The organism is Kribbella sp. NPDC003505, assembly GCF_040610875.1.
Taxonomy (GTDB): domain Bacteria; phylum Actinomycetota; class Actinomycetes; order Propionibacteriales; family Kribbellaceae; genus Kribbella.
The window spans coordinates 1,266-114,499 of record NZ_JBEXNA010000011.1 but is presented as its reverse complement, the minus strand read 5'-3'; the positions used below and the strand labels follow the sequence as shown (position 1 = coordinate 114,499).

The window sequence follows — 113,234 nt, the reverse complement described above, 5'->3', positions numbered from 1 at the left end:
CGACTTCGCCGAGCGGGACACCAGGCTGAAAAGCATGTCCTTCGGGGTCATCTCGCCGGCGACCACCTTGGTGACGTGTTCGGCGATCGGCATCTCGACGTCGTGCCGGTGCGCCAGCTCGCTGATCGAGGCGCAGGACTTCACACCCTCGGCGACCTGACGGGTGCCGCTCGCGATCTCCGCGACGGTCATGCCCTGGCCGAGCTTCTCGCCGAACGTGCGGTTGCGCGACAGCGGCGACGAGCAGGTCGCCACCAGGTCGCCCAGTCCGGCCAGCCCGGAGAACGTGTGCTCGTCGGCGCCCAGCGCCGTCCCCAGGCGGGCGATCTCGGCCAGCCCGCGGGTGATCACCGAGGCCCGGGCGTTGTCGCCGAACCCGAGCCCGACCGCCATACCGACCGCGAGCGCGATCACGTTCTTGCAGGCGCCGCCGAGCTCGCAGCCGACGACGTCGTTGTTGGTGTACGGGCGGAACGTCGGCGAATGGCAGAGCTTCTGCAACCGCGCCGCGGTCCCCTCGTCGGCGCAGGCCACCACCGAGGCAGCCGGTTGCCCCTCGGCGATCTCGCGCGCCAGGTTCGGGCCCGAGACCACCGCGATCCGCTCCGGGCCGGCGCCGGTCAGCTCGGCGATCACCTCGCTCATCCGTTTCGTCGTCCCGAGCTCGACGCCCTTCATCAGGCTGACCAGCGGTACGGCGTTCGGCAGCACGCCGGCCCAGTCCGCGAGGTTGTCCCGCAACGACTGCGACGGCACCGCGAGGACGACGGCCTCCGCCCCGTCGGCCGCCTCGGCGGGGTCGTGGGTCGCGGTGATCGCCTCGGACAGCCGGATCCCGGGCAGGTACTCGGCGTTCTCGTGCCGGCTGTTGATCACCTCGCACAGCGATTCCCGCCGGGCCCACACCGACACCTGGTTCCCCGCGTTCGCCAGGACCGTGGCGAACGCCGTACCCCAGCTGCCGGCGCCGAACACCGCGACCTTGGTCATCGGTTCTCCTCACCTTCGGCCTTGCGGGCCTTGCGCAGGTCGTAGAGCTCCTTGGGCGGGGTCTCGCCGCGCAGTTCGCCGAGCGTCTCGGCCACCCGGGCCATGATCACCTCGGTTGCCTCGTGCAACAGCTGGTTGGTCAGCGGCTTGCCCTCGAAGGCGCTCAGGTCGACGGGCTTCCCGGCCCGCACCTGCAGGGTCTTGCGCGGCAGCAGCCGGAACCGCATCTTGCCGGTGTAGGAGCGGAGGATCTCCTGTGCTCCCCAGTTCGCGACCGGGATCACGGGGCAGCCGGTCATCAACGCGATCCGCGCGGCGCCGGTCTTGCCGGTCATCGGCCACATCGCGGGATCGCGGGTGATCGTGCCCTCCGGGTAAACGCCCACACACTCACCGCGTTCGACCGCGGCCACCGCGTCCCGGAACGCATCGGCGGCCTGCGCGGAGTCCCGGTAGACCGGGATCTGCCCGGCGCCGGTGATGATCTTGCCGAGCACCGGGATCTTGAACACCGACGCCTTCCCGAGGAATCGCGGGATCCGCCGGCACTCCCAGATGAAGTACCCGAGCACCACCGGGTCGAAATGCGAGATGTGGTTCGGCACGTACACCACGCCGCCGGACCGCGGCATGTTCTCGCGGCCGGTGAACCGGCACTTGGTGAACGCGATCATGAAGGGCTTCACGAGCGCGACGATCACCCCGAACCAGAATCCACGCGGCGGCCGTGGATCCGCCTGCCTCGCGTCCACAGCTGCCTCCTGGTGCTCGTACCCGCCGTCGGTCATGGGAGAATCCTGCCTGATGGCAGACCTACAGGTCGCTCCCTGGACCCTGGTGATCCCGGTGAAGCGTACGGCGATCGCAAAGAGCCGGCTCGCTCCGGCCTACCCTCAGCACCGTCCCGAGCTGGCCCGCGCCTTCGCTGTCGACACTACTGCGGCCGCTCTGGCCTCTCCCCTGGTGCACATGGTGCTGGTGGTCACCGACGACCCGCTGGTGTCCGCGGACGTCACCACCGCCGGCGCGCGCGTGGTCCCGGACCTGCCCGCCGCCGGTCTGAACGAAGCCTTGCTGCATGGAGCAACTGTGGCCGCTGCCGAGTTCGCAGGCAACGGCGTCGTGGCGCTGTCGGCCGACTTGCCCGCGTTGCGCCCGGCCGAGCTGACCGCCGCGCTCGCCGCGTGTACGGCGCCGCGCTCGTTCGTCGTCGACCTGCCCGGCACCGGGACGACGTTGCTCGCCGCCGCGCCCGGCGTACCGCTGGATCCCCGCTTCGGCGTCGGATCCGCGCTGGCCCATCAGGCGTCCGGCGCGGTCCCGATCGAGCTGACCGCGATCGAATCGGTACGCCGCGACGTCGACACCGCGGCCGATCTCGCGCACGCCGTACAGCTCGGTGTCGGCCCGGCGACCGCGGACGTGATGTCGCTGGTTCTCGGTGCCGCGACCGGGACCGAAGGTCTAGCCTGCTGACATGCAAGCGACAGTGAGCGCGTACGACGGCGACACGTTTTCCGGCACCGTGCTGACGGACACCGGGATCGAGCTCCCGTTCACCGTGCACGCGATCTCCGACACCCCGGTCCTGCATCTGCGTGTGGGCCAGCGGGTGCGGATCGAGACCACGGGCACGGGTGCGGAAACGACCGTCACCAAGGTGGAGTTCGGCACCCGCCTGTAGCAGAAGGCAGACACGGCGAAGGCCGGTCGCCCCTGGAGTGGGGTGACCGGCCTTCGCTCTTTGTGCGGTCTGCCGCAGTGCGTGAAGATCAGCGAGCGGTGCGCTTCGCCGCGGTCTTCTTGGCGGGGGCCTTCTTGGCCGGCGCCTTCTTCGCAACGGTCTTCGTCGGGGCCTTCTTGGCGACCGTCTTGGCCGGGGCCTTCTTGGCAACGGTCTTGGCCGGAGCCTTCTTGGCGACCGTCTTGGCCGGGGCCTTCTTCGCGACCGTCTTCTTCGCAGCGGCGGTCTTCGTGGCAGCGGCCTTCGCCGGGGCGGCCTTCTTCGCCGGGGCAGCCGCCTTGGTGGCGGTCGCGGCCGGCTTCGGGACGACCAGCTTCGGCAGCTTCTTCGCACCGGAGACGACGGCCTTCAGCTCCGCACCCGCGCGGAACTTCGGCACCGTGGTCTTCTTCGCGCGCTTGGTCTCACCGGTGCGCGGGTTGCGCACGATGCGCGCACCACGCTCGATGGCCTCGAAGGCACCGAAACCGGTGATGGCGACCTTGCCACCCTTCTTGGTCAGCTCACGCTGGACGGTGTCGATCACCGACTCCAGTGCGTGCTGGGCCTGGCGGCGGTTTCCGTCGAAGTGCACTGCGAGCGCTTCGACCAACTGGCTCTTGTTCACTGCTTCCCTCCGTGAACACTAGGCGTCGAGCACAGCGCTCGATCTCACAGGAACGTTATGGACTCAAACCGCCATGCACAAACACCAACGCGGCAAATTTGCCTTGTTTTAGGCGATTCGGGCCACAATTTCGCCCGATACGGGTGCCAGCAGGGGTTTCAGAGCCACCCGCGGCGCTTGAAAATCTGGTGCAGACCTCCACACACCAAGGCCATCAGGCCGATCGCGAAGGGGTAGCCGTACTGCCAATGCAGCTCCGGCATCTTGTCGAAGTTCATCCCGTAGACGGTGCCGATCAGCGTCGGGGCGAACAGGATCGCCGCCCAGGCAGAGATCCGCTTCACCTCTTCGTTCTGCTCGCTGCTGGCGATCGCGAGGCTCTTCATCTCCTCGTTCTGCTGCTGCGCGACCAGCGTCGCGTTCACCGTCAGGATGTCGCGGAGCAGTTCGCGGAATCCGTCGACCTTCTCCACCACCTCGGTGACGTGGTCGGCCACGTCCCGCAGTGAACGTTGCAGTTCCTCGTCCACGCCGTACTTCTGGAAGCCGCCGCGCAACTGCTCGAGCATCCCGACCAGCGGCCGGGTCGCGCGCTGGAACTCGATCACCTCACGGGACAGTTCGTAGATCCGCCGCGACACCTTCGGATCGCCGCGGAACACCTCGGTCTCGATCTCGTCGATGTCGTTCTCCAGACCCGCGACCACCGGCGCGTACCCGTCGACGACCTTGTCCATGATCGCGTACAGCACGGCCTCGGCGCCGCGGCCGAGGAGCTCGGGATCGCGCTCCACCCGGCGCCGTACCGCTGCCAGATTGGGCGCTTCGGCGTGCCGGACCGTCACCACGAAGTCCGGGCCGACGAAGACGTGCACCTCACCGAACTCGACCTCCTCGGTCGCGTCCCGGTACCGCGCGGCCTTCAGTACGACGAACAACGTCTCGCCGTACCGCTCCAGCTTGGGCCGCTGATGCGCCTCGTTGGCGTCCTCGATCGCGAGCTCGTGCAGGTCGAACTCCTGCGCCAGCGAGGCGAGCTCCCGGCGGTCCGGCCGGTACAACCCGATCCAGGCCAGGCTCTGCGGCGACGTGTGCAGCGCCGTGTAGGTGTCCGCGAGCGACTGCGGGGACGCGATCCGGTTGCCGCCGCAGTAGATCGCACTGTCGACGACGCTGTGTCCCTTGGGCTTCTGCGGATCGCGGTGCTGCTTGTCGGCCGGCTCGATCGCGGGCGCGGCGGATGCGGCGTGCTTGCGGGCGGCGGCGCGCAGTGACGGGGTACGGCTGAACGCGCGGAACGTGCGCAGGCGCAGGTCGGACATGAGTCCTCCAGGAGCAATGTGGTGCGGGTGAGTGATGAGCACACGTCTGCCCGACCCTGCTACTACTAGAGGAAAAGACCCCCCACAGGCCGAGCGAGACCGGTATGTCTGGAGGGATCGCTGCTGTTGGTCATGAGCGCCTCACCTCCTCGGTCTCGCACACCTGGTTCTTCCAACCCCAGAAGGGTAACACCAGAGTTATCGGCCCCCGCCATCCGAACGTTACGGGGGCGATAACTCCGCAGGAGCTTCAGGCCTTGGCCGGAAGGGTGGCCGGCTTGAAGGACGGCCGGGTCGCTTCGTAGGCAGCGATGTCGGCCTCGTGGGACAAGGTGATGCCGACGTCGTCCAGACCGTTCAGCAGCCGGTAGCGCGTGTAGTCGTCGATCTCGAAGGGTGCCGAGACGTCACCGGCCGAAATCGTCTTGTTCTCCAGGTCGACCGTCACCTTGGTGCCCGGGTCGGCCTCGATCGTGGTCCACAGCTGCTCGACGACCTCCTGCGTGACCAGGGCCGCGAGCAGACCGGCCTTGCCCGAGTTACCGCGGAAGATGTCGCCGAACCGCGACGACACGACCACGCGGAACCCGTAGTCGAGCAGGGCCCAGACCGCGTGCTCCCGCGAGGATCCGGTGCCGAAGTCCGGTCCCGCCACGAGCACCGAGACCCCGTCGTACTCGGGCTGGTTGAGGACGAACGACGGATCGTTGCGCCAGGCGGCGAACAGCCCGTCCTCGAAGCCGGTCCGGGTGACCCGCTTCAGGTACACGGCCGGGATGATCTGGTCGGTGTCGACGTTGCTGCGGCGCAGCGGGGCCGCCGTACCGATGTGCTGGGTGAAGGCATCCATGATTCCGTTGCTCCTCAGGCGTTCGCGGGTACGGCGACGGGCGGCAGGTCGGCCGGAGCGGCCAGCGTTCCGGTGACGGCGGTCGCGGCGGCGACCAGCGGCGACACCAGGTGGGTGCGACCGCCCTTGCCCTGACGGCCTTCGAAGTTGCGGTTGGACGTCGAGGCGCTGCGCTCGCCCGGGGCCAGCTGGTCCGGGTTCATCCCCAGGCACATCGAGCATCCGGCCCCACGCCACTCGGCGCCGGCGTCCTTGAAGATCGCGTCCAGGCCTTCGGCCTCGGCCTGCAGCCGGACCCGCCCGGACCCCGGGACCACCAGCATCCGGGTGCCCTCGGCAACCTTCCGCCCGGCCAGCACGCCGGCCGCGGCCCGCAGGTCCTCGATCCGGCCGTTGGTGCAGGACCCGAGGAACACCGTGTCCACGTGGATGTCCCGCAGCGGCGTACCGGCGGTCAGGCCCATGTACTCCAGGGCGCGCTCGGCGGCGACCCGGTCGTTCTCGTTGTCGAAGTCGTCCGGCGACGGCACGGTGGCCGCCAGCGGCACGCCCTGGCCCGGGTTCGTGCCCCAGGTGACGAACGGCGTGATCTCCTCGGCCTTCAGCACGACCTCGCGGTCGAAGGACGCGTCCTCGTCGGTGGCCAGGCTCTTCCAGTACTCGACGGCCGCCTCCCAGTCGAGGCCCTGCGGCGCGTGCGGCTTGTCCTTCAGGTACTCGAAGGTGGTCTCGTCCGGCGCGATCATGCCGGCCTTGGCGCCCCACTCGATCGACATGTTGCAGATCGTCATCCGGGCCTCCATGCTCAGCGCCCGGATCGCCTCGCCGCGGTACTCGACGATGTAGCCCTGGCCGCCGCCGGTGCCGACCTTGGCGATCAACGACAGCACCAGGTCCTTGGCCGAGACACCCTCGGGCAGCACGCCGTCGACGGTGACCGCCATGGTCTTCGGCCGAGCCTGCATCAGCGTCTGGGTGGCCAGCACGTGCTCCACCTCGCTGGTACCGATGCCGAAGGCAATCGCGCCGAACGCGCCGTGCGTCGACGTGTGGCTGTCACCGCAGACCACGGTCATGCCGGGCTGGGTCAGGCCGAGCTGCGGGCCGATCACGTGCACGACGCCCTGGTCCGGGTCGCCGAGGGTGTGGATCCGGATGCCGAACTCCTCGGCGTTCTTGCGCAGCGTGTCCACCTGCGTCCGCGACACCGGGTCGGCGATCGGCTTGTCGACGTCGAACGTCGGGACGTTGTGGTCCTCGGTCGCGATCGTCAGATCCGGCCGCCGGACCGGGCGGTTCGCCAGCCGGAGCCCGTCGAAGGCCTGCGGGCTCGTGACCTCGTGGACCAGATGGAGGTCGATGTAGAGGAGGTCGGGTTCTCCGTCGGCATGGCGCACCACGTGCGCATCCCAGACCTTTTCCGACAACGTCCTACCCATCAGACTCTCCCTTGAGAATGTTTGTGTGGTCGAGGGTGCTTTCGCTCACAGTGCTCTCGATTGGGCTGCCGAAGCGACTTGCGTTCCACGATTCGAGACGGCAATATCGTCTCATGGACAACTCTAGCGGAGTCGGTGTTCTCGACAAAGCAGCCCTCGTGCTGTCCGCCCTCGAATCCGGGCCGGCGACCCTGGCCGGTCTCGTGGCGGCCACGGGTCTGGCACGTCCGACGGCCCACCGCCTCGCGGTCGCTCTCGAGCACCATCGGCTGGTCGGCCGCGACATGCAGGGACGCTTCGTGCTCGGCCCGCGACTCAGCGAGTTGGCCTCCGCGGCCGGCGAGGACCGGCTGCTGGCGACCGCCGGCCCGGTGCTGGCACGGCTTCGGGACATCACCGGCGAATCGGCGCAGTTGTTCCGCCGCCAAGGTGAGTACCGGGTGTGCGTCGCCGCCGCCGAGCGTCCGTCCGGTCTGCGCGACACCGTTCCGGTGGGCAGCCAGCTCACGATGGCGGCCGGTTCCGCTGCTCAGATACTGCTCGCGTGGGAGGACCCGGAGCGGATGCACCGCGGTCTGCACAACGCGTCGTTCAACGCGGCCGCCCTGGCCGGCGTACGGCGTCGCGGCTGGGCGCACTCCGTCGGCGAGCGCGAGCAGGGCGTCGCGTCGGTCTCCGCCCCGGTCCGCTCCCCCAGCGGCAAGGTGATCGCGGCCGTGTCGGTCTCCGGCCCGATCGAGCGCCTGTCCCGTCAGCCCGGCCGCATGCACGCCCCCGCCGTCATGGCCGCCGCCGAGCGCCTCTCCGAAGCCCTCCGCCGCGCCTCCGAATAACTAGAGCGGCCAGATCTGCCCCGTGCCGCTGTCGATCAGAGCGGCACGGTCCGCGGTCGCTTCGAGGGGCAGTACGTCGTACACGGCCGCGGCCAGCACCGGCAGCGCGACCAGCGGAACCCGTGGCGCCAGGGTGCAGTGCGGCACCCACCGCCCCGGCTGATAGTGCCGATGCAGCTCGGCATCCGTTGCCCCCAGCGCCGATACGACGGCCGCCTGCAACTGCAGGACATCCACGCCGACAGCCGGTGCCAGCCAGGCCCGGCCGCGCCGGAACGTGCCCAGCGCATCGAAAAACAGGTCGACCGGCCGATCGCTCAGCAACGGCTGCGCGGCCTTCATGACCTTGTCGTGGTCCCATTCACGCAGCACAGCCAGCGACAGGTGCGGCACGTGGCGGCCGTGCGTGTGCGTCTGCAGCGTCGGCACGCCGAGCTCTTCCAGCCGGCCCCACAAGGCCCGCAGGAGCCGGTCGGTGCGGCGGTCGAAGAGCAGGCAGACAGCGAGGGCCACACACCCACAGTAGGCCGGTCATTGCGGTGAGGTGCCCCGCCGGATCACCATGAGGGGACTAGCCCACAAGGAGGTCCGACATGGAGCGGGACTGGCTGACTCTCGGGTGGAAGATGTTGCTGGTGCGCGGTGCGATCGGCATCGTGTTCGGGATTCTCGCGATCGTCTGGCCGATCGAAACGGCGGTCGCGCTGGCGCTGCTGTGGGGGTTCTGGGCCCTCGTCGACGGGATCGGATCGATCGCCCAGGCGTTCCAGCCGGAGTCGCGGGGCAGCCGGCTGTGGCTGGTCGTGCTCGGCGTGATCGCCCTGGTCGCCGCGTTCTTCGCGATCACCAGTCCCGGCCTGACGGCCAAGGCGCTGACCTGGATCCTCGGCATCTGGCTGATCATCCGCGGCGTCTTCGAGCTGGCCGGCGCCTTCAGCAGTCAAAAGGTGATGCCGCGCTGGCTGCTGGTCGTCAGCGGCCTGCTGTCGCTGTTCATCGGCATCCTGTTCGCCGCCAACCCCGGCGCCGGCGCGGTCAGTATCGCCGTACTGCTGGGCATCACGGCCCTCATCTGGGGCGTCGTACTCATCGCGGTCGGCCTGTCGGTCCGGCGCGCGAGCTCAGGTCCGGCTCACGCCAGCCCGTCCCCCGCCTGACCGCAGTGGGCCGGTGAGGTCAGACGGCGCCGCCGTACGGCACCGTGATGATCTCGAGGTTGTGGCCGTCGGGATCGTCCCAGTAGAGACCCCGACCACCGTCGTTGGTGTTGATCTCACCCTCGCGGCGGTGGAACGGGTCGGCCCAATAGGTGAGTCCGCGCTCGACGATCCGGGCGTGGATCTGGTCGAACTCCGCCTCGCCGACGAGGAACGCGTAGTGCTGCCGGTGCGGCCGCCCCTGCGCGTCGGCGAAGTCCAGCGAGGTGCCGTTCCCGAGCTGCACCACGGCGAACGGTCCGTAGCTGCTCGGCTCCGGGAGACCCAGGATGCCGGCCAGGAAGCGAGCCGACGCCTCCTTGTCGCTGGAATTCACGATCGTGTGATTGAACTCGACGGCCATCCAGTCAGGCTACTCGGGTTCGGTGCAACCGCAGGAAGTGCTTGGAACCAGCTCGTAGTCGAGGACGTGCCGGGCGGCGGGCGGATTCGTGCGGTCGAGCAGCAGTTCGACGGCTCGGCGTGCGGTCTCCTCGATCGGCTGGCGGACACTGGCCAGCGGCGGGATCGTGACCGTGCACTCGCTGGTGCCGTCGAAGCCCATCACCGCCACGTCCTCCGGCACCCGCAAACCGGCCTCCCAAGCCGCGAACAGTACGCCGAACGCCTGCTCGTCCGTCGAGCAGTAGATCGCCCGCGGCGGCCGCTTCTGCGCGAACCACGGCCGTACGGCGTCCCGCGCGGCGAATCGCGAGACGGGCGCGGCGACGTACCGCGCGGAGGCCCGCGGATACGCCGCCAGCGCGCGCTCGATGCCGCGGCGGTGTTCCGCCGTACCGGGTGATTCCTCGGGGCCGGTGACGACGCCGAGGCTCCGGTAGCCGTGCGAGAGCAGGTGATCCGCCGACGCCTCCGCGCCCGCGACGTAGTCGATCGACAGCGTGGACACCGTCACCCCGTCGGGCACCGGGTGCAGCGCGACCACCGGTACGCCGGCCGCCGCGAACCGCTGGATCGCGGGTTCCACGAGCAAGGACACCAGGACGACGCCGTCCACCTTGCGCTCGATGAACGAGCCGATGTGCGCCGACTCCTGCTCGGGGTCCCCGGCCGAGTCGCCGATCAGCAGCAGGTGGTCGTGCCGGCGCGCGTAGTTCTCCAGGTGCTCGGCGAGCGTGGCGAAGTACGGGTTGCGGATCTGCGGGATCAGCAGGCCGAGCGAGTACGTGCGGCCGGCGCTCAGCGCGCGGGCGAGGATGTTCGGCCGGTAGTCCAGCTCGGCCGCGGCCTCCAGCACGCGCCGGCGGGTCTCCGCCGACACCGGCCGGGGGCCGTTGTTGAAGACATAGCTGACGACCGCGGTGGACGTGCCGGCCCGCTCCGCGACGTCACGCGCCGTCGCCATCGATCTCCCCACGCTGCACAGCGTAAGCCGTCCCGGCGGCCACGATCCGCGCCGTGATCTCCTCCGCCACCTGCTCGGCGTCCACCCCGGTCACGACCCGCACAGTCCCGCCCGGATCCGCCGAGAACGTACTCCGCCCAGCGCCCTCTCCCCCAACCACAACCGAAACGGACCCAACCTCGGAGAACCTGAACAGCTCCGGCCGGCTCAGAGCAAGCACGGCCACCGGATCGTGCGGCACGTTCCACGTCTCGCTCCAGTACGCCCACCACTGCTCGATGTCCGCCCCGAGCGCCGCCCCGAGCGAACCGGCGCCGCGGATCCTCTCCAGCAACGCCGCCCCGATCGTCACCTGCTGAGTGATCTCCAACCCGGTCACGGTCGTCGGGATCCCCGCGTTCAGCACCGCCTGCGCAGCGGCGTCGTCGGACTTGAAGTTGTGCTCGGCCTTGTCGTCACCGAAGGACCCACCCATCACCCACAAGTGCCGGATCCACCCGGCGACCGCAGGCTCGAGAGCCAGCGCGGCAGCCAGGTTGGTCAGCGGACCGATCGCGGCCACGTCGAGCTCACCAGGGTGCTCGCGAAGCCGTGCGACGAGTCGCTCGGGCGCAGTGCCGGCGCTGATGGTCTCGGCAGCGAGGTCGTCGTGCAGCGTGCCCTCGTGCCCCGCCCACCAGACCTCCCGGCCCGACAACGGCTCGGCCAGACCGGGGACGACGTCCAGGTCCCGGCCGGCCAGGACGCCGTACCGCCGGGCGAGTCGGGCCCGCAGCCGCGTGTCGCCGTACACGGTGTGCACCTCGACCAGGCTGAGGTCCGGGCTGCCGAGGATCTGGGCGAGCGCCATCGCGTCGTCGACGTCGGAGCCGATATCGGTATCGAGAATGAGGGATCGCTGCATGGATCCTGGGATCTCCTTCACTTGAGTCCGGTGCTGGACACGGACTGGACGAAGTACCGCTGGAAGCCGGCGATGACCACCAGCGGGATGACGGTGAGGACGACGGCGCCCGCGAAGACGAGACCGTAGTCGGTGAAGTTCTGGCCCTGCAGGTTGGACAGCGCCACCGGGCCGAGGATGTGGCGCGCGTCGGTGCCGATCAGCAGCGGCCAGACGTAGGCCTGCCACTGGAACAGGAACAGCATCAGTCCGGCGCCGATCAGCGCCGGCTTCGACAGCGGCAGGTAGATCCAGCGGAACACCCCGAACCAGCTCAGGCCGTCGAGCCGCCCGGCCTCGACGAGTTCGGCCGGGATGCCGAGGAAGAACTGCCGGAGCAGGAAGATCGCCATCCCGTTGCCGATCCCCGGCAGCACCAGCCCGGCGAACGTGTTCGTCAGACGCCAGTCCCGGAACATCGTGGACAGCGGGATCGCGATCGCGTCGAACGGCACCAGGAAGCTCAGGACGACGATGCCGAACAGCAGCCCGCGCCCGCGGAACTCGAACGCCGCGAGCCCGAACGCCGCGCTCGCGCAGATCGCCAGCCCGAGCACGACCGTGGCAGCGCTGACCAGGATCGAGTTGAGCGTCGCGCGTCCGATCGCGCTGTCCAGCAGGGAGGTGTAATTGGCCAGCGTCGGGCGGAGCTCGATGAACGTCTGCCAGGACAGCGGGCTGAGGTTCGCGAACGTCTCCGAACCCGGGCGCAGCGAGTTCGTCACGACCCACAGAAGTGGCAGAAAGAACAGCAGGCCGACGACACCGCCGAGCACCGAGAGGCTGAGGCGCTTCACTGGTCACCTCGCAGCAGGCGGAATTGCCCGGCCACGATCGCCAGTGTCAGCGCGACCAGGATGACCACCTCGGCCTGCGCGACGTGGATGTCGCCGATCGCGTAGGCGCGGCTGTACACGTCGTACATCAGCAGGTTGCTGTTGCCGTTCGGGCCGCCCTTGGTGAGGATCTGCACCGGCGCGAACACGAGCAGGTTCGAGACCGTGTCGGCGACCAGCACGAACGCGAGCGGCCGGCGGACCAGCGGAAGCACGACGGACACCATCCGGCGCCACGGTCCGGCGCCGTCCAGGAGCGCGGCCTCGCGGACCTCGGCCGGGATCTCCTGGATGCCCGCGATCAGGAAGAGCATCCAGTACCCGACGCCGATCCAGGACAGCAGCACGATCAGCGACGGCAGCACCTGGCTCGGCGAGGTGAGGAACGGCTGCGCGGGCAGGCCGAGCCGTTCCAGGACGCCGTTCGCGAGGCCGTCCGGACGGTAGATGACGCTCCAGATCACCGCCGACACCGCGGGCGGCGTGGCGATCGGCAGGATCACCAGCGTGCGCCACAACCGGGCGCCCGCGGCCCTCTGGGTGAAGAGGACCGCAAGCAGGAACGAAACCACGACCTGGATCGGGTTCACCAGCACGGTGAACAGCAGCGTCACCCCGACCGACTGCCGGAAGTCCTTGTTCGACAGCAGATCCGTGTAGTTGCCGAGGCCCGCGAACACCCGGCCGCCGCGCAGCAGGCTCTCGGTGTAGAAGCTCTCGACGACCGCTGAGATCGCCGGGACGATCCGCAGTACGGCGAGACACACCAGTGCCGGCGCCAGGAACGCGAGGGCGATCAGGCCTTGCCTCTGCCTCACTTAATGGACTTCCAGGCGTCGGTCAGCTGCTGAGTGGCCTGCTGCAACCGCTGGTCCGACTTGGTCCCGTTGCGGATGTCGGCGAACGCCTTGCCCATGACTTCCTCGAACTGGATGTACCCGACGCTCACCGGCCGCGACACCGCGGTGTGCTCGCTCTCGTACGCCGTGATCGCCGCCGCGCCGGCCGTCTTCGTACCGGAGAAGGTGTCCATCTGCGGGGTGTACTGCTTCTGCGCCTCGAGGTTGGCCGGGATGATCGTCGTCGTGCTCGTGGTGGCCAGGTTGCCGGCCGGATCCAGCGTGGCGAACTCGAGGAACTTCCGCGCCATCCCCTGCTGCTTGGACGCCGGGTTGATGCCGAGCGACCAGGACCCGGTCGGCGTGACCGGCTTGCCGCCCTGGAAGTACGGCAGCGGGGCGACGCCCCAGTCGATCTTCGAGCTGCCGAAGATCTTCAGGTCCCACGGGCCGCCGACGAAGAACGCGACATCACCCGCAGCGAACACCGGCCCGGTCTGGAACCCGCCGATGCCGCGCGGCGACAGTCCGCTCGCGAACGTCGCGCCGTACCACTGCATCGCCTTCTTCCAGCCGTCGGTCTCGACCGCCGGGGTGAGCGCGTCGTCGCCCTCGATTCCGGAGCCGCCGCCGAGCGATTCGGCCAGCGGCTGCAGCTGGTAGTACGCCTCGGGCTGCTCCATGAACAGGCCGTACTTCGTGGCGCCCGACTGCATCGCCTTCCGGCCGGCGGCCTCGACCTGCTCCCACGTCCAGCGCTGCTGTGGGTCCGCGGTCGGTGCGGTCACCTTCGCCTTGGCGAGCGCGGTCTTGTTGTAGAAGAGGTACTGCGTCGAGTTCCACATCGGCAACGACCACAGCTTGTCCCGGAAGTGGTTGGTCTCGTACGCCGCTTCGGTGAAGCCGGTCTTCGCCTTGGCGTCCAGGTCGTTGAGATCGGTCAGGAACCCCTTGGCGGCGAGCTGCGAGACGCGCGGCTCGTCGACCGTGTACACGTCGATGCCGGCGTCCTTCGCGCTCAGCCGCTGCTGCATGGTCGCGTTGAACTGGTCGAACGGGATCTGGGTGTAGGTCACCTTGATCCCGGGGTTCTTCGCCTCGAAGGCCTTGATCACGGGCTGGTACGTCTCGGCGTTGTCGGTGCCCGTGAACGTGATCGTCCCGGTCTCCGGACCGGGGTCGGCCGTCGCGCCGGTGCCGGCCGGGTCGCCGGACGAACCGCCACAACCGGCGAGCAGCAGGGCCGCGGCAACCGCCGCGGCCGGAAGAGCGAAGAGGTTCCGCCGCACAGCGATCCCCTTTCGGGTGAAGAGGAGGGGTCTAAGCGCTTAGACTCTAAGCGCTTAGACCTGGGAGTGTCCAGCACTTCACCAAGAGGACGTCCGGGAACGACGAAGGCCCCCGTCCGCGAGGACGGGGGCCTTTCACTCTGGTAGCCCCGACGGGATTCGAACCCGCGCTACCGCCTTGAGAGGGCGGCGTGCTAGGCCGCTACACAACGGGGCCAGAGGTTTGTCGTCCGGGCTTTGCGGCCCGGGCAACGAGGTTGAACTCTACCGATTTTCATCGGTGCGGTCCAATCCGCTGGGGTACTAGGACTCGAACCTAGACTAACTGAACCAGAATCAGACGGGCTGCCAATTACCCCATACCCCAAAGGCATTTCACTGGGTCGAAGAGTTCGTTTCCGCCCTCATCAACCCGGCTCGGAGAGCTTACCCGAGGCAGGGACCGGACAGCAAAACGAGCCCCCTCGGGCGCGTTGTCACTCCCGTCACACCTGTCCTCACAGCTGGCGCGGACCGCCCACCGGCAGCACGCTCAACGGCAACTCGGAGCGGGTCTCGAGTTTCATCCGCCCGCTCATCCAGAGCGCGATCGCGCCGAACGCCGCGAACTTCAGCACGTCGATCGTGACCAGCGGCCAGGGCGCGTCCTTGACCCCGAGGCTCGCCCCGACGGTGTCGGTGAACGCCGCGAACACGAACGTCACCACGTTGTTCGCGGCGTGCGACGCGATGCCGGCCTCCAGGCCGCCGGTCCGGACGGCGAGCAGTCCGGCGATCAGACCGAAGGCGAGCCGGTCGACGAACAGCGCCGGGCTCTCCCACGGCCAGATCCCGTGCGCGGCGGTGAACAGCAGCCCGGTCACGATCACGGCCACGACCCAGCTGCGCGCGTACGCCCCGACGGCCTGCAGCAGGTACCCGCGGAAGTAGTACTCCTCCCCCGCGGCCTGGATCGGCGAGGTCAGCAGCGTGACCAGGACGACCGCGACCACGTCCGGCGCCATCCCGCCGCCGTGGCGTTCGCCGGTCGCGAGCGGGACGTCGCCCAGCTCGATGATCGCGAACGAGATCAGCTCGAGCACGACCGCGACGAGCGCGAACCAGGCCAGCGGCCGCCACCGGATCCGGCCGACCACCGACGACAGCAGGCCCGGCGTCTGCTTGTTCAGACCTCGGGCGACGTACACCGACAGCGGGATCAGCGGGATCAGCGTCAGGTTGGTCGCGAGCAGCCCGAACCAGGACAGCGTCCCCGGCGGGTCCTCCCGGATCGCCATCTGCGCGCCCAGGATGACGATGCCCGCGATCATCCAGCCGACCAGGATCGTGAAGGCGCCGAGCACGACGTACGAGCGCGGGGTCGCGTCGTTCCTGAGCAGCCGCAGGTACGGCGTCAACGCCGTCTTCTCGCTCATGACGGCGTACGGCGCGCGCGCTCGAGGCGGTGCAGGGACTTCTCCCGGCCGAGCAGCTCCAGCGACTCGAACAGCGGCGGCGAGATCCGGCGGCCGGAGATCGCCACCCGGACCGGGCCGAACGCGTTCTTCGGCTTCAGCCCGAGCCCGTCGACCAGCGACGCCCGGAGCGCGGCCTCGATCGCCTCGGTGGTCCAGTCCGTGCCGTCGAGGTCCGACAGCGCCTTCACCGCGGCATCCAGTACCGCGTCCGCGTCGCCGCTCAGCACCTTCGCGGCGGCGTCCGGATCGACCGTGAACGCGTCCTCGGCGACGAACAGGAAGCCGAGCATCTCGCCGGACTCCGACAGCGTGTTCATCCGCTCCTGCACCAGCGGTACGGCGGCATGCAGGACGGCGAGCTGCTCCGCGGACGGCTCCGCCGGCAGCGCACCGGCGGCGGCCAGGAACGGGACCATCCGCCGCCCGAACTCGTCCTGCGGGAGCAGCCGCATGTGGGCGGCGTTGATCGCCTCGCACTTCTTCGGGTCGAAGCGGGCCGCGTTCGAGTTCACCTTGCGGATGTCGAACGCCTCGACCATCTCCGCCATCGTGAACACGTCGCGGTCCTCGGCGATCGACCAGCCGAGCAGCGCCAGGTAGTTCAGCAGGCCCTCAGGCAGGAACCCGCGCTCGACGTACTCGGTCAGGCCGGATCCCTTGTCCCGCTTGGACAGCCGCTTGTTGCCCTCGCCCATCACCATCGGCAGGTGGCCGAACCGCGGGATCCGGCCGCTGCCGACGCCGATCTCGGCCAGCGCCTCGTAGAGCGCGATCTGCCGCGGCGTCGACGACAGCAGGTCCTCGCCGCGCAGGATGTGGGTGATCTCCATCAGCGCGTCGTCGACCGGGTTCACCAGCGGGTACAGCGGGTAGCCGTTCGCCCGGACCAGGACGTAGTCGCCGAGGTTCTCCGGGAGGAAGGTGATCTCGCCGCGGACCAGGTCGTCGAACACGATCGGGTGGTCCGGCATCCGCAGCCGCACCACGGGCCGCCGGCCCTCGCCGACGTACGCCTGCACCTGCTCGGGTGTGAGGTCGCGGCAGTGGCCGTCGTACCCGCTGTGCTGGCCGGCCGTGCGGGCCGCCTCACGGCGCTGGTCGAGCTCCTCCTGCGAGCAGTAGCAGTGGTACGCGTTGCCCGCGGCCATCAGCTTCGCGACGACGTCGGCGTACAGCTCCATCCGCTCGGACTGCAGGTACGGGCCGTACCCACCGCCGGCCTCGGGGCCCTCGTCCCAGGTCAGGCCGAGCCAGCGCAGCGCGTCGTAGGTGTACCGGTAGCCCTCCTCGGTGTTGCGGGAGGTGTCGGTGTCCTCGATCCGGAGCACCAGCTTGCCGCCGAAGTGCCGGGCGAAGGCCCAGTTGAACAGCGCGCTGCGGATGTTGCCGACGGTCAGCAGACCCGTCGGCGACGGTGGGAACCGCACGCGCACCTCGTGCGGCTCGAGATCGCCCAGCACGGGGTCAGTCACGCACGATCACCTTGTTCGTCAGGGTTCCGATGCCTTCGACGCTGACCGAGACCTCGTCACCCGGCAGCATCGGGCCGACGCCGGCCGGCGTACCGGTGAGCACCACGTCGCCGGGCAGCAACGTGGTGAACGAGGTGATGTAGGCCAGCACCTCGGGGATGTCGAAGATGAACTGCGACGTCCGCCCGTCCTGCTTGGGCTCGCCGTTCAGTTCGGTGCTGACCCGCACGTCGGAGGCGTCGAACTCGGTGCTGATCCACGGACCGAGCGGGCAGAACGTGTCGTACCCCTTGGCCCGGGCCCACTGCCCGTCGCTCTTCTGCAGGTCACGCGCGGTCACGTCGTTCGCGATCGTGTAGCCGAAGATCACCTCGTTGACCCGCTCCTTGGGCAGGTCCCGGCAGATCCGGCCGATCACGATCGCCAGCTCGCCTTCGAAGTGCAGGTCGTTGGTCTGCTCCGGGTAGACGATGCCGTCCCGCGGGCCGATCACGCTCGTGTTCGGCTTCAGGAAGATCAGCGGCTCCTTCGGCACGTCGTTGCCGAGCTCCGCGGCGTGCGCCGCGTAGTTGCGGCCGACGCAGACCACCTTGCTGCGCGGGATCACCGGCGCCAGCAGGCGGACGTCCGCGAGCTGCAGCTTCTCCCCGGTGAACTGCGCCGACCGGTAGAGCGGGTCCGAGTCGAGGACGTTGACAGTGCCGACGAGCCCTTCGGGGTCGTCGGTCTCGACGACGCCGTACCTGGGCTCGTCGTCCACGGAGAATCTGGCGATACGCACGGGCCGAGCCTACCGTCGGCGTGAGATGAGACAGTTAGGCGGTGACTTTCGACATCCGCCTCGCGGTTCCCGCCGAGTACGACGCCGTCGGCGACCTGACCGTGGAGGCCTACTCCCACGACGGGTTCGTGCGCGGTGACTACGCGATGACGCTGCGTGCCGCGGCTGACCGGGCGGCGAAGGCCGAGCTGTGGGTGGCGGCGGATCCGTCCGGTCTGCTGGGCACGGTCACCTACTGTCCCGTCGGCTCCGTCTACCGCGAGATCGGCCTGGACGACGAGGGCGAGTTCCGGATGCTCGGCGTCGCCGGCCGTGCGCGAGGGCTCGGCATCGGCACCGCGCTCACCGCACGCTGCATCGAGCGCACCCGCGAGTTCGGCCACCGCAGGATCGTGATGAGCAGCGCCGCCTACATGACGACCGCGCACCGCATCTACGAGCGGCTCGGATTCGTCCGCCTCCCGGAGCGTGACTGGGCTCCCATCCCAGGCGTCGATCTGTACGCCTTCGCCCTGGACCTATGACCACGCTGACACTGGCCGAGTGGACGTCGTACGCCGAGGAGCACACCGCGCGCGTCGACGTCCTGCTGGCCGGTCACCTGGAACGCCGGACGCGCCGCGAAGCACATCCCGTCGAGGATTTCCTCTTCACCTACTACCCGACCCGTCCCAACCAGTTGCGGGTCTGGCACCCGGGGCCGGGCGTGCGGCTGGAACAGGCTGCTGCTTATGGCGATCGCCGGGGGTACGTCGTCGTCGACGGGACGGCGTCGCTCGATCCGGCCGAGATCGAACGCCGCGCGGACAGCATCAGGTGGATCCGCAAACTGCTCGCGTCCACGCTCGACCGCCAGCCCCAGTTCGGCTGCTTCGGCCTGCACGAGTGGGCGATGGTGTACCGCACCCCCGACGTACGGCATGCGTCCTGGCCGCTGCGGTTGGGGGCCGAGGGCACCGATCAGGTGGTCGAATCGCACAAGATCGGCTGCTCGCACTTCGACGCGTTCCGCTTCTTCACCGACTCGGCGCGCCCGCTGAACACGTTGCAGCCCAGCCGCGAGTCGCAGCCGGCGCTGGAACAGGGCGGGTGCCTGCACGCCAACATGGACCTTTACAAGTGGGCGTGCAAGCTGATGCCGTTCACCCCGAGTTCGCTCGTGCTGTCGTGCTTCGAGCTGGCCCGCGACATCCGCACGCTGGACATGCGCGCCTCGCCGTACGACCTCCAGCCGCTCGGCTACTCGCCCGTGCGCATCGAGACGCCTGACGGCAAAGCGGAGTACACGGCCGCCCAGCGAGGCTTCGCCGACCGCGCCCGCCCGCTCCGCCGGCAACTCGTCGACCTGTGCGACGACCTGCTCGGCTAGCCTCACTGCAGACGACCTGCTCGGCTAGCCTCACTGCATGGGAAAGATCGTCGCCATCGCGCTCGCCGCTCTCCTCATCGCGATCGGCGGCGTCTGGACGTTCCAAGGCCTCGGCTACCTCAAAGGCAGCTCGATGACCGGCAGCACCCTCTGGGCCACCGTCGGGCCGATCGTCGCGGCGTTCGGCGTCTCCTTGCTGTACGTCGCGATCCGCGGGCCTAGGAAGCGCTGACCCGGAGCACTGCCCATTGGTAGTGCATGGCGCCGCCGTCGTTCCAGGTGGTCCACTGCTCCAGCGCGCCGTGCCGGCCGAGGACCTCCTGCATCCCTTCGTCGCTGCGGATGCTGAAGAAGCGGCCGGGCCCGTAGCCTGTGCCGTCGTCCCAGACGTGTTCGCTGCCGCTGACGTCGCCCCAGAGGCCGATGGCCAGCGGCGCGCCCGGACGGAGCACCCGGACAATCTCCCGCAGCGCCTGATCGAGATCCTCGTCCGCCACGTGCAGCAAGGTGCTCATCGTCCAGCCGGCGTCGAACGTCGCGTCGCCGAACGGCAGGTCGAGGACCGACGCGGCCTCCGCGTGCAGGCCGAGCTCGCGGCAGGCCTCGACGCTCGCCGGCGACAGGTCGACGCCGGTGTAGGTGAAACCGGCCGCCGCGATCGCCTCGCCGTCGCGGCCGGGGCCGCAGCCGAGCTCGAGCACGGTGTCGCGGCCTTCGGCGCGGAGCTGGTCGAGGTACGCCGTACGGCGGGCGACTCGCGGCTCGGGCAGCTCCCGGCCGACGCGGGCCTGGATCTCTCCGGTGTAGTAGGCGATCAGGTCCTGTTCACGGTCCGCGCGGCTCATCGGATCGCCTTCAGCGCGAAGAACAGTGGGATGCGGGGCGCATCGTCCGGCAGGCGCCACCAGCCGTCCGGGGTCTGCCGCATCGCCGCCCAGCGGGGCCAGGGCAGGACGTCGGACTCGCGCAACCCGGTGACCTGAAAGCCTGTGGAGGCGAGCGTGGTGACGATCTCGCCGAGGCCGTGCCGCCACTCGTAGCTGGTCTGGCGGCCGGGCACCTCGTCACCGGTGTAGGTGACGGTGGAGTCGTGCGCGATCGGGCCGCGCCCCTCCAGGTAGTCGGCCCGGAGCACCAACTCGTCGGACTCGCCCGGGAGCGAGACCTCGCGGAGCGCGTTGAGCAGCGGATGGAACTCGACGATGTAGAGGACGCCGCCGGGCTTGAGCAGATCGCGGACCACCTCGGCCCACTGCTTCAGGTCGGGCAGGTAGCACAGCGCGCCCTTGCCGGTGTACACGATGTCGAACTGCCGGCCATCGAGCGCGCGCACGGCGTCGTACACGTCGGCGTGCACGTAGTCGACCTCGACGCCGGCTTCGCGCGCGATCTCCCGGGCCGCTTCGAGCGACTTCTCCGACAGGTCGAGTCCGCTGGTGCGCGCACCCCGGCGCGCGAACTCGATCGTCTCGGTGCCCAGATGGCACTGCAGGTGCAGGACGCCGCGGCCGTCGAGCGGGCCGAGATCCTCCCACTCGTAGTCCGCGAACCAGAACTCCGCGGGCCGGTCGTAGAAATCGCTCGCCGCGTGCAGCGGGGCACGAGCGTTCCAGTCGGCCTCGTTGGCGGCCACCATCCGTTGCGTCTGCGCGTCCAGGGTCACAGGCAGAAGTGTGCCCACACCGGGGTCCAGTCGAGGTTGGTCTTCCACAGCCCTTGTTCAAGGTTTGCAGATAAGCTTGAATAAGGGTATGGCCCGGGTCGAGTTGCACCGCTGGCCCGGGCACCCCGACGGGTTCACCCGGGCGGAGCGCCTGGGCGGGTCGTACGAGCTGTACTTCCCGGATCCGCTGGCCGGGCGCGAGTTCGACCTGAGCGACGACGTCCTGGCGCTGCTCGAGGACGCCGCCGGCGACCTCGCTCGCCTCGACGCGACCGCCGCCGTGCTGACCAACAGCGAGGCGCTTGCGCGACTGCTGCTGCGCGCCGAGGCAGTCGGGTCGTCGCACATCGAAGGCCTTGTCGTCGGTGCGCGCCGGCTGCTGAAGGCCGACGTACTGCGGGACCGCGTGCACGACGTCACCGCCGAGGAGGTCCTCGGTGCGGTGGACGCGATGACGTGGGTGACCGAGTCCGTCCAGGCCGGCGACAAACTCGAGGTCGACCACCTGCTCGAGGCGCATCGCCGGCTGATGGCGCACTCGCCGAACCCGGAGTACGGCGGCGAGATCCGCTACCTGCAGAACTGGATCGGCGGCCGCTCCCCCGCCGAGGCGTACTACGTGCCGCCGCCGGCTCAGCTGATCCCGGACCTGCTCGCGGACCTGATGACGTTCGTGCGCGAGTCGTCGCTGCCGGTGCTGGCCAAGACCGCGATCGCGCACGCGCAGTTCGAGACGATCCACCCGTTCGCCGACGGTAACGGCCGCACCGGCCGCGCGCTGATCCACCTGATCCTGCGCGCCGACGGGCTGGTCACGCGCACCGTGCCGCCGGTCTCGCTCGCACTCGCCACGCACGCCGCCGAGTACGTCGACACCCTGACCGCATTCCGGTACGTCGGACGCGCGACGACCGCGAAGGCCCGCGCGGCCGCGAACCCGTGGTTGCGGATGTTCGCGACCGCCTGCACGCACGCGACCGCCGAGGCCGCGCGCTTCGAGCAGACCGCCGCCGACCTGAAAGCTGCCTGGCGGGAGCGTGCGGCCCCGGTGCGGGCCGGCTCCGCGGCCGAGTTGCTGATCGAGGCGCTGCCGGCCGCGCCCGTCCTGACGCTCGCCGCCGCGGCCCAGCTCATCGACCGCTCGCAACAGGCCGCGAACCAGGGCCTGGCCCGGCTGGTCGAAGCGGGCATCCTGCGCGAGATCACGGACGGGCGCCGCAACCGCGTCTACGAGGCGCCGGAGCTGATCGACGCCTTCACGCTGCTGGAGCGCCGGTTCGCGAGCCCAGCCGCGGACACCCGGATCGAGCGGCCTAGCAGACCGGTCCCGTCGAGGCCAGGACCGACACACTAGGTGGTTTGACTTTCCGGTCGCGATCGAGCAAGAATTCGAACACATGTTCGATCGTACAGGGGAGTTGTGATGCCGGAGGCGTTCGACTGGGACATCCTGCACCGGCCGTCGGCGATGGCGATGGTCCGCGGACAGCTCGGCTTCAGCTGGATGGTGCTGTCCGGACGACTCGCCCAACTGACCGACGAGCAGTACTTCTGGCGACCGAGCAGTGCGGCGCTCACCGTCGTCCGGCGGCATTACGCGGGTCAGTTTCGCGCGCTCGGCTCCGGCGAGTGGGTGGCGCAATGGCCGGCCGAGCCGGACCATCGCGGGCCGCGGACGATCGCGTGGCTGATCGCGCACCTGACCGAGATGTTCTTCGAGCGGTGGGAGTGGACGTTCGGCGAGCGCCGGCAGGGGCGTGACGACATCACCCTGCACGGCAACGCCCGGGACGCGGTGGCCTGGCTGACCTACTGGGTCGAGGCCTGGCAGGACGCGATCGCCGCCCTCGACGAGGACGAGGCGATGACCGTCGGCCTCAGCCAGGCGAACGAGCTGGACGCGTCCGAGCCGTTCGGCCACGTCGTCCTCCGGCTGAACCGTGAGCTGATCCATCACGGCTCCGAGATCATGACTCTGCAGGACCTCTACGCGGTCGCGGCGTGAGAACCACAACATGTGCGACACGCGGCGTGGCGCTACCACAAGATCTAGCGAGCTCCGCCTAGCATCACTACTGCTGGTGGTTCGAGGCGAGCAACACCACAAGATGTTGATCGTCTCGAGGCAACAGGGGAATCCGGTGCAAATCCGGAGCTGCCCCGCAACGGTGAGCGGACACGCTGTCGCACGGTGCCCGCGAGTCCGGATACCTGCCACCGGCGCGTGCACCGCCGGTGCACGCGGTCCGAGATCTCGCGGGTGGGTCGCAGGGCGTGACGGCAGTGTTCCCGGCCGGTGCTGCCGGTCCTGTCGTGCGTCCGCTCGCGTGGTCCCGGGTCTTCGAACTCTCCTGGAGCACACACCTGTGACCATTGCTTCCTCATCGGCTGCGGCCACCGCAGACCTCCGGACGGAGCTCACCGTGGTCCGCCGCGACGGCAGCAGCACGCCGTTCGACGCCACCAAGATCTCCGTCGCCATGACCAAGGCCTTCCTCGCCGTCGAGGGCTCCGACGCCGGCGCCACGCACCGGGTCCGCGATCTGGTGACCGACCTGACCGGCCGGGTTGTCACCGCCCTGACCAGCCGCGGCGCGAGCGCCCGCAGCGTGCAGGTCGAAGACATCCAGGACCAGGTCGAGCTGGCGTTGATGCGCGCCGGCGAGCACCAGGTCGCCCGCGCCTACGTCCTGTATCGCGAGGAGCGGACCAAGGCCCGGACTCCCGCCGACGCGGCGGGGGTCACCGAGCCGCCGCCGCTCACCGTCCGCGCGGCCGACGGCAGCCGGACCACGCTGGATGTCGACCGGCTCCGGGTGGTTGTCGCCGAGGCCGCCGCCGGACTCGACGCCGTCGACCCCGAGAAGATCCTGAACGAGACGCTCGGCGCCTGCTACGACGGCATCGCCGAGCACGAGGTCGAGCTCGCCCTCGTGATGGCCGCCCGGGCGTCTGTCGAGACCGAGCCGCAGTACAGCTACGCCGCGTCCCGCCTGCTGCTCGACCAGATCCGCCGCGAGGCGCTCGGCCGCGTCCACGGCGAGCCCCGCCAAGCCAGCCAGGCCGACATGACCACCGCGTACGCCGACTACTTCCCGCGCTACCTCCAGGTGGGCATCGACGCCGGGCAGCTCGACCCCGAGCTCGGTCGCTTCGACCTCGAGCGGCTCGCGGCGGCGATCAGGCCCGACGCCGATCTGACCTTCACCTTCCTCAGCCTGCAGACCCTGTACGACCGGTACCTGCTGCACCTCGGCAAGGTGCGGTACGAGCTGCCGCAGGCGTTCTTCCTCCGGGTCGCGATGGGGATGGCGCTGCGCGAGGACGACCGCGAAGCGCGGGCAATCGAGTTCTACGAACTGCTCAGCTCGTTCCGCTTCATGTCTTCCACGCCGACCCTGTTCAACTCCGGCACTACCCGGCCCCAGTTGTCGTCCTGCTTCCTCACCACGGTTGACGACGACCTGTCCGGCATCTTCACCGGCATCCGCAACAACGCCCTCCTCGCGAAGTACTCCGGCGGCCTCGGCAACGACTGGACTCCGGTCCGCGGCATCGGCGCCCACATCCGCGGCACCAACGGCGAGTCCCAGGGCGTCGTCCCGTTCCTGAAGGTCGCGAACGACACCGCTGTCGCGGTCAATCAGGGTGGCCGGCGCAAGGGCGCGGTGTGTGCGTATCTGGAGACGTGGCACATCGATGTCGAGGAGTTTCTCGAGCTGCGGAAGAACACCGGGGACGAGCGGCGGCGGACGCATGACATGAACACGGCCAACTGGGTGCCGGATCTGTTCATGCAGCGGGTCGAGGCCGGCGGCGAGTGGACGTTGTTCTCGCCGGACGAGGTGCCGGACCTGCACGATCTGTACGGCGCGGCGTTCGCCGCGGCCTACGTGCGCTACGAGGAGGCCGCGGACCGCGGCGAGATCCGGGTGTTCAAGCGGGTCAAGGCGGTCGACCTGTGGCGGCGGATGCTGACCGTGCTGTTCGAGACCGGGCACCCGTGGATCACCTTCAAGGACGCCTGCAACCTGCGCTCGCCACAGCAGCACGACGGCGTCGTCCACTCGTCGAACCTGTGCACCGAGATCACCCTCAACACCACTGTCGACGAGACCGCGGTCTGCAACCTCGGCTCGGTCAACCTGGTCGCTCATCTCACCGAGGACGGGCTCGACGCCGACCTGCTGCGGGACACCGTGAAGACCGCGGTGCGGATGCTCGACAACGTCATCGACGTGAACTTCTACACCACCCCGGAAGCGGAGCGCGCCAACCAGCGGCACCGCCCGGTCGGCCTCGGTCTGATGGGATTCGCCGACGCCCTGTTCACGCTGCGCATTCCGTACGCCTCGGACGCGGCGGTCGAGTTTGCCGACCGGTCGATGGAACAGATCAGCTACCACGCGATCGAGGCCTCGAGTGAGCTGGCCGCCGAGCGCGGCCGCTACTCGTCGTACGACGGATCGCTGTGGAGCCTCGGGATCCTGCCGATCGACTCGCTCGACCTGCTGCACACCGCCCGCGACGGCGACGTGATCATCGACCGCAGCACACAGCTGGACTGGGAGGCCCTGCGTGCGAAGGTGCTCCGCGACGGCCTGCGCAACTCCAACGTCATGGCGATCGCGCCGACCGCGACGATCTCCAACATCTGCGGCGTGAGCCAGTCGATCGAGCCGACGTACAGCAACCTGTTCGTGAAGTCGAACATGTCCGGTGAGTTCACCGTCGCGAACCTGTACCTGGTCGCCGATCTGAAGGCCCGCGGGCTGTGGGACCAGGTGATGGTGTCGGACCTGAAGTACCACGACGGCGTGCTCGCCCGGATCGAGCGGATCCCTGCGGACCTGCGCGAGCTGTACGCGACAGCGTTCGAGATCGAGCCGCACTGGCTGGTGAAGGCGGCGTCGCGGCGGCAGAAGTGGATCGACCAGGCGCAGTCGCTGAACCTCTACATGGCGCAACCGTCGGGCCGCGCGCTCGACGAGCTTTACCGGTCAGCTTGGCGCTATGGACTCAAGACGACTTATTACCTGCGTTCCCAGTCAGCGACCCACGTGGAGAAGTCCACCCTGCAAGGCACCGACGGCCGGCTGAACGCCGTACCGGTGGCACTCCCTGAACCCACCGGAGCGGTCTGCTCCCTCGACGACCCGGATTGCGAGGCCTGCCAGTGAGCACCATCTCGGTTGGAGCGGCAAGGGTGGAAGTTGCCGACAAGGCGATGATCAACTCGCGCGCGGACGTCAACCAGTTGCTGCCGTTGAAGTACACGTGGGCCTGGGAGAAGTACCTTGCCGCCTGCAACAACCACTGGATGCCGACCGAGGTCTCCATGCAGGCCGACATCTCGCTCTGGAAGTCGAAGGACGGCCTGACCGAGGACGAGCGGCTGATGCTCAAGCGCAACCTGGGATTCTTCGCCACCGCCGAGTCCCTCGTGGCCAACAACATCGTGCTCGCGGTCTACCGCCAGCTGAGCAATCCCGAGTGCCGGCAGTACCTGCTCCGCCAGGCGTTCGAGGAGGCCGTGCACACGCACACCTTCCAGTACATCTGCACGTCACTCGGTCTCGACGAGGGTGAGCTGTTCAACATGTACCGGGAGGTCCCCTCGATCGCGGACAAGGACGCCTGGGCGCTGAAGTACACCCGGCATCTGGAGGATCCGGAGTTCCGCACTGGGACACCCGCGGCGGACACCGCGTTCCTGCGCGACCTGATCGCGTTCTACGTGGTGTTCGAGGGGATGTGGTTCTACACCGGGTTCGCGCAGATCCTGTCGCTCGGCCGGCGGAACAAGATGGTCGGCATCGCGGAGCAGTACCAGTACATCCTGCGCGACGAGTCGATCCACCTGAACTTCGGCATCGACTGCATCAACCAGATCAAACAGGAGAACCCGCACCTGTGGACGGCCGCGTTCCAGGCCGAGGTCCGGCAGATGCTGACCGAGGCGTGCGAGCTGGAGGTCGCCTACGGCCGGGCCACGATGCCGAACGGCATGCTCGGACTGACCGCGGACCTCTGCGAGCAGTACATGCACTTCGTCACGGACCGCAGAGCGGAACAAATCGGTCTCGAACCGATCTTCGGTGAAACGCGGAACCCCTTCGGATGGATGTCAGAGGTGATGGACCTGAAGAAGGAGAAGAACTTCTTCGAGACCCGCGTCATCGAGTACCAGTCCGCCGGCGGACTCAGCTGGGACTGACACCCGACCGGCCGGGCGATCCACCGAGACCGGAAGGCCCGCGGCGCAACTCGCCGCCCCGCGGGCCTTCCACCTCAGGCGTATTTGTGGACGAAGTCGAGCGCGGTGCGGGCGACCTCTTCCCAGCCGTTGTCGATCACCAGTGAGTGGCCGCGGCCCGGGAGCTCGACGAACTCGGTGACGCCGGAGTTCTTCGTGTGCCGTTTGTAGGCCGCGTAGGTCATCGCTTGTGGAACCGTGTGGTCCTTCTCCCCCGAGATCAGCAGGATCGGTCCCCGGTTCGCCGCCTTGAAGTCGACCTTGGTCTCGCTGAACGGGTTCAGGTTGGCGACAGCCGCCTGGAAGATCGGTACGCCGGACGCCGCCACGTGGAACTCGTCGTACAACTGCCGGGCCTCTTCCTCGTCGAGGCTGTTCGCCCAGCCGTACTTGAACTCGTCGAACGTCAGCGTCACCGACCGCCGCGCGTTCGCCGGGTTCCCCAGCACCGGCGAGCCGGCCTTCAACGCAGACGGCGGCAACGGCAGCACACCGCGCCCCGGCGCCGGATCGATCGCGACCGTCACGGCCGCCACGCCCTCGCCGGCGATCTTCTGCGCGATCAACCCACCGAACGAATGCCCTACGACGGCCGGCTTGCGATCCAGCCGCCCGATCGCGTCCAGATAGTGGTCGGTGACCGCCTGGACCATCTTGTGCGCGAACACCTCGGGGTGCTCACGGGCCTCGGCCACCGTCTCCGGGTCGTCCGGCCAGCCCGGCGCGACGGTCGCGTAGCCGTTCTCCTCGAACAATCGGCGCCAGCGGTCCCAGCTGCTGGAGAGCAACCAGAGACCGTGAACGAACACCACGGGTTGCTTGCCGGATGTGTTGGCCTGCTCGATCTGCGCCTGTTCGCCATCGGTCAGCGGCATGAATCCCCTCCTGCGCTCGAACTGATCGCGACGCTAGACCCAGCACCCGTCGCCAGGCAACGGAAAGACGAAATGTCAGGCGGCCTGGAACATGGTCTTCGTCAGCTCTTCCGACAGTCGCCACACGCGTTCGGCGTCGGTGATGCTGCGGGAGCGTCGGATAGAGGACTGCTCGGCAGGAGCGCCACCCAGATGGCCGAGCCCGCCAGGGCCGTACAGGGCGCCAGGTTGCCGGTCATCGGAGCACAAGCGCTCCACTGACGGACAGCCGGCAAAGCTCAGGAGTACGTGACGTCGAGGACGCCGATCACCTTGTCCAGGCGGGCGGCGACCCGGCCGGCGTCGAAGCCGTTGCCCTCGACGACGATCCGCAGCGTGCGGTCGTCGAGGGACAGGGCGAGTTCGCGGACGTCGTACGGGTTCAGCAGGACGGCGATCCGGGCCAGCAGACCCTCGACCTCGACCACCTGCGCGGTGAACGTGGTGACCGCGCGCTCGACCGCCAGCAGGCTCATCGCGCGACCTCCTTGTGACGGAGCAGGCCGAAGGTGACGCCGTCGACGAGCGCCTCCCAGGACGCCTCGACGATGTTGTGGCCGACGCCGACCGTCACCCACGAGCCCTCGCCGTCGGCGGTCTCGATCAGCACGCGGATCACCGCGTCGGTGCCGTGGCCCTGGTCGAGGATGCGGACCTTGTAGTCGACGAGGTCGAACTTGTTCACCACCGGGTACGCGCGCTCGATCGCGGCCCGCAGTGCGTGGTCGAGCGCGTTGACCGGACCGTTGCCCTCGCCGGTGACGATCTCCCGCTCGCCGCCCGCGACCAGCTTCACCGTCGACTCCGAGACCGCCTCGCCGTCGGCGCGCGACTCGGTGATCACCCGCCACGACTCGACGTCGAAGAAGCTCGGCCGCTTGCCGTCGACCTCCTCGGTGAGCAGCAGCGAGAACGACGCGTCGGCCGCCTCGAACGTGTACCCGCGGGCCTCCAGGTCCTTCACCCGCTCGGTCACCCGGCTGACCAGCTCCCGGTCGTCGCCGAGGTCGAACCCGAGCTCCCGGCCCTTCAGCTCGACGCTCGCCCGGCCGGCCATCTCGGAGACCAGCATGCGCATGTCGTTTCCCACGCGCGCCGGATCCGTGTGCTGGTAGAGGTCCGGGTCGACCTTGATCGCGCTGGCGTGCAGGCCCGCCTTGTGAGCGAACGCGGACAGCCCGACGTACGGCTGCCGGGCCGACGGCGGCACGTTCGTCACCTCGGCGATCGCGTGCGCGATCCGGAACGAGTCCGCGAGGTTGCCGGGCGGGAGGAGTCGCATGTCCCGCTTGAGTTCGAGGTTGGCGACGATCGCCAGCAGGTCGGCGTTGCCGGTGCGCTCGCCGTACCCGTTGATCGTGCCCTGGACGTGCGTGACGCCGGCCTCGACGGCGGCGATCGAGTTCGCCACCGCGCAACCGCCGTCGTTGTGAGCGTGGATGCCGAGCCGGGCCCCGGTCGAGGCGAGGACGTCGCGGACGACGTCCTGCAGCTCCCGCGGCAGCGTCCCGCCGTTGGTGTCGCACAGCGCGACGACATCGGCGCCGGCCTCGGCGGCTACTCGTACGACCTCGAGCGCGTAGGCGCGGTTCGCGCGATAGCCGTCGAAGAAGTGTTCGGTGTCGAGGAAGACCCGCTGGCCGCTCTCGCGGAGGTGCCGGACGGTGTCGGCCACCATCCGCAGGTTCTCGTCGAGCGTCGTGCGCAGGGCCCGCTCGACATGCGCGTCGTGGCTCTTGGCAACGAGTGTGACCACAGCAGCGCCCGAGTCCCGCAACGCAGCCACTTGCGGGTCGTCGGCGGCCGCCGACCCCGGCTTGCAGGTCGCTCCGAACGCCGCGAATGTCGCGTTCCGCAGGTGCAGCTCGGTCTTCGCCCGCTCGAAGAACTCGGTGTCCTTGGGGACGGCGCCCGGCCAGCCACCCTCGATGAATCCGACCCCCAGCTCGTCCAGGTACTGCGCGATGGCGATCTTGTCGGCCACGGACAGCGCCAGACCCTCCTGCTGCGCACCGTCGCGCAAGGTGGTGTCGTAGACGTGGAAATCGTCCGAGATGCTCATGGGGCCGGCCTTCCGGAGGGGTTGTCAGGCAAACAAAAAACCTCCCGCAAGGTGCGAGAGGTCTGCGCGCTCAGGTACAGCTTGCTGAGCGCGCCTAGGTAATAATCACCCGATAGTGCTTCATGACGTTTTGCAGTCTGCCACACAATGTCCGGACCATGAGGGCCCCGTCTCGCATCACGAACATTCAGTACTGCGCCCGGTACTGGAGTTCAGCGCCGGAGTTCACGCGGTGAGGGACCAGCCGGGGTCGTCCCAGGCGGTGTAGAAGTCCTCGCGGGTGAGCGGCCGCAGGCCCCAGTCGTCGCGGTCGAGGGACCGGTCGGTCAGCATTCCCTCGTCGTCTTCCAAGCGCTGCCACCAGTACCGCGTGACTTCGCCGTCCTCGCCGACGCCGAGCTGCCGCACGACGACCCATTCACGCTCGTGCCAGACGGCCTCGTAGAGCCAGTCGGTGCCGTAGTCGTCGACGGCCGCGCCGTACGTCCGCGATGCGGTGCCACGGTCCAGGTCCCGGATCAGCTCGACAGTCGACCGGATCGCGGCGGCGGTCTCCCCGGACCATCCACGCCGCTCGGCCAGCTCCGCGTAGTACGCCTCAACCTCGTCCGGGAAGCCGCTCATACCGCCCGACCCTATCGAACCGCAGCGACAGCCAGCGACCAACTGTCCGACCCTCCGACCTGAAAAGATCCTGTGAAACTACTACTGCGGAACAGGGAATCACCGGTGAGCGAGCCCGACAACGTGAACCTGAACGTGCTGAAGGCGCCGTTGCCGCCGCGCGACGCGAACGGCTTCGAGCAACTGCGCTTCCAGCTGCTCGGCTACGCGACCGCGCTGGCCGTGCTCGTCACACTGACGCCGACCTGGTTGATCCGGGAGTACAGCCGCGACAGCGTGCGCATCTACAGCGGCTTCGGCATGACCCGCGACGCCGAGCTGCTCGGGAGCGCTGCCAACTGGTTGTTCATCGCGTACGTCGTCCTCGTCCTGGTCGCGCTGGCCTCGCCGACGACCGTCGCCTCGTTCGTGTGCGCTTACCTGGGCCTCGCGGACACGGTCGTGATCGTGTTGCTGAAACCGGACTCCGGTGAGTACAGCGAGTACGGGTGGACCGGAGCGCCGGTGCTGGCGATCGGCCTCTGGCTGGTGCTGGGCGTGCTGAACACGATCGGCCGGTACCTCAAGCGCCGGACATGACAACGGCCCGGTGGTCAGAAACCACCGGGCCGTTCGGTGTGCCTCAGGCGATGCGGGTCATCCAGCCGTGCGGGTCGGCCGCGCGGCCGTACTGGACGTCGAGGAGGGCGGTGCGGACGGCCGCGGTGACCGGGCCGCCGTCGCCGTCGCCGATCCGGGTCTCGCCGTCCTTCCACTTCAGCGACGCGACCGGGGTGACGACCGCGGCGGTGCCGCAGGCGAACACCTCGCGCACCTTGCCGGACTCCGCGCCGGCACGCCACTCGTCGACCGAGATCTTGCGCTCGGTGACCGTGTAGCCGAGGTCGGTGACCAGCTTCAGGATCGAGTCCCGGGTAACGCCCTCGAGGATCGTGCCGGACAGCTCCGGCGTGACGACCGAGTTGTCGTCGAGGACGAAGTACAGGTTCATCCCGCCGAGCTCCTCGACCCACTTCTTCTCGACCGCGTCGAGGAACGCGACCTGGTCGCAGCCGTGCTCGATCGCCTCGGCCTGGGCGAGCAGCGAGGAGGCGTAGTTGCCGCCGGTCTTCGCCGCGCCGGTGCCGCCGGGGGCCGCACGGGTGTACTCCTCGCTGAGCCAGATCCGGACCGGCTTCACGCCGTTCGCGAAGTACGACCCGGCCGGCGAGGCGATCACGCAGTACGTGACCTGGGCCGACGGGCGGACGCCGAGGAACGGGTCCGAGCCGAACATGAACGGCCGCAGGTACAGCGAGGTCTCGCCGCCGCCCGGCACCCAGGCCTTGTCGATCTCGACCAGCTTGTGCAGCGAGTCGAGGAACGCGGCGGTCGGCAGCTCGGGGAGCGCGAGCCGGTGCGCGGAGCGCTGGAACCGGACCGCGTTGGCCTCGGGGCGGAACAGGTGGATCGAGTCGTCGGGATGCCGGTAGGCCTTCATCCCCTCGAAGATCGTCTGGGCGTAGTGGAACACCGAGGTCGCCGGAGACAGCTCCAGCGGTCCGAAGGCGGTGATCCGTGCGTCGTGCCAGCCCTTCTCGGCCGTCCAGGTGGCGATCGCCATGTGGTCGGTGAAGTACTGCCCGAATCCCGGGTTCGCCAGGATCTGGGCGCGCTGGTCGTCGCTGGCCGGTTGGGTGGTTGGCTCAACGGTGAACTGCAGATCGGCGCTCATAAGCGCACCGTACCTCTAGGCCAAGTGGTCATGCGAGTGTCGCCCTTCAGCCCGCCGCGCGCTTGGCGATCGCGTCGCCGATCTCGGACGTGCTGCGGGCGGCGCCCGTGCGCTCCTCGATGTCCGCCTCGACGGCCGCCTCGATCGCCCGCGCCGCCTCGGTCAGGCCGAGGTGCTCGAGCAGCAGCGCCGCGGACAGGATCGCCGCGGTCGGGTCGGCCTTCTGCTGGCCGGCGATGTCCGGCGCGGAGCCGTGCACCGGCTCGAACATGCTCGGCGCGGTCCGGTCCGGGTTGATGTTGCCGCTCGCGGCCAGCCCGATCCCGCCGCTGATCGCAGCCGCCAGGTCGGTGATGATGTCGCCGAACAGGTTGTCGGTGACGATCACGTCGAAGCGCGCCGGGTCGGTGACCAGGAAGATCGTCGCGGCGTCCACGTGCAGGTAGTCGACGGCGATCTCCGGGAACTCCTCCGCGACCTTGTCGACGGTCCGCTTCCACAGGTGGCCGGCGTGCACGAGCACGTTGTTCTTGTGCACGAGCGTGAGCTTCTTGCGCGGGCGGGCCTGGGCGCGGGCGAACGCGTCGCGGACGACCCGCTCGACGCCGTACGCCGTGTTGACCGACACCTCGGTGGCGATCTCGGCCGGCGTGCCGACGCGGAGCGCGCCGCCGTTGCCGACGTACGGGCCCTCGGTGCCCTCGCGGACGACGACGAAGTCGACCGCACCCGGGTTCGCCAGCGGGGAGCCGACGGACGGGTAGATCTTCGAGGGCCGCAGGTTCACGTAGTGGTCGAGGGTGAACCGGAGCTTGAGCAGCAGACCGCGCTCGAGGACGCCGGACGGGACGCTCGGGTCGCCGACCGCGCCGAGCAGGATCGCGTCGTGTCCGCGGATCGCCTCCAGCTCGGCGTCCGGCAGCGTCTCACCGGTGGCGTGCCAGCGCTTCGCGCCGAGGTCGTACTCGGTCCGCTCGAACGTCACGCCGTGCTGTGCGGCTACCGCGTCGAGGACCTTCAGGGCCTCGGTGGTGACCTCCGGTCCGATCCCGTCACCGGGAACGACGGCCAGCGTGAAATTCTTGTTCTCGCTCACTTCTTGGGTTCTCCCCCATTGTCGCGGCGGTTCATGGCCTCTTGGACAGCCTTGACCTCGTCGCCGGCCGGGCGGGCAGTGCGGCGACGCCGGGTCGCCTTGCGCTCGCGGGCGTCGATCGCGGGCCAGTTGGCTGGATACATCTCGTACATGCTGCTCCTCCCAAGGATGTCGTGGGCGGCAGGGTGCGCACGAATTTACTCGCACATCCGACTATTCCTCCACCATGCGGGCAGGTTGTCCCGGTATCTGAGATCGCAGTGCGGGCGCTGGACCGGACCTGTGCGACTCTCACCCGGTGAGTGCTCCTCCAGAACTGCCGCCGCTGGTCTCGGCGGCCCTCAGCCTGTCCGGCCGGCGCGGGTTCGTCAGCTCCACCAGGAACGAGACCGGCCGGTTGCTCGCCACTCTCGCGGCCTCGAAGACCGGCCTGCTCGGTGAGCTCGGGACCGGCTGCGGCGTCGGCTCGGCGTGGCTGCGCAGCGGCGCGGGTGAGGGCACCAACATCGTCACCGCGGAGAGCGATCCGCAGCTCGCGCAGGCGGTCGCGGAGCTGTTCGCCGCCGACGAGCGGATCGAGGTCGTCTCGGCCGACTGGACCGCGCTGATCGAGCGCGGGCCGTTCGCGCTGCTGTTCGTGGACGCGCGCGAGGCGAAGCTGTCCGCCCGCGACGTGATCGCGGACGTCGTCGAGCCGGGCGGTTTCGTCGTGCTCGACGACTTCACCCCGTCGGCCGTCTGGCCGCCGATGTACGAGGGCCGCGTCGACACGCTCCGCCAGGAATGGCTGATGGACAAGCGCTTCACCACCGTCGAGGTGATGGTCGCCCCCGACGCCGCCGTCCTGCTGGCCACCCGCCGCTAGCCCACCCACCCCTCGCATTTGCCTGGTTAGCCAGGCAAATTGGGGGTTCTCCACCCGGAACTGCGGTGACAAACCCCCGATTTGGCTGGCGAGCCAGCCAAATCGGGGGGTCAGCCAGGGAAATGAAGCGGGCCCGAGCTATGGAGCTCGGGCCCTTGTCGGCCGCCATGCGCCTGCGGGCGGCTGACCGCCTTCAGTAAATCAGCCGTTGGGGTGAATCACGCCTCGAGGTCGACCGTGCGGGCGGTGTCGGCCTGGACGGCGGCGCTGATGTCGTCGAGAACCGCCGGCTCGATCTTCGAGTCGACCGACAGCGCGACCAGCGCCTTGCCGCCCTTGCGGTCCCGGCTGACCTGCATGCCGGCAATGTTCACGTCGGCCTCGCCGAGGATCCGGCCGACCTGGCCGACGATGCCCGGGCGGTCCTCGTAGGTGAGGAACGCCAGGTGCGCGGCCAGCTCGATCTCGACGTCGAACCCGTCGATCTCGACCAGCCGCTCCGACTGCCGGACGCCGACCAGCGTGCCGGACACCGACACCTGGGCGCCGTCGGCGAGCGTGCCGCGCAGCGTGATCAGGTTGCGGTGCTCGGGGCTGTCGTGGTCGGTGACGAGCCGGACCTCGAGGCCTCGCTCGGCGGCCAGCAGCGGCGCGTTCACGTACGAGACGTTGTCCTCGACGACGTCGGCGAACACACCCTTGAGCGCGGCGAGCTCGAGCACCTTCACGTCGTACTGCGTGATCTCGCCGCGGACCTCGACGTCGAGCTGCTGCGCGACGCCGCCGGCCAGCGCGGTGAAGATCCGGCCGAGCTTCTCGGTCAGCGCGATACCGGGCCGGACGTCCTCGGCGATCACGCCGCCCTGGACGTTGACCGCGTCCGGCACCAGCTCGCCCGACAGCGCGAGCCGGACCGACTTCGCGACCGCGATCCCGGCCTTCTCCTGCGCCTCGTCGGTGGACGCGCCGAGGTGCGGCGTCACGACGACGTTCTCGAACTCGAACAGCGGCGAGTCCGTGCACGGCTCGCTCGCGAACACGTCCAGCCCGGCGCCGGCCACGCGCCCTTCCTTCAATGCAGAGTAGAGCGCCTGCTCGTCGACGATGCCGCCGCGGGCCGCGTTCACGATGACGACCTCGGGCTTGACCTTGTGCAGCTGCTCGTCGCCGATCAGCCCGATGGTCTCCGGGGTCTTCGGCAGGTGCACCGAGATGAAGTCACTGGTCGCCAGCAGCTCGTCCAGGGTGGCGAGCCGGACGCCCATCTGCGCGGCCCGGCCGGCCTGCACGTACGGGTCGTAGGCGATCACGTTCATGCCGAAGGCGGCCAGCCGCTGCGCGACCAGGACGCCGATCTTGCCGAGGCCGACGATGCCGACGGTCTTCTCGAACAGCTCGACACCGGAGTACTTGCTGCGCTTCCACTCGCCCTTCTTCAGCGACTCGTTCGCAGCCGGGACCCGGCGCGCGGAGGCGAGCAGCAGCGCGACCGCGAGCTCGGCGGCGCTGACGATGTTGGAGGTCGGCGCGTTCACGACCATCACCCCGGCCTGGGTGGCGGCCTTCACGTCCACGTTGTCCAGGCCGACGCCGGCGCGGGCGACGACCTTCAGCTTCTTCGCGGCGGCCAGCGCCTCGGCGTCGACCTTGGTGGCGCTGCGGATCAGGATGGCGTCGACGTCGGCGATGGCCGGGAGCAGCTCGGCGCGGTCGGCGCCGTTGGTGTGCCGGATCTCGAAGTCGGGGCCGAGCGCCTCGACGGTGGCCGGGCTGAGCTCTTCGGCGATCAGGACGACGGGCCGGGTTACGTCAGTCGGTGTTGACATGGAGGAATCTCCTGCAGAAGCGGTAGGGGCTCATCAAGAACAGAGCACCGCGCTGTGCCCGCTGAGTCGATGGTACCGCGTCCGCGGACCGCCGGGCGGAGCGACCCGGATGCCGGGCCCTACGTGTCGCAGGCAGGTGCGCCTCCCAGCGCCTTGGTGGCGTCGATGACCAACTTGCCGCGCGACCTGACCAGGGCGAACCTCGTGTCCAGCCGGCTGCAGTTCTGGTCGCCGGCGCCCTTCGCGTTGGGCGAGTACATGACGTTGTACGCCATCCGCGCCGACGAGCCGTCCGGCGCCAGGTCGGTGATCCTGGGGTTGAAGAAGTACGTCGTCTGGTGCTTCTCCCGGTCCACGGCCTCGGTCATGCCCTTGGCGTACCTCGGCGAGTACAGCGCCTGCAGCGCCGCGAAGTCCTGCTGGTTCTCCAGCGTCAGGTAGCCGGCGAGCAACTGCCGCACCTCCAGGGCGAGCGGCGTGCCGGCGACCAGCAGCTCCGGTGTGACGGCACCCTGCGGACCACGGGACTGCGCACACTCACCGAGCGTTCCGACGGCGAGCCCGGACGGCGCGGTAGCGACGTATCCCTGGAGCTTGGTGAACGGGACGACGGTGCTGGCCTGGACCGTGTCGCCGGTGACCAGGCCGATCAGCCTGCCGGACTTGTCGACGACCGGTCCGCCCAGCTTGGCCGCGTTCATGAACTGACTCAGCGCCGCGGGCTCGGCTTCGGAACCGATCGCGTTGACCACCTGCTTGCCGGCTGCCGTGTAGCCGATCAGTGCTCGCTCGGCCTTCGGATCCGGAGGCACCGGCGGCAGTGTCAGCGGCGAGCCCTCGAACCCGATCGTCTGCAGGACGGCCACACCGTCCGCGCTGGTGCCGATCAGGTTGGCCCGCCGGATCCGCCCGTCCGGCGCGACGACCACGATCGACTTCGGCTGGTCGACCGCCGATGTCGCGGTGAGCACGCGACCCTTGTCGATCAGCACGCCTGACGCCTCGCCACTGCCCGCACAGGTGGTGGCGAGCACCCGGACGACAGCCGGTCCGGCGGCCTTCAGTGCCGCGGCGGTGTCGATGCGGAGGGTCTGCTGCCGGATGTACCAGCCCACGCCGGCTCCGCCCGCGACGATCACCAGGAGGACGACGAACCCGGCCAGGACCCGGCCGAAGATCCACGGGCGGCGCGGCTGCGGCTCGGACGGGTGGGCCGGACGACTCGGGGTCTCCATCTGCGTGAGCGTCCCGGCACCCGCCGGAACCCGCCGCGGCGGTCGCGGCAGCTCGCGACCGTCCATAGGAACCCCCCATCACCAGCTCACAACGCACCCGTCACTGATTGTGCCAAAGAAAAGGGCCCGGACCACCACCTGGATGGCCCGGGCCCTGCACAGGGTGTTCGTCAGCGGGCGGCGGTGCCCTCGACGTAGTCCTCGTCGTGGGACTTGACCCACGCCATCAGACCGCGCAGCTCCTTGCCGACGGCTTCGATCGGGTGCGCCTCGCTCTGCTTGCGGAACTCGGCGAACTCCGGCGCGCCGGCGTCCTGGTCGGCGATGAAGCGGGCCGCGAAGGTGCCGTCGGTGATGTCGCCGAGGACCTCCTTCATCCGGGCCTTCACCGACGCGTCGATGATCCGCGGACCGGACACGTAGTCGCCGTACTCGGCGGTGTCGGAGACCGACCAGCGCTGCTTGGCGATGCCGCCTTCGTAGATCAGGTCGACGATCAGCTTCAGCTCGTGCAGGCACTCGAAGTACGCGACCTCGGGCTGGTACCCGGCCTCGGTCAGGGTCTCGAAACCGGCCTGGATCAGCGCCGACACGCCACCGCAGAGGACGGCCTGCTCACCGAACAGGTCGGTCTCGGTCTCCTCGGTGAAGGTGGTCTTGATACCGCCGGCGCGCAGGCCGCCGATGCCCTTGGCGTACGACAGCGCCAGGTCCCAGGCCCTGCCGGTGGCGTCCTGCTCGACCGCGACCAACACCGGGACGCCGCGGCCCTCGGAGTACTCACGGCGGACCAGGTGACCCGGGCCCTTCGGGGCGACCATGAACACGTCGACACCCGCCGGCGGCTTGATGTAGCCGAACCGGATGTTGAAGCCGTGACCGAAGACCAGCGCGTCGCCGTCGACCAGGTTGGGCTCGATGGCCTCCGTGTAGAGCTTGCGCTGGGCCGGGTCCGGCGCGAGGACGACGATCACGTCGGCCTCCTCGCAGGCCTCGGCCGGCGTGACGACGCGCAGGCCCTGCGCCTCGGCCTTGGCGCGGCTCTTCGAGCCCTCGGGCAGGCCGACGCGGACGTCGACGCCGGAGTCGCGCAGCGAGAGCGCGTGGGCGTGGCCCTGGGAGCCGTAGCCGAGCACGGCCACGTGCCGGCCCTGAATCACCGACAGGTCGGCGTTGTCGTCGTAGAACATTTCAGCAGCCACTTCGGGCACTTCTCCTTAGTGTTGATTCGGTACGGCGGCGGCGGTACGGCCCGGCGGCGGCGCCGGTACCGGGTGCGAAGGCTGGCGATCAGCGGGTCGCGCCTGCACGTTCGGGGGTCCGGACTGGACGTGCGGCGGCGGCACCGGGACCGGTCGCAGGGTGCGGTCGGAGATGGAGCGGCTGCCCCGGCCGATCGCCACCATGCCGGACTGCACCAACTCGCGGACGCCGAAGGGTTCCAGCACCCGGAGCATGGCTTCGAGCTTCTCGGGATTGCCGGTCGCCTCGATGGTGATCGCGTCCGGTGCCACGTCGACCACCTTCGCACGGAACAGCTGGACGGTCTCCAGCACCTGTCCGCGGGTCAGGGTGTCCGCCTTGACCTTGACCAGCAGCAGTTCGCGCTGGACGGTCTGCGTGGGTTCGAGTTCGACGATCTTGATCACGTTGACGAGCTTGTTGAGCTGCTTGGTGATCTGCTCCAGAGGCTGCTCGTCCACGCTGACCGCGATCGTCATCCGGGACACCTCGGGGTGCTCGGTCGGACCGACCGCGAGGGAGTCGATGTTGAACCCGCGACGCGAGATCAGCGCCGCCACCCGGGCCAGCACACCGTGCTTGTTCTCGACCAGGATGCTGAGTGTGTGCTTGGACATCATCGTCCTCGCTTCGCTGCGGGCGACGATGTCGCATGGACGCTGTGCTTGATTGTGCCTTCGCTTCGCTCAGTCACTAGAGTTCCTCGCTGTCCCAGGTCGGGGCCATGTCGCGGGCGATCTGGATCTCGTCGTTGCTGACGCCGGCGGCGACCATCGGCCACACCATCGCGTCGCGGTGCACCACGAAGTCGACGACCACCGGCGCGTCGTTGACCGCCATCGCCTTCTCGATGGTCGCGTCGACCGAGTCCTTGTCGGAGCAGCGCAGACCGACGCCGCCCATCGCCTCGGCGAGCTTGGCGAAGTCCGGGATCCGGGCCGAGTGCAGGTCGGTGTTGGAGTAGCGCTTGTCGTAGAACAGCGTCTGCCACTGCCGGACCATGCCCAGCGACTGGTTGTTGATCACGGCAACCTTGATCGGGATGCCCTCGAGCGCGCAGGTGACGAGCTCCTGGTTGGTCATCTGGAAGCAGCCGTCGCCGTCGATCGCCCAGACGGTCTTGTCCGGCCGCGCGACCTTGGCGCCCATCGCGGCCGGCACCGCGTACCCCATGGTGCCGAGACCGCCGGAGTTCAGCCAGTGGCCGGGCTTCTCGAAGGGCAGGAAGTGCGCGGACCACATCTGGTGCTGGCCGACGCCCGCGGTGTAGACGGCGTCCGGTCCGGCGATCTCGCCGATCCGCTTGATCACGTGCTGCGGCGACAGCGTGCCGTCCTCGGGCTCGTCGTACCCGAGCGGGTAACGCGCGCGCACCGCGTCGAGCTGCTTGCGCCACGCGTCGTACGACGGGGTGCGGCCGGTGTTCGCGATCTCGGTCCGCAGCGCCGCGATCAGGTCGGTGATGACCTCCTTGCAGTCGCCGACGATCGGCACGTCGGCGGCGCGGTTCTTGCCGATCTCGGCCGGGTCGATGTCGGCGTGGATGACCTTGGCCTCCGGCGCGAACGAGTCGAGCCGGCCGGTCACGCGGTCGTCGAAGCGGGCGCCGAGGCAGACCAGCAGGTCGGACCGCTGCAGCGCGCCGACGGCGGACACCGAGCCGTGCATGCCGGGCATCCCGAAGTGCAGCTCGTGGGTGTCCGGCAGGGCGCCGCGGGCCATCAGCGTGGTGACGACGGGGATGCCGAGCAGCTCGGCGAGTTCCTTGAGCTCGGCGCTGGCCTGCGCACGGATCACGCCGCCGCCGACGTACAGCACCGGCTTCTCGGCCGCGGCGATCAGGCGGGCCGCCTCACGCACCTGCTTGGGGTGCGGGCGGGTCACCGGCCGGTAGCCGGGCAGCGAGAGCTCGGTCGGCCACTGGAAGTCGACGCCCTTGGTCTGCATCGCGTCCTTGGTCACGTCGACCAGCACCGGGCCGGGCCGGCCGGTGGAGGCGATGTGGAAGGCCTCGGCGATCGTGGTGGCGATCTCGTCCGGATCGTTGACCAGGAAGTTGTGCTTGGTGATCGGCATCGTGATGCCGCGGATGTCGGCCTCCTGGAAGGCGTCGGTGCCGATCGCGGCGCTCGCGACCTGACCGGTGATCGCCACCAGCGGCACCGAGTCCATGTACGCGTCGGCGATCGGGGTGACCAGGTTCGTCGCGCCCGGTCCCGAGGTGGCCATACAGACGCCGACCTTGCCGGACGCCGCGGCGTACCCCTGGGCGGCGTGGCCGGCGCCCTGCTCGTGACGTACCAGGATGTGGCGGATCTGGGTCGAGTCGAGCATCGGGTCGTACGCCGGGAGGATCGCGCCGCCCGGGATGCCGAAGACGGTGTCGACGCCGGCATGTTCCAGTGCGCGGATCAGAGCCTGTGCCCCGGTCAGCTGCTCACTCATGAGTGCCTTCCCTCAGTCAGTCACGCTCGTTAGCTTTTCGCGACCGATCCATCCTCGCTTGTGGCCGTTGTCGCTGCGCTTCCGGGTCACGGATAGTCGCATTGGCAACAAAAAACCCCTTCCGCCGGGTTGGCTGAAGGGGCGCGCTCGACTCTGTGGTCGCGTCAGTCGGCGCGCCGCACAAGTACGAGGAGAATCGATCGCATGTAGGCATTATTCGCCGACAACCGGCGACCGGGTCAAGTTGGGCTCACCTGTGTCTCGCCATCTGGGACAACTGTCTTACGAACAGCGTGCCGGTAACTTGATGCCGCCGCAATGGCTCTGTGAGGTTAATCAGTCACATACTGAGGTCGCGCGCTCGAAGGTTTCCACCGCCCCCTCTCCCGATCGGAGTGGCCATGCGCCTCTCGGTACGAATGCTCGTGGCGGCCGTTGCCGTCGCCCTCTGCGGATCGCTGTCGCTGACCGCCGCCGCGGCCGACACCCGGACGACCATCGTGAACGCGGCCAACGGCGAGGTCGGCCAGCAGGAGACACCGCCCGGCAGCAACTGCAACCCGTACGGGCCCTGCGAGGCGTGGTGTGCGCACTTCGCTACCTGGACCTGGCGGCAGGCCGGCATCCAGATCCCCGACTACGGCTTCACCGGCGACATCTACACCTGGGGTCAGGGCACGGGCCGCACGCACGACGGCGACACCGGCATGCGGCCCGGTGACATCGTGCTCTACGGCACCGGCCCGGACAGCACCGACACCAGCGTGCACACCGGCGTCGTCGTTGCCGTCGGCACCGACGGCACGATCACCACGGTCGAGGGCAACTCGGGCGACGAGGTGCGCAAGCACGGGCCGTTCGACCCGCAGCACGCCGAGAACGCCGGCCGTCCCGCCGACATCTACGCCTGGGTGTCCGCGATCTGATCCCCTGATCGAGCCGGTGCGGAACTCGTCCCCCGCACCGGCTCCCTTATTTTCCTGGTCCACGGCCGACGCGGCTGCCTAGCATGCGATACGTGACCGACGATCCGTACGGCGACGAGCAGCTGGTGCATCTGTACGACCTGGACAACCCGCCGGGCGACGACCACGCCTACTACCGGTCCCTGGCCGAGGGCACGACGAAGGTCATCGACTTCGGCTGCGGCACCGGCCTGCTCACCCGATCCCTGGTCGCACCGGGCCGGGCGGTGATCGGCATCGACCCGAGCCCGACGATGCTCGGGTACGCACGCCGGCAGCCGGGTGCCGACGCGGTCACCTGGATCGACGGCGACCATCACGTGGTGGAGTCGGCCGGCGATGCGGATCTCGTGGTCAGCAGCGGCAACACGATGATGCACGTCGCGGAACACCAGGCGTCGGTGACGGCGCTCGCCGCGGCGCTGCGTCCCGGTGGGATGTTCGCGTTCGAGTCACGCAACCCGGCGGCCCGCGCGTGGGAGCAGTGGACGAGCGACGCGACGTACGGCGAGCGCGACACCGAGGCCGGGCATCTGAAGGAGTGGCTCGAGCTGATCGAGATCGCCGGCGGGCGCGTGGTGTTCGACGCCCACAACGTCTTCCCGGACGGCCACGACGCGGTCTACCGCAACGTCTTGTACTTCCGGACCGCGGAGGAGATCACGGCCGATCTGCTGCAGGCGGGATTCACCGACGTGACGATCGAGAGCGGGTGGCACGGGGAGCCGCTGACCGCCGACGCACCGCTGCTCGTCGTCCGCGCCACGAAGTAGTCTGGCCCCACCGCGACTGGCGAGGGTGGATCACCACCGGGGAGCGAACTACAGGGCGTCGTCCGCCTGGGCGCCTCCGATCGACTCGGAGGTCCCGATGCGTCTGCGGTACGGAACGAATCCTCATCAGCCGGCTGCTGTCGAGCAGGCGCCCTTCACGGTGGTCGCGGGCGAACCGTCGTACATCAACATCCTCGACGCCCTGACCGGATGGCAGTTGGTCCGCGAGGCCGCGGAAACGCTCGGGAGGCCGGCGGCTGCGTCGTACAAGCACGTCTCCCCCGCCGGCGCGGCACTCGGCGAGACCGTGGCGGCGGCGTACACCCGGGCCCGGGACGCCGATCCGAAGTCGTCGTACGGCGACGTCGTGGCGGTCTCGCATCCGGTCGACCTGGAGCTGGCCGGCGTGCTGAAGCGGGTCGTCTCGGACGGGATCATCGCGCCCGGGTACGACGAGGGCGTCGTCGAGATCCTGGCCGCGAAGAAGCGCGGGACCTACCTGGTGCTCGAGGTCGACCCGGAGTTCGAGCCGCCCGCCGAGGAGGTGCGCGAGATCTTCGGCGCGCGGCTGACGCAGGAGCGCGACGCGCTGCCGGTGCCGCGCGACCTCCCCGACGACGCCGTGCTCGGCATGATCGTCGCCCGCTACACCCAGTCGAACACCGTGGTGATGGTGAAGGACGCGGTGGCGATCGGTATCGGCGCCGGCCAGCAGTCCCGCGTCGACTGCACCCGCCTGGCCGGTGAGAAGGCCGCGCTGTGGTGGTCACGGCGCTCGGACGAGCCGCTCGCCGACGTCACGATGGTGTCCGACGGCGTACTCCCCTTCAGCGACAACGTCGACGAGGCGCAGCGGTACGGCGTCACGCACATCGTGGAGCCCGGCGGGTCGATCCGGTCCGGCGAGGTCGCCGCGGCATGCACCGAGCGAGGCATCCGCCGGACCGTGACCGGTGTCCGGCTGTTCCGGCACTGATCAGGGAGCCGAGCCCACCTTCTCCCGGGGCGCCGGCGGCGCGGGTGGCGATCCGCCCTCGAGCTGGATGTCGGGCACGATCCGATCCAGCCAGCGCGGAAGCCACCAGGCCCGCGGGCCGAGCAGCGTCATCACGGACGGGACCAGGATCATCCTGACGATGCTGGCGTCGATCAGCACGGCCACGGCCATGCCGACCGCCAGCATCTTCACCGTCGGGTCGTCGTCCTGGACGAAGCTCAGGAAGACCACGATCATGATCGCGGCCGCCGTCGTGATCACCCGCGCGGTCGCGCCGATCCCGATCGCCACCGCGCGGTGGCTGTCCCCGGTCGCGATCCAGGCCTCGTGCACCCGGGACAGCAGGAACACCTCGTAGTCCATCGAGAGCCCGAACACGATCGCGAACATCAGCATCGGCACGAACGACGGAATCGGCACCAACTCGTCGATCCCGACCAGCGACGATCCCCAGCCCCACTGGAAGACCGCGACGATCACGCCGTACGCGGCCCCGACCGACAACAGGTTGAGGATCGCGGCCTTCACGCCGATCAGCAGCGAGCGGAACGCGACCGTCAGCAGCACGAACGCGAGCAGCACCACGGCCCCGATCAGCCACGGCATCCGGCTGCCCACCTTCTCGGTGAAGTCGACGTACCCGGCGGTGGTCCCGACGACGTACGTCGGTTCCTGCTGGCCGGGCAGCACGTCGTCACGGATCCGATTGACCAGGTCCTCGGTGTCGGCCGACGACGGCGACGTGGTCGGGACGACGTTGATGATCGCGGTCGTCCCGGCGCTGTTCGTGCTCGGCTGCTGGACGGCGGCCACGCCCGGGGTCTTCTGCAGCGTCGAAGCCAGTCCGCTGAGCACCGACTGCTTGTCGGCCGCACTCACCGACTCCAGCTGCACGACGACCGTCAGCGGACCGTTCGCTCCCGGGCCGAACCCCTGCGCGATCAGGTCGTACGCCTTCCGGCTGGAGTCCTGGGCGGGGTCGGTACCGGCGTCGAGCTGGCCGAGGTTCATCGACAGCAGCGGGATCGACAGGACGAGCAAGACCAGCGTCGCGGCGATGCCGAACGGCCACGGCCGGGCGCTCACCTTGCGGCCCCAGCGCGCGAACGCACTCCGCTCGTGCGCGGCGTCGCGCCGTTCGTGTTCCTCCGCACGATGCGCGGCGACCGCGGAATCGTCCGGGAGACCGGCCTCGAGTTCGCGTTCCTCGGTGAGATGGTGCCGGTCCTTGCGGTTCAGGACCCTCAGGTTCGCGAGCCCCAGCAGCGCGGGAATCAGCGTCAGGGCGGCCAGCACCGTGACCGCGACCACGATCGCCGACGACAACCCGAGCGCGCCGACGAACGGGACGCCGGACACGTACAGACCGAGGATCGCGATCACGACCGTTCCACCGGCGACCACGATGGCCGCACCGGAGGTGGACGCGGCCCGTCCCGCCGACTCGCGGACGCTCATCCCGTCCTCCAGTTGCTCGCGATGGCGCGACACCAGGAAGAGTCCGTAGTCGATCGCGACCCCGAGGCCGAGCAAGGTCGCGACCGTCGGCGCGGACACCGGGAAGGTCTTCACCGCCGCGAGCAGACCGAGGATCGCCAGTCCGCCGCCGACGCTGAAGACCGCGGACAGCAGCGGCAGTCCGGCCGCGACGACGGATCGGAACATCAGGAACAGCAACACCAGCGCTAGCAGGAGGCCGATCGCCTCCGAGGGCAGGTCGTCGGCCTGTTTGCCGATCTGACCGGCGCCGCCGCCGTACTCGACCTGGAGGCCGGCCGCGCGGGCCGGCTCGACCGCCGCGTCGAGTTTGTCGAGGTACGAGCTGTCGAGTGAGGCCGGGACCACCGAGAACGAAACCGGCGCGTTGACGATGCTGCCGTCCTTGGAGATGTACGCCGTCTGCGAGGTCGCCAGCGGGTCGACGGCGCTGACCACGTCAGGCAGTTCGGCGACAGCGTCCATCGACGATTTGACCTGCGCGGAGTGTTCGGCCACCGTGCCGGTCTTGGCGTGGAACACGATCGAGCCCGAATAGCCGCCGGCGGTGCTGAAGTCCTTGTTCAGGATGTTCAAACCAGCGGATGACTCACTGCCCGGAACCGTGTAGTTGTTGGAGTACGTGCCGCCGAACGCACCCTTGAGCACGAACAACGCGACGACGGCGACCAGCCAGCCGCCGATCACGAGCCAATGGAAATGTGCCGCCCCGCGACCGAGGCGGTGCAGAAATGCATGCATGAGGTGCCCCTCCCCCCGGGCACCCCCCAGGCGACGGCCCAGCCGTCGGCCCCCATCCGCGAATCTAGGTCGGCCGGGACAGGGTCACAACCCCTCGGCGCCGACGGTCACAGCCTGTCCTCATCCGCTGGCGTTGAGCAGGTAGGAGCCGGAGGCAACGGCTTTGCGGACCTCGGCCGCCGTTCGGTCCGGGTCGAGCCGGGTGGTGTCGAGCGCGTGCGGCTCCAGCGCGCCGAGGTCGGCGAACGCACCGTGCAGCCCGGTAAGGGCGTCGGCGTCGGTCAGCTCGGGCTGGGGCCGGGATTGTCCGCGCTGCAGCGTTGTCCCGAGGTCCGGGCGCAGGACGACGTACGACATCGCCCACTCCCCCGCCGCCGCGGCCGCGCGGAACGGGGCGAGGAACCACGGGCCGATGACACCGTCGACCACCACGTCGTACCCGCCGCGCGCATAGGCGGCGACGGCGGCGACGATCGCGTCGACGACCACCTCGTTCTGGCGTTCCGCACCGGGCAGGTACGGCGCGACGAAGCCGGTGCGGATGCCACGGTAGAACTCGTCGGTGGTCAGGTGCATCGTGGGCCGTGGCGCGTCGGTCGCGACGAGTCGCGCCACGGTCGTCTTGCCGGAGCCGGACGGCCCGGTCAGCAGGAGGACGTTGCTCATGCCGCCCGACGCTAACCAAGCGGCGCGCGGAAGTGCAGTCTTTTGTTTTCGCGCGCCGTCAGCCGCCCGCGACGCTGGGCAGGATCAGCAGCTCGTCGCCGTCTTCGAGCGGCGTCCCCAGACCGTCGAGATCGCGGATGTTGTCGTCGCGCAGGTAGATGTTGACGTGCCGGCGGATGGCGCCCCGCTCGTCGGTCAGCCGCCGGCGCAGCGGTGCGTCGAGCGCGGCGAACGCCTCGGCCACGGTCCGCGCCTCGACCTCGACGCGCTCGACGCCGCCTGCGAACGGCCGGAGCACCGTGGGCAGCCGGACGCCGATCATCCGACCACCGCGGCGCGCACGGTCAGTACGTCGGGCAGATGCCGCGCGACCTCGACCCAGCCGTCGCCGGCGTCAGGGCTCGCGTAGACACAGCCGTCCCGCGTGCCGACGTACACCCCGGCGGGATCGGCGGTGTCGGTGCACATCGCGTCCCGCAGCACCGGGACGTAGGAGACGTCGGGCAGTCCGGCCGACAGCGGCTCCCAGGTGGCACCGGCGTCCCGGGACCGGAAGACCCGGCACTGTGCCCTGGTGGGAATCCGGTTCGCGTCCGCGACCAGCGGGAACACGTACACGGTCTCGGGCTCGTGCGGGTGCACCACGATCGGGAACCCGAAGTCCGACGGCAGGCCGTCGGCGATCGACGTCCAGACCGCGCCGCCGTCGTCCGAGCGGTACACGCCGTGATGGTTCTGCGCGAACATCCGCTCGGGTGCGTCGGGGTGCGCGGCGAGCTTGTGGACGCACTGGCCGAACTCCGGATACGGGTCGGGGAAGAACTTCGCCTGGATCCCCTGGTTCGCCGGCGCCCACGTCGCACCGCCGTCGGTGGTCCGGTAGACGCCGCCGGTGGACATTGCCACGCTCACCCGGTCGGGATCGGTCGGGTGCGGCACCACGGTGTGGATCGCCGCGCCACCGAAGCCGGCGCCCCACTCCGATCGGTGCGGGTGGTCCCACAGACCGCGGACCAGCTCGAACGTCACTCCGCCGTCGGTCGACTTCCACAGCGCCTGTGGCTCGGACCCGGCATACACGACGCCCGGCTGACCGGGCGGTCCCGGCTGGATCTGCCAAACCCGCTCCAGCGACGCGTCGGCGTCCTCCGGGAAGCCGATCGTGCCCTCCGGCGGCTCCGCCCAGCTCTTGCCGAGGTCGTCGGAGTGGAAGACGGCCGGCCCCCAGTGCTCGCTGGTGCCGCCGACGAACAGCCGAGGCCGGTCGCCACGGGTGTCGATGCCCACGGCGTACACGCCCTGCATCTCGAACTCGGGCACCGGCCCGTCCAGCTGCCAGTCCTTGCGGGCAGCGTCGCTCCGGCCGATCCAGAGCCCGTTCTTGGTCCCGATCAGCAGTACGGCCTCGGACATCGTCGTCCTCCTCCTAGCGTGTCCCAGAGTCCTAGCGTGGCGGCCCGGCCACCACGTTGATCAACGGTTCCCCGGACGCGTAGCGCTGCAACTGCGCACGCACCAGCCGCGCCACCCGCGGCGCGAAGGCCGTCGAGGCGCCGCCGCGGTGCGGGTTGATCAGCACATTCGGAGCAGACCACAACGGGTGTCCGGCGGGCAACGGCTCCGGGTCGGTCACGTCGAGCGCGGCCCGGATCCGGCGCGTCCCGAGCTCGGCGAGCAGCGCGTCGGTGTCGACGACGATGCCGCGGGCGACGTTCACCAGCAGGGCGCCGTCCTTCATCGAGGCCAGGAACTTGGCGTCCACCATCCGCCTGGTCTCCGGCGTCGCAGGGGTCAGCAGCACGACGACGTCCGCGCGCGGCAACAGCTCGGGCAGCTCCGCGATCGGGTGCACGCCGTCCCGCGCACTCCGGGCGACCCGGATCACGTCGCACTCGAACCCGGTCAGCCGCCGCTCGAGCGCCTCGCCGATCGCGCCGTACCCGAGGATCAGCACCGTGCGGTCGGCGAGCGAGTCGTCGACCTCGTCGTACGACCCCGGCCAGATCTGGCGCTCCTGGTCACGGACCGCACGCGGCAAGTTCCGGAACGACGCGAGGATGAGCCCGACCGCCAGCTCGGCCGTGGACGCGTCGTGCACGCCGCGCGCGTTGCACAGGGTGACGCCGTCGGCGAGCCGCGACTGCGCGTGCTCGAACCCGGCCGTCTGCAGCTGCACGACCTTCAGCGCCGGCATGTCGCGGACGACGTCGAACACGTCGCCGCCGCCCATGTAGCTGGGCACGTAGAACTCCACCTCGTCGAGCGACGTGGGCCGCTCACCGCCCGCGTAGAAGTCGACGTCGAACCCGTCGGGCACCCCGCCCAGGAACCCGGCGGGGTCCTCCCACGGAAGCCATGCCTTCACCACGTCAGCCATGCGTTTCAACCTACTCGGGATCGTGGACAGTTTTGAACTCCGGTGCCACGGAGCGGCCGTCGTCGTACTCTGGATCGGTGCCTTCGACATCGGACAGGGCGGTGATGGTCGCGCACGATCAGGCCGTCGGGCGGCTGCGGGAGTCGTACGAACTGATCCCGCCGGGCGAGCCCGTCCGGCTGGCCAAGCGCAGCTCGAACCTGTTCCGGCCGCGGGCCGCGGTCGACCGTCCAGGGCTGGACGTGTCGAAGCTGACCGGTGTGCTCGGCATCGACCCGGCCGCCCGCACGGCCGACGTCCAAGGCATGTGCACGTACGAGGACCTGGTCGCGGCGACCCTTCCGTTCGGCCTGACGCCGATGGTGGTGCCGCAGCTGAAGACGATCACCCTCGGCGGCGCGGTCACCGGGCTCGGCATCGAGTCGTCGTCGTTCCGCGCCGGCCTGCCGCACGAGTCCGTGCTCGAGCTGGACATCCTCACCGGCGCCGGCGACGTGGTCACGGCGCGGCCCTCCGGTGAGCACGCGGACCTGTTCCGGATGTTCCCGAACTCCTACGGCACGCTCGGGTACGCCACCCGGCTGCGCATCGAGCTCGACCGCATCTCGCCGTACGTCGCGCTCCGGCACGTCCGGCTCGGCCTGGACGAGCTGGCGCCGGCCATCGACGAGATCGTTGCCTCCGGCACGTACGACGGCGAGCCGGTGCACTTCGTCGACGGCGTCGCGTTCAGCCCGTCCGAGGCGTACCTGACGCTCGGCCGCAACAGCGACGCCGCGATCCGCACCAGCGACTACACAGGTCAGCAGATCTACTACCGTTCGATCCAGCAGCGGCAGCGGGACTTCCTCACCGCCCACGACTACCTGTGGCGCTGGGACACCGACTGGTTCTGGTGCTCGAAGGCGTTCGGCGCGCAGCAGCCGGTCGTACGGCGGTTGTGGCCTCGGCGTTGGCGACGCAGCGACGTGTTCCACAAGATCGTCGGCTTCGAGAACCGGCACCACGTCGCCGCGCGGCTGAACCGTCGCCGCGGCCATGCGGACCGCGAGCGCGTGGTGCAGGACGTGGAGATCCCGGTCGCGCGGCTGGCGGAGTTCCTGCGCTGGTTCGACGCGAACGTGGGCATGCGGCCGGTCTGGCTCTGCCCGTTGCGACTGCGCGGCGAGGCGTCCTGGCCGCTGTATCCACTGAAGCCCGGCGAGACGTATGTCAACGTCGGCTTCTGGGGCACCGTACCGATCGCGCCGGGCGCCGCCGACGGCGACGTGAACCGGCGGATCGAGGCCGCCGTCACCGACTTCGGCGGCCACAAGTCGCTGTACTCCGACGCCTACTACGACCGCGAGACCTTCGACCGGCTCTACAACGTCGCAGCGCTGGACGAGGTGAAGAAACGCTACGACCCGGACGCCCGGCTCACCGGGCTCTACGAAAAGGCGGTGACGCGCCGATGACGACGCTCGCGACCCAGCAGGTATCGATCGCGGAAGCCCTCACGACCGTGATGCCGGACGGTCTGCCGTTCCGGTTCTCGGCGTACGACGGCAGCGAGGCCGGGCCCTCGGACTCGCCCATTCACATGCATCTGGCCAACGAGCGCGGGCTGTCCTACATCCTGACCGCGCCCGGCGATCTCGGGATGGTGCGCGCGTACGTGATGGGCGACCTGGAGATCACCGGCGTCCACCCGGGCAACCCGTACGAGCTGATGAGGCTGATCCTCGACGAGTTCCACTTCCACCGGCCGAAGGCGGCCGAGGCGCTGCGCATCCTCCGCGGGCTCGGCTGGAGTCACCTCAAGCCGCCGCCCCCGCCGCCGCAGGAGCACCTGCCGAAATGGCGCCGTACGTTCGAGGGGCTGCGGCACTCGAAGGCGCGGGACAAGGCGGCGATCCACCACCACTACGACGTGTCGAACACGTTCTACGAGTGGGTGCTCGGGCCGTCGATGACGTACACGTGCGCGGTCTACCCGACCGCGGACGCCACGCTGGAAGAGGCGCAGTTCGAGAAGTACGACCTGGTCGCGCGCAAGCTCGACCTGAAGCCGGGGATGCGGCTGCTCGACGTCGGGTGCGGGTGGGGCGGCATGGTGCGGCACGCGGCCCGCGAGTACGGCGTCACCGCGCTGGGCGTCACGCTGTCCGCGGCGCAGGCCGAATGGGCAGCGCAGGCGATCAAGCGGGACGGGCTGGAGGACCGCGCCGAGGTGCGGTTCCTGGACTACCGCGACGTCCCCGAGTACGACTTCGACGCGATCAGCTCGATCGGCCTGACCGAGCACATCGGCGTCCGGAACTACCCGTCGTACTTCGGTTTCCTGCACAGCCGGCTCAAGCCGGGCGGCCGGCTGCTCAACCACTGCATCACCCGGCCGGACAACCACTTCCGCAACATCGGCGCGTTCATCGACCGCTACATCTTCCCCGACGGCGAACTGATCGGCTCCGGCCGCATCATCACCGAGGCCCAGGACGCCGGCTTCGAGGTCCGCCACGAGGAGAACCTCCGCGAGCACTACGCCCTCACCCTCGCCGCCTGGAACGACAACCTGGTCGCCCACTGGGACGAGGCCGTCGCCGAGGTCGGCCACCCCACCGCGAAGATCTGGGGCCTCTACCTGGCGGCCAGCCGCGCCGGTTTCGAACACAACACCATCCAGCTCCACCAGGTGCTGGCCGTGAAGCCCGATGCCCGCGGCAACTCCCACTTCCCGTTGAGACCCACCTGGTGAGTCATACGCCCGGCGCATCAAGTCCTTCGGGGTTCGGCATTGGACCGGCGCCGGCGCCACGGGTGACGGTGGAGGGGTGCCTGTCGAGTTCGGAGTCCTGGTCGATGTCCGCGAGGAAGGAGCGGGGTACTCCCCGGAACTGATCGAGGAGGTGGTGCTCGCGGACCGGCTCGGCTTCGCCGGAGCCTGGCTGTCCGAGCACCACCTGACACCTGACGGCATGCTCCCCTCGCCACTGGTGCTGGCCGGCGTGCTCCTGGCCCGCACGGAACGGATCCGGGTCGGCACCAACATCCTCGTCCTCCCCCTGCACCACCCGCTACGGGTCGCCGAGGACGCCGCCGTACTCGACCTCATCTCCGGCGGACGCTTCGTCCTGGGCGTCGGCCAGGGCTATGCCGAACGAGAATTCACCACCTTCGGAGCCGACCGCCACCGCCGCGGAGCATTGTTGGAGGAGGGCATCGGCCTACTCCGAGACGCCTGGTCCGGCCGCCTCGGCATCACCCCGCGCCCCCGGCACAACATCCCGATCTGGACGGCCGGCGTCACCGCCCCCGGCCTCCGCCGCGCCGCCCGCCTGGGCGACGGCATCATCATCTACTGCGCCACCCCCGCCGACCTGATCACCCGCCGCCAACGCCTCGACCAGGTCGTCCCCCAGCCGCCGCCGTTGATCTGCACCGGAATCATGCACGTCGACGAAGACCCCGACCGCGCCTGGTCCGACGCCTCCCCCGGCATCGCCTACCTGGAGGGCGAAATAGCGTCGTACGGCGACACCACCCCACCCGCACTCCACCGCGACTCCTACCTCGTCGGCACTCCCGAAGACGTTGCAAACCGGCTGATCGCGCTGCATCACGCAACCCGCTTCACCCAGTTCGCTCACTGGCTCCGCCTCCCGACGATGACCCACGAAGCGGCCGTGCGGTCTCTCGAATTGATTGCAGGTCGGGTCATTCCGGCCGTGCGGGCTGGTGGTTGTCGCTAGCTTGGGGGAAAGGGCTATTGGAGGAGACAGGCGTGCGCGGTCGGGCTGCGGTGGTGGTGGCGGCGTTGGCGTTGGTGGTGGGGTGTTCGGAGGACTCGCCGTCGGGGGCGGGTACGGCGCCGGCGCCTGTCAGCCCGGGTACGGCGAGCGGGGCTGTGGGGGCGGTGAAGTTGACGGTGGCTTCGACGGTGGCGACGGGGATCGAGGTGCCGTGGGGGCTGGCGTTCCTGCCGGACAAGAGCGCGTTGGTGGCGGAGCGGGACTCGGGGAAGATCAAGCGGATCGCCGACGGGCAGGTGAGTGACGTCGGTGAGGTGCAGGACGTGAACCCGTCGTCCGAAGGCGGGTTGCTCGGGCTCGCGGTCGATCCGGGGTATCCCGGAAAGCCGTACCTCTACGCGTACTACTCCGGCGGTGACGACAACCGGATCGCGCGGATCACCTACCGGGACGGGAAGTTGTCGGACCAGCAGGTGATTCTCGAGGGGATTCCGGCGGCGGCGATCCACAACGGCGGGCGGTTGCGGTTCGGGCCGGACGGGTTCCTGTACGCCGGGACGGGCGACGGATCGGACCGGCCGAACTCGCAGAACGACGACTCGCTCGGTGGGAAGATCCTGCGGATCACCACCGACGGCAAGGCCGCGCCGGGCAATCCGGACGGGCGGGTGTGGATCACCAAGGGCCACCGCAACGTCCAGGGACTCGCGTTCGACGGCGACCAGTTGTACGCCGCCGAGTTCGGGCAGAACACTTGGGACGAGCTGAACGCGATCACCCCCGGCTCGAACTACGGCTGGCCGGCCGCCGAAGGGATCAGTCAACTCGACGGCATGACCGACCCGATCGCGCAGTGGCACACGGCCGACGCGTCACCGTCGGGCATCGCGTTCGCCAAGGGGTACATCTTCATGGCGTCGCTGCGAGGCCAACGACTCTGGGCGATTCCGGTCTCCGGGGGCAAGCGGGTCGGCGAGCCGCGGGCGTTCTTCACCAATCAGTACGGGCGTTTGCGCACGGTCGAGGCCGCGCCGGACGGGTCGTTGTGGGTCACCACGTCGAACACCGACGGCCGCGGCGACACCCGCGACGGCGACGACCGGATCCTGCGCGTGACGATCAGCACGTCCTGAGCAGAAGTCAACCGTTTCAGGTCTTCGGTCGTCTGGTACTTGTTGGAAGGAAACGACCTGAGGAGGAGATCGGTATGCCGACCGGCCAGGCGTCTGGCGTCCCCAACAGCGTGATCGCATCGGTGAGCAGCTTCGACGATGCTCAGCGAACAGTCGAGTACTTGAGAAGCTACGGGATGACAGCGGCCAGCCTGGACATTGTCGGCGCCGGACTCCGGCAGGCCACCAGACGCAGAACGGTCCCGGCCGTGCGGCTCACCCTGGTCAGCGCGGCACACGGCGCGCTCCTCGGCGTACTCGCGGCGGTCTTCGCCACCCTGGTCGCCGAGACGACCCTGAACGGTCTCGCCGTCGTGGTCTGGGGCTTCGTGTACGGCGTACTCGTCGGAGCTCTCTGGGGTCTGTTCCGAGGGCTCGTCCGAAACCGCCCCGACGTTGTCACCACCGAGATCCTGCCGACCCACTACGAGGTCCGTTGCACGGCCGAAGAATTGAGGGTCGCCCAGACGCTGCTCGCGGACGCGGCCGACGTCGACGACGGCCGCGTCGAGCGCACCGTGATCGCCGATGCCCCGCATCCGGGGCAACAGCAGCGCGACGCCGCCTGACCAGCTGAGGGGTCAATCCCTCGGATGGTGGGTTGCGGACGGTGATTCTCAGGTGCCAACCGGCCATCTCAGGGGTTGACCCCCGAGATGGCCGGTCAGGTGGCCGGTGAGGGTCAGATGCCCAGCTTCTCGTTGAGCAGCTGGCGGACCTTCGCGGCGTCGGCCTGGCCGCGCATGTCCTTCATGACTGCGCCGATGAGGGCGCCGGCGGCGGCCGGCTTTCCGGAGTTGACCTTCTCGACGACGTCGGGGTTGGCGGCGATGGCGCGGTCGATCGCCTCCAGGAGGGCGGAGTCGTCGGAGACCAGGGCCAGGCCGCGCTTCTCGATGATCTCGGCCGGGGTGCCCTCGCCGGCGAGCAGGCCTTCGAAGACCTGGCGGGCGAGCTTGTCGTTCAGCGTGCCGTCGTCGACGAGCTTCTGGACCTCGGCGACCTCGGCGGGGCCGACACCGAGCGCTTCGAGCTCCTGACCGGACTCGTTCGCCGAGCGGGCCAGCTCACCCAGCCACCACTTCTTCGCGGCGGCCGGTGTCACGCCGAGCTCGACCGTCGCGACGATCGGCTCGAGCGCGTTGCCGTTGATGACGTCGCGCATCTCGAGGTCGGTGAAACCCCAGTCCTGCTGCAGCCGCGCCCGCCGGACCGACGGGGCCTCGGGCAGCGTGCCGCGCAGCTCCTCGACCCACTCGCGCGACGGCGCGACCGGGACCAGGTCGGGCTCCGGGAAGTACCGGTAGTCCTCGGCGTCGGACTTCTCCCGGCCGGAGGTGGTGATGCCGGTGTCCTCGTGCCAGTGCCGGGTCTCCTGCACGACCTTGCCGCCGGACGCCAGCACCGCCGCCTGCCGGGTGATCTCGTACGTCACCGCGCGCTCGACCGAGCGGAACGAGTTCACGTTCTTGGTCTCGGTCCGGGTGCCGAAGACCGTCGAGCCCGACGGCTTCAGCGACACGTTCGCGTCGCAGCGCAGCGAGCCCTGGTCCATCCGGACGTCGGAGACGCCGAGCGCGAGCAGCAGGTCGCGCAGCATGCTCACATACGCGCGCGCCACCGCCGCGGCCTTCTCCCCCGGCACCTCGATCGTCTTGGTGACGATCTCGATCAGCGGGATGCCGGCCCGGTTGTAGTCGACCAGCGAGTGCGAGGCGCCGTGGATCCGGCCGGTCGCGCCGCCGATGTGGGTGGACTTGCCGGTGTCCTCCTCCATGTGCGCGCGCTCGATCTCGATCCGGTACGTCTCGCCGTCGACGACCACCTCGGTCCAGCCGTTGAACGCGATCGGCTCGTCGTACTGCGAGGTCTGGAAGTTCTTCGGCATGTCCGGGTAGAAGTAGTTCTTCCGGGCGAACCGGCACCACTCGGCAATCTCGCAGTTCAGCGCGAGACCGATCTTGATCGCGGACTCGACCGCCTTCGCGTTCACCACCGGCAGCGCGCCCGGCAGACCGAGGCAGACCGGGCAGGTCTGGGTGTTCGGCGGCGCGCCGAACTCGGTCGGGCAGCCGCAGAACATCTTCGACTTCGTGTTCAGCTCGACGTGGACCTCGAGGCCCATCACCGGGTCGTACTGCGCCAGCGCGTCGTCGATTTCGAGGACGTCGGCAGTCATCGGGTCACCTCCAGCTCCGGAGCCTTGGTCATCAGTACGCCGCCCCACTGCTCGGCCAGCGCGGACTCCAGCGCGGCGCCGACCTTGTAGAGCAGGTCGTCGCGCATCACCGGGGCCATCACGTGGAAACCGACCGGCAGGCCGTCCTCGTCGGCGAGGCCGCACGGGAACGACGCGGCCGCGTTACCGGCCAGGTTGGACGGGATCGTGCACAGGTCGTTCTTGTACATCGCGATCGGGTCGTCGATCCGGTCGCCGATCGCGAACGCGGTCGTCGGCGTGGCCGGCGAGACCAGCACGTCGACCTGCTCGTAGGCTCGTGCGAAGTCGCGGGCGATCAGCGTCCGCACCTTCTGCGCCTGGCCGTAGTAGGCGTCGTAGTACCCGCTGGACAGGGCGTGCGTGCCGAGCATGATGCGGCGCTTCACCTCGGCGCCGAAGCCGGCCTCGCGGGTCAGGCTCATCACCTTCTCCGCGCTGTTCTCACCGTCGTCGCCGACGCGCAGGCCGTACCGCATCGCGTCGAACTTGGCCAAGTTGGACGAAGCCTCGCTCGGCAGGATCAGGTAGTACGCCGGGAGCGCGTACTGGAAGTGCGGGCAGGAGACCTCGACCACCTCGGCGCCGAGCTTGGTCAGCAGCTCGACCGCCTCGTGGAAGCGGGCCTCGACGCCCGGCTGGTAGCCCTCGCCGCCGAGCTCCTTCACGACGCCGATCCGCAGACCGGCGACGTCACCGTTGCGCGCCGCCTCGACCACCGGCGGGACGTCCTGGTTGATCGACGTGGAGTCCATCGGGTCCCAGCCGGCGATCACCTCGTGCAGCAGCGCCGCGTCGAGGGTCGTCCGCGCACACGGGCCCGGTGTGTCCAGCGAGGAGGCCAGCGCGATCAGCCCGTACCGCGAGGTGCCGCCGTATGTCGGCTTGACGCCGACTGTGCCGGTGAAGGCGCCGGGCTGCCGGATCGAGCCGCCGGTGTCGGTGCCGATCGCGAGCGGCGCCTCGTACGCCGAGATGGCCGCGGACGAGCCGCCGCCGGAACCGCCCGGGATCCGGCCCAGGTCCCACGGGTTGTGGGTGGTGCCGTATGCCGAGTTCTCGGTGGAGGAGCCCATCGCGAACTCGTCCATGTTGGTCTTGCCGAGGATCACGATCCCGGCGTCCTTCAGCCGCTTCACGACCGTCGAGTCGTACGGCGGCTTCCAGCCCTCGAGGATCTTCGAACCGGCCGTGGTCGGCACACCCTCCTGGGTGAGCACGTCCTTCAGCGCCAGCGGCACACCGGCCAGCGGGGACAGCTGCTCGCCCGCGGCGCGCTTGTCGTCGACCGCCTTCGCCTGCGCCAGCGCACCCTCGGTGTCGACGTGCAGGAACGCGTGCACGGCACTGTCGACGGCGGCGATTCGGTCGAGGTGGGCCTGGGTGATCTCCACCGAGCTGGCCTGCCCGGACGTCATCAGCTCCGCGAGCTCAGCCGCGGTCTTCCTGGTGAGGTCGGCCATGGTCAGTCCTCCTCCAGGATCCGCGGCACCCGGAAACGCTGCTCCTCCGCGGCCGGCGCGCCGGACAGCGCCTGCTCGGGCGTGAGGCACGGGACGTTCTCGTCCGGGCGCATCACGTTGGTCAGCGGCAGGGCGTGCGAGGTCGGCGGGATGTCGTCCGCCGCCACCTGGCTGACCTGCCCGACCAGGGTGATGATCTGGTCGAGCTGCGGCGCGAGGTGGTCGAGCTCGTCGTCGGTGAGCTCGATCCGCGCCAGTCGCGCCAGGTGCGCGACCTCTTCGCGGGTAATCGATGGCATGAACTGATCCAATGGTTCGCAGGACTTCCCGTAGCGCTTTCGGCCACGACCCAGTCATCCTAGTGGTCCGGCGTGACGGTCGCGTTTCCCCGTCCCCAGGGGTGTGGACAACGGCCGGATGAGATGGGTGGGCGTGTCCTCCCCTACCGCTCTGTAACATGGGCGGCGACAAGGCGTTACGCGCAAGGTGATCGGCTGGGAGATGATCGTTCGGTGTTCCTGCTGCGCTTGATCATCCCGGACCGGCCCGGTTCGCTGGGCACCGTGGCGACTGCCCTCGGTGAGGTGAACGCCGACATCCACGCGATCGAGATCGTCGAGCACCGGCGCGAGAACGGCACCGCGGTCGACGACATCGTGGTCGACCTGCCACCGGGCGTGCTCCCCGACCGCCTGGTCTCGGCCTGCAACAGCGTGCCGGACGTCGAGGTCATCTGGTTCTCGCGGTACGGCGCGGGCGGCGGGCTGCACATGGACCTGGAAGCGGTCGAGCAGATGACGTCGGCGCCCGCGGACGCGATCGACATCCTGGTCGAGCAGTCACCGGCCGTGCTGCACGCGGACTGGGCGGCGCTGCTCGACGGCACCGGCAGCGAGGTGAAGGTCGCGCTGGAGACCAGCGCGACGCCGGAGTTCGGCGACGTGGCCGGGGGCTGGCTCCCGATGGAGAAGGCGACCACGCTGGAGGCGCCGGACCACAAGGGCCTCGCGGAGTCGGTGCTGGTCGCCGCGCCGCTGGAGTCCGACCGCCGGGTCCTGGTGATCGGCCGTCGCGGCGGCCCCGAGTTCCTCGGCTCCGAGGTCGCCCGGCTCTCGTACCTGGCCTCACTGGCCGTCACCATCCGCGCCACGGCCTGACGCACTGGCCGTCACCATCCGCACCACGGCCTGACTCACCGCCGAGGCCCCACCACCGGTCGGCGCACCCGCGGGCCCCAATTCGAGGGGTTATCCCCTCGAATTGGGGGTTCTCCCCTCTCACACCAACCGAGAACCCCCAACTCCAGGGGATATCCGCTCGGATGCACGCACGCACGTACGGCGGCGGGCGTGCGAAAGCCCCGCTCGACGGGCGGGGCTTTCTGGGTGGTTCAGGTGAATTGGAAGTAGGCGAGGGCCCAGAGGCCGGCGATCACCAGCAGGACGATGAGCCCGATCAGGCTGACGATCAGGATCGCCTGGCTGTTGCTGCCGTTCCGGTCCGGGAGATCGAACTGGGTGGGGCCCCAGGGCCCGCCGCCGTCGACGCGCTGGACGGCCTCGGGCGGTGGCTGGGCCACCGTCCGCGACTCCCGCTTCTCCCGGGGGAACTTCAATCCGGCCTCCGTGCTGCTCAGGCGTAGAACGACTCGTACGAGATCGAGACCTGCTGCGACGTGTAGCTGGCCGAGCTGTTCCCGCTGATCTCGACCTTCCACCCGCCGACATATGCAGCGTACGACTTTCCGTCGTTGTGCGCGTCGACGTACGACTTCACGGCCTCGATGTTCCCGCCCTTGAGGGCGCCGAACGCGTCGCCGAGGGCGGCCGGCAGCGCCTTCTTCGCGTCCGCCGCCTCACCGGAGGCGCTGACCTCGATGTCCTTGATGCCCTTGCCGCTGCTGGCGTAGAAGAAGACCCGCTGGTAGCCGTACTTGCCGACGTCCTTCTTGCAGGACGTCGTGCAGACGTAGCCCTTGGCCTTCAGCGCCGCGACCAGCTGCGCCTGGGTGGTGTCGAAGGTCTGGTCGGGCAGGTCCATCGAGTCCTCGCCGGACTTGTGGCCGGACAGCCGGACGCTCTGGCCCTGGTTGCTGAGCTGGAACTCGCCCCAGGTGGTGCCGACCTCGTCGGAGCGCTGACCGGTCTTCACCGACTCCTGGATCTTCTTGACCTGGTCGGCGCCGAAGGTGTCGTTGCCGAGCGCCTGCAGCAGCTGGTCGAAGGAGACCTGCGCGTTGTTGAAGTTGTCGTCGTCCTGGGCCTGCAGCCGGACCGCGATGATGGTGCCGTCGGGCGAGAACTGGAAGATCGCCTCGGACTCCTTGCGGCCGTCCTGCTTGAAGCAGCCGCGGTGCGCGCCCTGACCGGTGTTGAACAGGTCGCTGCAGCCGAAGCCGAGACCCTGCAGCTTCTCGGTCGCGGCCTTGGCCTGGCCGGTCGCGTTGCCGAGCTCGCCGTTCTGGCCGGGTCCGCCCGACGTCGACGGGGAGCCGGTCGGGTTCGGGCTGCCGTTGCCGGTCGGCTCCGAGGTCGTCGTGGGCTGAGTCGTGGGCTCGTCGTCACCGCCGAACGCACGGATCCCGAGGAACACCAGCAGGCCGATCACCACGAGGCCGACCACGCCGCCGCCGATCAGCAGCGGGAGCTTCTCCTTGCTGATGCCACCCGGGCCCTTGGAGCCCGGACCGCCCGGCTGCCACTGCTGGCCTGGACCGCCCTGCTGCTGGTGCCACCCGCCTTGCTGCTGCTGGCGCTGGCCCCACGACTGCTGCTGGTAGGCGCCGCCCTGCTGCTGCGGCGGCTGACCCCAACCGCCCGCCGGCGGCTGACCGTACTGACTGGGCTGTCCCTGACCAGGCTGCTGGCCCCAACCACCCTGCTGCGGCGGCTGGTCCTGCTGCGGCTGGCCTTGCTGGGGCTGACCCTGCTGGGGCTGCTGCGGACGCTGGCCCCAGCCACCGCCCTGGCCCGGAGGCTGTTGTCCCCAGCCGCCCTGCTGCGGCGGCTGGCCACCCTGTCCCCCGTGCTGCCCGCCTGGCTGGCCCCCCGGCTGCCCAGGACCCCACGGTCCCTGCGGCGGCGTCGTCATATTTGCTCCTTCTGACCCAGTGTCGACGTGCAAAGTTAACAGTCGGACGGCTCAGAGCCGTCACTGGATCCATCCGGTTCGCGGTCTGGCGAAATCGTTACGACTCGTCCGCCCCGGGCGTGGTCGCCACCGCGGCGGCGGCGTCCGCGCCGTCCTCGAGCAGCACCCGGAAGCCGGCGGCGTCCAGGATCGGTACGCCGAGTTGCACGGCCTTGTCGTACTTCGATCCGGGTGACTCGCCGACGACCACGAACGAGGTCTTCTTCGACACCGAGCCGGCGACCTTCCCGCCGCGCCCGACGATCGCCTCGGTCGCCTCGTCGCGGCTGAACCCCTCGACCGTCCCGGTCACCACGACCGACAGCCCGGTCAGCGTCTGCGGCAGCGCCGGCCCGGTGCGCTCCTCGCGCATGACGACGCCGGAGGCCAGCCACTTGTCCACGATCGCCTGGTGCCACGGCACCTGGAACCACTCGATCATCGCCTGCGCGATGGTCGGCCCGACGCCCTCGATCTCGGCCAACTGCTGCTCGCTCGCGGCCCGGACGTCGTCGATGTTGTCGAACACCTCGGTGAGCGCCGCCGCCGCGGTCGGCCCGACGTGCCGGATCGACAGCGCCACCATCGCCCGGGACAGCGGCTTGGTCTTGGCCTCCTCGAGGTTGGCCACCAGCTTGCGAGCGTTCGCCGACAGCGTGCCGGCCTTGGTGGTGAAGAACGCGCTCTCGGCCAGCTTCTCCTCGGTGAGCGCGAACAGGTCGCCCTCGTCGGCGATCAGACCGTCGCGGATCAGCGCGTCGGCGGCCTTGAACCCGAGCCCTTCGATGTCGAACGCGGACCGCCCGGCCAGGTAGAACAGCCGCTCGCGCAACTGCCCCTGGCAGTACTGCGAGTTCGGGCAGCGGATGTCGACGTCGGACTCCTTGGCGGGCGCCAGCGCCGTGTCGCACCACGGGCACCGGGTCGGCATCTCCCAGGCCGGCAGACCTTCGGGGCGCAGGTCGACGACCGGTCCGAGGACCTCGGGGATCACGTCGCCCGCCTTCCGCAGGACGACGGTGTCGCCCGGCCGGACGTCCTTGCGGGCGACCTCCTTGGCGTTGTGGAGCGTCGCGTACTCGACCGTCGACCCGGCCACCCGGACCGGCTCCATGTGCGCGAACGGGGTGACCCGGCCGGTGCGGCCGACGTTCACCTCGATCTCGATCAGCTTGGTGTTGACCTCTTCCGGCGGGTACTTGTACGCGATCGCCCAGCGCGGCGCGCTCGAGGTCGACCCGAGGGCGCGCTGCAGATCGACCTCGTCGACCTTCACCACGACGCCGTCGATCTCGTGGTCGACCGAGTGCCGGTTCTCGCCGTAGTACGCGATGAACTCGTTGACCTCGTCGAGCGTGCCGACCCGGCGGGCGCGGTCGCTGACCGGCAGGCCCCACGCCTTCAGCTGGTCGTACGCCTCGGAGAGCCGGCCGATGCGGTGGCCCTCGACCTTGCCGAGGCCGTGCACGACGAACCGCAGCGGCCGGCCGGCCGAGACCCGCGGGTCCTTCTGGCGCAGCGACCCGGCCGCGCTGTTGCGCGGGTTGGAGAACACGTCCTTGCCGGCCTCGACGAGCTGCGCGTTCAGCTCCTCGAAGTCCTCGACCCGGAAGTAGACCTCGCCGCGGACCTCCAGGAAGGCCGGCAGCTCGTCGCCGCGCAGCTGCTCCGGGATGCTCTTGATCGTGCGGACGTTCGGCGTGACGTCCTCGCCGATGCGGCCGTCGCCGCGGGTGGCGCCGCTGACCAGCTTGCCGTTCTCGTACACGAGATCGAGGGCGAGGCCGTCCACCTTGAGCTCGCAGAGGAACCCGCTGTCGGTGATCTGCTGGACCGTGACCTCGCGCTCCAGCCGCTTCGCCCAGGCCTCCATCTGCTCGGCGGAGAAGGCGTTGCCGAGACTCTCCATCCGGGTCGGGTGCTGGACCGGGGTGAACAGCGTCGAGATCGGCACACCCACCTTCTGGGTGGGCGAGTCCGGTGTCCGGAGCTCCGGGTACTCCTCCTCGATGCCCTGCAGCTCGTGCATCAGCGCGTCGAAGTCGGCGTCCGAGATGATCGCGCTGGCCAGGTAGTACCGCGCGCGGTGGTCCTCGATCTCCTTGCTCAGATCCGCATGCCGCGTCCGCACATCCGTCGGAGCCCCGCCGTTCTCGCTCATGAAGAGAACTTACAACTGCCCACCGACGTTTCGTGGTCACGCCGCCTCCGGCGGCGGGTGTGGAGGCGGGGCCTCACGGACAGTTCCGGGTCATTCGTCGGCGGCTTCTCCGACCACGTCGGCGATGTCGCGGAGGAGCTTCAGGCGGGCCCTGGCGTCGGCCGGTGACGGAGCGGCTGCGAGCCCGCAGGCCGGCGTGATGACGACCTGCTTCAGCAACTGCGGGTCGAGGCCGAGCTCCCGCCAGCGGCGTACGAGCGGCTCGGCCGCCTGTTCCGCCTTGGGCAGGGCGCCCGTGGTGGGTACGACGCCCGCGTAGATGCTCGTGCCGGCTTCGGCTGCGACCGCGATCTGGTCCCAGGCCGCGGTGTTGAGCAGTGCGGTGTCCACAGCGACCCCGCTCGCGCCCGCCTTGGTGAAGACCTCGATCGGCGGGCGGGCCGCGCAGCAGTGAACGACGGTCGGTCCGCCGGTGGTGAACAGGCTGAGCAGCTCCACGGCACCAGGGCCGTCGACAGAGCGGTGCTTGCTCCAGCCGGAGGCCGTCGGCACGGCCCCGGCCAGTACGGCGGGGAGCCCGGGCTCGTCCACCTGCAACACGACCTCGGCTCCCGGGACCCGCTTCCGTACCTCGGCCACGTGCTGCTGCACACCATCGGCCAACGCCTGCGCCAGGTCCCGCCGTGCACCGTGGTCCGCCAGGACCTTGTCACCGCGGGGCCGCTCGATCGCAGCCGCCAGGGTCCACGGGCCGGTGATCTGTACCTTCAGCCGACCCTCGTACCCGTCGCCGTACTCCTCCAGCACGTCCAGGTCTTCCTGCAGCAACGCCCGCGCCCGCCGCTGGTCCAGACTGGCCCGCGCGTCCCCGCCGCCGGTCAGCCGCCACCCCACCGGCTGCAGGTCCGCAGCCAGCTCCGTCAGTACGGCGACGGTGCGGCTCAGCATGTCGCCGTACGGGCGCGCCGGGAGCTCGGGCAGGAACGGGAGGTCGACCAGTTCGAGTACGGCCCGCATCCACTCGCGGATGTCGTCGCCGGGGACGGAGCCCAGACCTGTCGTCGTCATACGCCGGCGGTGGCGCGCTGGACCGAGTCGATGGTGGCCGAGCCGATGACACGGGTGCCGTCGTACAGCACGACCGCCTGTCCTGGGGCGACGGCGGACGTGGGCTCCTTGAAGAAGACCTGCACTCGATCGTCCAGAACTGTTGCTGTCACCGGCACCTCTTCGCCGTGTGCGCGGAGCTGAGCCGTGGCGTGGAGCTCCGCGGCCGGCGGCGGGCCGCACCAGCGGGGCTTGGACGCGGTCAGCTCCGACACGGCCAGCTCCTCGCGGGAGCCGACGGTGACGGTGCGGTCGACGGGGCTGATGTCCAGCACGAAGCGCGGCTTGCCGTCCGCGGCCGGCGTGCCGATCCGCAGGCCCTTGCGCTGGCCGATGGTGAAGCCGTGGGTGCCCTGGTGCTCGCCGAGCTTGTTGCCCTGCGCATCGACGATGTCGCCCGGCGCCTCGCCGAGCTGCGCGCCGAGGAAGCCCGCGGTGTCGCCGTCGGCGATGAAGCAGATGTCGTGGCTGTCCGGCTTGGCCGCCACCGACAGCCCCCGCCGCTCGGCCTCCTCGCGGACCTCGGTCTTGACCGTGTCGCCGAGCGGGAAGAACGCGTGCGCCAGCTGCTGCTGGGTCAGGACGCCGAGCACGTACGACTGGTCCTTGGCCGGGTCCACCGCGCGGTGCAGCTCACGCCCGGACGCCGTCTCCACGATCCGCGCGTAGTGCCCGGTCGCGACCGCGTCGAAGCCGAGCGCGAGGGCCCGCTCCAGGACGGCGCTGAACTTGACCTTCTCGTTGCAGCGCAGGCACGGGTTCGGCGTGCGGCCGGCGGCGTACTCGCTGACGAAGTCCTCGACCACGTCGGCATGGAAGCGCTCGGCCAGGTCCCACACGTAGAACGGAATGCCGATCACGTCGGCGGCCCGGCGGGCGTCGCGGGAGTCCTCGATCGTGCAGCACCCACGGGCGCCGCTGCGGTACGACTGCGGGTTGCGGCTGAGTGCCAGGTGCACTCCGGTCACATCGTGCCCGGCCTCGGCCATCCGCGCGGCCGCGACGGCGGAGTCCACTCCGCCCGACATGGCTGCGAGTACCCGCATCAGGTGTTCCTTCCCACGTTCTGCAGACCGGCGGACTTCGCCCGCTCCACGACCGGTCCGATGGTGTCCAGTACGGCGTCGATGTCGGCGCGCGTACTCGTGTGCCCGAGGGTGAACCGGAGCGAGCCGCGGGCCCGCTGGTCGTCGTACCCCATCGCCAGCAGCACGTGGCTCGGCTCGGCGACCCCGGCGTTGCATGCGGATCCGGTCGAGACCTCGATGCCGCGCGCGTCGAGCAGCAGCAACAACGAGTCGCCCTCGCAGTCGCTGAAGGACAAGTGTGCGTTACCGGGCAAGCGGTGCACGGGGTCCCCCGACAGCAGCGCGCCCTCGACGGTGCCGGTGATGCCCGCGATCAGGGTGTCCCGCAGCTCGGTCAGCCGGCGCGCCTCGTCGGCCTGGTGCTTGATCGCGTGCTCGGCCGCGACGGCGAAACCGGCGGTCGCGGGGACGTCGAGGGTGCCGGAGCGGACGTCACGCTCCTGCCCGCCGCCGTGCAGGATCGGCGTCAGCTGCGTCTCCTTGTGGACGACGAGCGCCCCGATCCCGTACGGCCCGCCGAGCTTGTGCGCGGACACCGTCATCGCGTCGACGCCGAGCTCGCCGAAGTCCACCGGCAGCTGCCCGATCGCCTGCACGGCGTCGGTGTGCACGGGTACGCCGTACTCCTGCGCGATCGCCGCGACGTCGGCGACCGGCTGCAGCGTGCCGACTTCGTTGTTGGCCATCATCAGCGTGACGAACGACACCGACTCCGGGTCGCGCTCGATGGCCCGCCGGACGTCGTCCGGACTGACCCGCCCGAGCTCGTCCACGGGCAGCCACTCGATCTCGGCGTGCTCGTGCCGGCCGAGCCAGATCGCCGGGTCCAGCACCGCGTGGTGCTCGATGCCGCTCAGCAGGATCCGGCGCCGGCGCGGGTCCGCGGCCAGCCGGGACCACCACAGGCCCTTGAGCGCGAGATTGTCCGCCTCGGTGCCGCCGGAGGTGAACACGATCTCGCTCGGCTGGGCCCCGAGCGAGGCGGCGAGCGACTCGCGCGCTTCCTCGACCGTCCGCCGCGCGCACCGGCCGGAGCCGTGCAGTGACGAAGCGTTACCGGTCCGGGCGAGGTGCTGCGTCATCGCCTCGATCGCGGCCGGGAGCATGGGAGTCGTCGCCGCGTGGTCCAGGTACACCGTGCGGCGGTCGGGAGGAGTCATAACACTTTCAAGGGTATGTCCGGCACGGCTGTTCCCGCTCCTCGGGAGTCAGCGCGCGAGTTCCAGCGTGTGCCGCTGCTCGAAAGACGCACCGATCCGCCCGAACATCTCGGCCGCCTCCGCCAGCGCGGCACGGTCCCCGGTCAGGCGGGCCCGGGCTCTGCGCAGGACCGCGCCGGCCCAGGCGTTCTCGCTCGCCGCCCGGTCGACGTACTGCGCCGCGTCGGGATCGCCGGACACGACGGCCAGCTCAGCGCCGGCGGCATGCGCGTACGGGATCCACCACGGCTCGGGAAACGGCTCGAAAGCCCGCCGGACCACCGCCGCCGCTCCTGTGACCGCAGCACCGGTGTCGTGGCGGTGGATGACCAGCCGTGCCTCCACGAAGGCGGCCGGCGCGGCCAGGCCGGGATCGTCGGCCGGGTCGGTGACGCGCGCGATCTCAAGGGCGCGGGCCTGCCATATCGTCTCCTGACCGGTGCCGAGCAGCCCGTGCGCCAGCGCGGCCGCCGCCGCGGCCGAGGCCATCCAGACCCGCGGCGGGCAGCCGGCGGCCCGCCAGCCGTTCCACATCACGTCAGCAGCGGCCACGGCCTCGTCGAACATGCCGCTGAGCGCGTAGGCGCGAACCTTGCGCGGGGCGGTGATGTACGGATGCCCGTGCACCGGATCGTCGGTCAGCCGCGCCAGTCGGACCGCTTCGATCAGATCACCGACCGCGACCGCCGACGTCGAGGCGGAGTGGAACGCGTCGACGATCTCGGCAACCGCCCGCGGCTCGTGATCGGGCAGGGTGGCCGCGATGGCGAGCCGCTCCCTCGCGACCGCGTCCGCGTCGCGGAGCCGCCCGGCGGCCGCGACCGCGATGCCGTAGGCGTCCAGTGCGCTCAGCAAGTCCAGTGGGTGGTTCCCCTGTCGGGCCGCGCGGACGGCGGCCTCGGCCGACGCCAGATCGAACCGGTCGATCCAGGCCCGCGCAACGTGGAGCGGCACGCTGACCACATCGTCTCCGCCGGTGTCGGGCAGCAGTCCCGCGCCACGGTCGTCCGGCAGCCTGGCGGGGTCGGTCATCTCGTAGCGGTTCAGGATCGTGACGGCGTACCCGAGGGCGTCCGGGTTCCCGTCGGCGCCCGCCCGCATCATCAACCGGTACGCGTGTTCGCCGTCCGCGACCACCATCGCGGCGTCGGCAGCGTCGCGCAGGTCGTCGTACAGCTCGGCGGCGGTGCCTGCGTGGTCCGCGGCGGCCAGGTAGTGCTCCCGCGCCTCCAGGAAGCGTCGCCGGGCGAAGGTCAGGTGGGCGAGTGTGCGAGCCAGCCGCCGTACGTCGCCCCGCGCCGCGCGCAGGTCGGGCGCCAGCAGGTCGAACTCCTGTTGCCAGTCCTCCCCTGTCTCCAGTTGCTGCTCGAGCCTGGTCGCGACCGCGCAGGCCCACGCCACGTGCAGCGCGGCAACCTCGTCGTACTCGTCCTTCAGCTGTTCCAGGGCGAAGACACGCACCGTCTCGAGCATCCGCCAGCGGCTCGTCCCGGCGTACAGGCTGCGGTGCAGGAGGCTCTTGTCGGTCAGCCGGCCGAGGAGGTCGCTCAGCTCGCTCTTCGTGCTGTCCGGCGACACACCGGCGGCCGCAGCGAGGTCGAAGCCCCCGACGAACACCCCGAGTCGCCGAAACAACCTGCGCTCGTCCTCACCGAGCAGGTCGTAGCTCCAGCCGATCACGTGGGCCAGCGAGTTGTGTCGCTCGTCCGGGCCACGCCCTCCCGACAGCAGCCGCAGCCGGTCGTCGAGCGCTGCCAGCAACCCGTCCGGCCCCAGCGAGCCTGCACGGGCCGCAGCCAGCTCAATCGCCAGCGGTACGCCGTCCAGCTCGGCGCACACCTTGCGCGCGAGCTCACCGTCGTCAGCCAGCTCAGGCGCGACCAGAGCAGCCCTGTCCCGGAACAACTGCTCCGCTTCGGTTCCCAGCGTCAGCGGACCGAGCTGTACCGGCCGCTCGCCCGCGACGCCGAGACGCTCGCGGCTGGTCACAAGTACGGCGGTCTCGGTCGCCTCAGCGAGGATGCGGCCCACCAAGCCGGCTACGTCGTCCAGCAGGTGCTCACAGTTGTCCAGGACGAGCAGAGTGCGCCCGCGCTTCAGCCGCTCGAGTACTGCGTCAGTGAGGGTCTGCGGTGGTTGCTCGGTGGCCTGCAGCGCCTCGGCGACCGCCGCGACGACGAAGCCGGGCCGTACGGGGACCAGGTCAACCACGGCCCCGCCGTGCGGGTACCTGTCGGCGACCTCTGCGGCGACTTGGAGCGCAAGACGGGTCTTGCCGACACCACCCGGACCGAGCAGGCTGACAAGACGGTTGCTGCCGAGTGCTCTGGTCAGCTCCGCGCGGTCCTGTTCGCGGCCGACGAACGTCGTCCCCGGACCGGTCGGCGTACTGAATCCCTCCGGTTGCGCGTCCGCCAGCGCAGCGAGCTCGTGGCGGTCCGCGACGCCGTACTTGCGCAGCAGCGAGGAGATATGGCTCTCGACGGTCCGGACGCTGATCTGCAGCCGCCGGGCGATCTGGGCGTTGGAACGGTCGCCGGCGAGCGCGGCGAGCACCTCGGCCTCCCGCGCCGACACGTCCTTCGGACCAGCCATTGGCCCATCATGCGGGATCCGTGGTCCTTCCGTGGCCGGTACGGACGACTTTCCGTACCGCCCGCGCCGATGGTGGAACGACAACCTCGGAAGTCAGGAGAAGACCATGGGACGAGTACTGCTGGACATCACGATGTCGCTGGACGGCTTCGTCACCGGGCCGGGCGCGGACCTCACGCACGGCCTCGGGATCGGCGGCGAGCCGCTGCACGACTGGATCACCGGCGAGCAGACGGACGCGGACCGGGAGGCGTTCGAGCGCACGCAAACAGGCATCGGGGCCGTCCTGATGGGCCGCCGGACGTTCGACCTGCTCGACGGTCCGCAGGGCTGGAGCGCCGACGGGTTCAGCGGCGAGCGGCCGGCAATCTTCGTGGTGACGTCGAACCCGCCGAGCCGGGTCCGGCTGGACGGCTGGTTCGAGTTCGTACCGGACGGGATCCGGCCCGCGCTGAAGCTGGCCCGCGACGCGGCGTGTGCGCAGGACGTGATGATCATGGGCGGCGGGCACCTGTGCCGGCAGTACCTGTACGCCGGGCTGGTGGACGAGCTGCGCGTCCACGTCGCGCCGATCGTGCTCGGCGACGGTACGCCGCTGTTCGAGCGCACCACGCTGACGCCGATCCGGCTGGTGCCCCGCGAGAGCGCGAGCACGCCGAACGCGACCCACCTGACGTACGACGTGGAGAAGCCATGACCCAGGAGGTCCTCGACCGGCGTGCGGCGGCGGTCGTCGAAGCGAACAAGTACCTGGTGCTCGGGACGGTCGGCGCCGACGGCCTGCCCTGGGTGACGCCGGTCTACTTCACCCCCGACGGGCACGACGCGTTCTACTGGGTGTCGTCACCGGACGCGCTGCACTCGCGCAACGTGGCCGAGCGGCCGGACGTCAGCATCGCGATCTTCGACTCGAGCGTCCCGATCGGCGGCGCGTCGGCGGTGTACTTCCGCGCCCGGGCCGCCCAGGTGCCGGACGACGAGCTGGAGCGGTGCGTGGCGCTCTACGCCGCGCGCTACCCGGAGCTGCGCGCGTATTCCGTCGACGAGCTGCACGACGACATCCGGCTCTATCGCGCCCGCCCGACCGAGCACTGGATCCTGGTCACCGGCGGCGATCCGCAGTACGGCACGGGCATCGACTCGCGACGGCCGGTCTGGTCGTGATGACCCCGGGCACCCGCCATCCTTCCGGAGAGCAACATCCGATGGAGCGGAAGGCGGAGCATGTCCGACTGGTGGACCGAGCGCAGGCAGAACGAGCAGCTCTCCAACCTGGAGAGCGAGATGTCGTACGCGCGGCAGGAGACCTCGAGCCTGCGTTCCCAGTTGTCCCGGATCCAGGGCGGCCTGCAGAACCGGGTGGACAGCTTGACGCGGGCCTTCGACGCCTTCGTCGAGCTGTCCGACCTCCGCCACGAGACGGCCGGCTTCGTCGACGCCGCCGAGCTCCGCCGCTACGCCACCCGGGTCCTGTCCGCGATGGCGTCCAGCACCGAGCTCCCGGAGACCGGCAAGCCCGTCCCCCGGTACTGGTTGGGCCCCGCCACCGAAGCCCTGATCGGCCTGCACGCCGGGAAGCCCGCCGAGCAGGCCGTCGGTACGGCGATGGAGCTCGACCAGCGCCGTACGTCGATCTACCTGTCGCTGGCGTTGGCGGTCCTCGGGCAGCGGCACCAGGTGCGCACCGAATGGCTGGACGTCGCGTTCGGCGCGCCGGCTGCCGACGGGAGCCTGACCCGGGTGCAGCGGGTGCTGTGGACGACAGCCGCGCGCGGCGGCTTCGGACCGGACGGGCTGGAGCTCGTCGTGAAGCGTCTACAATCCGCCGCGTCGCCCGACGGCGCCTGGCTGTCCCGGCTCGAGCTGCGCGGCAGCTCGTCCCGCCCGCGCGGCCCGCGGCTGAAGGCGACCGAACGGCAGGACGAGGCCGGGGACCGGTTGAGCCGGATCCGGAACGCCGTCGAGACGATCGTCGGCAACACCGCGGCCCGTGAGCCCGACCCGGAGCTGAGCTATCCCGAGGAGCGCAAGACCGACCGCACCCCCGACGACGCGGCGGCGTCCCGCCGCGACGGCAAGTCCCGGCGCGACGCCGACGCGGACGACCAGCCCGACAAGGACAGCCCGGCGGCGATGCTGCGCCTGCTGATCTCCGAAGGCAGCGATCCCGAGCGCGAGACGCTGGCCCGGATCGCCGTACTGCGGGCACGGGTCACCGGCTCGCCCGAGTCGGCGGCGATGGCGCTGGAGGATCCGGCCGGCACGGTCGACACGTTGCTCACCGAGGACCTCGGGCTGTCCGCCGACCCGCACCTGTCGGCGGCCGCGCTGCGCGTCGTCGGGCCACTGGCGCTGCCCGGGATCGAGTCCTTGGCGCAGACCGCCGAACTCCCCGGTCCGACGCAGGTGTCGGTCGAGAGCGGCGGCCACACGATCACGATTCGCGCCGACGGTCCCGACCCGCTCGAACTGGGCAAGGCGACCTCCACGCTCACCGCGGCCGGCGGTGTCGTGACCACCGGGCAGCGCGCGGTTCCGATCGGTCTGCTCGCCGGCGGCGCCGTGGTGGCGATCGGGCTCGGACTGCTGCTGCACTGGTTCTGGATCGTCGTCGGTCTGGTGGTGATGGCGTTCGGTCTCAACAGCTACCTGTCGCTGCGCCGGGCCGTCGCCAACGACAAGGCCCGCGCCGCGGGCGAGGTCGACAACCTCAACGAGCGGTGCACCACGGCAGCGACCGCGCTCGCCGACTACCTCGGGAACACCGACGCGCGGAAGGCCGCGGTCGCCGAGGATCTGGCCGCTGTTCGCCGGGAGCTGACCACCTAGCGGTTCTGGTCAGCGGATGCGCTCGCACCACGGGTGGCCGGGGTGCAGGTGCTCGATCATGTCGGCCAGCCAGCGGCGCTGGTCGCTGCTGAGCGCCGGGAGAGCTGACGCCAGGTCGGCCTCGTCCTTCGGGCGAGCCTGCTTCGCCTTGTACGCAAGGGCGATCTCGGGGTTGAGGTAGCGGATCCCGTCGGCCGCCACCCAGGTGATCTCGTCGAGCGCGAAGTCCAGGCCCGGATCCCGCCGGAACACCCAGCGGCCGTCCCGGTCCGGGTTCACCACGACGTCGAACTCCCACGGCGCCAACGCGTGCCGCCGCAACCAGATCTGGTCGGCGTCGTCGGGCTGCCCGGGCCGGTCGTCGGTCAGCGGCTGGAGCCGGCCGCCAGCGTTCGCCCAGAGATCGTACGAGCCCTTCAGCCGCAGCCGCAGCTTCTCGATGTCCCGCCGCCAGAGCGAGACGTCGACGTCCTCGTGCTCCTGCCGTACGCCGGTGAACGCCTCGATCGCCCAGCCGCCCGCGATCCACCACATCCCGTCGTACCCGTCGAGCAGTCGGCGCGCATCGGCCGGCGTCGACACCTTCCACGGCCCGTACAGCCGCTGGAACGCCAGCTCTTCGGCCTCCAGCCCAGCCGGATACTCAGTTCTCGCTCCATCGCCCCAACCCGACATCCCCGCATGCTAGTGCCTGTCCAAGGAACGGATCGGCTCCTGTTTAGTCCGGTCCGCCGGTCGAGCTGCGCCGGCCGTTCGAGGGGTTGACCCCTGAGCTTGCGGGTTACCCCCCGGGAATGCGAGGGGTCAACCCGCCACCTGAGGGGTCAACCCCTGACATCAGTGGGCGCAGGCGCACACGCACGAGCCCGGCTCGGGAGGGGAAACGAGCCGGGCTGTCAGCGAGCTGGTGGACCCGCGGGTCAGGATTTGCGCTTGGTGACTTCCTCGGTGGCGGCCGGGAGGACCTTGTGGAGGTCGCCGACGACGCCGTAGTCGACCAGCTCGAAGATCGGGGCCTCGGGGTCCTTGTTGACCGCGACGATCGTCTTCGAGGTCTGCATACCGGCGCGGTGCTGGATCGCACCCGAGATGCCGGCCGCGACATACAGCTGCGGCGACACGGTCTTGCCGGTCTGCCCGACCTGGTAGGCGTGCGGGTACCACCCCGAGTCGACGGCCGCGCGGGACGCACCGACCGCGGCGCCGAGCGAGTCGGCGAACGACTCGACCGGGCCGAAGTCACCACCGGTGCCACGACCGCCGGACACGATGATCGCGGCCTCGGTCAGCTCCGGACGACCCGTCGCCTCGCGCGGCTTGGAGTCGGTGATCCGCGCCGTCTTCGCGGCGTCGGAGATCGTCACGTCGAACTCCTCCACCTCCGGCGACGACTCGGCCGCCTCCGGGGTCGCGGCGTTCGGCTTGACGGTGATGATCGGCGTGCCGTGTGTCACCTTCGCCTGGACGGTGAAGTTGCCCGCGAACACGGACTGCGTCGTCACCGGACCGCCTTCACCGGACTGGACGTCGACCGCGTCGGTGATCAGGCCCGAGTCGAGCTTGACCGCGAGCCGGGCCGCGATCTCCTTACCCTCGGCGCTCGACGAGATCAGGATCGCCGACGGCTCGATCTTGGCCGCGATCTGCTGCAGCGCCTCGGCCTTCGGCGCCACCAGGAACTGCGACAGCTCCGGGTTGCTCAGCGCGAACACCTTGGTCGCACCGAACTGCCCCAGGGCCGGCAGCGCGTCGGAGACACCCTCGCCGATGAACACGGCGACCGGCTCGCCGAGGCGGCGGGCGATCGTGAGGAGCTCGGCGGTCGTCTTGCGGACCGTGCCCGCGGTGTGGTCAACGAGAACCAGAACGTTCGACATTACTCAGCCGCTCCTCAGAGGAACTTGTTCGTGGACAGGAACTCGACCAGCCCGGCAGCGCCGCTGCCGTCCTCGTCGGTGACGATCGTGCCGGCGGTGCGCGCCGGACGGGCGGTCACCTCGACCACCTCGGTCCACGCGCTCGAACCGCCCACCTGCTCGGGCGTCAGCTCGAGGTCGGCCAGCGACCAGGTCTCGACCGGCTTCTTCTTCGCCGCCATGATCCCCTTGAACGACGGGTACCGCGGCTCGTTGGCCTGGTCGGAAACGCTCAGCACCAGCGGCAGCGTGCCCTCGACGGTCTCGCTCGCGGTGTCACCGTCGCGGCGGATCCGGACGGTCTGCCCGTCGACGGTCACCTCCGAGCCCAGCGTCACCGCCGGCAGCCCGAGCCGCTCCGACACCATCGCCGGGACGACGCCCATGCCGCCGTCGGTCGACCCCATGCCGAACACGACCAGGTCGGCCTCCAGCTTGGCCAGCGCCTTGGACAGGATCAGCGACGTGGCGACCGCGTCCGACCCGTGGATCGCGTCGTCGAGCACGTGGACGCCCGCGTCCGCGCCCATCTGCAGACCCTTCTTCACCGCGTCCGCGGCCTGCTCCGGGCCGACCGTGAGAACGGTCACCTCGGCGTCGCCGGCCTCCTTGACAGTGAGTGCGGTCTCGACGGCATACTCGTCCAGCTCGGACAGCAGCCCGTCGACACCGGCCCGGTCCACCGTGTTGTCCTCCGAGCGGAAGCGGCGGTCCGCGGTGGCATCCGGCACGAACTTCGCGCAGACGACGATCTTCATAGCGTGTGGGACCCCTTCTGGTTAACGGTCTCTGCCAAGCCTGCCACGGATGTTACCCGCGAGAAACATAAGCTGCATGCGAGTCCCATCACAGTCCCGCGCAGCACCGGGCTGATACACCGGCACCGTACAGGCACCTTAGTCTGACCCAAGGTGATCCGTGACTCACTGCGTAGGCCTCATCCATGAGGGCGGCGAAGAATGCGAGCGTTCTGAAGGCCGACCCGCCTCGAGCGAGTGCGCCATCAGATTGTTGTAGGCGTGGTGCAAGATCTGGAGTCATGGACACAGCCACAAGTTCAGCGCGGTACACGTACCGTCTGCGCATCGGCTCGGGTGCCGAACGGTTGCTGCTGTCCGAGTGGGACCGTTGCCGCAGGGTATGGAACCAATGCGTCGCCGAGGCGACGGCGGCGTACAGAAGCGGCACGAAGATCGGTCCTGCGGCACTGGACAAGAAGTGCACCATGTGGCGGCGGGCGGGCGCGTCGATCCCTCAGAAGCAAGTCATTCGCGACCCGGATGGTGCCGATCGCGGAAGACCCCTTCAGTCGCCGGCTGGAAAGGCAGCGTGAGCCATGAATCCCATGATCGCTACTGATGGTCGGAATCCACGCCCGTCAGTTCGGGGAGCAGTCAACGAGACGTTACCGTTGACCGGCGAGAGGACCGCGCCCGGGATCTGGCACGAGAACTATTGGTTCGCGCGCCACGACGCCGCCTACCGCTGGATCACGGCCGAACTGCCGATCGGGACCGGACGGTTCCTCGACGCCGGCTGCGGCGAGGGCTACGGCGCGGAGTTGCTCCGCCTCGCCGGCGCGAGCGCCGTGACCGGTCTCGACTATGAAGATACGACGTTGCGGCACGTCCGCCGGGTTTATCCACAGGTCAATGTCGCGCGCGGCAATCTCGTCCAGACGCCCTTCGCCGACAGCGTTTTCGGGACCGTCACGTCGTTGCAGACGATCGAGCACCTCTGGGAGCAGCCGCGGTTCGTTGCGGAGTGCGCGCGCATCCTGGCGCCGGACGGGATGCTCGTCCTGAGTACGCCGAATCGGCTGACCTTCCCGACCGGCAACTGGTACCACACGCGCGAGCTCACCGCCGCCGAGTTCGCCGAGCTGCTCGAGCCGCACTTCGTGATCACGCAAGCGCTCGGACTGCACCACGGCGAACGGCTGACGTCCTGGGAGGCGCAGCACGGCTCCTGTGTCGACGCGCAGCTCGCCGCCGGGCACGACCAGTGGGACGACCAACTGGCCGCGCTCGTGCGGAGTACGACGTACGGCGACTTCGAGATCCGCCCAGGAGATCTGGACGGATCTCTCGATCTGCTGCTGGTTGCGCGGCCGAAGGGTTAAGGCCGGACGATCCGCTCGAGGATCTTGCCGGCGACCAGGTAGACCAGCGCCGCGATCCCCCAGTTCACCAGCAGGGTGTTCTTCGCGGTCTCCAGCCGGAATAGGTCCTTGAACGGGCCGACCAGGTCGTGACCGCGCTCCAGGATCCAGCGCACGATCTCGTTGCTCTGGTTGGTCTGGTCGAGCGCGGTGAACAGCGCACCGAGCGCCAGGACCGCGGCCGCGAGCACCGCGGCCAGCCAGATCAGCGACGCGATCAGGTTGCGCAGCTTCCGGACGCCGGAGCCGACCGAGGTCAGCGCCTGCTTGCCCTTGCCGGACCCGGATCCCGACGAGCCGCCCTTGGCCGCCGGCGGTTTGTTGCCCGAGGCACCGGATGGTGGTGTCACCGGCTTCCCGGTCGCACCTGTCGCCGTACCAGAGGTCGCCGCAGGAGCAGGTTTCTTGTCCCCGGCGTCCTTGGCTGCGTCTTCCGGCGCACCGGTTGCGGCCTCCTCCGAGCCGGCCGCATCCGGTGTCGCCCCCTCGGCGGCCTTCTCCCGGGCCCGCTGCTCGGCCACGATCTCCGCGGCCGTCTTCGGCCGGGCGGTCTTCGTCGCGGTCGACGCACCCGAACCGGTACCGGTCGCCGCCGCGCCGGTGTCCGGCGCCGTACCGGCCTTGCCGGCTTCGGCAGCCGTCGCCTTCTCGTCCTGCGTACCCACGTCGTCCATCTCCTCAGCCGGGGTCCGTTCCTCGTCCGTGCTCACCGCAGCGGCCGGCGGTCTCCGGCGCCGGCTGACCGGGACCGGGCGCGGCGACAGCCTGCGGCGGGCACCCGCCACCGGCGCCACCGCCGTACTGCCGTCGACGCCGTTCGTACGATCCGTACGGTCGGTGCCATCCACTGCCTGTGCTTCCGGGTTCACGCTGGTGTTCACGCCCATGTCTGACTCGTTCGTTTCAAGCACTGGTTCCAACGTAGCGCCGCCGGGGGCTCCTGGCCCGGCCACGATCGGGACCGGATCGACCGCGCGGGTCCGCGCCTGCGTGATCGAGGTGTCGGCCGCGGCCTGGTCGAGCGGCGACCGGTCAGTCGGCTCGGCGGTCCGGTCGGCCACGCTACTTCTCCTCTCCGATGCCGATGCCGATGCTCATCCGCTCGTGGGCGTCCGACCGGATGTGGGGGCCATAGTGCCCGACTGGTGAGTAACTTGAGAACCCCTCACGCTCTCTTTTTCACCATCTGCTTCTACCTCATCACCACCCGCATCCTCCGGCGCCACGCTTCGGGGCGGCGCGGGAGGTGTCTCCACGGACGGTTTCTCACTGGGTCCTTCGCTGGGCCGTTCACTGGGCGTCACACCGGCTCGCAGCAGCGCGGCGGTCCGGTCGTTCGCGTCGGCGAGGCCGGCCAGGTACTTGCGGCGCTCGACATTGGCGGCGTACCGCTCGGTGCGGTCGCCGAGCACCTTGGCCGGTACGCCGGCCGCCACGGCGTACGCCGGAATGTTGCCACGGGCAACGCTGTTCGCGCCGATCACCACGCCGCGGCCGATGTCGGTACCGCGGGTGACCGTGACCTTGGTGGCCAGCCAGCAGTCCGGGCCGATCCGGACCGGCGACTTCACCAGGCCCTGATCCTTGATCGGCAGGTTTAGGTCCTCGGTCTTGTGGTCGAAGTCGCAGATGTAGGTCCAGTCCGCGATCAGCGTCGACGCGCCGATCTCCACGTCCAGGTAGCAGTTCACCGTCACGTCGCGGGCGAACACGACCTTGTCGCCGATCCGCAGCGTCCCCTCGTGGGCGCGCAGCCGGGTCTCGTCGCCGAGGTGCACCCACTTGCCCAGCACGATCCGGCCGTGCCCCGGCCGCGCCACGATCTCCAGATGCTTGCCGAGGAACACGAAACCCTCGGTGATCACCTGCGGGTGGCGCAGCTTGAACCAGGCGAACCGCCAGTAGCGCTTCAGGTAGTACGGCGTCCACGCCCGATGGCGCACCACCCAGCGCAGATTCGCCACGGACAGCAACCGCATCGCAACACCCTACTGCTTGCTAGCCACTCCGGTGATGGAGACGTTGTAGTACAGCTCGTCCGGCACGACGGCCGACAGCACCTTGTCGACCTTCGACAGCTGCAGCCACGACTTGTAGGCGAACATCCGCCAGCCGAATCCGAGCTTCTGCTCCGGTACGGCGGCCTCGAACGTCCGGATCGGCCAGCCCACCCAGGCCGCCAGCAACTCCTCGGTCACGGTCCGCACCTCGGCCGCACCTGCCCGCGTCGCGGTCCGCGCCAGCGTGTCGGGGTCGAACGTGTGCAGGTCCACGACCGCTTCCAGCGCGGCCGCCCGGGACGACTCGTCGAGCTCCTCCTGCGGCCGCCGCCAGTGCGCCAGCGCGGGCAGCTTGGTCACGTTGGTGGTCGCCCACCAGGTGAACCGGGACAGCCGCCGGGCCACGAAGTCGCCGTACCGGGTCGGCTCACCGCAGATCACGAACCGGCCGCCCGGCTTCAGCACCCGCAGCATCTCGCGGAACGCCAGCTCGACGTCCGGGATGTGGTGGATGACCGCGTGCCCGATGACCAGGTCGAACGTGTCGTCGTCGTACGGCAGCTTCTCGGCGTCGGCGACCTTGCCCTCGACCGCGAAGCCCAGCGTCTTGGCGTTCTTCTTCGCGGCCTCGACCATGCCCGGCGACAGGTCGGTCACGTGCGCCTCGTCGAGGACGCCGGCCAGCTTGAGGTTCAGCGTGAAGAAGCCGGTGCCGGCGCCGATCTCGAGCGTCTTGCCGTACGGCCAGCCGCGCGACCCGGCGATCGCCACGAAGCGGTCCCGGGCGTAGTCGACGCAGCGTTCGTCGTACGAGATCGACCACTTCTCGTCGTACGTCGACGCCTCCCAGTCGTGGTACAGCACCTGGGCGAGCTTGTTGTCGTTCCAGGCCGCCTCGACCTCTTCGGCGGTGGCGGCCGGCTTCTCGGTTGCAGACATCTACTTTCCCTTGAACTCGGCCTTGCCCGGGCCGTTCTCGACGAAGGACTTCATCCCGATCGTGCGGTCCTCGGTGGCGAACAGCGCGGCGAACTGGGTGCGCTCGATCTCCAGGCCGGTGGCCAGGTCGACGCCCAGACCGGAGTCGATCGCCTCCTTCGCCGCGCGCAGCGCCATCGCCGCGCCGCGGGAGAACTGCGACGCCCAGGCGACGGCCTCGTCGTACACCGACGCGGCCGGCACGACCTTGTCGACGAGACCGATCCGCAGCGACTCCTCGGCGTCGACGAACCGGCCGGTGTAGATCAGGTCCTTGGCCTTCGACGGGCCGACCAGGCGGGACAGCCGCTGGGTGCCGCCGGCGCCCGGGATGATGCCGAGCAGGATCTCCGGCTGGCCGAGCTTGGCGTCCTCGGCGGCGATCCGGTAGTCGGCGCAGAGCGCGAGCTCGCAGCCGCCGCCGAGCGCGTAGCCGGTGATCGCGGCAACGGTGGGCTTCGGGATCGCGGCGACCGCGGACAGCGAGGACTGCAGCGGACCGGAGCGCTTGGCCATGTCGGCGTACGACATGTCGGCCATCTCCTTGATGTCCGCGCCGGCCGCGAAGACCCGCTCGCCGCCGTAGATCACGACCGCCCGGACCTCGTCGTTCGCAGCCGCCTCGACAGCGGCGGCCCGGATCTCCTCCTGGACCTGGACGTTCAGCGCGTTCATCTTCGGCCGGTCCAGCCGGATCGTCCCGACCCCGTCACTCACGGTCAGATTGACGAACTCGCCCATGCATCCGCTCCTTTGCCTGTGCGCCTACCCACGGGTCACATCCCCGGGAACGGTACCGGATGCGGACGCCCAGCACTCATCAAACCCCGTGCAACCAGTCCGGACGGCCGCGCCTGAGCGTGGGCGACGGCCGTCCGGGCAGGTTGGTGAGTGTTACACGTCCACCGCCTGGCCGGACGCCGCGGAGCGGCGGGCGGCGTCGACGATTTTCAGGGTGCGGAGGCCGACGGCGCCGTCCGGCTGCGGGACGACGGCGGGCGGCCGGCCGGGTTGTGCCGGGCCTGAGGTGCGGACGGCGTCCAGGAACGTGTCGAGCAGCGACGCGTCCAGGTTGCCGCCGATGCCGAGGAAGACCTCGCCGCCGGCGTCCGTGCCGCCGACGTGCGTCGCGAACGGCTCGATCTCGACGGATCCGTTCGTACCGGTCACCTGCAGCGTCACGCCGCCCCAGGTCGGGCCGTTGTCCGGAACGCTCCACGAGCAGTCGATGGTTGCCAGCAGCCCGTTGTCGTAGTTGATCGTCACCAGCCCGCCGGTCTCGACCTCCACACCCTTGTCCTGGTGCAGGATCCGGTTCGCGGCGGCGTACACGCGGGTCGCGGACGCGCCGCCGGTCAGGCCGTCGATCAGGTCCGCGCAGTGCACGGTGTGGTCGACGAGCGCTCCCCCGCCGGCCAGCTTCGCGTCGGTGAACCACTGCCGGGCGGCGTACGGGATCTTCCCGTTGTTGGTCCCCAGTACGGCGAACACGTCACCGAGGCGGCCCGCCTCGACGTTCGCCCGCAGCTGCGCGTACGACGGCGCGAACCGGACCGGGTACGCGATCATCAGGATCGTCCCGGCCGCCTCGCACGCCGCGAGCATCGCCTCGCCGTCGGCGACCTCGGTGGCCAGCGGCTTCTCGCACAGCACGTGCGCACCGACCGCGGCGGCCCGCTCGACCAGTTCACGGTGGCCGGCGTTCTCCGATGTCACCACCACCGCGTCCGGGCCCCAGGCGAACAGTTCGTCGTACGAGTCGACGTACGGGATGCCGAACTGCGCGGCGAACTCGGCGCCGCGCGGACCCGGGTCCGGCGCATCGGCGCCGTCGGGGTCGGCGGACAGGACGTCGATGCCGGGCAGCGACGCGAGCAGATGTGCGTACGAACCCGCGTGGACGTGCGCGAACGACGCGATCGCGACCTTCAAGCTCATGCCAGTGCTCCCGTCGAGACGAACGTCTTCATGTCGATCGGCTGGCCCGACTCCATCGAGGCGCGGGCCGCTTCGGCCAGGTACACCGCAGTCGCGCCGTCGGACGCGAGCACCCGCGGCTCCGCGCCGCCGCGCAGGCCGATCGCGAACTCACGCAGCTGCGTGAGGTACGGGCTCTCCCCCAGCGACGACTCCGGGATCAGCAGATCGCCTGCGCTGGCGCCGTTCTGCAGCTCTTCCTTGTAGCCGGTGTCGCTGTCGGACTTGAACTTCAGGACGCCGCTCGAACCGGCGACCGAGAAGCCGGTCTGGAACGTCGTGCCGGTCGCTCCCCAGGTCGCGCGACAGTGGCTGACCGCTCCGGACTCGTGCGTCAGCGTGACGTGCGCCGCGACGTTCACGGGGCTGATTCCGTCGACCGTCGGCGGGTTCTGGACGGCGTACACGGTGGCGACCTCGCCGCACAGCCAGCGCGCCTGGTCGAGGTCGTGCACCATCAGGTCCATGATCACGCCGCCGGACCGGGCCACTTCGCGGTACCAGCCCGCACCGGCCGGCGAGGACGCCTGCCGGTAGAACCGCGCCACCGCGACCTCACCGATCCGGCCGGCCCGGATCGCGTCGTACGCCGCCTTGTACGCCGGGAAGTACCGCACCACGTGCGCCGGGTACAGCCGGACACCGGCCGCCGCGGCCGCGTCGATCACCTCGTGCGAGTCGGCCGCGGTCAGCGTCAGCGGCTTCTCGCAGATGACGTTCTTGCCGGCCTTGATCGCGGCCAGCGTGATCTCCTTGTGCGTCGCCGACGGCGTGACGATGTCGACGAACTCGGCCTCGGCCAGGACACCGTCCAGCGACGGCACGACCTCCAGCCCGAACTGCTCCGCCAGTTCCTCCGCGCCCTCCAGCGAATAGACCAGCACCCGGGCGCCGACAGCCTTCCAGGACGCGGCGTGGATACGCGAGATGTTGCCCGCGCCGATCAGACCGACGGTCAGACCGGCCAACTCTTCCGACATGTGTTCCCCTGGGGTGGGTAAATTAGTAACGGTCCTTGCGTATCACTGCGCACAGGCGTTCGCAACTACCGTCTCACGAACACAACCACCTCACTATCGTGAACTGGCAGCGACCTGTGCAGAATGTCCCGGTGACAGAAGCGACCGCCGCCCCGGATGCTGCCGGCTTGTCCGCCGGCACCGCTCCGCGTCCCGGCGCAGTGGTCCAGACCGATGGCACCACGTTCACGCTGTGGGCCCCGGCGGCCGAGCGCGTCGAGCTGGCGCTGATCGCCGACGACGGCAGCCAGCGGAACCTGGATCTGACCCACACCGGCGAGTTCTGGACCGGGTTCGTGTCCGGCGTGGGCGCCGGGCAGCGGTACGGGTATCGCGTGCACGGCCCGTTCGATCCGTCGCACGGCCTGCGCTTCAACCCGTCGAAGCTGCTGCTCGACCCGTACGCGCGGGCCGTCGACGGAGCCCTGGACTACGCGAGCCCGGTGATCTACGACTCCTCCGACGCCGACTCGGCGGGGCACGTGCCGGTCGGCGTGGTCGTCGCGCCGTCGGAGCCCCCGCCGCCGATCAGCAAGCCGGTGCACTGGGGCGAGACGGTCGTCTACGAGCTGCACACGAAGGGCTTCACCCAACTGCACCCCGACGTACCCGAGCACCAGCGCGGCACGTACGCCGGGCTCGCGCACCCGTCGGTGATCAGATACCTGACCGAGCTCGGGGTGACGTCGGTCGAGCTGTTGCCGATCCACCACTTCCTGACCGAGCCCTCGATCGCGGCGCGCGGCCTTCCGAACTACTGGGGCTACAACACGCTCGGCTTCTTCGCGCCGCACGCGCCGTACTCGTCGTCGGGTTCGCGCGGCGAGCAGGTGGCCGAGTTCAAGGCGATGGTGGCCGCGTTCCATGCCGCGGGCATCGAAGTCATCCTCGACGTGGTCTACAACCACACCGCCGAGGGCGGCTTCGACGGGCCGACGCTGAGCTTCCGCGGGATCGACAACCGCGCGTACTACCGGCTCGCGCACGGCGCGGCGATGTACGACGTGACCGGCACGGGCAACTCGGTCGACACGTCGCACCCGCAAGTGCGGCGGCTGGTGATGGACTCGCTGCGCTACTGGGTCGAGGAGATGGGCGTCGACGGGTTCCGGTTCGACCTGGCCGTCACGCTGGTGCGCAACGAGCGGCACGAGGTCGACATCCCGGACCACCCGTTCCTCGCCGAGGTGGCCGCCGACCCCGTGCTCGGCCGGGTGAAGCTGATCGCCGAGCCGTGGGACGTCGGCCCGTTCGGCTACCAGGTCGGCAACTTCGGGCCGCCGTGGTCGGAGTGGAACGGCAAGTTCCGCGACAGCGTCCGCGACGTGTGGCGCAACACCTCCGACGGCGTGAAGGACCTCGCCTACCGGCTGTCCGGGTCCAGCGACCTGTACGGCGACGACGGCCGCTACCCGTACGCGTCGATCAACTTCGTCACCGCGCACGACGGGTTCACGCTGCGGGACCTGGTCAGCTACGACCACAAGCACAACGAGGCGAACCACGAGGACAACCGGGACGGCACCGACGACAACCGCTCCTGGAACTGCGGTGTCGAGGGCGAGACCGACGACGCCGGCGTGATCGCGTTGCGCAAACGGCAGATGGCCAACCTGATGTCCACGCTGATCCTGTCGACCGGCGTCCCGATGATCACCGCCGGGGACGAGTGCGGGCGTACGCAGCACGGCAACAACAACGCCTACTGCCAGGACAGCTCGTTGTCCTGGTTCGACTGGTCGCTGCCGGCCGCGTGGTCCGATCACCTCGAGTTGACGAAGAAGCTGCTGGCACTGCGCGCCGCACACCCCGCGCTGCGGCAGTGGCACTACTTCTCCGGTCAGCCGGTGGTGTCGGGCGGCCGCAAGGATCTCTCGTGGATCGCACCGCACGGCGGCGAGATGACCGACGCGGACTGGTTCGACGGCAACCTCCGGACGATCGGCATGTTCCTGCGAGGCGATGCGCTGCGAGCAACCGACGCCGAGGGCAACGCGCTGACCGACAGTTCGTTCCTGCTGGCTCTGAACGCGACACCGGAGACGCGCAACGTCGTCGTACCGGACGCGTCGTGGGCTCCGGCCTACGAGGTCGTGCTGGACACCAGCAACAGCATGGTGACCGAGGTGGAGGCCGGCGCGACAGTACCGCTCGCTGCACGCTGCCTGGTGCTGCTGCGCGCGCTCTGAGCCGTCGAAGGGGTTGTTAACCTTCCGCCTGTACATTCGTCGGTCACCTGCCGTTCATGTGCTGGGGGGATCGATGACACCGATCGGAGCGCTGCATCGCGCGATCATGCGGTGGGGCGAGGCGGAGCGGAGCAGTTCGCGGCTGGCGCTCCAGCGCTGGGTGGACGGGGTGGCGCTCGTCGACGTCCAGGCGCGGACGTACGCCGAGTACTGGACACAACAGAACTCTCTGACGCTGGCTGGCGACGGGCCGCTCTGGGTCGTGCTCGGAGACTCGACCGCGCAAGGACTTGGCGCGTCCTCGCCGCTGCACGGGTACGTCGGCCAGGTGCTGAACGCCCTGCGTCGCAAGGGCACGCCGTGGCGGGTGCTGAACCTCTCGCGGTCCGGTGCACAGACCCAACACGTGCTGGACGATCAGCTCCCATTGCTGGACGGACTGACTCCAGCACTGGTCACTTGCGGCATCGGCAACAACGACATCCTGGCCACACCACCGAAGCGCTTCCGCGACCGTCTGCGTGTGGTGATCGACCGGCTCCCCTCCTCGTCCGTCGTGATGGACCTGACGGTGCCGGACCGTCTCTGGCGGATCGGCGGCGCCGTGAGCCCGTACGTGTCCGGCATCAACCAGCACATCAGCAGGACGGCCACCTCCCGCGGCCTGCCGGTCGCGGAGGTGTCGCGGTACGCGCGCCCGCCGTGGCGCGGCATGCTCGCCCCCGACGCTTTCCACCCCAACAACCTCGGCTACCGCCGCCACGCCGACGCCCTCCTCGCCGCCCTGCCGGCACACCACTTGGCCTGATACTACGGATCCGGATAATCTGGATCCGTGGAAAGTGATGAGTTGTTGCTGGTGTTGCTGCAGCGGGCCACGCATGTGACGTTGCAGGTGCTCGCGACGGACCTGGCCGATCTGAAGCTGACGGCTTCTGAGTTGAACGTGCTGGCGAATCTCGCTGACGGCAAGCCGCGGACGGTCTCCGAGATCGGGGTGGCAGCGGGTGTTCGGCCGACGACCCTGACCGGTGTACTCGATCGGCTCGCGGACAAGGGCCTGCTGGCCCGGGCCGCGCACGCAGGTGACCGGCGGGCGGTCGAGATCTCGCTGACCCCGCGCGGGGTGCGGAGCGCGGCGCGGATTTCTGCGGCGTTCGCGGCGGTGGAGTCGCGGGCGTTGGACGGCGTGCCGGAGTCCGCGGTCAAGCAGGCTCGGCGGGTGCTGAGCGCGTTGGCGGCGTCATGAGCGTCTTCGACGAGCTGATGGAAGAGGTGATGTCGACCGCTGCACGCTTCGGGCATCGAGAGCATCTGCGGTTGACGTGGCTCGCCGTCCGGCGCTGCGGGACTGCTGGGGCGGTCGAGCTGATCAGTGACGGCATCCGTCGCACGGCGCGATACGCGGGGGCGCCGCAGAAGTACAACGCGACCGTGAGCCGGGCCTGGGTCGAGCTGACGGCATACCACATGGCCGAGGCACCGGGTGATTTCGACGAGCTGGTACGGCGCAACCCCGGCCTGCTCGACAAGCGGCTGCTGACGCGGTTCTACAGTTCGCGCGCTCTGGCGTCGCCTGCTGCGCGGACCGGGTGGGTCGAGCCGGATGTGAAGGCGTTCCCCTTTACTCTGCCCCAGGGGCAGGGGGTGTGATGGTCGCGTGTTGACGATCAGCGAGTTCGGGCGGCGGGCAGGGCTTTCACACAAAGCCCTGCGGCTGTACGACGTGTCAGGGCTGCTGACGCCGGCGCAGGTGGATCCGGCGAACGGCTACCGCCGGTACGACGAGAGTCAGCTCGAGCGGGCGCGGCGGATCAGCGTGCTGCGGCAGCTGGACATGCCGCTGACCACGATCGCCGAAGTCCTCGCGGGGACCGACGAGGAGGCGTTGATCCGGCTCGACCGGTGGTGGGCCGCCGAGGAGGCGACCACCGCGGCCCGGCGGGCGACGCTGGGGTATCTGCGGGACCGGCTGACCCGGTCGGGGACGTCGGGGCTCGCGCCGCGGCCGGTGCTGACCAGGGACGTGCCGGCGACCAAGATCGCGTCGATCCGGGTCGACACCGATCAGCAGCTGCTGGTCGGGAACATCGTGACGTGCACCGACGAGATCACGGCGTACCTGCGAGCCGCCGGCGCCACCGCGACCGTCGGATCCTGGGTGATCTTCCACGGCGCCGTGACACCGGAGGCCGAGGCGACGGTCGAGATCTGCGTGCCGTTCGACGGCCTCCTGGACCCGTCCGGCCGGATCGGCATCCGTGTCGAGCCGGCGCACCGGGAGGCGTACTGCACGATCACGATGGACGAGTGCGCGTACCCGCGGATCATGCTCGCGTACGACCTCGTCCACGACTGGGCGCGCGCGTCCGGCGCCCCCAATGCGGGTCCGCCGCGGGAGATCTACCGCCCGGACTGCCACCTGCTCCCCCGTGACGAACCGGCCGTCGACATCGCACTGCCCATTCTGGAGAGGAACCTTTGATGGACTACGCGATGCAAACGCGCTTCAGTGATCCCGGCGTCCATGCCGGACTGTTCGACGCGCTGCCGGACGACATCCCCGGGATCGCCGCGGTGGTTCGGAACCTGCTGATCCACTACCGCGCCGGCGGGATCGAGTTCACCGGTGACCGGCTCGCCGAGATCGACAACCGGTGGGTGTCGGCGATCCTCGCCACGGACCACAAGCGCAACGGTACGGCGCTCGCGGTGCCGCGCGAACCGTTCGACCGGGTCGTCGGATGCTGCCGGGACTACACCTTGCTGTTCGTGTCGATGCTGCGCCACCAGGGCATCCCGGCCCGCAGCCGGGTCGGCTTCGGCAACTACTTCGCCGAGGGATTCGACCACGACCACGTGGTCGCGGAGTACTGGAACGGCGACCGCTGGGTGATGATCGACGCCGAGATGGACCCGGCCGACCCGCGGTTCACCTTCGACGTCGCGGACATGCCGGCCGGCCCGTTCCGGTCCGCGGCCGAGGTCTGGCGCGGCTACCGCGACGGCGTACTCGACGGCGACCTGTTCGGCGCCGACCCGAACCCGGACGCACCGCTGAGGCTGCACGGCGGCTGGTTCATCCGCACCTACGTGCACTACCAGCTCGCCCACCTGAACGGCGACGAGCTCCTGCTCTGGGACAACTGGGGCGGCATGTCCGACACCCTCGACGGCGCCGACCTCGACCTCACCGACCGGATCGCCGACCTGATGCTTGCCTCCGACAACGGCGACGAAACGGCCACCAAGGAGGTCAACGACCTCTACCGCACGGACCCGGCGCTCACCTTCACCGGCCGCGCCTTCGTCACCTCACCGGCGGGCGGACCGTTCGCCTGGCTCGACCTCGGCTAGGCAGGCACAGCTGCGCGGCCAGCAGCCCCGCCGCGGCGACCACGACCCACAGCAGCCAGGGACGGAACGCATAGACAGCGCCGCCCAGAAGCGGTCCGGCTCCCGAGCCGATCGTGTACGCGACGCCGTACAGACCCTGGTAGCGACCGACCAGTCGCGGCGGGGCCAGACTGCCGAGGTACGCCGCGGCGACGGAGCTGGTCGCCATCTCGCCAAACGTCCACAACAGCACCGTGACCGCCAGCAGCGGCATCCCGGCCACGAGGCCCGTCGACGCGAGACCGAACCCGATGAAGAGGTTGCCAACAGCAAGTACGTACTCGGCGCGACGACGCGCGACCAGACCGGTGAGCGGTAGCTCGAGCGCCAGCACGAGCAGCCCGTTCAGCCCGATCAGCAGACCGAAGTCGCGCGCGGTCAGCCCCACCTCGGCGACATGCAGCGGCAACCCGACCGTGGACTGGATGTAGACGAACTCGCCGACCACCGTCATCAGCAGGAACCTCGTGAGTCGGCGGTCGGCGAGCGCGTGCCGGTACCCGCCCGCGCCGGCCTCTTCCGCCTTGGCGGCCGCGGCGCGCGGAGCGTCCCGCAACAACACCGCCATGACCGCACCGAACAGCAGACATGCGGCGGCGTTGCCGAGGAAGAGCTCCCTGTACGACGTGCTGGCGAGCAGACCGCCGATGACACCGCCGAGCGCGGCACCGACGTTCATGGCGAATCGAAACACCCCGAACGCCGCCAGCCGTCCCTGCGTGCTCGTCACGGAGTCCAGCAACACCGCCGCCGCGGCCGGCCGATAGATCTGTGAGGTCACCCCGATCAGGCCGACCACGACGACGATCACCGCGAACGATTCGAGGTACGGCACGGCCGCCGTCAACCCGGCGGTCGGTACGGCGGACACCACGATCGTCCAGCGCCGGCCCAAGCGATCGGCGAGCGCGCCGCCGATCGCGTTGCCGGCTACGTTGCCGAGCCCCGACACCCCCAGGACGAACCCCGCGGCGCCGGCGGAGTAGCCGCGCCCGGTCAGGTACAGCACGATGAACACGGGCAGGAAGTTGCCGACGCGGTTGACCAGGATGCCGAGACTGACGATCCATACCCGCGCCGGCAGGCTCCGCAGCGCGTCGCGGAACCGCGGTTCGACCTCGGTGCGCATCTGTTCTCCTCCTGGTGCCGGGACCAGGAGGAATCTGCTGCGGTGAGGACGGCCCGCACATCGGCAATCCTCCCTACGCGTGCTGTCGGCGACGCCTTAGGGAGGATGCGAACGGCCCCGCCTGGTGAGGCAGGCGGGGCCGTGTCTTTGTGTCAGAAGGCTCAGAATTCCGAGCCGGCGGGGAGGTCGGGGGTGGACGGGTCCTCGGGGTCGGACGGGCCGGCCGCGAGGCCGAGTTCCGCCGGGCTGGCGAGGCCGGCGTGGTTGGGGACGACGCGGACCGTGTAGCCGAACGGGCCGGTGCGGTCGAGCTTGAGCTCACCCTCGTACCGGTGCCGGTTGCCTTCGTAGGTCTCGGCCAGCGACAGCGACGTCCGGACCGGGTCGGTGATCTCGTCGTTGGTGTCGACGCGGCCGTGCAGGACCTCGACGCAGATGTCGGCCGGGTCCAGGTCGCCGAGCGCCGCGAACGCGCGGATCCCGACGGTGGTGCCGAGCTGCGGTACGTCGCCGAGGCCCTGCAGCTCCACGTGGTCGACGCGGATCTGCGGCCACGCCGCGCGGACCTTCTGCTTCCACGCGGCCAGTTCGCGAGCACCGTCGTACGTCGAGTTGAGCGCCCGCGACGACTTGGCGGCCGGCACGTACAGCTGCTCGACGTAGTCGCGCACCATCCGGGTGGCGAGCACCTTCGGGCCGAGCTCCTTGATCGTGTGCCGCAGCATCTCGATCCAGCGGCCGGGCACGTCACCGTCGTAGAACCGCGGCGCGACCTGCTTCTCGATCAGGTCGTACAGCGCGTGCGCCTCGAGGTCGTCGCGGCGCTCGGTGTCCTCGATCCCTTCGGCGGACGGGATCGCCCAGCCGAACTCGTCGTCGTACCACTCGTCCCACCAGCCGTCGCGGATGGACAGGTTGAGCGCACCGTTCAGCGCGGCCTTCATCCCGGACGTGCCGCACGCCTCGTACGGACGCAGCGGGTTGTTCAGCCAGACGTCGCAGCCCGGGTACATCGGCTGGGCGAGCTTGATGTCGTAGTCCGGCACGAACACGATCCGGTGCCGCACCTCCGGGTCGTCGGCGAAGCGGACCATCTCCTGGATGAGCTTCTTGCCGCCCTCGTCGTGCGGGTGCGCCTTGCCGGCGATGACGATCTGCACCGGCCGCTGCGGGTGCAGCAGCAGCGCCTTCAGCCGCTCGGGGTCGCGCAGCATCAGCGTCAGCCGCTTGTACGACGGGACGCGGCGCGCGAAGCCCATGGTCAGCACGTCCGGGTCGAGGATCGAGTCGACCCAGCCGAGCTCGGCCTCGCTGGCGCCGCGGTTCAGCCAGGACTGCCGGACCCGCGCGCGGGTGTCGTCGATGAACCGCTGCCGGAGCAGCCGCTTGGTCTCCCAGATCTGCGCGTCGGTGGTCTTGTCCAGACCCTCGAACACCTCGTCGCCCTCGGTCGTGTAGTTGGCGTAGGTGAGGTCGTGGACCTCGCGCGCCACCCAGGTCGGCGCGTGCACGCCGTTGGTGATCGAGGTGATCGGTACGTCGATCGGGTCGAAGCTCGGCCACAGCCCGGCGAACATGCCGCGGCTGACGACGCCGTGCAGCTTGGACACGCCGTTCGCGCGCTGGGCGAGCCGCAGGCCCATGATCGCCATGTTGAACAGCGCCGGGTCGCCGCCCTCGAAGTCCTCGGCGCCGAGCTCGAGGATCCGGTCGATCGGGACCTCCGGGCCGAACACGTCCGGCGAGAAGTGCTGCTGGATCAGCTCGACCGGGAACCGGTCGATACCGGCCGGCACCGGGGTGTGCGTGGTGAACACGGTGCCGCCGCGGTTGACCTCGAGCGCGGTGTCGAAGTCGAGGTCCTTGCCGGCGGCAAGCTCACGGATGCGCTCGATGCCGAGGAAACCGGCGTGGCCCTCGTTGGTGTGGAACACCTCGGGCGCCGGGTGGCCGGTGATCCGGCAGTACGTGCGGACCGCGCGGACGCCGCCGACGCCGAGCAGCAGTTCCTGGAGCAGCCGGTGCTCGGTCGAACCGCCGTACAGCCGGTCGGTCACCTCGCGCTCGGACGGCTCGTTCTCCTCGATGTCGGAGTCGAGCATCAGCAGCGGCACGCGGCCGACCTGGGCGACCCAGATCTGCGCGTGGAGCTCGCGGTTGCCGGGCAGGGTCAGCGTGACGGTCGCCGGTGCGTCACCGTCGCGGAGCAGGCTGATCGGCAGCCCGTCCGGGTCGACCAGCGGGTAGCGCTCCTGCTGCCAGCCCTCACGGTTCAGCGACTGCGCGAAGTACCCGTGCCGGTACAGCAGGCCGACGCCGATCAGCGGCACGCCGAGGTCGCTGGCGGCCTTCAGGTGGTCGCCGGCGAGGATGCCCAGACCGCCGGAGTACTGCGGCAGCACGTGCGTGATGCCGAACTCCGGGGAGAAGTACGCGACCGCGTCGAGCGGCGAACCGCCCGCGGTCTGGAACCACCGGTCGTCGGTCACATAGCTGTCCAGGTCGGCTACGGCCAGTTCGAGCCGGCGCAGGAAAGCGTGGTCATGGGCCAGCTCGTCGAGCCGGGCCGCCGGGACCTCGCCGAGCAGCTTGACCGGGTCACCGCCGGTGCTCCGCCACAGCTGCGGGTCGACGGCCTCGAAGACGTCCTGCGTCTCCGGGTGCCAGGCCCAGCGGAGGTTGTTCACCAGGGTGCCCAGGCCGGTCAGCGGCTCGGGCAGGACAGGGCGGACGGAGAATCGTCGTATCGCTCGCACCGGGACACCGTACCGGGCGACGGTGCGCAAGACACCCTCGGGATGCATCGATCTTGCAACGCGAGCAAGATTTTGCAGCCCGGTGTGTCACAGCGGGGTACTGGGAACCGATAACGTCAGCAGTGTCGTACTCGACGTAGTTACCCACCCCGCCGGATCCGAAGCAATACGTTACGGAAAGCGAAGGTTCGTCTACGCCATGACTGGGCGCATCCCGATCACCGACGTCACCCCGACTGTCGACGCCGGAGCGTATCCGGCCAAGGCCGCGGTCGGCGAGACGTTCACCATCGCGGCAACGGTCTTCCGGGAAGGCCATGACGCCGTGAACGCGAACGTCGTGCTGACCTCGCCGTCGGGACAGACCAGACGCATGCTGATGACCCCGGTCGGCCAGGGCACCGACCGCTGGACCGTCGACGTGACGCTGCAGGAGCAGGGCGCGTGGACGTTCGCGGTCGAGGGCTGGAGCGACCCGTACGGCACCTGGCGGCACAACGCCGAGATCAAGATCCCGGCCGGGCTGGACGTCGACCTGATGTTCGCCGAGGGCGCCGCCTTCTTCGATCGCGCGGCCGCCGGCGTACCACCCGCCGTCCGGGCGGATCGCGGCACGCTGAGCGACGCGGCGCACGCGCTCGCCAACGGCGCGTTGCCGCCGGAGGCCCGGCTGGCCGCGGGCATCTCGCCGCAGGTCCGCGCGGCCCTCGGCCGGTACCCGGTGCGCGAGCTGATCACCTCCTCCGAGACCTACCCGGTGTGGGTCGACCGGACGCGCGCGCTGTACGGCAGCTGGTACGAGTTCTTCCCACGCTCCGAGGGCGCGACGTACGACGAAGAAGCAGGTGAGTGGAAGTCCGGGACCTTCCGGACCGCGGCGCAGCGGCTCGAAGCGGTCGCGAAGATGGGCTTCGACATCCTCTACGTGCCGCCGATCCACCCGATCGGCCACTCGTTCCGCAAGGGACCGAACAACACCCTCGACCCGAAGCCCGGCGACCCGGGCTCGCCGTGGGCGATCGGCTCCGAGGACGGCGGCCACGACGCGATCCACCCCGAGCTCGGCACCTTCGAGGACTTCGAGTACTTCGTCGGCCGCGCCCGCGAGGTCGGCCTCGAGGTCGCGATCGACCTGGCGCTGCAGGCCTCGCCCGACCACCCGTGGGTGAAGGACCACCCGAAGTGGTTCTCGGTGCGCGCCGACGGGTCGATCGCGTACGCCGAGAACCCGCCGAAGAAGTACCAGGACATCTACCCGATCAACTTCGACAACGACCCCGAAGGCATCTACGCCGAGGTGCTGCGGATCGTCCGGCTGTGGATCTCCAAGGGCGTCACGGTGTTCCGCGTCGACAACCCGCACACCAAGCCGGTCAACTTCTGGGAGTACCTGCTCGGCGAGATCCGCAAGACCGACCCGGACGTGGTCTTCCTGTCCGAGGCGTTCACCCGGCGGCCGATGATGCGCGAGCTGGCGAAGGTCGGGTTCCACCAGTCGTACACGTACTTCACCTGGCGCAACGAGAAGTGGGAGCTCGAGGAGTACCTGACCGAGCTCACGCGCGAGAGCGCGCATTACCTGCGGCCCAACTTCTTCGTGAACACGCCGGACATCCTCACGGCGTACCTGCAGTACGGCGGACCGGGCGCCTTCAAGATCCGCGCCGCGATCGCGTCGACGTCGTCGCCGGCCTGGGGTGTGTACGCCGGGTACGAGCTGTTCGAGCACGTCGCGTTGCGGCCCGGCTCGGAGGAGTACCTGGACACCGAGAAGTTCCAGCTCCGCCCGCGGGACTGGGAGGCGGCCGAGGCGGAGGGGCGCTCGCTGGCGCCGTACCTGACGCTGCTCAACAACATCCGCCGCCGGCACCCGTCCCTGCAGCAACTGCGCAACCTGGCGCTGCACAGCGTCGACGACGAAGCGATCATGTGCTACTCGAAGCGCTCGACCGCGGCCGACGGCCACAGCGACACCGTCATCGTCGTGGTGAACACCGACCCGCACTCGGTCCGCGAGTCCATGGTCCACCTCGACATGGCCGCCCTCGGCATGCGCCCCGAAGACACGTTCACCGTCTACGACGAAATCAGCGGCGCCACCTGGCGCTGGGGCCAGAGCAACTACATCCGCCTCGACCCCAACGGCGAGCCCGCCCACATCCTCGCCGTACGCCGCGGCCAAGCCTGAACCGCCCGAGCCAAGCGGGCGTGCGGTTCCCGCGCGTGGTGCCTGCGGATGGTGCGGTTCGCGCGGGTGATCTGAAGGCAGCCCGCGGTGCTACGCACGGCTCCTTCGAGCAAGACCTGCGGATCTCCAGGCCATCACAATTGCCTGGCCCGGAGATGGCGTGCGCTCGAGGGGTGCTGCTAAGGAAGATTGTGATGGCCTGGGGATCCAGTCTCTCGGTTCCTGAGCTCGGGCGTGAGATCCTCGCGGTCTCAGGAGAGGGGCGGGGATGGCAGTTCTGCAGCGGGTGTCGGACGAGACGCGTCGGAGGACCGGGTGGCTGGTTCCGATGGGGATCGCAACGGCGATCGGGTGGTTCACGCCCGATACAGAGCGGGTGCTCGAGCAGTCGGAGCGGTTCTGGACGGGCGGGATGATCGCCGCGGGTGTCGTGTTCTTGCTGCCCGGCGAGTGGTCTAGTCGTGGGTCGGCGGTCGGCTTGTGGTTTCCGATCGGTGTGGTGGCCGGCCTGGTGCTCATGACGTCGAGGCAGGACAAGCGCGCCGGCGACCGCGGCGCAGAGGAACAGGCGCCAGGCGCCGGCGTCGCTTAGAGCGGGACGGTCTCCGGGTATTTCAACCCGGCCCCGGTGTTCAACGCGACTACCTGGTCGTCGGGCCCGATCCAGCCGGAGTCGCGCAGGGTGCGGATGGCGGCGAAGTTGGCGGCGCCTTCGGGGCAGATGAAGGTGCCTTCCAGGCGGGCTACCAGGTGTTGTTCGGCCAAGATGTCGGCATCGTCGACCGCGACGGCACAGCCGCCGGTTTCCGCGATGGCCTGCAGGACGAGGAAGTCGCCGAGGGCCTTGGGGACGGTGATGCCGAAGGCAACGGTTCGGGCGTCCGGCCAGGGTTCGCTCTCGGACAGGCCTTTCTCCCACGCTCGGACGATCGGGGCGCAGCCGGTGGACTGGACGGCGACCAGCCGCGGCAGCGGACCGGAGATCCAGCCGAGGTCGCGGAGCTCGGTCAGGGCCTTCCAGATGCCGATGATGCCGACGCCGCCGCCGGTCGGGTAGACGATCACGTCCGGCACCGACCACCCGAGTTGCTCGGCGATCTCGAGGCCCATCGTCTTCTTGCCCTCGATCCGGTACGGCTCCTTCAGCGTCGACGCGTCGAAGTACCCCGGCTGCGCCCGGACATAAGCCGCCGCATCCCCGATCAACCCGTCGATCAACTGCAACCGCGCCCCGACCGCGACGACCTCCCGCCGGCAGATCTCCGGCGCGGCGATCGGCATCGCGATCAGCGCCTCCATCCCGGCGCGGGCGGCGTACGCGGCCCAGGCCGACCCGGCGTTCCCGTTCGTCGGCATCGCGATCTTCCGTACGCCGACCTCAGCGGCACGCGACACCCCGACCGCGGCGCCGCGCGCCTTGAACGTACCGGTCGGGATCAGCCCCTCGTCCTTCATCAGCAGCCGCTCGACGCCGATCGAGGCGCCGTACCGCGTCATCGGCAGCAGCGGTGTCATCCCCTCCCCCAGCGTCACCACGTTGGACGGCGACCGCACCGGCAGCAGCTCGTGATACCGCCACAGATCCGGCGCGCGCGACACCAGATCTGCCTTGTCGACAGCAGGTACGCCGTACCGCGCGAGCAGCGGCGATCCGCACGGGCACAGGCCGATGATCTGGTCGGCGTCGTGGGTCGCCCCGCACCGCGGGCATTCGAGATGACTCAGCGCGGAGAAGGTCACATCGCCACAACCTACCTCGCAACTACCCCGCGCGCAGATCGGTGATCATCGGGCGCTGGTGGTCGGTCAGCCGGAACCCGATCCCGCGGACGGCGTCGATGGTGACCGTCGTCCCGAGGTCGTCGAGTTTGCGGCGCAGGCGTTTCACCACCGAGTGGACGTCGGCGGTGCCGCGGACGCTGCCGTCCCGCCAGACGGTGTGGTGCAGGGCGTCGTACGACCAGACGCGCAGCGGCGTCGACATCAGCCGGCTGAGCAGCTCCAGCTCGAGGTCGGTGAGCTGGATCTCGCCGTCGCGCCAGCGTGCGACCGAGCGGGCCCGGTCGATGGTGAGCACGTCCGCGTCGGGATCCTCGCCGCCGGCGCGGACCGCCGCGGCGTCGACCGCGTCCGGCTCCGGCGGTTCGGGCTCCTCGGGCGCGCCGGGCGGCGGCTGCTGCGCGGGAACCAGCAGGCGGCGCAGTTCGTCGAGGCTGGAGACCAGCAGCAACGGCGCGACGTCGTCGACGAGCTCGGCCAGGCGGACGCGTTGCTCGGCCGAGGCCGACACCGCGATCAGCAGCGGGAAGTTCTCTGTCAGATCTGTGTCCGGACCGGTCATGGGGCCTCCCGTCCTGGACTGAGGAGCGCAGGGAGCGCAGCGACCGGAGCGACGAGGGAAGGACGGGAGTTCCAGCCCCATGACCCGCCGCGACGGAGTCGCGGCATCAGGAGAGCGGGTTCACGGGCGGTGACCATCTGGTCACGATGTCAACATCTGCCCGGGATCGTCAACGGACTGCCAAGGTTTGCCTATCTTGCTTCGATCGGTGCGACTGCTAGTCACATCTTGCTCACCAAGTGTGCTTGTTACCACGTTGTTCTGACACATAGATTCCTCGTCAGGCTTGCGGTGTCACATGCCGCGACCTGGGGGGCACACAGAGTTCGCATGAGCCCTCCTGCAGCAGATGACTCGGGGGAGTCGACTCGGGGTCTTTCAAGTGAGGGGCTGCAGAGATGTCACATCAACGGAAGGGACTCGCCAGATCTCTGGTGGGTGCCCTGGCGACGGTGGCCGTGCTGGCGACCGGGATGGCCGCCGCCGGCCAGGCCCAAGCTGCGCCACATTCTGGACCGCCCACCAAGCCGGAGGCCACGCCGGCCTCCAAGATCAAGCCGGACCTGATGGAGAAGCTGGACGGCAAGGACGGCAAGGACGCCAAGGCCGCGACGGACTACTGGGTCCGGTTCGCGGCGAAGGCCGACCTGACCGCCGCCAGCAAGATCACCAACTGGAACGAGCGCGGTACGGCGGTCGCCGCCGCGCTGAAGAAGGCCGCCGCGGACAGCCAGGCGAAGATCCGCGCCGAACTGGACGCGCAACACGTCAAGTACCAGTCGTTCTGGGGCACCAACGCGATCCGCATCGAGAGCGGCTCGCTGGACCTGGCCCAGACCCTGGCCGGACACACCGAGGTGGAGGGCCTGTACGCGCCGCTCCAGATCGAGGTACCGAAGGTCACGCCGGGCCAGCAGGAGAAGGCCGTCCAGGCCGTCGAGTGGGGCGTCGCGAACATCAAGGCGAACCAGGTCTGGTCGCAGTACGGCGACAAGGGTGAGGGCATCGTCGTCGCCAGCATCGACACCGGTGTGCAGTACGACCACCCGGCGCTGGTGAACCAGTACCGCGGCAACAACGGTGACGGCACCTTCGACCACAACTACAACTGGTTCGACGCGGCCGGTACCTCGCCGAACGCACCGTCCGACGGCAACGGCCACGGCACCCACACGATGGGCACCATGGCCGGCGACGACGGCGCGGGCAACCAGATCGGTGTCGCGCCGGGCGTGAAGTGGATCGCCGCGAACGGCTGCTGCCCCAGCGACGCCGCGCTGATCGAGTCCGGCCAGTGGATGCTCGAGCCGACCGACCTCGCCGGGCAGAACCCGGACGCGAGCAAGCGGCCGAACGTCATCAACAACTCGTGGGGCTCCACGCTGCCGTCGAACGACCCGTTCATGGAGGACATCACCCTGGCCTGGACCGCGTCCGGGATCTTCGGTGCGTTCGCCAACGGCAACAGCGGCTCGGCCTGTCAGAGCAGTGGCTCGCCGGGCAGCCTGACGAGCAACTACTCGGCCGGCGCCTACGACATCAACAACAACATCGCGTCCTTCTCCGGCCGCGGCGTGGGCCAGAACGGCACCATCAAGCCGAACATCTCGGCCCCCGGTGTCAACGTCCGGTCCAGCCTGCCGGGCAACACCTACGGCGCGTTCAACGGTACGTCGATGGCGACACCGCACCTGACCGCCGCCGTGGCCCTGCTCTGGTCGGCCTCGCCGTCGCTCAAGGGTGACGTCGCGGCGACCCGGGCGCTGCTGAACTCGACCGCGATCGACACCCCCGACAGCCAGTGCGGTGGTACCGACGCGAACAACAACGTCTTCGGGCAGGGCCGTCTGGACGCGCTGGCGCTCCTGGACGCGGCGCCGATCGGCGACACCGGCACGCTGTCCGGCACCGTCACCGCCGCCACCGGTGGCGCCGCGCTCGCGGGTGCGAGCGTGACCGTGCACCAGGACGGTCAGGCCGACAAGACGCTGACCACCAGCAGCACCGGCGCGTTCACGTCCGTGCTGCAGGCCGGCGACTACACCCTGACGGTCGCGTCTTTCGGGTACAAGACCCAGACGGCCACCGTCACGATCACCACCGGTCAGACCACCACCAAGAACTTCGCCTTGGAGAGCACTCCGCAGGTGAGCGTCGGTGGCACCGTCACGGACGGCTCCGGCCACGGCTGGCCGCTGTACGCGAAGGTGACGGTCGAGGGCCCGGGCGGCGTGTTCGACTACACGACCCCGAGCAACGGCCGGTACAGCCTCAAGGTCCCGTCCGGCGCGGCGTACAGCCTCAAGGTCGAGACGAAGTACCCGGGGTACCAGACCGTCAGCCAGCCGATCACGGTCGGCAGCGGCAACCTGACCCAGAACATCGCGGTCCCGGCCGACGCCAACTCGTGCAGCACTGCGCCCGGTTACAAGTGGGGCTCGGACGGCGTCTACGAGACCTTCGACTCCGGTGCCGCGCCGAGCGGCTGGACCGTTGTCGACAACAAGGGCAACGGGCAGGTCTGGAAGTTCGACGACCCGGGCAACCGGGGCAACCTGGCCGGTGGTAGCGGCAAGTTCGCGATCATCGACAGCGACAAGTACGGCGGCGGCGGGCAGCAGGACACGTCGCTGGTCAGCCCCGTCGTGGACCTGACCTCGGTCACCGCTCCGGTGATCCGGTTCAACCAGGACCTGAACTACCTCAGCGGCGAGAAGGCCGACGTCGACCTGTCGATCGACGGCGGCGCCACCTGGAGCAACGTGCTCACCCAGGCCGCCGACCTCCGCGGCGTCAAGGAGATCGCGATCCCGCAGGCGGCCGGCCAGTCCGCGGTGCAGGTGCGGTTCCACTACTACAACGCCTCGTACGAATGGTGGTGGGAGGTCGACAACGTGCTCGTCGGCAGCCAGGTCACCTGTGTACCGACCGGCGGCGGCATCGTCGTCGGCAACGTCAAGGACGCCAACACGAACGGGTTCGTGAACGGCGCGGTCGTCACCCGTGACGGCAGCACCGAGTCCGCGACGACCGTGGCGACGCCCGAGGACACCGGTCTCGACGACGGCTTCTACTGGCTGTACTCCTCCGCGGACGGCAACCAGGGCTTCACCGCCAAGGCAGGCAACTACGTCAGCTCGACCGCGACTGTCGCGGTGGAGGCCGACTGGACCACCACGGCCGACTACGCGCTGAAGGCCGGCCAGCTGGCCGTCACGCCGGGCAGTGTCACCGGCAACCTGAAGCTGCCGACCGGCAAGGTCACCAAGTCGTTCACCGTCACCAACACCGGCGGAGCGCCGGTGGACGTGAAGTTCGGCGAGAAGGACAGCGGCTTCGTCCTGCAGAACGCGAACGGCACCACGACCACCAAGGCCCAGGTCGAGAACGGGCCCGGCGCCCCGCTGCAGCGGCTCGCCGTGGACACCTCGTTCGCCCGGATGCTGTCCGGCAAGACGGGCGGCTCGCCGGCCGCCGCGAAGCCGATGGCGGCTCCGTGGGCCGACATCGCCGACTACCCGGCGACCGTGATGGACAACCGGGTGGTCAACGTCGACGGCAAGGTCTACTCGATTGCCGGCGGCAACGGCAGTGCGTCCACCGGGAACAGCTACGTGTACGACCCGGCGGCGCTCGCCTGGACCGCGATCGCCCCGCTGCCGGGTGCTCGCAACGCCATCAGCGTCGGCGTCATCGGCGGCAAGATCATCGCCAGCTCCGGCTGGGGATCGTCCGGCCCGGCGCCGGAGACCTGGTCGTACGACCCGGCCGCCAACGCCTGGACCGCACTGGCCGCCAACCCAGCCCCGCGGGCCGCGGCCGGCCAGGCCGTGCTCGACGGCAAGCTGTACGCCGTCGGCGGGTGCACCACCTCCAGCTGTCTGCCGATGAGTAACACGGTCGTCCGGTACGACCCGGCGGCGAACGCCTGGGAGACGCTGGCGAACTACCCGAAGTCGGTCGCGTTCGCGTCCTGCGGCGCCATCGACGGCCAGCTGTACTGCGCCGGTGGCAACGACGGCACGAACTCGCTGAAGTCGGCGTACGTCTACGACCCGAGTGCGGACTCGTGGACGGCGATCGCGGACGCTCCGGCCGACCACTGGGCGGCGTCGTACGCCGTCGCCGGCGGGAAGCTGCTGATCGTCGGCGGTGTCCAGGCCGGTGCGGTGACCAACGCCGGGTTCTCGTACGACCCGTCGGCGGACGCCTGGACCGCGCTGCCGAACGCCAACCTGCCGCGGTACCGCGGTGGTGCGGCCTGCGGCTTCTACAAGGTCGGCGGCTCGTCCGGTGGCTTCACCGCCACCGTGGACAGCGAGGCCCTGCCGGGTCTCGAGGACTGCGCCGAGTCGTCGGCGGACGTGAGCTGGCTGTCGATCGACAAGACCGAGGCCACGCTGGCCCCGGGACAGTCGACGACCGTCAAGGTCACGCTCACCGCGAGCGTCGACCAGCCCGGCACCTACAGCGGTGCCGTGACGATCGGCGAGAACACCCCCTACACGGTCGCTCCGGTCGGCGTGACGATGAACGTCACTCCGCCCACCACCTGGAGCAAGCTGCAGGGCACCGTCACGGGCGTCAGCTCGTCCGGCGCCTCGGCCGCCCTCCCGGGCGCGATCGTTCAGGTGGACTCGTGGGCTCAGTCCTACACCTTCATCACCGACAAGGACGGTCAGTACGCCTACTGGCTCGACCGTCGCAACAACCCGCTCACCCTGATCGCCGCGAAGGACGGCTACAAGCCCCAGACCCGTACGACGAAGCTCCTGGCCGGTGAACCGGTCACCGAGGACTTCGCCCTGAAGTCCATCAAGTAGCGGTCCATCAAGTAGCAGTCAGCCTTCGCTGACCCGACCGGCCCCGGACCTCGTCCGGGGCCGGCCGGCTTGTCAGGAGCCACCCCAGCAGCACTCCGATCGCGACGGCGAGCAGCACCGCGAGCACCCGGAGGTCGCCGACCTGCCGCGGTCTCAGGAAGTAGTTGAGGTACGTCGACACCGCCGCGACCTGGAGCAGCACCGGTACCGGGAGCAGTACCGGCCGCCAGAACGCCGCCAGCACAGTGAGCACCTCAGCAAGGTAGAAGTACCGCTCGTGCATCGACGGCAGCAGGTACGGCGTCAGCAGTGCCGACGCCGCGACGTACAGCACCATCCGCTCGTCGGTGAGCTTGGCGCGCACGGCGATCGCCACCAGCGCGAGCAGAATGACGCCCGCACCGAGCACGCACAGGCGCCGCAGCGCAGGGTCGAGGTCGAGCAGCGCGTAGATCGACGGTGCGTTGACCGTCAACTGCGTGTCCGCCCCGGTCTGCCGGAGGTAGACCAGCAGTAGCCGGCGCCAGTCCGCGCCGAGCATGATCGCCGGTACGTCGAGGAGCAGGTACGTGACCGGGATCATCGCGAGCGCGCGCAGCGGCAGTTCCCGGCGCAGCGCGAACAGCAGCAACGCGGGGAAGATGAAGACGGCCTGCAGCTTGAACGCGAGGGCGACACCGAAGTAGACGCCGGAGCGGACCGGGCGCCTGCGCAGGAGGTGGTACAGCCCGGCCACGCACAGGGCGGCGTACGTCGAGTCGGCCTGCCCCCACATCGCACCGTTCAGGACGACTGTGGGAAGGACCAGCACGACCGCGGCGCCTAGCAGCGGCAGGTGGCCGGTCGGGTGGCGGAGGGCCAGGAGGCGATGGACGTTCCAGGCGAGCAGCAACTCGAAGCCGAGCGAGATCAGCTTGACCGAGAGCAGCGACGACCACGGCAGATAACTCGCGGCCGCCATGAGGCAGAGGTACGGCGCGTTGTAGTTCGAGAACTCGTGCTCGAGAGCCCGGAACCCGCCGTGGGTCTCGATGAACGTCGACCACGGGCCCAGATAGCGGATGTAGTCGCCGGACCGATAATCCAGGAACGGAACCCGGACCGCCACCGCGACCAGCACGACAACCAGATACAAGCCCCACTTGCGCACGCCTGTCCCCCGCTCCCCAGCGATCTCCTCTGGGGACTAAATGCGGTACAGGCCGGAATGGTTGCATCCGTCTTCCGGATGCGCGGGGCGGTCAGGTGGCGGGGAGGAGGTGGAAGCCGACGCCGCGGACGGCGTGGATGGTGACCGTGGCGCCGAGGTCGGCGAGTTTCTGGCGGAGGCGTTTGACGACCGAGTGGATGTGCGAGCCGCGGCCCAGGTGCTCGTTGCCCCAAACTGCGTGGTGCAGGCGCTGATACGTCCACACCCGGCCGGGTTCCGCCACCAGGCAGTGCAGGAAGTCGTGCTCCAGCCGGGTCAGCGGCATCTCGCGGTCCTTCCACCGGACCACCCGGCGGTCGACGTCGAGGCGCAGGCCGGCGACCGGCTCGGGCGCCCGGACCGCCTGGATCCGCCGCTCCGCAGTCGCCGGCGCTGCGACGGCCGGTACGGCGACCGCGGCGCTGGGAGCCACCGCGACACCGGTCAGGTCCAGGAACGCGCGCGCCTGGTCGGCGTTCGACACCAGCAGCAGTGCGTCGGCCTCACCCAGCAGGCGGGCCAACTGGACGCGCTCGTCCGTGGTCGCGGCCACGCCGATGATCAACGAAGAGTCGGACGGTCCGTCCGCTGACTTACCAGCCATCGCCAACACAGGAAGCCCCTCCCAGTCGAAACGACCCGCCATAAGTACGATTCACGGCCCGAACTAAGTCAAGGGATTCACTGCGCGGCAGGCTGGCACATATGCGTCCTGTCCGACACAGGACAGGAAAACCTGCGACGCTCACCCGATGGGTGTGCGCTCGGCAAGGGTGGCGGAGTAGTCTCCTCGGGCACGGCCACTCTGACCGCATCCACGGAGGAACAGTGCCCGGTCTGGTTCGGCGGCCGCTCGTCATCTGGTTGCTCGCGGCCCTCGCAGTCCCTGTGCTGCTGACCGCTGTGCTGATTCCGGCGCGCGCCGGCACCACCGAGGACGATCTCCGCGAGCGCACCGAGGCCGCGCTCAAGGCCCGCGGTATCGAGGCCGGCTCCGTCGACTTCGACGGCCGGAGCGCACGGATCATCGTGCCGTCCGGGGTCGATCCGGCCGTGGTCCGGGAGATCGTGGCCGGCGTCGACGGCGTCCGGTCGGTCGCGGTCGAGAGCAGCTCCGGCAGCACGCCGGCCCCCAGCGCCCCGGCGAGCAGCAGTGCGCCGCGGCCCTCCGACGTACCGGCGTTCGAGGTCGGGCGGACGGACCGCTCGATCCGGGTGCAGGCGCCGGTGCAGAGCCAGGCGGTCAAGGACGGGATTCGTGCCGAGGTCGAGCAGGTGCTCGGTCCGGACCGCGAGTACGACGACCGCACCACCATCGACGCCGCGCACGGGCTGGCCGGTGCGTCCGCGCTGACCGCGTTGCTGCGCGCGCTCGCGATCGGCAGCGGCGACGCCTCCGTGCGGTACGACGGGGACACCGTGACGCTGTCCGGTCAGGTGCCGGACCAGGCGACCAAGGCGACCGTCGCCCGCGCCGCCGCGACGGCCGTTCCGGGCGCGGTCATCGCGGACGAGCTGGAGCTGCCGGCGCCGCCGAAGCCCGCGGTCAGCGAGCCCTGCCGTACTTTCCAGAGCCGGCTGGCCGCGTTCAGCCGGGAGTACCGGATCAACTTCCTGTCCGGTACGTCGATCGTGAACGACGCGTCCAAGCCGTCCGTGGTGAAGGCCGCCGCCGTCCTGAAATCGTGCCCGACGGCGCGCGTCGAGGTGGCCGGTCACACCGACGACCTCGGCTCGGCCGCGACCAGCCTGCCGCTGTCCGAGCGCCGGGCCGCCGCGGTGAAGGCCGAGCTGGTGCGGCTCGGGGTGCGTGCCGACCGGATCCTCGCGCACGGGTACGGCGAGGCGTTCCCGATCGCTTCCAACGCCACCGGCGCCGGGCGGGTCGCCAACCGCCGCGCCGAGATCCGAGTAGTTCAGGGGAACTGAATGAGCTGGCTGATCGCCGAGACCTGGTTTCTGCTGCTGGTCGCGTTCGTCCTGGGCAGCACGGCCGCTTGGCTGCTGCACCGCCTGGTCCGCACGCCGGCGAGAGGAGCCCGCCGATGAGCTGGCTCCTCCGCGACAACTGGATCGGCTCCCTGCTCGCCTTCCTCCTGGGCGCCGGCATCACCTGGTACCTCCTCGACCGCCGCCCCGCCACCGCCACTCCCCCGGTCCCCGCAGCCGACACCCCCGCAGCCGACACCCCCGCACCGACACCCGTCCCGCCGACAGCACCTGCGCCGGCCGCACCACCCCGGCAGGCAGCCGAGGAGCCGACTTCTGCCGAGCAGCCGCCGGTCACCCACGGGCAGCCCGCTGCCGAGGAGCCGCCTGCCGACGCGGCGGCCGCCGTACGGGCGCCGGAGAAGCGGGCGGAGTTCTCGCAGTTGATGGATGGGGAGCCGACGCTGTTCGACCACATCCAGCCGGGGGCGGAGACGGGCGACGTGGCCGGGCTACCGCCGGGAAGGTACGGCGAGGGCTCGGCCGACGCGGTGCCGCATCAGGGGCCGCCGGACGGGTTCACGATCAAGGGGAACGCGCAGTCGATGCTGTTCCACACGCCCGATTCGCCGTACTACGGCCGGACCAAGCCCGAGGTCTGGTTCCGCACCGAGGCCGACGCCGAGCGGGCCGGCTTCACCAAGTACGCCCGCCGTCCGCGCAAGGCCGCGGATCCGCGGGGATGACCCCGGGAGACACCGTGCGACGACAGCTCCACCTGCCCTACATCGCCGCCCAGGACGAAGACGGCATCTGGATCGCCGAGGCCGCCCTCACCCCGGACATCTTCGTTTCCGGCGAGGGCGAATCCCGCGAGGCCTCCCTCGAGGACCTCCGCACCCAGATCACCCGCGCAGTAGCCGAATCGGGCGCCCCCGACCAACTCGTCGTCGACGTGGACATCCCGGAAAACTGACCCGCGGCTGCGACAGTGCAGACTGGAGACCGGGCCCGGATTCTGACGAACCCGCGCGCCCGGCGACGATGAGTCGAGGTGCCCCCGGTGTGGTCGTACGATCGCGGAAACACTCAGTGACCAGGAGACCGAGTTGCAGCGCAAGATCACGGTTCCATTCACCATCGCCGAGGACACCGAAGACGGCGGCTGGACCGCTGCGGCAGCGCTGACGCCGGATGCATTCGCCAACGGCGAGGGGTGAGACCCGGGAGGCGGCCGTCGAAGACCTGAAGGCGGCGATCGCACTGCTGGTCGAGGAGGTCGGTGTTCCCGAGCAGCTCACCCTGACGGTCGAGGTGCCGTAGCGGCGAAGAAATTCCGCGACGCCGACAAGGAGCTGAAGAAGGCAGGTTTCACGCCGGCTCGGCAGAACGGCAGCCACATCACCTGCAAGAACGCCAAGGGCAAGACCGTCGTGGTGCCCAAGCACAGCGAGATCAAGACCGGCACGTGGAGCAGCATCGAGAAGCAGGCCGGTCTGAAGCAGCCCGGTCAGACGAGTTCGCAGCAGCAGGCACAGCAGGCGCAGCGACTGGCGGATGATGGCGTCGCGAAACCGGGAAAGAAGGCGTCCGGTCAGCAGCAGGGGAAGCGGCAAGGACAGCAGGGTGGACAGCAGCCCGGAAAGAAACGAGGGCTGTTCGGTCGCGGCCGCTGAGACCGAGACGATCGCCGTCGACCGCGGGCGACGTACCTTGGCTGTGCACAGCACAGCTCGGTGCGACGCCCGACCGCTTGGAGGAGAAGACGATGAGAGCCGATGCGCCGGAGCCACTGGAGCCAGATGCGGTCATTCTGCCGGGGGAAGGGCAGGAGGGCCGCAACGTCAACGCGGACGCCGCCTATCCGCCGCTGCAGTCGGTGAATGTCAGAGGACTGCTCCGCCGGTACCTGCGCGGCGGTGGTCGGACTGCGGCATCTCAGCAAGCGCAGAAGCGCCACGAGGAGCGCCAACCGCGACGGTGAGCCGGTCGTCATCGAATCGCAGCAGGACCGGATCGCGAGCCCTATTTGCTTGTACTGCCGAAGGGCCGTCAGACTGTGCGCAACGCCTTGCGGGACCGTCCGACCCACGGCGTCACCACATCACCGGAGTCGTCCGGACCCACGCGCAGTTCCTCCTTTTAGCCCTGCCACAACGGGGTACGAGGACAAGTGCATGTCCGTCCGAGTCCACCCAGCGTCGTCACGTCGTGGCGGCGCGCAGCAGTGCCAGCCGCAGTACCGCTAGGTTTGGAGACACCCGATGGAGGTGAGCGTGACCGACATGCTGCCGGAGCAGCACCACGGACTGACGAAGAGTGACCCGCTGTGGTTCAAGCGGGCCGTCTTCTACGAGGTCCTCGTGCGGTCCTTCAAGGACTCGAACGCCGACGGCATCGGCGACCTGCAGGGCCTGACCGAGAAACTCGACTATCTCGAGTGGCTCGGCGTCGACTGTCTCTGGTTACCCCCGTTCTATCCGTCGCCGCTGCGCGACGGCGGGTACGACATCTCCGACTACACCAACGTGATGCCGGAGATCGGCACCGTGCCCGAGTTCGAGGAGTTCCTCAACCAGGCGCACGCCCGCGGCATCCGGGTGATCGTCGACTTCGTGATGAACCACACCTCGGACCAGCACCCCTGGTTCCAGGCGTCGCGGGAGGACCCGGACGGCCCGTTCGGCGATTTCTACGTGTGGTCCGACACCGACGAGCTGTACTCCGACGCGCGCATCATCTTCGTCGACACCGAGTCCTCGAACTGGACCTGGGACCCGGTCCGCGGGCAGTACTTCTGGCACCGGTTCTACTCGAACCAGCCGGACCTGAACTTCGAGAACCCGGCCGTCGGCGACGCGATGATCGAGGCGCTGAAGTTCTGGCTGGACCGCGGCGTGGACGGTTTCCGGCTGGACGCGGTGCCGTATCTGTTCGAGACCGACGGCACGAACTGCGAGAACCTGCCGCGGACCCACGAGTTCCTGAAGCGGGTCCGCAAGGAGGTGGACGCGAACTACGAGGACCGCGTCCTGCTCTGCGAGGCGAACCAGTGGCCGGCCGACGTGGTCGAGTACTTCGGCGACCGCGACTCCGGCGGCGACGAGTGCCAGATGGCGTTCCACTTCCCGGTGATGCCGCGCATCTTCATGGGCGTGCGCCGGGAGTCGCGGTTCCCGATCTCGGAGATCCTGGCCCAGACACCGGAGATCCCGGACACCTGCCAGTGGGGCATCTTCCTGCGCAACCACGACGAGCTGACGCTCGAGATGGTCACCGACGAGGACCGCGACTACATGTGGTCGGAGTACGCGCAGGACCCGCGGATGAAGGCCAACATCGGCATCCGCCGCCGGCTCGCGCCGCTGCTGGACAACGACACCAACAAGATGGAGTTGTTCACCGCGCTGCTGCTCAGCCTGCCCGGCTCCCCGATCCTGTACTACGGCGACGAGATCGGCATGGGCGACAACATCTGGCTGGGCGACCGTGACGGCGTCCGGACCCCGATGCAGTGGTCGCCGGACCGCAACGCCTCGTTCTCCACCGCGACGCCGGGCAAGCTCAGCCTGCCGGTGATCATGGACCCCGTCTACGGCTTCCAGGCGGTGAACGTCGAGGCCGAGATGGAGAACGCCTCGTCGCTGCTGCACTGGACCCGGCGGATGATCCAGACCCGCAAGCAGCACCCGTCGTTCGGTATGGGCACCTTCACCGACCTGGGCGGCTCCAACCCGAGCGTGCTGTCGTACGTCCGGGAGTTCGGCGACGACGTGGTGCTGTGCGTGAACAACCTGTCCAGGTTCCCGCAGCCGATCGAGCTGGACCTGCGGCAGTGGCAGGGCGTCGAGCCGGTCGAACTTCTCGGTGGTGTGCACTTCCCGACGATCGGGGAACTGCCCTACCTTCTGACCCTCGGTGCCCACGGTTTCTACTGGTTCCGGCTGCCGGTGGCGAAGCCGGATAACCACGAGGAGAGCATTTAAGTGACTTCCCATCTGGACCAGGTCCAGTCCTTCTGCGCGGGCCAGAGGTGGTTCGGCGAGAAGGGACACGACGTTCATGTCGAAGCGATGGCCACCTCGGCCTGGCTGTCGGACACGGACGCCTGGCCCGCGGTCCGGATCGGGTTCGTCTACTGTGCGGGTCCGCCCGGGATCGAGATCCCGATCCGGGTGTACCAGCTGCCGCTCAGCTACCACCGCGAACCGGTCGAGAACCTCGGCCACGCGCTGGTCGGCGAGTGGGTCGAGCCGGACCTCGGCGACACCGAGGTCTGGGTGTACGACGCGCTGCACGACAAGGAAGCGACGCCGTACTGGCTGGACGGGCTGACACACGGACGGCAGCTGGACGGGCTGGAGTTCCATCCCGTCCAGGCGCCGGACCACCACGTCGAGGTGCCGCCGGACGCACAGTCCCTGGTCCTCACCGTGGAGCAGAGCAACACGTCGCTGGTGTTCGGCGACGTGGCGTTGCTGAAGGTGTTCCGCCGGCTCGAGCCCGGGAGCAACCCCGGCGTGGAGATCGAGTCGGCGCTCACCGAGGCCGGGTCCGAGCTAGTCCCGGAGGTGCTGGGGTCGGCGCGCGGCAGGTGGCCGCGCGCGGGTGGCGGCACCGACAGCGGCGAGCTCGCGATGATGACGGCATTCCAGAACAACTCGACCGACGGCTGGTCGTTCGCGACCTCGTCGGTGCGGGACCTGTACGCCGAGGCCGACCTGCACGCCGAGGAGGTCGGCGGTGACTTCGCACCGGAGTCGCACCGGCTCGGTGCGAGCACCGCGCAGGTGCACTCCGAGCTGGCCAAGGCGCTCGGTACCGATGTCTGGGAGCCGGCGAAGCTGGTCGAGCACGCGAACGCGATGCACCGGCGGCTTGACCACGCCGCGTCCGTCATCTCGGAGCTGCAGCCGTATCGCGACGGTCTCGGCCGGTGGTTCGACGCGCTGGCTGCCTACGACCAGCCGGTGACCGTGCAGCGGATCCACGGCGACTACCACCTGGGTCAGGTGCTGCGCACGATCGAGGGCTGGAAGCTGATCGACTTCGAGGGTGAGCCGGCCAAGTCGCTGGTCGAGCGCCGGGCGCTGGACACCCCGGTGAAGGACATCGCCGGGATGCTGCGCTCGTTCGACTACGCGGCCCGGTCGCTGCTCCAGGACCACGAGGGCGACCAGCAGATCGCGTACCGCGCGGCCGAATGGGCGACCCGCAACCAGCAGGCCTTCTGCGACGGGTACGCCGAGGTCGCGGGCGCCGATCCGCGCGCCCAGGACGTGCTGCTGAACGCGTTCCTCGCCGACAAGGTGATCTACGAGGTCCTCTACGAGGCCCGCAACCGCCCGACCTGGCTGCAGATCCCACTGTCGGCTGCCGCGCAATTGGCCGCACAGTAATCCTGCCCTGAACACCGTCCGCGACGTGCCGACCGGTTGCGTTTGTGTACTTCCGGACTCGACGGGTACGGGGTGCGGTGTACGACGACGTGATCGGGCAGGATGGGGCTTATGGGAGAGCGTGAAGCTTTTGAGGAGCCGGTGGTGTCGGCCGACAAGCCTGTGGTGACAGCGGTTCCAGTCAGCCGGACCGACCTCGAGCGGCTGGTCGCCGGCACGTTCCACGATCCCCATCAGGTGCTCGGCCCGCATCTCGGCGAGCACGGCGTCACCGTCCGCGCGCTCCGTCCGTACGCGAACAGCGTGACCGTGCTGTACGACGGGCAGCGCCTCGACCTGCGGCACGAGCACGACGGCGTCTGGGTCGGCGTCCTGGACCTCGACAAGGTCCCCGACTACCGCCTCGAGGTCACCTACACCGACGGCCCCGCGACCGAGGTCGACGACCCGTACCGGTACCTCCCGTCGCTCGGCGAGGTCGACCTGCACCTGATCGGCGAAGGCCGTCACGAGCAGCTGTGGACCGTGCTCGGCGCCCACGTCCGCCGCTACGAAGGCCCGGGCGGGGCCGTCACCGGTACGTCGTTCGCGGTCTGGGCGCCGAACGCGCAGGGCATCCGGCTGACCGCCGACTTCAACTTCTGGGACGGCCGGGCGCATCCGCTGCGGTCGCTCGGCGCCTCCGGCGTATGGGAGCTGTTCGTGCCCGGCGTCGGCCCGGGGACGCGGTACAAGTTCGACATCTGCGGCCGCGACGGCGTCTGGCGGCAGAAGGCCGACCCGATGGCGAACCTCGCCGAGACTCCCCCGGCGAACGCTTCCGTCGTCCACGAGTCGACGTACGAGTGGGACGACGCCGCGTGGATCGAGCGGCGCGCCGCGGCGCAGGCGTACGCCGAGCCGATGAGCGTGTACGAGGTGCATCTCGGCTCCTGGCGCAAGGGGCGGTCGTACCGCGAGCTGGCCGACGAGCTCGTTGCCTATGTCAACGACATGGGCTTCACCCATGTCGAGTTCATGCCGGTGATGGAGCACCCGTTCGGCGGCTCGTGGGGCTACCAGGTCACGTCGTACTTCGCGCCGACGTCGCGCTTCGGCGACCCCGACGGGTTCCGGTTCCTGGTCGACCGGCTGCACCAGGCCGGGATCGGCGTGATCGTGGACTGGGTCCCGGCGCACTTCCCGAAGGACGCCTGGGCACTGGCCCGGTTCGACGGCACGCCGCTGTACGAGCACCCGGACCCGCGCCGCGGCGAGCAGCCCGACTGGGGCACGCTGGTCTTCGACTTCGGCCGTCCGCAGGTGCGGAACTTCCTGGTCGCGAACGCGATCTACTGGGCCGAGGAGTTCCACATCGACGGCCTGCGGGTGGACGCGGTCGCCTCGATGCTCTACCTGGACTACTCCCGCTCCGAGGGGCAGTGGGTGCCGAACCAGTACGGCGGCCGGGAGAACCTGGAGGCCGTCTCGTTCCTGCAGGAGATGAACGCGACGCTCTACAAGCGGGTCCCGGGCGTTATCACGGTGGCCGAGGAGTCGACGTCCTGGCCGGGCGTCACCCGGGCCACGCACCTCGGCGGGCTCGGGTTCGGCTTCAAGTGGAACATGGGCTGGATGAACGACTCGCTCCGCTACCTGGAGCACGAGCCGGTGCACCGGCAGTTCCACCACCACGAGATGACGTTCTCGATGATGTACGCCTACTCCGAGAACTTCGTCCTCCCGCTGTCCCACGACGAGGTCGTGCACGGCAAGGGCTCGCTGCTGCGGAAGATGCCGGGCGACCGCTGGCAGCAGCTGGCGAACCTGCGTGCCTACCTGGCGATGATGTGGGCGCACCCGGGCAAGCAGCTGCTGTTCATGGGGTGCGAGTTCGGCCAGGAGTCGGAGTGGTCGGAGAAAGGCGAGCTGGACTGGTGGCTGCTGGACCACAGCGACCACCAGGGCCTGCAGGACCTGGTCCGCGACCTGAACCGCGTCTACAAGGACAACCCGGCGTTCTGGGCGACCGACCACGACGCGGAGAAGTTCAGCTGGATCGACGCGAACGACGCCGGCAACAACGTGTTCTCCTTCGTCCGGTACGGCCCTGACGGCTCAGGGGGTCAGTCGGCCGTGGCGTGCATCGCGAACTTCTCGGCGATCCCGCACCACGGCTACCGGCTCGGCCTTCCGTACGCCGGCCGCTGGGAGGAGGTCGTCAACACCGACGCCACGTCGTACGGCGGGTCCGGTGTGGGCAACTTCGGTGCGGTGGAGGCCAACGGCACGCCGTGGCACGGGCTCGAGAGCAGCGCCGAGCTGTCCGTGCCACCCCTGGCGACGGTCTACCTGCGGTTCACCGGGTAGCGTTCACGGCGTGACCGCTCCGCTGACCGATGGTGAACTGACACTGCGCCTCGCGCTCGACGACGAGGTGGTCGTCAGGTTCGACGTCGAGAACGGGCAGCCGGTCGGCACCGTCGAGGTCCGGCGGACCACGCCGGGGGTCGGCCTGGTGGTCTGGGCGCTCGACGGCGGCACGGAGCTGGCGCAGCGGGCGCTCCGGTTGCTGAGCGAGTGGGCGTTCGGTGAGCTCGGTCTGGAGCGGCTGCAGGTCGAGGTCGACGTGGAGCTGCATTCCTCCGCCCGGGTCGCGATCCGGTCCGGATTCCGGCGCGAGGGCGTGCTGCGCGGGGCCGCGCTGGTGGAGGGCGAGCGCCGCGACGTGGCCGTGTACGGGATGCGCGTCGACGATCCGCGTCCGGACACGGTGACGGGCTGGACCGCGTTGATGGATTCGGCGCTGCCGAAGAAGCGGGTGATCGCGCACGTCGTCGTCCGCGACACCGGCGGACGGGTGCTGCTGTGCCAGGTCAGCTACAAAAAGGACCTGGAGCTGCCCGGCGGAGTCGTCGAGCCGGACGAGGACCCGGCGACCGGTGCGTCCCGGGAGATGGAGGAGGAGCTCGGTACGGCGCTACCGCTGCTCGGCATCCTCGCGATCGACTGGCTGCCGCGGTGGGAAGGCTGGGGCGACGCGGTCGAGATCCTGTACGACGGCGGCGTCCACGACCCGTCGCTGATCGACCAGCTGCAGCCTGACGGCTTCGAGATCCGGTCGATCTCCTGGCACGCACCGGACGAGCTCGCCGGCCTGGTCTCGCCACTCAACGCCCGCCGGCTGCCGATGATCCTGGCCGCGCCCGACGAACTCCACAACCTCAGCAACGGCTCACCAATCACGTCGTGAGCAAACGCCTCATCCAGAAGCTCGAGGCAGTGGTTGGGTGCCTGGCCGGGTCGGCCCGAAGAGCTCCCCACGAAAGACCGGGAACCTAAAGCTAGGTGCCACGCAGCTCCAGACGTCCCGCAAGTCCTCCGAGCGGCTGGCGGAACCCGGCATCGCGAGTGGGTTCGCATACCGGCGACTGTGTCGCGTCCAAGCATGCCAGCCCAGCGGCCATGCCCAGCCGACTCCTGAGGACACACCCGGGGCTCCTCGACGCCCGGTAGCTCGGCATCCGGTGATACGTCCAGTACGTCATGCCCGGCACGCAACCAGCACACGGGAGCACGCCCGGGCCGCCCGCTACCGCAGGCGCGGCGCGCACGGCAGGCACAACGGGCACGACAGCCACAACCGGCACGACGCCACAACCGGCACGGCAGGCTCAACCGGGCGCGGCAGGCACAACCGGCACGGCAGGCTCAACCGGGCGCGGCAGGCACAACCGGCACGGCAGGCACAACCGGGCGCGGCAGGCACAACCGGCACGACAGGCACAACCGGGCGCGGCAGGCACAACCGGCACGACAGGCACAACCGGGCGCGGCAGGCACAACCGGCACGACAGGCACAACCGGGCGCGGCAGGCACAG

103 protein-coding genes, 2 tRNA genes, 2 pseudogenes and 2 riboswitches (1 of these 109 only partly in view) are annotated in these 113,234 nt (G+C 69.6%); of the genes and pseudogenes, 45 read left to right on the top strand and 62 right to left on the bottom strand.

Annotated features, from left to right (window positions below):
• Positions 1-990, bottom strand: the 5' portion of a protein-coding gene (locus tag ABZX12_RS31960) for an NAD(P)H-dependent glycerol-3-phosphate dehydrogenase (RefSeq protein ID WP_355699171.1). It extends 15 nt beyond the left edge of the window; the window shows 990 of its 1,005 coding nt (coding positions 1-990); its start codon is at positions 988-990; the stop codon falls past the left edge of the window.
• Positions 987-1,778 carry a lysophospholipid acyltransferase family protein gene (locus ABZX12_RS31955; protein WP_355699170.1) on the bottom strand — a complete coding sequence of 264 codons (792 nt, stop codon included), beginning with the start codon at positions 1,776-1,778 and terminating at the stop codon, positions 987-989. Before ABZX12_RS31955 ends, ABZX12_RS31960 begins: the two co-directional genes overlap by 4 nt.
• 16 nt (positions 1,779-1,794) lie before the next feature.
• On the opposite strand from ABZX12_RS31955, the gene cofC reads away from it, so the two are divergent.
• Together cofC and ABZX12_RS31945 are read left to right on the top strand one after the other, a co-directional pair.
• Positions 1,795-2,466, top strand: a complete 672-nt coding sequence (gene cofC / locus ABZX12_RS31950) for a 2-phospho-L-lactate guanylyltransferase (RefSeq protein WP_355699169.1) — start codon at positions 1,795-1,797, stop codon at positions 2,464-2,466.
• A gap of 1 nt (position 2,467) precedes the next feature.
• Positions 2,468-2,674 carry a hypothetical protein gene (locus tag ABZX12_RS31945; RefSeq protein WP_355699168.1) on the top strand — a complete coding sequence of 69 codons (207 nt, stop codon included), beginning with the start codon at positions 2,468-2,470 and terminating at the stop codon, positions 2,672-2,674.
• 88 nt (positions 2,675-2,762) lie between these two features.
• Here ABZX12_RS31945 and ABZX12_RS31940 read toward each other — a convergent pair whose 3' ends face one another.
• The 4 genes from ABZX12_RS31940 to leuC all read right to left on the bottom strand — a co-directional run bounded on the left by ABZX12_RS31940 (position 2,763) and on the right by leuC (position 6,952).
• Complete coding sequence (locus ABZX12_RS31940) at positions 2,763-3,341, bottom strand: HU family DNA-binding protein (protein ID WP_355699167.1); 579 nt, start codon at positions 3,339-3,341, stop codon at positions 2,763-2,765.
• 158 nt (positions 3,342-3,499) lie between these two features.
• Positions 3,500-4,663, bottom strand: a complete 1,164-nt coding sequence (gene corA / locus ABZX12_RS31935) for a magnesium/cobalt transporter CorA (protein ID WP_355699166.1) — start codon at positions 4,661-4,663, stop codon at positions 3,500-3,502.
• A 250-nt stretch (positions 4,664-4,913) separates the two neighbouring features.
• Positions 4,914-5,513: a 3-isopropylmalate dehydratase small subunit gene (gene leuD / locus ABZX12_RS31930; protein WP_355699165.1), complete on the bottom strand. Its 600-nt coding sequence runs from the start codon at positions 5,511-5,513 to the stop codon at positions 4,914-4,916.
• Between the two features lie 14 nt (positions 5,514-5,527).
• Positions 5,528-6,952 carry a 3-isopropylmalate dehydratase large subunit gene (gene leuC, locus ABZX12_RS31925; protein ID WP_355699164.1) on the bottom strand — a complete coding sequence of 475 codons (1,425 nt, stop codon included), beginning with the start codon at positions 6,950-6,952 and terminating at the stop codon, positions 5,528-5,530.
• 113 nt (positions 6,953-7,065) lie between these two features.
• Here leuC and ABZX12_RS31920 point away from each other — a divergent pair, with 113 nt between their 5' ends.
• Positions 7,066-7,785: an IclR family transcriptional regulator gene (locus tag ABZX12_RS31920; RefSeq protein WP_130387568.1), complete on the top strand. Its 720-nt coding sequence runs from the start codon at positions 7,066-7,068 to the stop codon at positions 7,783-7,785.
• Here the strand turns inward: ABZX12_RS31920 and ABZX12_RS31915 are convergent, their stop codons facing one another.
• Positions 7,786-8,298, bottom strand: a complete 513-nt coding sequence (locus tag ABZX12_RS31915) for a 2'-5' RNA ligase family protein (protein WP_355699163.1) — start codon at positions 8,296-8,298, stop codon at positions 7,786-7,788.
• Between the two features lie 80 nt (positions 8,299-8,378).
• On the opposite strand from ABZX12_RS31915, the gene ABZX12_RS31910 reads away from it, so the two are divergent.
• Positions 8,379-8,942 carry an HdeD family acid-resistance protein gene (locus tag ABZX12_RS31910; RefSeq protein ID WP_355699162.1) on the top strand — a complete coding sequence of 188 codons (564 nt, stop codon included), beginning with the start codon at positions 8,379-8,381 and terminating at the stop codon, positions 8,940-8,942.
• A gap of 19 nt (positions 8,943-8,961) precedes the next feature.
• On the opposite strand, the gene ABZX12_RS31905 is transcribed toward ABZX12_RS31910, so the two are convergent.
• The 11 genes from ABZX12_RS31905 to ABZX12_RS31855 all read right to left on the bottom strand — a co-directional run bounded on the left by ABZX12_RS31905 (position 8,962) and on the right by ABZX12_RS31855 (position 17,964).
• Positions 8,962-9,345, bottom strand: coding sequence for a VOC family protein (locus ABZX12_RS31905; RefSeq protein ID WP_355699161.1), 384 nt, complete (start codon positions 9,343-9,345; stop codon positions 8,962-8,964).
• A gap of 9 nt (positions 9,346-9,354) precedes the next feature.
• Positions 9,355-10,359, bottom strand: a complete 1,005-nt coding sequence (locus tag ABZX12_RS31900) for a LacI family DNA-binding transcriptional regulator (protein WP_355699160.1) — start codon at positions 10,357-10,359, stop codon at positions 9,355-9,357.
• A complete protein-coding gene (locus ABZX12_RS31895) occupies positions 10,331-11,251 on the bottom strand; it encodes a nucleoside hydrolase (RefSeq protein WP_355699159.1) in 921 nt (306 codons plus the stop codon). Before ABZX12_RS31895 ends, ABZX12_RS31900 begins: the two co-directional genes overlap by 29 nt.
• 17 nt (positions 11,252-11,268) lie before the next feature.
• Positions 11,269-12,087, bottom strand: coding sequence for a carbohydrate ABC transporter permease (locus tag ABZX12_RS31890; RefSeq protein WP_355699158.1), 819 nt, complete (start codon positions 12,085-12,087; stop codon positions 11,269-11,271).
• Positions 12,084-12,944 carry a sugar ABC transporter permease gene (locus ABZX12_RS31885; RefSeq protein WP_355699157.1) on the bottom strand — a complete coding sequence of 287 codons (861 nt, stop codon included), beginning with the start codon at positions 12,942-12,944 and terminating at the stop codon, positions 12,084-12,086. Before ABZX12_RS31885 ends, ABZX12_RS31890 begins: the two co-directional genes overlap by 4 nt.
• Positions 12,941-14,254 carry a sugar ABC transporter substrate-binding protein gene (locus ABZX12_RS31880; protein ID WP_355699156.1) on the bottom strand — a complete coding sequence of 438 codons (1,314 nt, stop codon included), beginning with the start codon at positions 14,252-14,254 and terminating at the stop codon, positions 12,941-12,943. The genes ABZX12_RS31885 and ABZX12_RS31880 overlap by 4 nt, the downstream gene beginning before the upstream one ends.
• Positions 14,255-14,395: 141 nt before the next feature.
• Positions 14,396-14,471, bottom strand: a tRNA-Glu gene (locus tag ABZX12_RS31875).
• A gap of 78 nt (positions 14,472-14,549) precedes the next feature.
• A tRNA-Gln gene (locus tag ABZX12_RS31870) sits at positions 14,550-14,621 on the bottom strand.
• Between the two features lie 130 nt (positions 14,622-14,751).
• Positions 14,752-15,669 (bottom strand): type II CAAX endopeptidase family protein, encoded by a 918-nt coding sequence (locus ABZX12_RS31865; RefSeq protein ID WP_355699155.1) that lies wholly within the window; start codon positions 15,667-15,669, stop codon positions 14,752-14,754.
• Positions 15,666-17,183, bottom strand: coding sequence for a glutamate--tRNA ligase (gltX, locus tag ABZX12_RS31860; protein WP_355699154.1), 1,518 nt, complete (start codon positions 17,181-17,183; stop codon positions 15,666-15,668). Before gltX ends, ABZX12_RS31865 begins: the two co-directional genes overlap by 4 nt.
• Complete coding sequence (locus ABZX12_RS31855) at positions 17,176-17,964, bottom strand: fumarylacetoacetate hydrolase family protein (RefSeq protein WP_355699153.1); 789 nt, start codon at positions 17,962-17,964, stop codon at positions 17,176-17,178. The genes gltX and ABZX12_RS31855 overlap by 8 nt, the downstream gene beginning before the upstream one ends.
• 41 nt (positions 17,965-18,005) lie before the next feature.
• Between ABZX12_RS31855 and ABZX12_RS31850 the strand changes: the two genes are divergently transcribed.
• Genes ABZX12_RS31850 through ABZX12_RS31840 form a run of 3 tightly spaced genes read left to right on the top strand, consistent with a single transcriptional unit; the run spans position 18,006 to position 19,565 of the window.
• Positions 18,006-18,488, top strand: coding sequence for a GNAT family N-acetyltransferase (locus ABZX12_RS31850; RefSeq protein WP_355699152.1), 483 nt, complete (start codon positions 18,006-18,008; stop codon positions 18,486-18,488).
• A complete protein-coding gene (locus ABZX12_RS31845; RefSeq protein ID WP_355699151.1) occupies positions 18,485-19,333 on the top strand; it encodes a 3-methyladenine DNA glycosylase in 849 nt (282 codons plus the stop codon). Before ABZX12_RS31850 ends, ABZX12_RS31845 begins: the two co-directional genes overlap by 4 nt.
• Positions 19,334-19,370: 37 nt before the next feature.
• Positions 19,371-19,565: a hypothetical protein gene (locus tag ABZX12_RS31840; RefSeq protein WP_355699150.1), complete on the top strand. Its 195-nt coding sequence runs from the start codon at positions 19,371-19,373 to the stop codon at positions 19,563-19,565.
• Here ABZX12_RS31840 and ABZX12_RS31835 read toward each other — a convergent pair.
• Positions 19,552-20,178: a class I SAM-dependent methyltransferase gene (locus tag ABZX12_RS31835; protein ID WP_355699149.1), complete on the bottom strand. Its 627-nt coding sequence runs from the start codon at positions 20,176-20,178 to the stop codon at positions 19,552-19,554. The genes ABZX12_RS31840 and ABZX12_RS31835 overlap by 14 nt on opposite strands.
• Complete coding sequence (locus ABZX12_RS31830; protein WP_355699148.1) at positions 20,175-20,996, bottom strand: class I SAM-dependent methyltransferase; 822 nt, start codon at positions 20,994-20,996, stop codon at positions 20,175-20,177. Before ABZX12_RS31830 ends, ABZX12_RS31835 begins: the two co-directional genes overlap by 4 nt.
• Positions 20,997-21,084: 88 nt before the next feature.
• On the opposite strand from ABZX12_RS31830, the gene ABZX12_RS31825 reads away from it, so the two are divergent.
• The 4 genes from ABZX12_RS31825 (at position 21,085) to ABZX12_RS31810 (ending at position 27,213) form a co-directional block, all read left to right on the top strand.
• Complete coding sequence (locus ABZX12_RS31825; protein WP_355699147.1) at positions 21,085-22,350, top strand: Fic family protein; 1,266 nt, start codon at positions 21,085-21,087, stop codon at positions 22,348-22,350.
• A 69-nt stretch (positions 22,351-22,419) separates the two neighbouring features.
• Positions 22,420-23,001: a DinB family protein gene (locus ABZX12_RS31820; protein WP_355699146.1), complete on the top strand. Its 582-nt coding sequence runs from the start codon at positions 22,420-22,422 to the stop codon at positions 22,999-23,001.
• A gap of 60 nt (positions 23,002-23,061) precedes the next feature.
• Positions 23,062-23,230, top strand: a riboswitch (cobalamin riboswitch).
• Positions 23,231-23,362: 132 nt separating this feature from the next.
• A complete protein-coding gene (locus ABZX12_RS31815) occupies positions 23,363-26,176 on the top strand; it encodes a ribonucleoside-diphosphate reductase subunit alpha (RefSeq protein WP_355699145.1) in 2,814 nt (937 codons plus the stop codon).
• Positions 26,137-27,213 (top strand): ribonucleotide-diphosphate reductase subunit beta, encoded by a 1,077-nt coding sequence (locus ABZX12_RS31810; protein ID WP_355699357.1) that lies wholly within the window; start codon positions 26,137-26,139, stop codon positions 27,211-27,213. The genes ABZX12_RS31815 and ABZX12_RS31810 overlap by 40 nt, the downstream gene beginning before the upstream one ends.
• A 74-nt stretch (positions 27,214-27,287) precedes the next feature.
• Here the strand turns inward: ABZX12_RS31810 and ABZX12_RS31805 are convergent, their stop codons facing one another.
• The 4 genes from ABZX12_RS31805 to ABZX12_RS31790 all read right to left on the bottom strand — a co-directional run bounded on the left by ABZX12_RS31805 (position 27,288) and on the right by ABZX12_RS31790 (position 30,852).
• Positions 27,288-28,127 (bottom strand): alpha/beta hydrolase, encoded by an 840-nt coding sequence (locus ABZX12_RS31805; RefSeq protein WP_355699144.1) that lies wholly within the window; start codon positions 28,125-28,127, stop codon positions 27,288-27,290.
• Positions 28,128-28,405: 278 nt separating this feature from the next.
• Complete coding sequence (locus ABZX12_RS31800) at positions 28,406-28,642, bottom strand: hypothetical protein (protein ID WP_355699143.1); 237 nt, start codon at positions 28,640-28,642, stop codon at positions 28,406-28,408.
• Positions 28,639-30,228 carry a citramalate synthase gene (gene cimA, locus ABZX12_RS31795; protein ID WP_355699142.1) on the bottom strand — a complete coding sequence of 530 codons (1,590 nt, stop codon included), beginning with the start codon at positions 30,226-30,228 and terminating at the stop codon, positions 28,639-28,641. Before cimA ends, ABZX12_RS31800 begins: the two co-directional genes overlap by 4 nt.
• 225 nt (positions 30,229-30,453) lie before the next feature.
• Positions 30,454-30,852 (bottom strand): hypothetical protein, encoded by a 399-nt coding sequence (locus ABZX12_RS31790; protein ID WP_355699141.1) that lies wholly within the window; start codon positions 30,850-30,852, stop codon positions 30,454-30,456.
• A 105-nt stretch (positions 30,853-30,957) separates the two neighbouring features.
• On the opposite strand from ABZX12_RS31790, the gene ABZX12_RS31785 reads away from it, so the two are divergent.
• The gene (locus ABZX12_RS31785; protein WP_355699140.1) at positions 30,958-31,431 is read left to right on the top strand and encodes a hypothetical protein; all 474 of its coding nucleotides are present in this window, start codon (positions 30,958-30,960) and stop codon (positions 31,429-31,431) included.
• 43 nt (positions 31,432-31,474) lie between these two features.
• Here the strand turns inward: ABZX12_RS31785 and ABZX12_RS31780 are convergent, their stop codons facing one another.
• Genes ABZX12_RS31780 through ABZX12_RS31770 form a run of 3 tightly spaced genes read right to left on the bottom strand, consistent with a single transcriptional unit; the run spans position 31,475 to position 33,814 of the window.
• Positions 31,475-32,566: a branched-chain amino acid aminotransferase gene (locus ABZX12_RS31780; protein ID WP_355699139.1), complete on the bottom strand. Its 1,092-nt coding sequence runs from the start codon at positions 32,564-32,566 to the stop codon at positions 31,475-31,477.
• A 46-nt stretch (positions 32,567-32,612) separates the two neighbouring features.
• The gene (locus ABZX12_RS31775; protein WP_355699138.1) at positions 32,613-33,662 is read right to left on the bottom strand and encodes a 3-isopropylmalate dehydrogenase; all 1,050 of its coding nucleotides are present in this window, start codon (positions 33,660-33,662) and stop codon (positions 32,613-32,615) included.
• Entirely contained in the window at positions 33,659-33,814 is a 156-nt protein-coding gene (locus ABZX12_RS31770) for a hypothetical protein (protein WP_355483346.1), read from the bottom strand. Before ABZX12_RS31770 ends, ABZX12_RS31775 begins: the two co-directional genes overlap by 4 nt.
• Before the next feature lie 146 nt (positions 33,815-33,960).
• On the opposite strand from ABZX12_RS31770, the gene ABZX12_RS31765 reads away from it, so the two are divergent.
• Complete coding sequence (locus ABZX12_RS31765) at positions 33,961-34,527, top strand: class I SAM-dependent methyltransferase (protein WP_355699137.1); 567 nt, start codon at positions 33,961-33,963, stop codon at positions 34,525-34,527.
• A gap of 218 nt (positions 34,528-34,745) precedes the next feature.
• Here the strand turns inward: ABZX12_RS31765 and serA are convergent, their stop codons facing one another.
• The 5 genes and pseudogenes from serA to ABZX12_RS31740 all read right to left on the bottom strand — a co-directional run bounded on the left by serA (position 34,746) and on the right by ABZX12_RS31740 (position 41,275).
• On the bottom strand, positions 34,746-36,353 hold the full coding sequence (serA, locus tag ABZX12_RS31760; protein WP_355699136.1) for a phosphoglycerate dehydrogenase: 1,608 nt from the start codon (positions 36,351-36,353) through the stop codon (positions 34,746-34,748).
• A gap of 119 nt (positions 36,354-36,472) precedes the next feature.
• Positions 36,473-37,588, bottom strand: coding sequence for a serine protease (locus tag ABZX12_RS31755; RefSeq protein ID WP_355699135.1), 1,116 nt, complete (start codon positions 37,586-37,588; stop codon positions 36,473-36,475).
• A gap of 170 nt (positions 37,589-37,758) precedes the next feature.
• A complete protein-coding gene (ilvC, locus tag ABZX12_RS31750) occupies positions 37,759-38,778 on the bottom strand; it encodes a ketol-acid reductoisomerase (RefSeq protein WP_355699356.1) in 1,020 nt (339 codons plus the stop codon).
• Between the two features lie 165 nt (positions 38,779-38,943).
• A pseudogene (gene ilvN, locus ABZX12_RS31745) lies at positions 38,944-39,447 on the bottom strand (acetolactate synthase small subunit); the annotation flags it as partial.
• A gap of 76 nt (positions 39,448-39,523) precedes the next feature.
• A complete protein-coding gene (locus tag ABZX12_RS31740; protein ID WP_355699134.1) occupies positions 39,524-41,275 on the bottom strand; it encodes an acetolactate synthase large subunit in 1,752 nt (583 codons plus the stop codon).
• A gap of 401 nt (positions 41,276-41,676) precedes the next feature.
• Between ABZX12_RS31740 and ABZX12_RS31735 the strand changes: the two genes are divergently transcribed.
• The 3 genes from ABZX12_RS31735 to ABZX12_RS31725 all read left to right on the top strand — a co-directional run bounded on the left by ABZX12_RS31735 (position 41,677) and on the right by ABZX12_RS31725 (position 43,989).
• On the top strand, positions 41,677-42,201 hold the full coding sequence (locus ABZX12_RS31735) for a CHAP domain-containing protein (protein WP_355699133.1): 525 nt from the start codon (positions 41,677-41,679) through the stop codon (positions 42,199-42,201).
• An 83-nt stretch (positions 42,202-42,284) separates the two neighbouring features.
• On the top strand, positions 42,285-43,013 hold the full coding sequence (locus ABZX12_RS31730) for a class I SAM-dependent methyltransferase (RefSeq protein WP_355699132.1): 729 nt from the start codon (positions 42,285-42,287) through the stop codon (positions 43,011-43,013).
• Positions 43,014-43,022: 9 nt separating this feature from the next.
• Positions 43,023-43,092, top strand: a riboswitch (ZMP/ZTP riboswitch).
• Positions 43,093-43,110: 18 nt separating this feature from the next.
• Positions 43,111-43,989, top strand: a complete 879-nt coding sequence (locus ABZX12_RS31725) for a 5-aminoimidazole-4-carboxamide ribonucleotide transformylase (protein ID WP_355699131.1) — start codon at positions 43,111-43,113, stop codon at positions 43,987-43,989.
• On the opposite strand, the gene ABZX12_RS31720 is transcribed toward ABZX12_RS31725, so the two are convergent.
• The 5 genes from ABZX12_RS31720 to ABZX12_RS31700 all read right to left on the bottom strand — a co-directional run bounded on the left by ABZX12_RS31720 (position 43,990) and on the right by ABZX12_RS31700 (position 49,291).
• A complete protein-coding gene (locus ABZX12_RS31720; protein ID WP_355699130.1) occupies positions 43,990-46,248 on the bottom strand; it encodes an MMPL family transporter in 2,259 nt (752 codons plus the stop codon). It lies immediately after the preceding gene.
• Positions 46,249-46,368: 120 nt separating this feature from the next.
• Positions 46,369-46,914 carry an AAA family ATPase gene (locus ABZX12_RS31715; RefSeq protein ID WP_355699129.1) on the bottom strand — a complete coding sequence of 182 codons (546 nt, stop codon included), beginning with the start codon at positions 46,912-46,914 and terminating at the stop codon, positions 46,369-46,371.
• A gap of 58 nt (positions 46,915-46,972) precedes the next feature.
• A complete protein-coding gene (locus ABZX12_RS31710; RefSeq protein WP_355699128.1) occupies positions 46,973-47,236 on the bottom strand; it encodes a MoaD/ThiS family protein in 264 nt (87 codons plus the stop codon).
• Complete coding sequence (locus ABZX12_RS31705) at positions 47,233-48,327, bottom strand: exo-alpha-sialidase (protein ID WP_355699127.1); 1,095 nt, start codon at positions 48,325-48,327, stop codon at positions 47,233-47,235. The genes ABZX12_RS31710 and ABZX12_RS31705 overlap by 4 nt, the downstream gene beginning before the upstream one ends.
• Before the next feature lie 31 nt (positions 48,328-48,358).
• Positions 48,359-49,291 carry a 2-hydroxyacid dehydrogenase gene (locus ABZX12_RS31700; protein ID WP_355699126.1) on the bottom strand — a complete coding sequence of 311 codons (933 nt, stop codon included), beginning with the start codon at positions 49,289-49,291 and terminating at the stop codon, positions 48,359-48,361.
• A 77-nt stretch (positions 49,292-49,368) separates the two neighbouring features.
• On the opposite strand from ABZX12_RS31700, the gene ABZX12_RS31695 reads away from it, so the two are divergent.
• From ABZX12_RS31695 to ABZX12_RS31675, 5 genes are all read left to right on the top strand, one after another.
• Positions 49,369-50,748 (top strand): FAD-binding oxidoreductase, encoded by a 1,380-nt coding sequence (locus ABZX12_RS31695; protein WP_355699125.1) that lies wholly within the window; start codon positions 49,369-49,371, stop codon positions 50,746-50,748.
• Positions 50,745-52,028: a cyclopropane-fatty-acyl-phospholipid synthase family protein gene (locus tag ABZX12_RS31690; RefSeq protein ID WP_355699124.1), complete on the top strand. Its 1,284-nt coding sequence runs from the start codon at positions 50,745-50,747 to the stop codon at positions 52,026-52,028. The genes ABZX12_RS31695 and ABZX12_RS31690 overlap by 4 nt, the downstream gene beginning before the upstream one ends.
• Positions 52,029-52,104: 76 nt before the next feature.
• Positions 52,105-53,022: an LLM class flavin-dependent oxidoreductase gene (locus ABZX12_RS31685; RefSeq protein ID WP_355699123.1), complete on the top strand. Its 918-nt coding sequence runs from the start codon at positions 52,105-52,107 to the stop codon at positions 53,020-53,022.
• 32 nt (positions 53,023-53,054) lie between these two features.
• Positions 53,055-54,155, top strand: coding sequence for a PQQ-dependent sugar dehydrogenase (locus ABZX12_RS31680; protein WP_355699122.1), 1,101 nt, complete (start codon positions 53,055-53,057; stop codon positions 54,153-54,155).
• Between the two features lie 176 nt (positions 54,156-54,331).
• Entirely contained in the window at positions 54,332-54,763 is a 432-nt protein-coding gene (locus tag ABZX12_RS31675; RefSeq protein ID WP_355699121.1) for a hypothetical protein, read from the top strand.
• 113 nt (positions 54,764-54,876) lie between these two features.
• Here the strand turns inward: ABZX12_RS31675 and gatB are convergent, their stop codons facing one another.
• From gatB to gatC, 3 genes are read right to left on the bottom strand one after another with little or no spacing between them, the layout of a single operon-like run.
• Positions 54,877-56,373 carry an Asp-tRNA(Asn)/Glu-tRNA(Gln) amidotransferase subunit GatB gene (gene gatB / locus ABZX12_RS31670; RefSeq protein ID WP_355699120.1) on the bottom strand — a complete coding sequence of 499 codons (1,497 nt, stop codon included), beginning with the start codon at positions 56,371-56,373 and terminating at the stop codon, positions 54,877-54,879.
• A complete protein-coding gene (gatA, locus tag ABZX12_RS31665; protein ID WP_355699119.1) occupies positions 56,370-57,875 on the bottom strand; it encodes an Asp-tRNA(Asn)/Glu-tRNA(Gln) amidotransferase subunit GatA in 1,506 nt (501 codons plus the stop codon). The genes gatB and gatA overlap by 4 nt, the downstream gene beginning before the upstream one ends.
• A gap of 2 nt (positions 57,876-57,877) precedes the next feature.
• Entirely contained in the window at positions 57,878-58,174 is a 297-nt protein-coding gene (gatC, locus tag ABZX12_RS31660; RefSeq protein ID WP_350274544.1) for an Asp-tRNA(Asn)/Glu-tRNA(Gln) amidotransferase subunit GatC, read from the bottom strand.
• A gap of 213 nt (positions 58,175-58,387) precedes the next feature.
• Between gatC and ABZX12_RS31655 the strand changes: the two genes are divergently transcribed.
• The gene (locus ABZX12_RS31655; RefSeq protein WP_355699118.1) at positions 58,388-59,032 is read left to right on the top strand and encodes an ACT domain-containing protein; all 645 of its coding nucleotides are present in this window, start codon (positions 58,388-58,390) and stop codon (positions 59,030-59,032) included.
• Positions 59,033-59,265: 233 nt separating this feature from the next.
• Here the strand turns inward: ABZX12_RS31655 and ABZX12_RS31650 are convergent, their stop codons facing one another.
• From ABZX12_RS31650 to ABZX12_RS31620, 7 genes are all read right to left on the bottom strand, one after another.
• A complete protein-coding gene (locus tag ABZX12_RS31650; protein WP_355699117.1) occupies positions 59,266-59,490 on the bottom strand; it encodes a hypothetical protein in 225 nt (74 codons plus the stop codon).
• A 17-nt stretch (positions 59,491-59,507) separates the two neighbouring features.
• Positions 59,508-60,965, bottom strand: a complete 1,458-nt coding sequence (locus ABZX12_RS31645) for a hypothetical protein (protein ID WP_355699116.1) — start codon at positions 60,963-60,965, stop codon at positions 59,508-59,510.
• Between the two features lie 97 nt (positions 60,966-61,062).
• Positions 61,063-63,165 (bottom strand): NAD-dependent DNA ligase LigA, encoded by a 2,103-nt coding sequence (ligA, locus tag ABZX12_RS31640; protein ID WP_355699115.1) that lies wholly within the window; start codon positions 63,163-63,165, stop codon positions 61,063-61,065.
• Positions 63,166-63,255: 90 nt separating this feature from the next.
• Complete coding sequence (locus ABZX12_RS31635) at positions 63,256-64,233, bottom strand: methionine synthase vitamin-B12 independent (RefSeq protein WP_355699114.1); 978 nt, start codon at positions 64,231-64,233, stop codon at positions 63,256-63,258.
• Entirely contained in the window at positions 64,230-65,318 is a 1,089-nt protein-coding gene (gene mnmA / locus ABZX12_RS31630) for a tRNA 2-thiouridine(34) synthase MnmA (protein ID WP_355699113.1), read from the bottom strand. Before mnmA ends, ABZX12_RS31635 begins: the two co-directional genes overlap by 4 nt.
• Positions 65,318-66,520 carry a cysteine desulfurase family protein gene (locus tag ABZX12_RS31625; protein WP_355699112.1) on the bottom strand — a complete coding sequence of 401 codons (1,203 nt, stop codon included), beginning with the start codon at positions 66,518-66,520 and terminating at the stop codon, positions 65,318-65,320. The genes mnmA and ABZX12_RS31625 overlap by 1 nt, the downstream gene beginning before the upstream one ends.
• Before the next feature lie 48 nt (positions 66,521-66,568).
• Complete coding sequence (locus ABZX12_RS31620) at positions 66,569-69,154, bottom strand: LuxR C-terminal-related transcriptional regulator (RefSeq protein WP_355699111.1); 2,586 nt, start codon at positions 69,152-69,154, stop codon at positions 66,569-66,571.
• A 106-nt stretch (positions 69,155-69,260) separates the two neighbouring features.
• Here ABZX12_RS31620 and ABZX12_RS31615 point away from each other — a divergent pair, with 106 nt between their 5' ends.
• The 3 genes from ABZX12_RS31615 to ABZX12_RS31605 are packed head-to-tail and all read left to right on the top strand — an operon-like array spanning position 69,261 to position 71,983.
• On the top strand, positions 69,261-69,851 hold the full coding sequence (locus tag ABZX12_RS31615; RefSeq protein ID WP_355699110.1) for a dihydrofolate reductase family protein: 591 nt from the start codon (positions 69,261-69,263) through the stop codon (positions 69,849-69,851).
• Positions 69,848-70,318, top strand: a complete 471-nt coding sequence (locus ABZX12_RS31610; protein ID WP_355699109.1) for a pyridoxamine 5'-phosphate oxidase family protein — start codon at positions 69,848-69,850, stop codon at positions 70,316-70,318. The genes ABZX12_RS31615 and ABZX12_RS31610 overlap by 4 nt, the downstream gene beginning before the upstream one ends.
• 60 nt (positions 70,319-70,378) lie before the next feature.
• The gene (locus ABZX12_RS31605; RefSeq protein ID WP_355699108.1) at positions 70,379-71,983 is read left to right on the top strand and encodes a hypothetical protein; all 1,605 of its coding nucleotides are present in this window, start codon (positions 70,379-70,381) and stop codon (positions 71,981-71,983) included.
• A 9-nt stretch (positions 71,984-71,992) separates the two neighbouring features.
• Here ABZX12_RS31605 and ABZX12_RS31600 read toward each other — a convergent pair whose 3' ends face one another.
• From ABZX12_RS31600 to ABZX12_RS31590, 3 genes are all read right to left on the bottom strand, one after another.
• Positions 71,993-72,658, bottom strand: a complete 666-nt coding sequence (locus ABZX12_RS31600; RefSeq protein ID WP_355699107.1) for a hypothetical protein — start codon at positions 72,656-72,658, stop codon at positions 71,993-71,995.
• Between the two features lie 245 nt (positions 72,659-72,903).
• Complete coding sequence (locus ABZX12_RS31595; protein ID WP_355699106.1) at positions 72,904-73,860, bottom strand: electron transfer flavoprotein subunit alpha/FixB family protein; 957 nt, start codon at positions 73,858-73,860, stop codon at positions 72,904-72,906.
• A gap of 14 nt (positions 73,861-73,874) precedes the next feature.
• Positions 73,875-74,657, bottom strand: a complete 783-nt coding sequence (locus tag ABZX12_RS31590; protein WP_355699105.1) for an electron transfer flavoprotein subunit beta/FixA family protein — start codon at positions 74,655-74,657, stop codon at positions 73,875-73,877.
• Positions 74,658-75,310: 653 nt separating this feature from the next.
• On the opposite strand from ABZX12_RS31590, the gene ABZX12_RS31585 reads away from it, so the two are divergent.
• Entirely contained in the window at positions 75,311-76,021 is a 711-nt protein-coding gene (locus ABZX12_RS31585; RefSeq protein WP_355699104.1) for a class I SAM-dependent methyltransferase, read from the top strand.
• Here ABZX12_RS31585 and ABZX12_RS31580 read toward each other — a convergent pair.
• The 6 genes from ABZX12_RS31580 to ABZX12_RS31555 form a co-directional block, all read right to left on the bottom strand.
• Positions 76,018-77,121, bottom strand: coding sequence for a hypothetical protein (locus ABZX12_RS31580; protein ID WP_355699103.1), 1,104 nt, complete (start codon positions 77,119-77,121; stop codon positions 76,018-76,020). The two genes, ABZX12_RS31585 and ABZX12_RS31580, sit on opposite strands and share 4 nt — an antisense overlap.
• Before the next feature lie 33 nt (positions 77,122-77,154).
• A complete protein-coding gene (locus ABZX12_RS31575) occupies positions 77,155-78,039 on the bottom strand; it encodes an acyltransferase (protein ID WP_355699102.1) in 885 nt (294 codons plus the stop codon).
• A gap of 9 nt (positions 78,040-78,048) precedes the next feature.
• Entirely contained in the window at positions 78,049-78,999 is a 951-nt protein-coding gene (locus tag ABZX12_RS31570; protein WP_355699101.1) for a class I SAM-dependent methyltransferase, read from the bottom strand.
• Positions 79,000-79,779: an enoyl-CoA hydratase-related protein gene (locus ABZX12_RS31565; RefSeq protein WP_355699100.1), complete on the bottom strand. Its 780-nt coding sequence runs from the start codon at positions 79,777-79,779 to the stop codon at positions 79,000-79,002.
• Between the two features lie 153 nt (positions 79,780-79,932).
• Complete coding sequence (locus tag ABZX12_RS31560) at positions 79,933-80,976, bottom strand: Gfo/Idh/MocA family oxidoreductase (protein ID WP_355699099.1); 1,044 nt, start codon at positions 80,974-80,976, stop codon at positions 79,933-79,935.
• Positions 80,973-81,995 (bottom strand): Gfo/Idh/MocA family oxidoreductase, encoded by a 1,023-nt coding sequence (locus ABZX12_RS31555; protein ID WP_355699098.1) that lies wholly within the window; start codon positions 81,993-81,995, stop codon positions 80,973-80,975. Before ABZX12_RS31555 ends, ABZX12_RS31560 begins: the two co-directional genes overlap by 4 nt.
• Before the next feature lie 131 nt (positions 81,996-82,126).
• Here ABZX12_RS31555 and glgX point away from each other — a divergent pair, with 131 nt between their 5' ends.
• The 6 genes from glgX (at position 82,127) to ABZX12_RS31525 (ending at position 87,580) form a co-directional block, all read left to right on the top strand.
• Complete coding sequence (gene glgX / locus ABZX12_RS31550) at positions 82,127-84,223, top strand: glycogen debranching protein GlgX (protein ID WP_355699097.1); 2,097 nt, start codon at positions 82,127-82,129, stop codon at positions 84,221-84,223.
• Positions 84,224-84,296: 73 nt separating this feature from the next.
• Positions 84,297-85,031 (top strand): SGNH/GDSL hydrolase family protein, encoded by a 735-nt coding sequence (locus ABZX12_RS31545; protein ID WP_355699096.1) that lies wholly within the window; start codon positions 84,297-84,299, stop codon positions 85,029-85,031.
• 27 nt (positions 85,032-85,058) lie between these two features.
• Complete coding sequence (locus ABZX12_RS31540) at positions 85,059-85,472, top strand: MarR family transcriptional regulator (RefSeq protein WP_355699095.1); 414 nt, start codon at positions 85,059-85,061, stop codon at positions 85,470-85,472.
• Positions 85,469-85,876, top strand: coding sequence for a hypothetical protein (locus tag ABZX12_RS31535; protein ID WP_355699094.1), 408 nt, complete (start codon positions 85,469-85,471; stop codon positions 85,874-85,876). The genes ABZX12_RS31540 and ABZX12_RS31535 overlap by 4 nt, the downstream gene beginning before the upstream one ends.
• Before the next feature lie 7 nt (positions 85,877-85,883).
• Positions 85,884-86,708: a MerR family transcriptional regulator gene (locus tag ABZX12_RS31530; protein WP_355699093.1), complete on the top strand. Its 825-nt coding sequence runs from the start codon at positions 85,884-85,886 to the stop codon at positions 86,706-86,708.
• The gene (locus ABZX12_RS31525; RefSeq protein WP_355699092.1) at positions 86,708-87,580 is read left to right on the top strand and encodes a transglutaminase-like domain-containing protein; all 873 of its coding nucleotides are present in this window, start codon (positions 86,708-86,710) and stop codon (positions 87,578-87,580) included. Before ABZX12_RS31530 ends, ABZX12_RS31525 begins: the two co-directional genes overlap by 1 nt.
• On the opposite strand, the gene ABZX12_RS31520 is transcribed toward ABZX12_RS31525, so the two are convergent.
• Together ABZX12_RS31520 and glgP are read right to left on the bottom strand one after the other, a co-directional pair.
• The gene (locus ABZX12_RS31520) at positions 87,534-88,748 is read right to left on the bottom strand and encodes an MFS transporter (protein ID WP_355699091.1); all 1,215 of its coding nucleotides are present in this window, start codon (positions 88,746-88,748) and stop codon (positions 87,534-87,536) included. The genes ABZX12_RS31525 and ABZX12_RS31520 overlap by 47 nt on opposite strands.
• A 161-nt stretch (positions 88,749-88,909) precedes the next feature.
• Complete coding sequence (gene glgP, locus ABZX12_RS31515) at positions 88,910-91,504, bottom strand: alpha-glucan family phosphorylase (RefSeq protein WP_355699090.1); 2,595 nt, start codon at positions 91,502-91,504, stop codon at positions 88,910-88,912.
• A gap of 199 nt (positions 91,505-91,703) precedes the next feature.
• Between glgP and ABZX12_RS31510 the strand changes: the two genes are divergently transcribed.
• Entirely contained in the window at positions 91,704-93,692 is a 1,989-nt protein-coding gene (locus ABZX12_RS31510; protein ID WP_355699089.1) for an alpha-1,4-glucan--maltose-1-phosphate maltosyltransferase, read from the top strand.
• A gap of 268 nt (positions 93,693-93,960) precedes the next feature.
• Positions 93,961-94,284, top strand: a complete 324-nt coding sequence (locus tag ABZX12_RS31505; protein ID WP_355699088.1) for a hypothetical protein — start codon at positions 93,961-93,963, stop codon at positions 94,282-94,284.
• On the opposite strand, the gene ABZX12_RS31500 is transcribed toward ABZX12_RS31505, so the two are convergent.
• Both ABZX12_RS31500 and ABZX12_RS31495 read right to left on the bottom strand, forming a co-directional pair.
• On the bottom strand, positions 94,281-95,432 hold the full coding sequence (locus ABZX12_RS31500; RefSeq protein ID WP_355699087.1) for a threonine synthase: 1,152 nt from the start codon (positions 95,430-95,432) through the stop codon (positions 94,281-94,283). The genes ABZX12_RS31505 and ABZX12_RS31500 overlap by 4 nt on opposite strands.
• 22 nt (positions 95,433-95,454) lie before the next feature.
• A complete protein-coding gene (locus ABZX12_RS31495; RefSeq protein ID WP_355699086.1) occupies positions 95,455-96,033 on the bottom strand; it encodes a winged helix-turn-helix domain-containing protein in 579 nt (192 codons plus the stop codon).
• A gap of 398 nt (positions 96,034-96,431) precedes the next feature.
• On the opposite strand from ABZX12_RS31495, the gene ABZX12_RS31490 reads away from it, so the two are divergent.
• Positions 96,432-100,856 carry a S8 family serine peptidase gene (locus tag ABZX12_RS31490; RefSeq protein ID WP_355699085.1) on the top strand — a complete coding sequence of 1,475 codons (4,425 nt, stop codon included), beginning with the start codon at positions 96,432-96,434 and terminating at the stop codon, positions 100,854-100,856.
• A 7-nt stretch (positions 100,857-100,863) separates the two neighbouring features.
• On the opposite strand, the gene ABZX12_RS31485 is transcribed toward ABZX12_RS31490, so the two are convergent.
• Both ABZX12_RS31485 and ABZX12_RS31480 read right to left on the bottom strand, forming a co-directional pair.
• Positions 100,864-102,006, bottom strand: coding sequence for a glycosyltransferase 87 family protein (locus tag ABZX12_RS31485; protein WP_355699084.1), 1,143 nt, complete (start codon positions 102,004-102,006; stop codon positions 100,864-100,866).
• Between the two features lie 91 nt (positions 102,007-102,097).
• The gene (locus ABZX12_RS31480; RefSeq protein ID WP_355699083.1) at positions 102,098-102,649 is read right to left on the bottom strand and encodes a winged helix-turn-helix domain-containing protein; all 552 of its coding nucleotides are present in this window, start codon (positions 102,647-102,649) and stop codon (positions 102,098-102,100) included.
• Positions 102,650-102,873: 224 nt separating this feature from the next.
• Here ABZX12_RS31480 and ABZX12_RS31475 point away from each other — a divergent pair, with 224 nt between their 5' ends.
• The 10 genes and pseudogenes from ABZX12_RS31475 to ABZX12_RS31430 all read left to right on the top strand — a co-directional run bounded on the left by ABZX12_RS31475 (position 102,874) and on the right by ABZX12_RS31430 (position 112,605).
• The gene (locus tag ABZX12_RS31475; protein WP_355699082.1) at positions 102,874-103,974 is read left to right on the top strand and encodes an OmpA family protein; all 1,101 of its coding nucleotides are present in this window, start codon (positions 102,874-102,876) and stop codon (positions 103,972-103,974) included.
• A gap of 116 nt (positions 103,975-104,090) precedes the next feature.
• Complete coding sequence (locus ABZX12_RS31470) at positions 104,091-104,720, top strand: hypothetical protein (protein WP_355699081.1); 630 nt, start codon at positions 104,091-104,093, stop codon at positions 104,718-104,720.
• Positions 104,721-104,734: 14 nt separating this feature from the next.
• On the top strand, positions 104,735-104,950 hold the full coding sequence (locus tag ABZX12_RS31465; protein WP_355699080.1) for a hypothetical protein: 216 nt from the start codon (positions 104,735-104,737) through the stop codon (positions 104,948-104,950).
• 218 nt (positions 104,951-105,168) lie between these two features.
• Positions 105,169-105,297: a hypothetical protein gene (locus ABZX12_RS31460; protein WP_355699079.1), complete on the top strand. Its 129-nt coding sequence runs from the start codon at positions 105,169-105,171 to the stop codon at positions 105,295-105,297.
• A gap of 26 nt (positions 105,298-105,323) precedes the next feature.
• Positions 105,324-105,650, top strand: a pseudogene (locus ABZX12_RS31455) (type II toxin-antitoxin system HicA family toxin); the annotation flags it as partial.
• Positions 105,651-105,742: 92 nt separating this feature from the next.
• Positions 105,743-105,958, top strand: coding sequence for a hypothetical protein (locus ABZX12_RS31450; protein WP_355699078.1), 216 nt, complete (start codon positions 105,743-105,745; stop codon positions 105,956-105,958).
• Between the two features lie 301 nt (positions 105,959-106,259).
• Positions 106,260-107,960, top strand: a complete 1,701-nt coding sequence (gene treS / locus ABZX12_RS31445; protein WP_355699355.1) for a maltose alpha-D-glucosyltransferase — start codon at positions 106,260-106,262, stop codon at positions 107,958-107,960.
• Positions 107,961-109,373: an aminoglycoside phosphotransferase gene (locus ABZX12_RS31440; RefSeq protein WP_355699077.1), complete on the top strand. Its 1,413-nt coding sequence runs from the start codon at positions 107,961-107,963 to the stop codon at positions 109,371-109,373.
• Between the two features lie 111 nt (positions 109,374-109,484).
• Positions 109,485-111,722 carry a 1,4-alpha-glucan branching protein GlgB gene (glgB, locus tag ABZX12_RS31435; RefSeq protein ID WP_355699076.1) on the top strand — a complete coding sequence of 746 codons (2,238 nt, stop codon included), beginning with the start codon at positions 109,485-109,487 and terminating at the stop codon, positions 111,720-111,722.
• A 10-nt stretch (positions 111,723-111,732) separates the two neighbouring features.
• Positions 111,733-112,605, top strand: a complete 873-nt coding sequence (locus ABZX12_RS31430) for a GNAT family N-acetyltransferase (protein ID WP_355699075.1) — start codon at positions 111,733-111,735, stop codon at positions 112,603-112,605.
• Positions 112,606-113,234 lie beyond the last annotated feature (629 nt).

What these genes read in the sequence shown, in the direction of transcription:
- ABZX12_RS31705 (WP_355699127.1), bottom strand. Translation starts at nt 48,327, where the DNA reads ATGTCCGAGGCCGTACTGCTGATCGGGACCAAGAACGGGCTCTGGATC.
- ABZX12_RS31825 (WP_355699147.1), top strand. Translation starts at nt 21,085, where the DNA reads ATGGCCCGGGTCGAGTTGCACCGCTGGCCCGGGCACCCCGACGGGTTC.
- ABZX12_RS31700 (WP_355699126.1), bottom strand. Translation starts at nt 49,291, where the DNA reads ATGGCTGACGTGGTGAAGGCATGGCTTCCGTGGGAGGACCCCGCCGGG.
- glgB (WP_355699076.1), top strand. Translation starts at nt 109,485, where the DNA reads ATGGGAGAGCGTGAAGCTTTTGAGGAGCCGGTGGTGTCGGCCGACAAG.
- ABZX12_RS31740 (WP_355699134.1), bottom strand. Translation starts at nt 41,275, where the DNA reads ATGAGTGAGCAGCTGACCGGGGCACAGGCTCTGATCCGCGCACTGGAA.
- ABZX12_RS31865 (WP_355699155.1), bottom strand. Translation starts at nt 15,669, where the DNA reads ATGAGCGAGAAGACGGCGTTGACGCCGTACCTGCGGCTGCTCAGGAAC.
- ABZX12_RS31790 (WP_355699141.1), bottom strand. Translation starts at nt 30,852, where the DNA reads ATGAGCGGCTTCCCGGACGAGGTTGAGGCGTACTACGCGGAGCTGGCC.
- ABZX12_RS31460 (WP_355699079.1), top strand. Translation starts at nt 105,169, where the DNA reads ATGCATTCGCCAACGGCGAGGGGTGAGACCCGGGAGGCGGCCGTCGAA.
- ABZX12_RS31755 (WP_355699135.1), bottom strand. Translation starts at nt 37,588, where the DNA reads ATGGAGACCCCGAGTCGTCCGGCCCACCCGTCCGAGCCGCAGCCGCGC.
- corA (WP_355699166.1), bottom strand. Translation starts at nt 4,663, where the DNA reads ATGTCCGACCTGCGCCTGCGCACGTTCCGCGCGTTCAGCCGTACCCCG.
- ligA (WP_355699115.1), bottom strand. Translation starts at nt 63,165, where the DNA reads ATGAGCGAGAACGGCGGGGCTCCGACGGATGTGCGGACGCGGCATGCG.
- ABZX12_RS31800 (WP_355699143.1), bottom strand. Translation starts at nt 28,642, where the DNA reads ATGAGCCTGCTGGCGGTCGAGCGCGCGGTCACCACGTTCACCGCGCAG.
- ABZX12_RS31595 (WP_355699106.1), bottom strand. Translation starts at nt 73,860, where the DNA reads ATGTCGAACGTTCTGGTTCTCGTTGACCACACCGCGGGCACGGTCCGC.
- ilvC (WP_355699356.1), bottom strand. Translation starts at nt 38,778, where the DNA reads ATGTTCTACGACGACAACGCCGACCTGTCGGTGATTCAGGGCCGGCAC.
- ABZX12_RS31725 (WP_355699131.1), top strand. Translation starts at nt 43,111, where the DNA reads ATGCGTCTGCGGTACGGAACGAATCCTCATCAGCCGGCTGCTGTCGAG.
- ABZX12_RS31560 (WP_355699099.1), bottom strand. Translation starts at nt 80,976, where the DNA reads ATGAGCTTGAAGGTCGCGATCGCGTCGTTCGCGCACGTCCACGCGGGT.
- ABZX12_RS31480 (WP_355699083.1), bottom strand. Translation starts at nt 102,649, where the DNA reads ATGGCTGGTAAGTCAGCGGACGGACCGTCCGACTCTTCGTTGATCATC.
- ABZX12_RS31545 (WP_355699096.1), top strand. Translation starts at nt 84,297, where the DNA reads ATGACACCGATCGGAGCGCTGCATCGCGCGATCATGCGGTGGGGCGAG.
- ABZX12_RS31600 (WP_355699107.1), bottom strand. Translation starts at nt 72,658, where the DNA reads ATGTCGGGTTGGGGCGATGGAGCGAGAACTGAGTATCCGGCTGGGCTG.
- ABZX12_RS31780 (WP_355699139.1), bottom strand. Translation starts at nt 32,566, where the DNA reads ATGAGCGCCGATCTGCAGTTCACCGTTGAGCCAACCACCCAACCGGCC.
- ABZX12_RS31720 (WP_355699130.1), bottom strand. Translation starts at nt 46,248, where the DNA reads ATGCATGCATTTCTGCACCGCCTCGGTCGCGGGGCGGCACATTTCCAT.
- gatA (WP_355699119.1), bottom strand. Translation starts at nt 57,875, where the DNA reads ATGGCCGACCTCACCAGGAAGACCGCGGCTGAGCTCGCGGAGCTGATG.
- ABZX12_RS31470 (WP_355699081.1), top strand. Translation starts at nt 104,091, where the DNA reads ATGAGCTGGCTCCTCCGCGACAACTGGATCGGCTCCCTGCTCGCCTTC.
- ABZX12_RS31675 (WP_355699121.1), top strand. Translation starts at nt 54,332, where the DNA reads ATGACAGCGGCCAGCCTGGACATTGTCGGCGCCGGACTCCGGCAGGCC.
- ABZX12_RS31945 (WP_355699168.1), top strand. Translation starts at nt 2,468, where the DNA reads ATGCAAGCGACAGTGAGCGCGTACGACGGCGACACGTTTTCCGGCACC.
- ABZX12_RS31635 (WP_355699114.1), bottom strand. Translation starts at nt 64,233, where the DNA reads ATGACGACGACAGGTCTGGGCTCCGTCCCCGGCGACGACATCCGCGAG.
- ABZX12_RS31840 (WP_355699150.1), top strand. Translation starts at nt 19,371, where the DNA reads ATGGGAAAGATCGTCGCCATCGCGCTCGCCGCTCTCCTCATCGCGATC.
- ABZX12_RS31555 (WP_355699098.1), bottom strand. Translation starts at nt 81,995, where the DNA reads ATGTCGGAAGAGTTGGCCGGTCTGACCGTCGGTCTGATCGGCGCGGGC.
- ABZX12_RS31450 (WP_355699078.1), top strand. Translation starts at nt 105,743, where the DNA reads ATGAGAGCCGATGCGCCGGAGCCACTGGAGCCAGATGCGGTCATTCTG.
- ABZX12_RS31910 (WP_355699162.1), top strand. Translation starts at nt 8,379, where the DNA reads ATGGAGCGGGACTGGCTGACTCTCGGGTGGAAGATGTTGCTGGTGCGC.
- ABZX12_RS31610 (WP_355699109.1), top strand. Translation starts at nt 69,848, where the DNA reads ATGACCCAGGAGGTCCTCGACCGGCGTGCGGCGGCGGTCGTCGAAGCG.
- ABZX12_RS31510 (WP_355699089.1), top strand. Translation starts at nt 91,704, where the DNA reads ATGACTGGGCGCATCCCGATCACCGACGTCACCCCGACTGTCGACGCC.
- serA (WP_355699136.1), bottom strand. Translation starts at nt 36,353, where the DNA reads ATGTCAACACCGACTGACGTAACCCGGCCCGTCGTCCTGATCGCCGAA.
- ABZX12_RS31710 (WP_355699128.1), bottom strand. Translation starts at nt 47,236, where the DNA reads ATGATCGGCGTCCGGCTGCCCACGGTGCTCCGGCCGTTCGCAGGCGGC.
- ABZX12_RS31820 (WP_355699146.1), top strand. Translation starts at nt 22,420, where the DNA reads ATGCCGGAGGCGTTCGACTGGGACATCCTGCACCGGCCGTCGGCGATG.
- gatC (WP_350274544.1), bottom strand. Translation starts at nt 58,174, where the DNA reads ATGCCATCGATTACCCGCGAAGAGGTCGCGCACCTGGCGCGACTGGCG.
- cofC (WP_355699169.1), top strand. Translation starts at nt 1,795, where the DNA reads ATGGCAGACCTACAGGTCGCTCCCTGGACCCTGGTGATCCCGGTGAAG.
- ABZX12_RS31645 (WP_355699116.1), bottom strand. Translation starts at nt 60,965, where the DNA reads ATGACGACGCCGCCGCAGGGACCGTGGGGTCCTGGGCAGCCGGGGGGC.
- treS (WP_355699355.1), top strand. Translation starts at nt 106,260, where the DNA reads ATGCTGCCGGAGCAGCACCACGGACTGACGAAGAGTGACCCGCTGTGG.
- ABZX12_RS31845 (WP_355699151.1), top strand. Translation starts at nt 18,485, where the DNA reads ATGACCACGCTGACACTGGCCGAGTGGACGTCGTACGCCGAGGAGCAC.
- ABZX12_RS31955 (WP_355699170.1), bottom strand. Translation starts at nt 1,778, where the DNA reads ATGACCGACGGCGGGTACGAGCACCAGGAGGCAGCTGTGGACGCGAGG.
- ABZX12_RS31570 (WP_355699101.1), bottom strand. Translation starts at nt 78,999, where the DNA reads ATGTCTGCAACCGAGAAGCCGGCCGCCACCGCCGAAGAGGTCGAGGCG.
- ABZX12_RS31615 (WP_355699110.1), top strand. Translation starts at nt 69,261, where the DNA reads ATGGGACGAGTACTGCTGGACATCACGATGTCGCTGGACGGCTTCGTC.
- ABZX12_RS31565 (WP_355699100.1), bottom strand. Translation starts at nt 79,779, where the DNA reads ATGGGCGAGTTCGTCAATCTGACCGTGAGTGACGGGGTCGGGACGATC.
- ABZX12_RS31490 (WP_355699085.1), top strand. Translation starts at nt 96,432, where the DNA reads ATGTCACATCAACGGAAGGGACTCGCCAGATCTCTGGTGGGTGCCCTG.
- ABZX12_RS31625 (WP_355699112.1), bottom strand. Translation starts at nt 66,520, where the DNA reads ATGACTCCTCCCGACCGCCGCACGGTGTACCTGGACCACGCGGCGACG.
- leuD (WP_355699165.1), bottom strand. Translation starts at nt 5,513, where the DNA reads ATGGATGCCTTCACCCAGCACATCGGTACGGCGGCCCCGCTGCGCCGC.
- mnmA (WP_355699113.1), bottom strand. Translation starts at nt 65,318, where the DNA reads ATGCGGGTACTCGCAGCCATGTCGGGCGGAGTGGACTCCGCCGTCGCG.
- cimA (WP_355699142.1), bottom strand. Translation starts at nt 30,228, where the DNA reads ATGAGCATCTCGGACGATTTCCACGTCTACGACACCACCTTGCGCGAC.
- ABZX12_RS31505 (WP_355699088.1), top strand. Translation starts at nt 93,961, where the DNA reads ATGGCAGTTCTGCAGCGGGTGTCGGACGAGACGCGTCGGAGGACCGGG.
- ABZX12_RS31805 (WP_355699144.1), bottom strand. Translation starts at nt 28,127, where the DNA reads ATGCCGCTGACCGATGGCGAACAGGCGCAGATCGAGCAGGCCAACACA.
- ABZX12_RS31535 (WP_355699094.1), top strand. Translation starts at nt 85,469, where the DNA reads ATGAGCGTCTTCGACGAGCTGATGGAAGAGGTGATGTCGACCGCTGCA.
- ABZX12_RS31525 (WP_355699092.1), top strand. Translation starts at nt 86,708, where the DNA reads ATGGACTACGCGATGCAAACGCGCTTCAGTGATCCCGGCGTCCATGCC.
- ABZX12_RS31715 (WP_355699129.1), bottom strand. Translation starts at nt 46,914, where the DNA reads ATGAGCAACGTCCTCCTGCTGACCGGGCCGTCCGGCTCCGGCAAGACG.
- ABZX12_RS31520 (WP_355699091.1), bottom strand. Translation starts at nt 88,748, where the DNA reads ATGCGCACCGAGGTCGAACCGCGGTTCCGCGACGCGCTGCGGAGCCTG.
- ABZX12_RS31730 (WP_355699132.1), top strand. Translation starts at nt 42,285, where the DNA reads ATGCGATACGTGACCGACGATCCGTACGGCGACGAGCAGCTGGTGCAT.
- ABZX12_RS31895 (WP_355699159.1), bottom strand. Translation starts at nt 11,251, where the DNA reads ATGCAGCGATCCCTCATTCTCGATACCGATATCGGCTCCGACGTCGAC.
- ABZX12_RS31690 (WP_355699124.1), top strand. Translation starts at nt 50,745, where the DNA reads ATGACGACGCTCGCGACCCAGCAGGTATCGATCGCGGAAGCCCTCACG.
- ABZX12_RS31495 (WP_355699086.1), bottom strand. Translation starts at nt 96,033, where the DNA reads ATGACCGGTCCGGACACAGATCTGACAGAGAACTTCCCGCTGCTGATC.
- ABZX12_RS31605 (WP_355699108.1), top strand. Translation starts at nt 70,379, where the DNA reads ATGTCCGACTGGTGGACCGAGCGCAGGCAGAACGAGCAGCTCTCCAAC.
- ABZX12_RS31735 (WP_355699133.1), top strand. Translation starts at nt 41,677, where the DNA reads ATGCGCCTCTCGGTACGAATGCTCGTGGCGGCCGTTGCCGTCGCCCTC.
- ABZX12_RS31590 (WP_355699105.1), bottom strand. Translation starts at nt 74,657, where the DNA reads ATGAAGATCGTCGTCTGCGCGAAGTTCGTGCCGGATGCCACCGCGGAC.
- ABZX12_RS31620 (WP_355699111.1), bottom strand. Translation starts at nt 69,154, where the DNA reads ATGGCTGGTCCGAAGGACGTGTCGGCGCGGGAGGCCGAGGTGCTCGCC.
- ABZX12_RS31770 (WP_355483346.1), bottom strand. Translation starts at nt 33,814, where the DNA reads ATGTACGAGATGTATCCAGCCAACTGGCCCGCGATCGACGCCCGCGAG.
- ABZX12_RS31905 (WP_355699161.1), bottom strand. Translation starts at nt 9,345, where the DNA reads ATGGCCGTCGAGTTCAATCACACGATCGTGAATTCCAGCGACAAGGAG.
- gatB (WP_355699120.1), bottom strand. Translation starts at nt 56,373, where the DNA reads ATGACTGCCGACGTCCTCGAAATCGACGACGCGCTGGCGCAGTACGAC.
- ABZX12_RS31920 (WP_130387568.1), top strand. Translation starts at nt 7,066, where the DNA reads ATGGACAACTCTAGCGGAGTCGGTGTTCTCGACAAAGCAGCCCTCGTG.
- leuC (WP_355699164.1), bottom strand. Translation starts at nt 6,952, where the DNA reads ATGGGTAGGACGTTGTCGGAAAAGGTCTGGGATGCGCACGTGGTGCGC.
- ABZX12_RS31835 (WP_355699149.1), bottom strand. Translation starts at nt 20,178, where the DNA reads ATGAGCCGCGCGGACCGTGAACAGGACCTGATCGCCTACTACACCGGA.
- ABZX12_RS31575 (WP_355699102.1), bottom strand. Translation starts at nt 78,039, where the DNA reads ATGCGGTTGCTGTCCGTGGCGAATCTGCGCTGGGTGGTGCGCCATCGG.